Annotated in this window: 104 protein-coding genes and 2 tRNA genes (2 of these 106 running past the window's edge); 56 read left to right on the forward strand and 50 right to left on the reverse strand. The window is 64.0% G+C overall.

Translation table 11 applies throughout. From position 1 onward, the window contains the following. On the forward strand, window positions 1-2,531 hold the 3' portion of the coding sequence (locus RN346_RS13890; RefSeq protein ID WP_311961459.1) for a NahK/ErcS family hybrid sensor histidine kinase/response regulator. It extends 1,408 nt beyond the left edge of the window; 2,531 of the gene's 3,939 nt are visible here — the last part of the coding sequence; the start codon falls outside the window, past its left edge; the stop codon is at window positions 2,529-2,531. Between the two features lie 263 nt (window positions 2,532-2,794). Here RN346_RS13890 and RN346_RS13895 read toward each other — a convergent pair whose 3' ends face one another. The 3 genes from RN346_RS13895 to RN346_RS13905 form a co-directional block, all read right to left on the reverse strand. Then, the gene (locus tag RN346_RS13895; protein WP_252106281.1) at window positions 2,795-3,457 is read right to left on the reverse strand and encodes a response regulator transcription factor; all 663 of its coding nucleotides are present in this window, start codon (window positions 3,455-3,457) and stop codon (window positions 2,795-2,797) included. Window positions 3,458-3,714: 257 nt separating this feature from the next. Then, window positions 3,715-5,664: an acetate--CoA ligase gene (gene acs, locus RN346_RS13900; RefSeq protein WP_311961460.1), complete on the reverse strand. Its 1,950-nt coding sequence runs from the start codon at window positions 5,662-5,664 to the stop codon at window positions 3,715-3,717. Window positions 5,665-5,828: 164 nt separating this feature from the next. Beyond that, window positions 5,829-6,380, reverse strand: a complete 552-nt coding sequence (locus RN346_RS13905) for a SprT-like domain-containing protein (RefSeq protein ID WP_311961461.1) — start codon at window positions 6,378-6,380, stop codon at window positions 5,829-5,831. Window positions 6,381-6,465: 85 nt separating this feature from the next. Between RN346_RS13905 and RN346_RS13910 the strand changes: the two genes are divergently transcribed. Beyond that, the gene (locus RN346_RS13910) at window positions 6,466-7,155 is read left to right on the forward strand and encodes a YecA family protein (protein ID WP_263586223.1); all 690 of its coding nucleotides are present in this window, start codon (window positions 6,466-6,468) and stop codon (window positions 7,153-7,155) included. A gap of 38 nt (window positions 7,156-7,193) precedes the next feature. Here RN346_RS13910 and RN346_RS13915 read toward each other — a convergent pair whose 3' ends face one another. From RN346_RS13915 to RN346_RS13950, 8 genes are all read right to left on the reverse strand, one after another. Beyond that, window positions 7,194-8,312 carry a phospholipase D-like domain-containing protein gene (locus RN346_RS13915; RefSeq protein ID WP_311961462.1) on the reverse strand — a complete coding sequence of 373 codons (1,119 nt, stop codon included), beginning with the start codon at window positions 8,310-8,312 and terminating at the stop codon, window positions 7,194-7,196. Between the two features lie 16 nt (window positions 8,313-8,328). Next, complete coding sequence (locus RN346_RS13920) at window positions 8,329-9,051, reverse strand: class I SAM-dependent methyltransferase (protein ID WP_311961463.1); 723 nt, start codon at window positions 9,049-9,051, stop codon at window positions 8,329-8,331. Next, a complete protein-coding gene (tsaB, locus tag RN346_RS13925) occupies window positions 9,048-9,746 on the reverse strand; it encodes a tRNA (adenosine(37)-N6)-threonylcarbamoyltransferase complex dimerization subunit type 1 TsaB (RefSeq protein ID WP_311961464.1) in 699 nt (232 codons plus the stop codon). The genes RN346_RS13920 and tsaB overlap by 4 nt, the downstream gene beginning before the upstream one ends. Window positions 9,747-9,852: 106 nt before the next feature. After that, the gene (gene adk, locus RN346_RS13930) at window positions 9,853-10,506 is read right to left on the reverse strand and encodes an adenylate kinase (RefSeq protein WP_311958604.1); all 654 of its coding nucleotides are present in this window, start codon (window positions 10,504-10,506) and stop codon (window positions 9,853-9,855) included. 219 nt (window positions 10,507-10,725) lie between these two features. After that, window positions 10,726-12,864: a pyruvate dehydrogenase complex dihydrolipoyllysine-residue acetyltransferase gene (gene aceF / locus RN346_RS13935; RefSeq protein ID WP_311961465.1), complete on the reverse strand. Its 2,139-nt coding sequence runs from the start codon at window positions 12,862-12,864 to the stop codon at window positions 10,726-10,728. A gap of 56 nt (window positions 12,865-12,920) precedes the next feature. Beyond that, a complete protein-coding gene (gene aceE, locus RN346_RS13940; RefSeq protein ID WP_263586217.1) occupies window positions 12,921-15,593 on the reverse strand; it encodes a pyruvate dehydrogenase (acetyl-transferring), homodimeric type in 2,673 nt (890 codons plus the stop codon). Window positions 15,594-16,021: 428 nt separating this feature from the next. Then, on the reverse strand, window positions 16,022-16,591 hold the full coding sequence (gene ampD, locus RN346_RS13945; RefSeq protein ID WP_311961466.1) for a 1,6-anhydro-N-acetylmuramyl-L-alanine amidase AmpD: 570 nt from the start codon (window positions 16,589-16,591) through the stop codon (window positions 16,022-16,024). 37 nt (window positions 16,592-16,628) lie between these two features. After that, window positions 16,629-17,159, reverse strand: a complete 531-nt coding sequence (locus RN346_RS13950; protein WP_311961467.1) for a GNAT family N-acetyltransferase — start codon at window positions 17,157-17,159, stop codon at window positions 16,629-16,631. 128 nt (window positions 17,160-17,287) lie between these two features. Between RN346_RS13950 and tsaA the strand changes: the two genes are divergently transcribed. Then, a complete protein-coding gene (gene tsaA, locus RN346_RS13955; protein WP_311961468.1) occupies window positions 17,288-18,001 on the forward strand; it encodes a tRNA (N6-threonylcarbamoyladenosine(37)-N6)-methyltransferase TrmO in 714 nt (237 codons plus the stop codon). A 17-nt stretch (window positions 18,002-18,018) separates the two neighbouring features. Here tsaA and purC read toward each other — a convergent pair whose 3' ends face one another. The 3 genes from purC to dapA form a co-directional block, all read right to left on the reverse strand. Further along, entirely contained in the window at window positions 18,019-18,735 is a 717-nt protein-coding gene (purC, locus tag RN346_RS13960; protein ID WP_311961469.1) for a phosphoribosylaminoimidazolesuccinocarboxamide synthase, read from the reverse strand. A 27-nt stretch (window positions 18,736-18,762) separates the two neighbouring features. Then, window positions 18,763-19,743, reverse strand: coding sequence for an outer membrane protein assembly factor BamC (gene bamC / locus RN346_RS13965; RefSeq protein WP_311961470.1), 981 nt, complete (start codon window positions 19,741-19,743; stop codon window positions 18,763-18,765). A 67-nt stretch (window positions 19,744-19,810) separates the two neighbouring features. Then, window positions 19,811-20,695, reverse strand: a complete 885-nt coding sequence (gene dapA, locus RN346_RS13970; RefSeq protein WP_263586211.1) for a 4-hydroxy-tetrahydrodipicolinate synthase — start codon at window positions 20,693-20,695, stop codon at window positions 19,811-19,813. 350 nt (window positions 20,696-21,045) lie between these two features. Here dapA and RN346_RS13975 point away from each other — a divergent pair, with 350 nt between their 5' ends. Continuing rightward, window positions 21,046-21,525 carry a peroxiredoxin gene (locus RN346_RS13975; protein WP_311958610.1) on the forward strand — a complete coding sequence of 160 codons (480 nt, stop codon included), beginning with the start codon at window positions 21,046-21,048 and terminating at the stop codon, window positions 21,523-21,525. An 89-nt stretch (window positions 21,526-21,614) separates the two neighbouring features. Here RN346_RS13975 and RN346_RS13980 read toward each other — a convergent pair whose 3' ends face one another. Further along, the gene (locus RN346_RS13980; protein WP_263586209.1) at window positions 21,615-22,730 is read right to left on the reverse strand and encodes an AI-2E family transporter; all 1,116 of its coding nucleotides are present in this window, start codon (window positions 22,728-22,730) and stop codon (window positions 21,615-21,617) included. Then, window positions 22,727-23,011 (reverse strand): sulfurtransferase TusA family protein, encoded by a 285-nt coding sequence (locus RN346_RS13985; protein ID WP_311961471.1) that lies wholly within the window; start codon window positions 23,009-23,011, stop codon window positions 22,727-22,729. The genes RN346_RS13980 and RN346_RS13985 overlap by 4 nt, the downstream gene beginning before the upstream one ends. A gap of 167 nt (window positions 23,012-23,178) precedes the next feature. Between RN346_RS13985 and RN346_RS13990 the strand changes: the two genes are divergently transcribed. After that, window positions 23,179-24,639: a M48 family metalloprotease gene (locus RN346_RS13990; protein ID WP_311961472.1), complete on the forward strand. Its 1,461-nt coding sequence runs from the start codon at window positions 23,179-23,181 to the stop codon at window positions 24,637-24,639. Window positions 24,640-24,763: 124 nt separating this feature from the next. Here the strand turns inward: RN346_RS13990 and RN346_RS13995 are convergent. Both RN346_RS13995 and RN346_RS14000 read right to left on the reverse strand, forming a co-directional pair. Then, a tRNA-Lys gene (locus tag RN346_RS13995) sits at window positions 24,764-24,839 on the reverse strand. A gap of 75 nt (window positions 24,840-24,914) precedes the next feature. Beyond that, a tRNA-Lys gene (locus RN346_RS14000) sits at window positions 24,915-24,990 on the reverse strand. Window positions 24,991-25,168: 178 nt separating this feature from the next. Here RN346_RS14000 and RN346_RS14005 point away from each other — a divergent pair. Then, window positions 25,169-26,872: a glycosyltransferase gene (locus RN346_RS14005; RefSeq protein WP_311961473.1), complete on the forward strand. Its 1,704-nt coding sequence runs from the start codon at window positions 25,169-25,171 to the stop codon at window positions 26,870-26,872. Window positions 26,873-27,285: 413 nt separating this feature from the next. Here the strand turns inward: RN346_RS14005 and RN346_RS14010 are convergent, their stop codons facing one another. Together RN346_RS14010 and RN346_RS14015 are read right to left on the reverse strand one after the other, a co-directional pair. Beyond that, window positions 27,286-29,463: a glycoside hydrolase family 3 N-terminal domain-containing protein gene (locus RN346_RS14010; protein WP_311961474.1), complete on the reverse strand. Its 2,178-nt coding sequence runs from the start codon at window positions 29,461-29,463 to the stop codon at window positions 27,286-27,288. A 550-nt stretch (window positions 29,464-30,013) separates the two neighbouring features. Further along, entirely contained in the window at window positions 30,014-30,262 is a 249-nt protein-coding gene (locus tag RN346_RS14015; protein ID WP_311961475.1) for a hypothetical protein, read from the reverse strand. A 143-nt stretch (window positions 30,263-30,405) separates the two neighbouring features. Here RN346_RS14015 and RN346_RS14020 point away from each other — a divergent pair, with 143 nt between their 5' ends. The 8 genes from RN346_RS14020 (at window position 30,406) to RN346_RS14055 (ending at window position 38,170) form a co-directional block, all read left to right on the forward strand. Then, window positions 30,406-31,356, forward strand: coding sequence for a VOC family protein (locus RN346_RS14020; protein WP_263586203.1), 951 nt, complete (start codon window positions 30,406-30,408; stop codon window positions 31,354-31,356). Continuing rightward, window positions 31,353-31,730, forward strand: a complete 378-nt coding sequence (locus RN346_RS14025) for a Rieske 2Fe-2S domain-containing protein (protein WP_263586202.1) — start codon at window positions 31,353-31,355, stop codon at window positions 31,728-31,730. Before RN346_RS14020 ends, RN346_RS14025 begins: the two co-directional genes overlap by 4 nt. Further along, on the forward strand, window positions 31,730-32,863 hold the full coding sequence (locus RN346_RS14030) for an FAD-dependent oxidoreductase (protein WP_311961476.1): 1,134 nt from the start codon (window positions 31,730-31,732) through the stop codon (window positions 32,861-32,863). The genes RN346_RS14025 and RN346_RS14030 overlap by 1 nt, the downstream gene beginning before the upstream one ends. Before the next feature lie 63 nt (window positions 32,864-32,926). After that, window positions 32,927-34,129 (forward strand): MFS transporter, encoded by a 1,203-nt coding sequence (locus RN346_RS14035; RefSeq protein WP_311961477.1) that lies wholly within the window; start codon window positions 32,927-32,929, stop codon window positions 34,127-34,129. A 20-nt stretch (window positions 34,130-34,149) separates the two neighbouring features. Further along, window positions 34,150-35,097 carry an MBL fold metallo-hydrolase gene (locus RN346_RS14040; RefSeq protein ID WP_263586199.1) on the forward strand — a complete coding sequence of 316 codons (948 nt, stop codon included), beginning with the start codon at window positions 34,150-34,152 and terminating at the stop codon, window positions 35,095-35,097. Window positions 35,098-35,230: 133 nt separating this feature from the next. Next, complete coding sequence (locus RN346_RS14045) at window positions 35,231-36,412, forward strand: alpha/beta hydrolase (protein WP_311961478.1); 1,182 nt, start codon at window positions 35,231-35,233, stop codon at window positions 36,410-36,412. 1 nt (window position 36,413) lies between these two features. Next, on the forward strand, window positions 36,414-37,385 hold the full coding sequence (locus RN346_RS14050) for a fumarylacetoacetate hydrolase family protein (protein WP_263586197.1): 972 nt from the start codon (window positions 36,414-36,416) through the stop codon (window positions 37,383-37,385). Continuing rightward, on the forward strand, window positions 37,382-38,170 hold the full coding sequence (locus RN346_RS14055) for a cyclase family protein (RefSeq protein ID WP_311961479.1): 789 nt from the start codon (window positions 37,382-37,384) through the stop codon (window positions 38,168-38,170). Before RN346_RS14050 ends, RN346_RS14055 begins: the two co-directional genes overlap by 4 nt. Window positions 38,171-38,290: 120 nt before the next feature. On the opposite strand, the gene rluB is transcribed toward RN346_RS14055, so the two are convergent. From rluB to RN346_RS14075, 4 genes are all read right to left on the reverse strand, one after another. Next, complete coding sequence (gene rluB / locus RN346_RS14060; protein WP_263586195.1) at window positions 38,291-39,160, reverse strand: 23S rRNA pseudouridine(2605) synthase RluB; 870 nt, start codon at window positions 39,158-39,160, stop codon at window positions 38,291-38,293. Beyond that, a complete protein-coding gene (gene scpB, locus RN346_RS14065; RefSeq protein ID WP_311958620.1) occupies window positions 39,147-39,989 on the reverse strand; it encodes an SMC-Scp complex subunit ScpB in 843 nt (280 codons plus the stop codon). Before scpB ends, rluB begins: the two co-directional genes overlap by 14 nt. Further along, the gene (locus tag RN346_RS14070) at window positions 39,986-40,951 is read right to left on the reverse strand and encodes a segregation and condensation protein A (protein WP_409335769.1); all 966 of its coding nucleotides are present in this window, start codon (window positions 40,949-40,951) and stop codon (window positions 39,986-39,988) included. Before RN346_RS14070 ends, scpB begins: the two co-directional genes overlap by 4 nt. A gap of 67 nt (window positions 40,952-41,018) precedes the next feature. Then, window positions 41,019-42,836, reverse strand: coding sequence for a DEAD/DEAH box helicase (locus RN346_RS14075; protein WP_311961480.1), 1,818 nt, complete (start codon window positions 42,834-42,836; stop codon window positions 41,019-41,021). Window positions 42,837-42,955: 119 nt separating this feature from the next. Between RN346_RS14075 and RN346_RS14080 the strand changes: the two genes are divergently transcribed. Next, window positions 42,956-43,189 (forward strand): zf-TFIIB domain-containing protein, encoded by a 234-nt coding sequence (locus RN346_RS14080; RefSeq protein ID WP_311961481.1) that lies wholly within the window; start codon window positions 42,956-42,958, stop codon window positions 43,187-43,189. Window positions 43,190-43,332: 143 nt separating this feature from the next. On the opposite strand, the gene purL is transcribed toward RN346_RS14080, so the two are convergent. Next, on the reverse strand, window positions 43,333-47,265 hold the full coding sequence (purL, locus tag RN346_RS14085) for a phosphoribosylformylglycinamidine synthase (protein WP_311961482.1): 3,933 nt from the start codon (window positions 47,263-47,265) through the stop codon (window positions 43,333-43,335). A gap of 164 nt (window positions 47,266-47,429) precedes the next feature. Here purL and mltF point away from each other — a divergent pair, with 164 nt between their 5' ends. The 7 genes from mltF to crtB all read left to right on the forward strand — a co-directional run bounded on the left by mltF (window position 47,430) and on the right by crtB (window position 55,546). After that, complete coding sequence (mltF, locus tag RN346_RS14090) at window positions 47,430-48,869, forward strand: membrane-bound lytic murein transglycosylase MltF (RefSeq protein ID WP_311961483.1); 1,440 nt, start codon at window positions 47,430-47,432, stop codon at window positions 48,867-48,869. 47 nt (window positions 48,870-48,916) lie between these two features. Continuing rightward, window positions 48,917-49,546: a YtfJ family protein gene (locus tag RN346_RS14095; RefSeq protein ID WP_263586189.1), complete on the forward strand. Its 630-nt coding sequence runs from the start codon at window positions 48,917-48,919 to the stop codon at window positions 49,544-49,546. A 190-nt stretch (window positions 49,547-49,736) separates the two neighbouring features. Next, window positions 49,737-50,648 (forward strand): polyprenyl synthetase family protein, encoded by a 912-nt coding sequence (locus tag RN346_RS14100; RefSeq protein WP_311961484.1) that lies wholly within the window; start codon window positions 49,737-49,739, stop codon window positions 50,646-50,648. A 22-nt stretch (window positions 50,649-50,670) separates the two neighbouring features. After that, window positions 50,671-51,963 carry a glycosyltransferase gene (locus tag RN346_RS14105; RefSeq protein WP_311961485.1) on the forward strand — a complete coding sequence of 431 codons (1,293 nt, stop codon included), beginning with the start codon at window positions 50,671-50,673 and terminating at the stop codon, window positions 51,961-51,963. Then, a complete protein-coding gene (gene crtY / locus RN346_RS14110; protein WP_311961486.1) occupies window positions 51,947-53,122 on the forward strand; it encodes a lycopene beta-cyclase CrtY in 1,176 nt (391 codons plus the stop codon). Before RN346_RS14105 ends, crtY begins: the two co-directional genes overlap by 17 nt. Then, on the forward strand, window positions 53,115-54,611 hold the full coding sequence (locus tag RN346_RS14115; protein WP_311961487.1) for a phytoene desaturase: 1,497 nt from the start codon (window positions 53,115-53,117) through the stop codon (window positions 54,609-54,611). Before crtY ends, RN346_RS14115 begins: the two co-directional genes overlap by 8 nt. Further along, the gene (gene crtB / locus RN346_RS14120; RefSeq protein ID WP_311961488.1) at window positions 54,608-55,546 is read left to right on the forward strand and encodes a 15-cis-phytoene synthase CrtB; all 939 of its coding nucleotides are present in this window, start codon (window positions 54,608-54,610) and stop codon (window positions 55,544-55,546) included. The genes RN346_RS14115 and crtB overlap by 4 nt, the downstream gene beginning before the upstream one ends. Here crtB and RN346_RS14125 read toward each other — a convergent pair. Next, window positions 55,473-56,012, reverse strand: coding sequence for a sterol desaturase family protein (locus RN346_RS14125; protein WP_263586183.1), 540 nt, complete (start codon window positions 56,010-56,012; stop codon window positions 55,473-55,475). The genes crtB and RN346_RS14125 overlap by 74 nt on opposite strands. Before the next feature lie 18 nt (window positions 56,013-56,030). Beyond that, on the reverse strand, window positions 56,031-56,483 hold the full coding sequence (gene tadA, locus RN346_RS14130; protein WP_263586182.1) for a tRNA adenosine(34) deaminase TadA: 453 nt from the start codon (window positions 56,481-56,483) through the stop codon (window positions 56,031-56,033). Between the two features lie 66 nt (window positions 56,484-56,549). Between tadA and RN346_RS14135 the strand changes: the two genes are divergently transcribed. Next, window positions 56,550-57,368, forward strand: coding sequence for an acyl-CoA thioesterase II (locus RN346_RS14135; protein ID WP_311961489.1), 819 nt, complete (start codon window positions 56,550-56,552; stop codon window positions 57,366-57,368). A gap of 261 nt (window positions 57,369-57,629) precedes the next feature. Here the strand turns inward: RN346_RS14135 and RN346_RS14140 are convergent, their stop codons facing one another. Beyond that, on the reverse strand, window positions 57,630-58,901 hold the full coding sequence (locus tag RN346_RS14140; RefSeq protein ID WP_263586180.1) for a malic enzyme-like NAD(P)-binding protein: 1,272 nt from the start codon (window positions 58,899-58,901) through the stop codon (window positions 57,630-57,632). Window positions 58,902-59,240: 339 nt separating this feature from the next. Next, complete coding sequence (rpmE, locus tag RN346_RS14145; protein WP_252106245.1) at window positions 59,241-59,456, reverse strand: 50S ribosomal protein L31; 216 nt, start codon at window positions 59,454-59,456, stop codon at window positions 59,241-59,243. A 156-nt stretch (window positions 59,457-59,612) separates the two neighbouring features. Between rpmE and RN346_RS14150 the strand changes: the two genes are divergently transcribed. The 13 genes from RN346_RS14150 (at window position 59,613) to tatC (ending at window position 72,283) form a co-directional block, all read left to right on the forward strand. After that, window positions 59,613-61,871, forward strand: a complete 2,259-nt coding sequence (locus RN346_RS14150) for a primosomal protein N' (RefSeq protein ID WP_311961490.1) — start codon at window positions 59,613-59,615, stop codon at window positions 61,869-61,871. Window positions 61,872-62,079: 208 nt separating this feature from the next. Beyond that, complete coding sequence (gene argS / locus RN346_RS14155; RefSeq protein WP_311961491.1) at window positions 62,080-63,765, forward strand: arginine--tRNA ligase; 1,686 nt, start codon at window positions 62,080-62,082, stop codon at window positions 63,763-63,765. Between the two features lie 3 nt (window positions 63,766-63,768). Further along, window positions 63,769-64,506, forward strand: a complete 738-nt coding sequence (locus RN346_RS14160; RefSeq protein WP_311958634.1) for an SPOR domain-containing protein — start codon at window positions 63,769-63,771, stop codon at window positions 64,504-64,506. Window positions 64,507-64,683: 177 nt separating this feature from the next. Next, window positions 64,684-65,217, forward strand: coding sequence for an ATP-dependent protease subunit HslV (hslV, locus tag RN346_RS14165; protein ID WP_252106241.1), 534 nt, complete (start codon window positions 64,684-64,686; stop codon window positions 65,215-65,217). Between the two features lie 10 nt (window positions 65,218-65,227). Continuing rightward, entirely contained in the window at window positions 65,228-66,550 is a 1,323-nt protein-coding gene (hslU, locus tag RN346_RS14170) for an ATP-dependent protease ATPase subunit HslU (RefSeq protein WP_311961492.1), read from the forward strand. A 109-nt stretch (window positions 66,551-66,659) separates the two neighbouring features. Then, complete coding sequence (locus RN346_RS14175; RefSeq protein ID WP_311958635.1) at window positions 66,660-67,043, forward strand: DUF971 domain-containing protein; 384 nt, start codon at window positions 66,660-66,662, stop codon at window positions 67,041-67,043. A 166-nt stretch (window positions 67,044-67,209) separates the two neighbouring features. Beyond that, a complete protein-coding gene (ubiE, locus tag RN346_RS14180) occupies window positions 67,210-67,965 on the forward strand; it encodes a bifunctional demethylmenaquinone methyltransferase/2-methoxy-6-polyprenyl-1,4-benzoquinol methylase UbiE (protein WP_311958636.1) in 756 nt (251 codons plus the stop codon). A 52-nt stretch (window positions 67,966-68,017) separates the two neighbouring features. After that, window positions 68,018-68,689, forward strand: a complete 672-nt coding sequence (locus tag RN346_RS14185; RefSeq protein WP_311961493.1) for an SCP2 sterol-binding domain-containing protein — start codon at window positions 68,018-68,020, stop codon at window positions 68,687-68,689. Continuing rightward, window positions 68,686-70,308 (forward strand): ubiquinone biosynthesis regulatory protein kinase UbiB, encoded by a 1,623-nt coding sequence (gene ubiB / locus RN346_RS14190; protein WP_311961494.1) that lies wholly within the window; start codon window positions 68,686-68,688, stop codon window positions 70,306-70,308. Before RN346_RS14185 ends, ubiB begins: the two co-directional genes overlap by 4 nt. A gap of 80 nt (window positions 70,309-70,388) precedes the next feature. Continuing rightward, window positions 70,389-70,733, forward strand: coding sequence for a phosphoribosyl-ATP diphosphatase (locus RN346_RS14195; protein WP_252106235.1), 345 nt, complete (start codon window positions 70,389-70,391; stop codon window positions 70,731-70,733). Window positions 70,734-70,790: 57 nt separating this feature from the next. Then, window positions 70,791-71,060 (forward strand): Sec-independent protein translocase subunit TatA, encoded by a 270-nt coding sequence (tatA, locus tag RN346_RS14200; RefSeq protein WP_263586171.1) that lies wholly within the window; start codon window positions 70,791-70,793, stop codon window positions 71,058-71,060. Window positions 71,061-71,063: 3 nt separating this feature from the next. After that, window positions 71,064-71,486 (forward strand): Sec-independent protein translocase protein TatB, encoded by a 423-nt coding sequence (gene tatB, locus RN346_RS14205; RefSeq protein WP_263586170.1) that lies wholly within the window; start codon window positions 71,064-71,066, stop codon window positions 71,484-71,486. Next, entirely contained in the window at window positions 71,483-72,283 is an 801-nt protein-coding gene (gene tatC / locus RN346_RS14210; RefSeq protein ID WP_311961495.1) for a twin-arginine translocase subunit TatC, read from the forward strand. The genes tatB and tatC overlap by 4 nt, the downstream gene beginning before the upstream one ends. A gap of 138 nt (window positions 72,284-72,421) precedes the next feature. On the opposite strand, the gene elbB is transcribed toward tatC, so the two are convergent. Further along, entirely contained in the window at window positions 72,422-73,093 is a 672-nt protein-coding gene (gene elbB / locus RN346_RS14215) for an isoprenoid biosynthesis glyoxalase ElbB (RefSeq protein WP_263586168.1), read from the reverse strand. Between the two features lie 165 nt (window positions 73,094-73,258). Here elbB and hemB point away from each other — a divergent pair, with 165 nt between their 5' ends. The 3 genes from hemB (at window position 73,259) to RN346_RS14230 (ending at window position 77,622) form a co-directional block, all read left to right on the forward strand. Next, window positions 73,259-74,272, forward strand: coding sequence for a porphobilinogen synthase (hemB, locus tag RN346_RS14220; protein WP_263586167.1), 1,014 nt, complete (start codon window positions 73,259-73,261; stop codon window positions 74,270-74,272). A gap of 113 nt (window positions 74,273-74,385) precedes the next feature. Beyond that, entirely contained in the window at window positions 74,386-76,578 is a 2,193-nt protein-coding gene (gene ppk1 / locus RN346_RS14225) for a polyphosphate kinase 1 (RefSeq protein WP_263586166.1), read from the forward strand. Window positions 76,579-76,683: 105 nt separating this feature from the next. Beyond that, window positions 76,684-77,622: a LysR family transcriptional regulator gene (locus RN346_RS14230; RefSeq protein WP_311961496.1), complete on the forward strand. Its 939-nt coding sequence runs from the start codon at window positions 76,684-76,686 to the stop codon at window positions 77,620-77,622. On the opposite strand, the gene RN346_RS14235 is transcribed toward RN346_RS14230, so the two are convergent. Then, the gene (locus RN346_RS14235; protein ID WP_311961497.1) at window positions 77,585-79,192 is read right to left on the reverse strand and encodes an ATP-binding protein; all 1,608 of its coding nucleotides are present in this window, start codon (window positions 79,190-79,192) and stop codon (window positions 77,585-77,587) included. The genes RN346_RS14230 and RN346_RS14235 overlap by 38 nt on opposite strands. A 47-nt stretch (window positions 79,193-79,239) precedes the next feature. Continuing rightward, window positions 79,240-79,947 carry a winged helix-turn-helix domain-containing protein gene (locus tag RN346_RS14240; RefSeq protein WP_263586163.1) on the reverse strand — a complete coding sequence of 236 codons (708 nt, stop codon included), beginning with the start codon at window positions 79,945-79,947 and terminating at the stop codon, window positions 79,240-79,242. 260 nt (window positions 79,948-80,207) lie between these two features. Between RN346_RS14240 and RN346_RS14245 the strand changes: the two genes are divergently transcribed. Continuing rightward, window positions 80,208-80,348, forward strand: coding sequence for a hypothetical protein (locus tag RN346_RS14245; protein WP_263586162.1), 141 nt, complete (start codon window positions 80,208-80,210; stop codon window positions 80,346-80,348). A gap of 126 nt (window positions 80,349-80,474) precedes the next feature. Here the strand turns inward: RN346_RS14245 and RN346_RS14250 are convergent, their stop codons facing one another. From RN346_RS14250 to RN346_RS14260, 3 genes are all read right to left on the reverse strand, one after another. After that, window positions 80,475-80,654 (reverse strand): PLDc N-terminal domain-containing protein, encoded by a 180-nt coding sequence (locus RN346_RS14250; protein WP_089713609.1) that lies wholly within the window; start codon window positions 80,652-80,654, stop codon window positions 80,475-80,477. Window positions 80,655-80,750: 96 nt separating this feature from the next. Continuing rightward, on the reverse strand, window positions 80,751-81,263 hold the full coding sequence (locus RN346_RS14255) for a TIGR02281 family clan AA aspartic protease (RefSeq protein ID WP_263586161.1): 513 nt from the start codon (window positions 81,261-81,263) through the stop codon (window positions 80,751-80,753). Between the two features lie 14 nt (window positions 81,264-81,277). Next, window positions 81,278-82,633 (reverse strand): MFS transporter, encoded by a 1,356-nt coding sequence (locus RN346_RS14260; protein ID WP_311961498.1) that lies wholly within the window; start codon window positions 82,631-82,633, stop codon window positions 81,278-81,280. 167 nt (window positions 82,634-82,800) lie between these two features. Here RN346_RS14260 and RN346_RS14265 point away from each other — a divergent pair, with 167 nt between their 5' ends. From RN346_RS14265 to RN346_RS14275, 3 genes are read left to right on the forward strand one after another with little or no spacing between them, the layout of a single operon-like run. Continuing rightward, complete coding sequence (locus RN346_RS14265) at window positions 82,801-83,550, forward strand: transporter substrate-binding domain-containing protein (protein WP_311961499.1); 750 nt, start codon at window positions 82,801-82,803, stop codon at window positions 83,548-83,550. Beyond that, window positions 83,543-84,250, forward strand: coding sequence for an ABC transporter substrate-binding protein (locus RN346_RS14270; RefSeq protein WP_263586158.1), 708 nt, complete (start codon window positions 83,543-83,545; stop codon window positions 84,248-84,250). The genes RN346_RS14265 and RN346_RS14270 overlap by 8 nt, the downstream gene beginning before the upstream one ends. Beyond that, entirely contained in the window at window positions 84,247-85,515 is a 1,269-nt protein-coding gene (locus RN346_RS14275) for a GGDEF domain-containing protein (RefSeq protein WP_263586157.1), read from the forward strand. The genes RN346_RS14270 and RN346_RS14275 overlap by 4 nt, the downstream gene beginning before the upstream one ends. Before the next feature lie 118 nt (window positions 85,516-85,633). On the opposite strand, the gene RN346_RS14280 is transcribed toward RN346_RS14275, so the two are convergent. Both RN346_RS14280 and RN346_RS14285 read right to left on the reverse strand, forming a co-directional pair. Continuing rightward, window positions 85,634-85,801, reverse strand: coding sequence for a hypothetical protein (locus RN346_RS14280; RefSeq protein ID WP_263586156.1), 168 nt, complete (start codon window positions 85,799-85,801; stop codon window positions 85,634-85,636). Between the two features lie 44 nt (window positions 85,802-85,845). After that, complete coding sequence (locus tag RN346_RS14285) at window positions 85,846-87,477, reverse strand: BCCT family transporter (protein ID WP_263586155.1); 1,632 nt, start codon at window positions 87,475-87,477, stop codon at window positions 85,846-85,848. 273 nt (window positions 87,478-87,750) lie between these two features. Between RN346_RS14285 and RN346_RS14290 the strand changes: the two genes are divergently transcribed. After that, window positions 87,751-88,101 (forward strand): hypothetical protein, encoded by a 351-nt coding sequence (locus RN346_RS14290; protein WP_263586154.1) that lies wholly within the window; start codon window positions 87,751-87,753, stop codon window positions 88,099-88,101. On the opposite strand, the gene RN346_RS14295 is transcribed toward RN346_RS14290, so the two are convergent. From RN346_RS14295 to RN346_RS14315, 5 genes are all read right to left on the reverse strand, one after another. Beyond that, a complete protein-coding gene (locus RN346_RS14295) occupies window positions 88,098-88,991 on the reverse strand; it encodes an AEC family transporter (protein WP_263586153.1) in 894 nt (297 codons plus the stop codon). The two genes, RN346_RS14290 and RN346_RS14295, sit on opposite strands and share 4 nt — an antisense overlap. A gap of 48 nt (window positions 88,992-89,039) precedes the next feature. Next, entirely contained in the window at window positions 89,040-91,991 is a 2,952-nt protein-coding gene (gene glnE / locus RN346_RS14300) for a bifunctional [glutamate--ammonia ligase]-adenylyl-L-tyrosine phosphorylase/[glutamate--ammonia-ligase] adenylyltransferase (protein ID WP_311961500.1), read from the reverse strand. Between the two features lie 69 nt (window positions 91,992-92,060). Further along, complete coding sequence (locus RN346_RS14305; protein WP_252106214.1) at window positions 92,061-92,432, reverse strand: diacylglycerol kinase; 372 nt, start codon at window positions 92,430-92,432, stop codon at window positions 92,061-92,063. 28 nt (window positions 92,433-92,460) lie between these two features. Beyond that, window positions 92,461-93,918, reverse strand: coding sequence for a D-alanyl-D-alanine carboxypeptidase/D-alanyl-D-alanine-endopeptidase (gene dacB, locus RN346_RS14310; protein ID WP_409335770.1), 1,458 nt, complete (start codon window positions 93,916-93,918; stop codon window positions 92,461-92,463). Window positions 93,919-93,975: 57 nt separating this feature from the next. Then, the gene (locus RN346_RS14315; RefSeq protein WP_311958647.1) at window positions 93,976-94,671 is read right to left on the reverse strand and encodes a methyltransferase domain-containing protein; all 696 of its coding nucleotides are present in this window, start codon (window positions 94,669-94,671) and stop codon (window positions 93,976-93,978) included. A gap of 202 nt (window positions 94,672-94,873) precedes the next feature. On the opposite strand from RN346_RS14315, the gene RN346_RS14320 reads away from it, so the two are divergent. From RN346_RS14320 to RN346_RS14355, 8 genes are all read left to right on the forward strand, one after another. Next, window positions 94,874-96,763 carry a beta-ketoacyl synthase gene (locus tag RN346_RS14320; RefSeq protein WP_311962724.1) on the forward strand — a complete coding sequence of 630 codons (1,890 nt, stop codon included), beginning with the start codon at window positions 94,874-94,876 and terminating at the stop codon, window positions 96,761-96,763. Continuing rightward, window positions 96,760-97,257: a pantetheine-phosphate adenylyltransferase gene (gene coaD, locus RN346_RS14325; protein ID WP_311958648.1), complete on the forward strand. Its 498-nt coding sequence runs from the start codon at window positions 96,760-96,762 to the stop codon at window positions 97,255-97,257. Before RN346_RS14320 ends, coaD begins: the two co-directional genes overlap by 4 nt. A 61-nt stretch (window positions 97,258-97,318) precedes the next feature. Beyond that, window positions 97,319-97,567 carry a YfhL family 4Fe-4S dicluster ferredoxin gene (locus tag RN346_RS14330; protein WP_252106211.1) on the forward strand — a complete coding sequence of 83 codons (249 nt, stop codon included), beginning with the start codon at window positions 97,319-97,321 and terminating at the stop codon, window positions 97,565-97,567. 7 nt (window positions 97,568-97,574) lie between these two features. Continuing rightward, entirely contained in the window at window positions 97,575-98,882 is a 1,308-nt protein-coding gene (locus RN346_RS14335) for an MATE family efflux transporter (protein WP_311961501.1), read from the forward strand. A gap of 108 nt (window positions 98,883-98,990) precedes the next feature. Next, a complete protein-coding gene (locus tag RN346_RS14340; RefSeq protein ID WP_263586148.1) occupies window positions 98,991-100,301 on the forward strand; it encodes a short-chain fatty acid transporter in 1,311 nt (436 codons plus the stop codon). Window positions 100,302-100,371: 70 nt separating this feature from the next. Further along, entirely contained in the window at window positions 100,372-100,890 is a 519-nt protein-coding gene (locus RN346_RS14345) for an acyl-CoA thioesterase (RefSeq protein ID WP_311961502.1), read from the forward strand. 36 nt (window positions 100,891-100,926) lie between these two features. Continuing rightward, complete coding sequence (locus RN346_RS14350; RefSeq protein WP_311961503.1) at window positions 100,927-101,931, forward strand: ion transporter; 1,005 nt, start codon at window positions 100,927-100,929, stop codon at window positions 101,929-101,931. Window positions 101,932-101,939: 8 nt separating this feature from the next. Beyond that, window positions 101,940-102,551 (forward strand): LysE family translocator, encoded by a 612-nt coding sequence (locus tag RN346_RS14355; protein WP_311958652.1) that lies wholly within the window; start codon window positions 101,940-101,942, stop codon window positions 102,549-102,551. Here RN346_RS14355 and RN346_RS14360 read toward each other — a convergent pair. Further along, window positions 102,548-102,928: an I78 family peptidase inhibitor gene (locus RN346_RS14360; RefSeq protein WP_311961504.1), complete on the reverse strand. Its 381-nt coding sequence runs from the start codon at window positions 102,926-102,928 to the stop codon at window positions 102,548-102,550. The two genes, RN346_RS14355 and RN346_RS14360, sit on opposite strands and share 4 nt — an antisense overlap. A gap of 118 nt (window positions 102,929-103,046) precedes the next feature. Next, a complete protein-coding gene (locus tag RN346_RS14365; protein ID WP_263586143.1) occupies window positions 103,047-103,178 on the reverse strand; it encodes an entericidin A/B family lipoprotein in 132 nt (43 codons plus the stop codon). Between the two features lie 172 nt (window positions 103,179-103,350). Here RN346_RS14365 and RN346_RS14370 point away from each other — a divergent pair, with 172 nt between their 5' ends. Further along, window positions 103,351-103,770 (forward strand): HIT domain-containing protein, encoded by a 420-nt coding sequence (locus RN346_RS14370; protein WP_311961505.1) that lies wholly within the window; start codon window positions 103,351-103,353, stop codon window positions 103,768-103,770. Window positions 103,771-103,774: 4 nt separating this feature from the next. Here RN346_RS14370 and RN346_RS14375 read toward each other — a convergent pair whose 3' ends face one another. From RN346_RS14375 to RN346_RS14390, 4 genes are read right to left on the reverse strand one after another with little or no spacing between them, the layout of a single operon-like run. Beyond that, the gene (locus tag RN346_RS14375; protein ID WP_311961506.1) at window positions 103,775-104,905 is read right to left on the reverse strand and encodes a nickel/cobalt transporter; all 1,131 of its coding nucleotides are present in this window, start codon (window positions 104,903-104,905) and stop codon (window positions 103,775-103,777) included. Between the two features lie 2 nt (window positions 104,906-104,907). Beyond that, the gene (locus RN346_RS14380) at window positions 104,908-105,573 is read right to left on the reverse strand and encodes a DUF1007 family protein (protein ID WP_311961507.1); all 666 of its coding nucleotides are present in this window, start codon (window positions 105,571-105,573) and stop codon (window positions 104,908-104,910) included. Next, the gene (locus tag RN346_RS14385; RefSeq protein WP_311961508.1) at window positions 105,570-105,998 is read right to left on the reverse strand and encodes a hypothetical protein; all 429 of its coding nucleotides are present in this window, start codon (window positions 105,996-105,998) and stop codon (window positions 105,570-105,572) included. The genes RN346_RS14380 and RN346_RS14385 overlap by 4 nt, the downstream gene beginning before the upstream one ends. Next, window positions 105,995-106,561: a hypothetical protein gene (locus RN346_RS14390; protein ID WP_311961509.1), complete on the reverse strand. Its 567-nt coding sequence runs from the start codon at window positions 106,559-106,561 to the stop codon at window positions 105,995-105,997. The genes RN346_RS14385 and RN346_RS14390 overlap by 4 nt, the downstream gene beginning before the upstream one ends. 168 nt (window positions 106,562-106,729) lie before the next feature. Between RN346_RS14390 and RN346_RS14395 the strand changes: the two genes are divergently transcribed. Both RN346_RS14395 and RN346_RS14400 read left to right on the forward strand, forming a co-directional pair. Then, complete coding sequence (locus RN346_RS14395; RefSeq protein ID WP_311961510.1) at window positions 106,730-107,878, forward strand: glycerate kinase; 1,149 nt, start codon at window positions 106,730-106,732, stop codon at window positions 107,876-107,878. 156 nt (window positions 107,879-108,034) lie between these two features. Beyond that, window positions 108,035-108,511, forward strand: a complete 477-nt coding sequence (locus RN346_RS14400; protein WP_263586136.1) for a Dps family protein — start codon at window positions 108,035-108,037, stop codon at window positions 108,509-108,511. Between the two features lie 101 nt (window positions 108,512-108,612). Here RN346_RS14400 and RN346_RS14405 read toward each other — a convergent pair whose 3' ends face one another. Both RN346_RS14405 and RN346_RS14410 read right to left on the reverse strand, forming a co-directional pair. Further along, on the reverse strand, window positions 108,613-110,079 hold the full coding sequence (locus RN346_RS14405) for an aminoacyl-histidine dipeptidase (protein ID WP_311961511.1): 1,467 nt from the start codon (window positions 110,077-110,079) through the stop codon (window positions 108,613-108,615). Between the two features lie 32 nt (window positions 110,080-110,111). Continuing rightward, on the reverse strand, window positions 110,112-112,271 hold the full coding sequence (locus RN346_RS14410) for a GNAT family N-acetyltransferase (protein WP_311961512.1): 2,160 nt from the start codon (window positions 112,269-112,271) through the stop codon (window positions 110,112-110,114). A gap of 325 nt (window positions 112,272-112,596) precedes the next feature. Here RN346_RS14410 and dctP point away from each other — a divergent pair, with 325 nt between their 5' ends. Beyond that, window positions 112,597-113,574, forward strand: the 5' portion of a protein-coding gene (gene dctP / locus RN346_RS14415; protein ID WP_311961513.1) for a TRAP transporter substrate-binding protein DctP. The gene runs 117 nt beyond the window's last position; only the first 978 of its 1,095 coding nucleotides appear in the window; the start codon lies at window positions 112,597-112,599; the stop codon falls past the right edge of the window.

The following is a 113,574-nucleotide window of genomic DNA, read 5'->3' on the forward strand; positions in this document are numbered from 1 at the left end:
CCTGGCTTGTCGGGGGGCCGCTGGGCATCGCCTGGCTCTCGCCGGTGGCGCTTTTCGGACTGAATCTGGGCGACAGCTTCACCCACGGCGTGATGCTCTCGCTCGGGGTGAATCTCTTTTGCTACATCTTCGTCTCTCAGGTGAGCTCCCAGCGGGTGGTCGAACGCATTCAGGCCTCGCTGTTCGTCGATAGCGTCGAGACCCGGCAGACCTCGGTCAACCGCCCCTGGACCGGGGCGACCACGGTGGGCGATCTGAAAGTGCTGTGCGAGCGCTTTCTGGGTGCCGGCCAGGTCGAGCGCGCGTTCGAGGACTACGCCCGGCGCGCCGGCAAGCCGCTGGACAGCGGTACCCGCGCCTCGATCGACGTGATCCAGTTCACCGAGCGCTTTCTGGCCTCGGTACTCGGCGCCTCTTCCGCGCGCATCGTGGTGAACTCGGCGCTACAGGGCCGCGGCATCGGGATTTCGGACGTCATCTCGATCGTCGATGAGGCCTCTCAGGTGCTGGAGTTCAACCGGGCGCTGTTGCAGGCGACCATCGAGAACATCAATCAGGGCATCAGCGTGGTAGATCAAAACCTGCGCCTGGTGGTGTGGAACCAGCGCTATCTGGAGCTGTTCCGCTTTCCCGACCACCTGATCCGCGTCAGCGCCCCGATCGATCGCATCTTTCGCTACAACGCCCACAACGGCGAGTACGGCCCTGGTGATCCGGAAGAGCACGTCGAGCTCTTGATGGCCAACATTCGCAAGGGCCAGCCCCACCGCTACGTGCGCTACCGTCAGGATGGCAGCGTGCTGGAGGTACAGGGCACGCCGATGCCCGGCGGCGGTTTCGTCTACACCTACCAGGACATCACCCAGCAAAAGCGTATCGAAGAGGCGCTGATCCGCTCGGAAAACAACATCCGTATTTACACCGACAACGTGCCGGCGCTGATCGCCTACTTCGATAAGGAGAGCCGGTATCTGTTTACCAACCGCGCCTACGAGCAGGCGTTCAGCATCGATCGCAACGCGGTGATCGGCAAACGCTTCGAGGACGTGCTGCCGGTCAAGCAGGCCGAGGAGCGCATTCCCTGGGTACGCCGGGCGCTGGGCGGCGAGCGGGTCAGCTTCGAGGTATCGATGCGGGTGGAGTCGAGCATGCGCTATATGCTCGTGACCTACACGCCCCACTTCGGCGACAGCCAGGCGATTCTCGGCTTCTTCGCGCTCTACCAGGACATCACCGAGCGCCGCCAGGCGGAGATTGCGCTCAAGGAGACCAACGAGACGCTGGAAGAGCGCGTGCGCGAGCGCACCCAGGCCCTCTCCAAGGCCAACGCGGCGCTGCGTCAGGAGAACCGTGTGCGCGCCGAGGCCGAAAACGCACTGCGTCAGGCCAAGCAGGTCGCCGAGGACGCCAACGCCTCGAAAACCCGCTTTCTGGCCGCGGCGAGCCACGACCTGCTCCAGCCCTTGAACGCCGCGCGCCTGTTCACCTCGGCGCTGATGCAAAACGAATCCGAAAGCAGCACCCAGCGCACCATCGGCCATATCGACAACTCGCTGCAGGCCGCCGAGGAGCTTCTGGGTACGCTGCTGGATATCTCCAAGCTCGACGCCGGGGCGCTGACCCCGCGGCGCAGCCACTTCGCGCTGGCGGACATCGTGCGTCCGCTGCGCGCCGAGTTCGACGTGATGGCCGATGAGCGGGGTCTGGATTTGAAGGTAGTGCCCACCGCGCTATGGGTCGACTCCGACCCGCAGATGCTCCGGCGCATCGTGCAGAACTTCTTGTCCAACGCGCTGCGCTATACCCAGCAGGGCCGGGTGCTGCTGGGGTGTCGCCGCCAGGGCGAGCGGATCAATATCGAGGTATGGGACAGCGGCCCGGGCATTCCCGAATCCAAGCTCACCGAAATCTTCCAGGAGTTTCGCCGCCTGGATCAGGTCTCGCGCCATAAGGAGAGCGAAAAGGGGTTGGGGCTCGGGCTTTCGATCGCTGACCGGATGAGCCGGGTGCTGGATCACCCGATCAAGGTGTGCTCCTGGCCAGACGTGGCCACGGTGTTCTCGGTGAGCGTGCCGATCGTGGCCGCCAGGGAAGCCGCGCCGGAGACGAGCGAGGCGCCCGCTCGGCGCGGCGGCAACAAGCTCGCTGGTGCTCGACTGGTCTGTATCGACAACGAAACGCTGATTCTCGAGGGCATGAGCGCGATGCTCGGCGGGTGGGGGTGTGAGGTCTTCACCGCCACCAGCATCGGCGGGGCGAAGTCGATCCTGCGTAACATGGACGGCGACCCGGACGCGATTCTGGCGGACTACCACCTGGATAACGAAGTCACCGGGCTGATGGCGCTGGAGGCGCTCTCCGAGCGGCTGGCGGGCGCGGTGCCGGGCATCGTGATCACCGCCGACCGTACCGAGGAGGTCGCCGAGGAGGTCAAGCGCTCGGGCTATCAGCTGCTGTTGAAACCGGTCAAACCCGCGGCGCTCAGAGCGCTTCTGACACGGACGCTGCAGGCGAGTCGGGCCAGAGATTGAGTGCTGCGTATTAGGAGTAAGCCAGGAGGTAGCGGGCTCGAGTAACCCGTAGCGGGGGTTTTTCGCCAGGGCCGAAAAGCGCTCCTGCATTTTCGGCATTCCCGACATCCATGTCGGTCAGATGGCGAAAGTAGCGTACAGGGAAGTATTCACAGCGCCCCGCGTAGGGTTGCTCGAGCCCGCGGCGCAACTTTTTGCTTGCCACAAAAGAAAACCTCGCTTATGGCGACCATAAGCGAGGCTCTCTGAAGGCGCGATCTCGATCAGGATTCGACTTTCGGCGGCTCGACCTCGAGCTTCTGGGCGGCGATGACGGCCTGGGTGCGCGAGTGGACGCCGAGCTTGCGCAAAATCGCGGTGACGTGCGCCTTGATGGTGGCTTCCGACACGTTGAGCTCGAACGCGATCTGCTTGTTGAGTAACCCTTCGGTGAGCATGTTGAGCACGCGAAACTGCTGCGGTGTGAGCGAGGCGATCGCCTCGGCAAAGCGCGACTCCTCCTCGCTGGTCTCTTCCAGAATCCCCGCCAGCGCTTCGGGCAACCACACTTCACCCTGGAGGATTTCGCCCACCGCCTCGGCGATCAGCGCAAGCGACGAGGACTTGGGAATGAAACCGGAGGCGCCGTAATCGATCGCGCGGCGAACCACGTAGGGCTCGTCGCTGCCGGAGACCACCGCGACCGGCACATCCGGCATGTGACCGCGCAGCTGGATCAGCCCGGAGAAGCCGTGGGCACCGGGCATGTGCAGATCCAACAAAATCAGGTCGGCGTCGGGGTGGCGGCTGACCGCCTCGGTCGTAGCGTCCATGGTATCGGCTTCGACGATCTCGGCCTGGGGAGCCAACTGACGCAACGCCTGGGTGAGCGCTGCCCGAAACAGCGGATGATCGTCTGCGACGATAAACTTATGGGCTACTGCCATGATATTCCTCCGGTTCCACGAGCGCGGGAAGTCTTCGCCGCAGCGACTGGCTCATTCGGTTGAAGCATGGTACCCCATGGGCTTTGAGATACAAAAGCACCACCACGCACAATTTATCACAGGTGGTCTGGCGCTAAAAAAGCGGTGCCGGCGTGAAGCCGGCACCCGAGCGGTTATGACCTGCGTTCAACTTAACATAGCTGACGCGTTAGCGCGTGCGTTTCGCTGGCGCTTGAACCGCCGCCCTGCGTGAAACGCTACTTCGATGCGCGGTGCTCGATCAAATCATCCACGACCGAGGGGTCGGCCAGCGTACTGGTGTCGCCCAGACCGTCGCACTCGTTGGCGGCGATCTTTCTAAGAATCCGGCGCATGATCTTGCCCGAGCGGGTCTTGGGCAGCCCCGGCGCCCACTGGATCACGTCCGGCGAGGCGATCGGGCCGATGTCCTTACGCACCCACTGAGTGAGCTCTTTCTTGAGCTCGTCCGTGGCATCGACGCCGTCGTTGACGGTGACGTAGATGTAGATACCCTGGCCCTTGATGTCGTGGGGGAAGCCCACGACCGCGGCTTCGGCCACGGCACTATGCGCCACGAGCGACGACTCGATTTCGGCGGTGCCCATGCGGTGGCCGGAGACGTTGAGCACGTCGTCGACCCGGCCAGTGATCCAGTAATCGCCGTCCTCGTCGCGCCGGCAGCCGTCGCCGGTGAAATACATGTTGTCGTAGGTCGAGAAGTAGGTCTGCACGAAGCGTTCGTGATCGCCCCAGATCGAGCGCGCCTGGCCAGGCCAGGCATCCAGAATGACGAGATTGCCTTCGGTGGCACCTTCGAGAATATTGCCTTCGTTGTCGACCAACGCCGGCTTTACGCCGAAAAACGGCTTGGTCGCGGAGCCGGGCTTGAGATCCGTCGCGCCAGGCAGCGGCGCGATCATGATGCCGCCGGTTTCGGTCTGCCACCAGGTATCGACGATCGGACATTTTTCGTCGCCGATGACGCGGTAGAACCACTCCCAGGCTTCCGGATTGATGGGCTCGCCTACCGAGCCGAGAATGCGCAGCGACTCCCGCGAGCTCGAATCCATCACGCCATCGCCGTGGGCCATCAGCGCGCGCACCGCCGTTGGCGCGGTGTAGAGGATGTTGACCTTGTGCTTGTCGACGATCTCACCGATACGCCCGTGGCTTGGGTAGCTCGGCACGCCTTCGAACATCACCGTGGTCGCCCCATTGGCGAGCGGCCCGTAGACGATATAGCTGTGGCCGGTGACCCAGCCGACGTCCGCGGTGCACCAGTAGACCTCGCCTTCCTGGTAGTCGAACACGTACTGATGGGTCATGGAGGCGTAGACCAGGTAGCCGCCGGTCGTGTGCTTGAGCCCTTTCGGCGCGCCGGTGGAGCCGGAGGTGTAGAGGATGAACAGCGGGTCTTCCGCGCCCATCGCTTCAATCTCGCACTCGGTGGACTGTTGATCGACCAGTTCATCGAACCAGAGATCGCGGCCTTCATTCCACTCGATGTCGCCGCCGGTGCGCTTGACCACCAGCACGTTCTTGCACACGTCGGTACCGTCGCGGGTCAGCGCGGCGTCGACGTTCTCTTTCAGCGGCACCTGCTTGCCGCCGCGCACCGACTCGTCGGCGGTGATGACGAGCTTGGAGTCCGCGCCGATCACGCGCTGGGCAACCGCATCCGGCGAGAAGCCGCCGAAGACCACCGAGTGCACCGCGCCGATGCGCGCGCAGGCAAGCATCGCCATGGCGGCTTCGGGAATCATCGGCATGTAGAGTGTCACGGTGTCGCCGCGCTCGATGCCCAGGGACTTCAGCGCGTTAGCGAGCTGGTTGGTGCGCTCAAAAAGTTCGCGGTAGGTGATGTGTTTGGAATCTTTCGGGTCGTCGCCTTCCCAAATGATCGCGGTCTGGTCGCCACGTTTTTCCAGGTGGCGGTCGAGGCAGTTGGCGGCGACGTTGAGCGTGCCGTCCTCGAACCAGCGGATATCGACATTGTCGCGGGCAAAGGAGGTGTTCTTGATCGTGCTCGGCGCCTTGATCCACTCGAGGCGCTTAGCCTGTTCGGCCCAGAAGCCTTCCGGGTCGTCGATGGAGCGCTGATAAAGGGCCTGATAGGTTTTCTGATCGGCCCACGCGTTGGAAGCGATGTGATCGCGCACCGGATAGACGTTTTTATGCTCGCTCATGACACAGCCTCGATCCGTGAAAATGCAGGGATTTTAAAACGTTAAGCCACAGCGCTCTGAGCGTGGCTTGCCTTTTTGATGATTCAGCATAAACCTACTTAAGCCCCCTTCCTCTTAGACATTGGTAGTAGCCAATTTGCCATATAAAACAGATGCTTAATGCTCTATTTTGGTTCACTTTCAACAATAAAGCGAAGCGCTGTGCCACATTTTCTACACGCGTAGCGCCGCCCCCGGCGCGCCTGGGCGTGGCGCTGGCCGGTGAAATAGTGGCTCTGGCAGTCGCAGCGGTAGTGGTAGGGCCGGCGCTGGCTGTGCGCGATATCGAAGCGATGGGTGACCCTGGGTGCGAGACCATAAAGCTCGCGCATTACGGTTTGCCATTCGCGCCCGTGGGGCTTGAGCCGCGGGCCGTTTTCCAGATGAAACACCAGCCAGTGAGCCATTTCGTGGGGGATGACCTCGTCGAAGTACGCCTGACGGTTATCCAGCAGCAGCGCCTGATTGAAGCGCAGCCCGCCCCGGCCCAGGTGCGCCTGGCCGGCGCTGGCGCCTTTCAAATCGAACCAGACCTTCGGCGCAGGCAGCGCCGGGTGAACCTCGCGAGCACAGGCGAGCGCCTCGTCGACGCGGGTTTGGGTGGCCTTAATAAGCGCGGAGGCGCTCAGTGCGTTTAATCGCTCGGGCGACCAGGCGGGCAGTGGTGAACGGCTCATTGATGATAAACTGACCCTTGAAGTGACGCTCATGAGTGTGAGCGCTCGCGCCGAATTTCTCAAAACCGATCGAACGAGGCCTTTTATGGCAAAGCCGCCTTCTGATGCCAGCAGTGACCACGCCGAGCAGCTTCCACCGGAGCCGCTGCTGGCCGACGATGAGCTCGACCGGCTCGACGACTTCCTCGACTCCGACCAGGTGGGTGAGGATGCGCTGGATCTGATCTCCGCCCACGGTTTTCTGGTGGCGTTGGCTGTCGCCCCCAGCGAGCAGCCCGTCGAGGCCTGGCTCGAGGAGCTTTTCCAGGGCGAGCCCGACTACCAGAGTGACGCCGAGCGCGAGGAGATCACTGCGCTTTTGACCCGGCTTCGCGACAACGCAATCAGCGTGTTGGAGCAGGGTGGGCTTCCGGAGCTGCCGTTCGAGCTGACTCTCGATGGCATCGCCCCGGAAGAGACGCCCATCGGCGACTGGTGTGCCGGCTTCATGGAAGCGGTGTTCAGCGACGAAGCGGCCTGGTTCCAGGACGACGAAGAGGCCGCCGCCACGCTGCTACTGCCCTTCATGCTGCTGTCGGGGCTTTTCGACGACGAGCCGGACATGGTGGAGCTTTCAAAGGATACCGCCCGCCAGGAAGAGCTGGTCGGCCAGCTGCCGGAACTCGTGCTCGACTTGTACCTGCACTACCGCGTACCGCCGGAAACGGCCAAGCCCAAACCACGGCCGAAAAAGCCCGCCGGCGGTAAAAAGCCGCCCAAGGGTCAAAAGCGCTAGGGCGCTATTTCAGCCAGGGCGCTATTTCAGCCAAAGAGCTATTTCAGGCGCGTTACCACCGCATCCAGCAGCCCGTAAAGCCACTCTCGCACGCGCTGGGGCCAGGGTCTGGACGCCCAGGCGTGGGCGTCGACCTCGTCGCTTGCGGCGAAGTTACGCTCGAACAGCGCCTGCACTTCTTCCGCCATGGCGGGCGAGCGAATCTCCTGGTTCGCCTCCATGTTGTAATGAAGATTCCAGTGATCGAAGTTGCAGGAGCCGATGCTCACCCAGTCATCTACCAGCACGAACTTGGCATGAATGAAGGTCGGCTGGAACTCGAAGATGCGCACCCCGGCTTTCAATAGCGCTTGATAAAAGCGCTGCCCCGCGTAGCGCACACCCGGGTGGTCGTGCTTTTGCCCCGGCAGCAGCAGGCGCACGTCCACGCCCCGCCTGGCCGCCCGGGCGAGCCGCCGTCTAAGCGCAAAGGTGGGCACGAAGTACGGGGTGCAGAGCCAGAGCCTGGTTTTCGAGCCGCGCACCTGAGCATGCAGCGAGTGGCGAATCGCCTGGTAGCGGTAGCCGCGCGCCGGCATCACTCGCCCAAACGCGCCGTCCTCGAAGTGCGGCGGCGCCAGGCGCGGGGCGAGCGCCGGGCGTGGGCTCTGTTTGTCATGGCGGGTCAGCGTCGAGCGCCATAGCCTTCGAAACAGCGCCTCCCAGTCCGCCACTGCCGGGCCTTCTACCCGTACCGCGATCTCGTACCAGGCCTTGAGGAATTCGTCCACCGCGCCGAAGCCGCCGGTGAACGCCACGCGCCCGTCGACCACCACGATCTTTCGGTGATCGCGACTCAGGTTGCGCGTCAGTGAGTGAAGCCCGAGCGGATTGAAAAACGCCAGCGCCACGCCGCCCTGCATCAGCCGCGTGCGGTCCGCGTTTTCAAGCCCCATGGCGCCGTAGCCATCGAGCAGCAGGTACACCTTCACACCGCGAGCGCAGGCGTCGATCAGCGCTTTGCTCAGCCGGTCGGCGAGCTCGCCGGACTCCATCAGGTAGAGTTCGACCAGCACGTAGTGCTCGGCGGCGTCGATCGTCTCGAGCATGTTGGGCAGAAACACCGCCGCTTCCGGCAGCAGGGTGAAGCGATTACCGTCGCGCCATAGAGGCGACATGGCGACTCCTTGGGCGTTAGCGTGATTTGGCAAGCGAGCGATGCACGTAGAGATCGTAGCGGCTGGTCTTGCCCATCAGCGTATGGTTGGGCGTCGGCCCCTCGATGGGCGGCGCCTTGCGCGGGCGCTTGACCACCACCCGGTGGGTGGCGACGTCCAGCGCCTGCTCCAAAAGCCTGGGCGCGTCGTCGTCGCTGCCGGCCAACCGCTGGAAAAGGCGCATCTCCTTTTTCACCAACGCCGATTTGTCGCGGTGGGGGAACATCGGGTCGAGATGAATCACCTGAGCTTCGAACGCCGCCTCTTCGATCAACGCGGCAAGCAAAGTGGCGCTGTCGCCCTGCTGTAACGTCATGCGCGCAGCGATCTCTCCCACCTCGGCATCGATCAGCGCCCGCTCCAGGCCGTCTTTTAATAGCGCGGCGATTGCCGGCACCCGCTCGATCAAAAGCACCGGCGCGCCAAGACTCGCCAGCACGAAAGCGTCGCGGCCAAGCCCGGCGGTCGCGTCCACGATACTCGGCGTCACGCCTTTGGCAAGCCCGCACGCCTTGGCCACGAGCTGGCCGCGCCCGCCACCGAACTGGCGCCGGTGCCCCGCCTTGCCGCCCACGAAGTCCACGCTCAGCGGATGGCCAAACACCTTGGGGTCGCCGCCCAGCGCCAGCCGCCCATCCACGGTTTGAAGCGCAAGCCCGTCGGGCAGTGTGCACACGCTCTGATCCGGGTCTGCGCTCACGCGGGCTTTTTCCAGGCCACGTCGTTTCGCAGGTACACCGGCTGCACCTCGATGGGCGCGCGGCCAGCGCCGGCATTAAGCCCGCGCAGGCCAATCCAGGCCATCTCCTCGGCCCGCGGTTCGAGATCCGTCAGGTGCTGCGTCATACTCGCCTTCAAGAGATCGTCGAACTGATCCCAGAGCGCGAAGCCCGAGCCCACGCCGACCCAGTCGGTTTGCTGGTCCGGCAGAATGACGCGGGCAGGGTCGATCACGACCTCGTCATCGCAAAGGCTCGCCAGATCCTCCCCGCAGCGCCAAGCGGCGGTGTAGACCTCGCCCATGCGCGCATCCAGGGCGGTGACGATATGGCGAAAGTGATGGCGCCGATGGGCCTGGAGTGCCAGCGCCTCGAGCGTCGACACCCCGACCAGCGGGCAGTCGAGCCCGAAGGCGAGCCCCTGGGCGGTGCCGGCGGCGATCCGCAGGCCGGTGAACGACCCCGGCCCTTGGCCGTAGGCGACGCCATCGAGCTTTTTTGGTGTAATACCGGCTTCCCCCAACACCTCGTCGATCATCGGCAAAAGCCGTTTGGTATGCGCGCGCGGGGTGTGCTCGAAGCGCGAAAGGCATTCGCGATGCTCGCCTTCGGCGCGAATCAGCGCCGCTGAACAGGCGCTCGACGAGGCGTCCAGGGCGAGAAGGTATGACGACATGGCGACTTGATACTCCAAACGGCAAAAGGCGCGAGCGCGTAACGCCCGGCCTTCGATACTCGAAAAAGAAGCGACGCCGGCGGCGAGCGTCGGCGCGTAGTGAGGGTTAGCTTAGCGCGTCTTTCACCTGCTGGGTAATATCGGCGACGCTGCCCACGCCTTTCACACGGTGATACTGCGGCGCGGCGTCCGGCTCGGCTTGGGCCCACTGCTGGTAGTAGTCCACCAGCGGCTCGGTCTGATCGTGATAGACCGACAAGCGGTTGCGCACGGTGGATTCCTGATCGTCCTCGCGCTGGATCAGGGCCTCGCCGGTGACGTCGTCCTTACCCGGCTCTTTTGGCGGGTTGTGGTCGATGTGGTAGACGCGGCCAGAGGCCGGATGCACGCGGCGACCCGCCATACGGTCGACGATCTCTTCGTCCGGCACGGCGATTTCGAGCACGTGGTCGATCTTCACGCCGCCTTCACGCATCGCGTCGGCTTGGGGAATGGTGCGGGGGAAGCCGTCGAACAGAAAGCCGTTCTCGCAGTCGGGTTGGCTGATGCGCTCTTTCACCAGGGCAATGATGATGTCATCGGACACCAGGCCGCCGGTCTTCATGATTTCCTGGACTTTCAAACCAAGCTCGGTGCCGTCCTTGATCGCCGTGCGGAGCATGTCGCCGGTAGAGATCTGCGGAATCTTGAACCGCTCGCAAATGAATCGGGCTTGGGTTCCCTTACCCGCGCCTGGGGCACCCAACAAGATCAAACGCATGGCACTGCTCCTCGAGTCGTAAAACGTGCAAAGGTGGATAGCATTCAAAGTAAAAAGAGAATGCAAAGACAATAACCGCGCGACCCCAGCGGCACAACTCTCCAAAAGCCTCAGAGAGCGGCTTTTTTTGCCTGGTGGGCGCCGGGTCACTGCCTAAAGAATCAAAACGCAAGCGGCGCCCATAAAAATGGGCGCCGCTTGCCATCCGTCGCTGCGCGCTTAGAGCAGCAGGCGGCGGATATCGGTCAGTACGTCGGCCAAGAACGCGGTGAAGCGCGCAGCATCGGCCCCGTTGATCGCGCGGTGATCGTAGGAGAGCGACAGCGGCATCATCAAACGCGGCTGGAAGGCGGCGCCGTCCCAGACCGGCTTCATCTGCGACTTCGAAACGCCCAGAATCGCTACTTCCGGCGCGTTGACGATCGGCGTGAACGCCGTGCCGCCAATCGAGCCCAGGCTCGAAATGGTGAAGCAGCCGCCGGTCATCTCGTCGCGTTTGAGCTTCTTGCTCTGCGCCTTCTTGCCAAGCTCGGCCATCTCTTTCGCGATGTCGATCAGGGACTTCTTGTCGGCATCGCGCAGCACCGGCACCATCAGGCCTTCCGGAGTGTCCACGGCGATACCGATGTGGACGTACTTCTTCCACACCAGCGTCTCGCCGTCACCCTTGAGGCTGACGTTGAACTGCGGGAACTTCCTGAGCGCAAAGGCGCACGCCTTGACCAGAAACGGCAGCGGCGTGAGCTTGGCGCCCTGGGCTTCGGCTTCGGCCTTCATCGACTTTCTGAAGTTCTCGAGCTCGGTGATGTCCGCCTCGTCGAACTGGGTCACGTGGGGCACGTTGAGCCAGCTTCTGTGCAGATTGGTCGCGCCCATCTTGAGCAGACGCCCCATCGGCTTCTCTTCCACTTCGCCGAACTGGCTGAAGTCGACCTCCGGCACCGCCGGAATACCCGCGCCGCCGCTCGGCGCCTGGGCACCGGACTGAGCCGGCGCGCTCGCCTTTTGAGACAGCGCCTGCTTGACGTAGGCCTGCACGTCCTCTTTCAGAATGCGCTCTTTCGGGCCACTGGGCTTGACCAGCTCGAGATCGACGCCAAACTCGCGGGCGAGCATGCGCACCGCGGGGCCAGCGTGCACGAGCTTGCCATCACGGGGCTTGTGCGCCGCCATGGCCGCCTCGGGGCTTGGTGAGCCGCCGGCGCTTTCGCTCTTGCCACTCTTGTCGCCGCCCTTGCTTTTGCCGCTGTCGGACTTCGCTTCGGACTTTTTGGCGCTGCCCTCGGCCTGCTTGTCAGGGGCGGCTTTCTTCTCCTGCTTCTTGGCAGACTTCTTGCCGCCGCTGGAAGCGACTTCGATGTAGGCGATGACGTCGCCTTCGGAGACGGTGTCGCCCTCCTTGACGCTGAGTTCGACCAGTTTGCCCTTGTAGGGGCTCGGCACGTCCATCGACGCCTTGTCGGACTCGAGCGTGATCAGCGCGTCTTCTTCGTTGATCTCATCGCCGACAGAGGCGGCAAGCTCGATGACCGGCACGTCCGAGGCGCCGGAAAGATCCGGCACGCGGACTTCCTTGCGCTCGGTCGCGCCGCTCTCGTCGTCGCCGTCGTCCTCGTCTTCGCCCTCTTCGGCGTCTGGCGTCGCGACGTCGTCCTGATCGGTGGAGGCCTGGGGCTCGTCGTCGGCACTGTCATCAGTGTCGTCGTCATCGCCTTCGCCTTCGATCTCGATCTGACCGATCACGTCGCCTTCGGAGACGGTGTCGCCTTCCTTGACGGTAAGCGATACGATCTTGCCGCCGTGCGGGCTCGGCACGTCCATCGACGCCTTGTCGGATTCGAGCGTAATCAGCGCGTCTTCAGCGTCGATGCTGTCGCCTTCGCTGACCGCGACTTCGATGATCTCGACGTTTTCAGAGCCTCCCAGATCCGGGACCACGATGTCCACGGTCTGCTTGCCGCCGGCTTTTTTGCCGCCGCTGGACTTTTCGGCGCTGCCGGAGGAGTCGCTTTTCGGCGGCTCGTCGTCGCTCTGGCCATCGTCGCCTTGATCGTCATCGCTCTGATCGTCGGCGTCGGCGTCCTGGTCGTCCTCGGCCTGATCGTCGTCGCTATCGTCACCCTCGACTTCCAGCTCGACGATGTCGTCGCCTTCGGAGACCTTATCGCCTTCCTTGACCAGCACCTTGACGACCTTGCCGCCCTTGGGCGAGGGCACGTCCATACTGGCCTTGTCGGATTCCAGCGTGATCAGGGCGTCTTCCGCTTCGATGACGTCGCCTTCTGACACCGCAATCTCGATGATTTCGACATCGGTATCACCACCGATATCGGGAACTTTGATGATTTCGCTACTCAAGGTCGCGCTCCTTCCAAATCGGATCGAGCCGGCGGGTCACCCCGCCGGACTGCGGTTTAGCTGATCAGCGGGTTAGGCTTGCTGGCGTCGATGCCGTACTTCGCGATCGCCTCGCCTACCAGCTTGCGTTCGATATCGCCACGCTCGGCAAGCGCGCGCAGAGCGGCGACCACGACGAAGTGACGATCCACCTCGAAGAAGCTTCTCAGCTTCTCGCGGGTGTCGGAGCGGCCGAACCCGTCGGTGCCCAGCACGGTGTACTCGGTGGGCACCCAGGCGCGCACCTGGTCGGCGTAAAGCTTCATGTAGTCCGTCGAGGCGATCGCCGGTCCCTCACGCCCTTCCAGGCACTTGGTGACGTGCGGCTTTTGCACCTCGGCATCCGGGTTCAGGAAGGCTTCGCGGTCCAGCGTCAGCGCTTCGCGGCGCAGCTCGTTGAAGCTGGTGACGCTCCAGATGTCGGCGCCTACGTGCCAATCCTCGGCCAGAAGCTCGGCAGCGGCTTCGACTTCGCGCAGGATCGTGCCGGAGCCCAGCAGCTGAACGCGGCCCTTGTCGCCCTTCGTTTCGCGCAGCAGGTACATGCCCTTGACGATGTCTTCGGTGGGCACGTCCTCGAGTTCCGGATGCTCGTAGTTCTCGTTCATCACGGTCAGGTAGTAGAAGCAGTTCTCCTTGTCGGTGAACATGCGCTTCAAACCGTCCTGAACGATGACGGCGACTTCGTGACCGTAGGTCGGGTCGTAGCTTCTGCAGTTCGGAATGGTCGAGGCCTGGATCAGGCTGTGGCCATCCTGGTGCTGCAACCCTTCGCCATTGAGCGTGGTGCGCCCGGCGGTGCCGCCGACCATGAAGCCGCGCGCCTGCAGGTCGCCGGCCGCCCAGGCCAGATCGCCAATGCGCTGGAAGCCGAACATCGAGTAGTAGATGTAAAACGGCAACAGCGTGACGTGGTTGTTGCTGTAGGAGGTCGCGGCCGCCATCCAGGCCGACATCGCGCCCGCCTCGGTAATGCCTTCCTCGAGCACCTGACCTTTCTGGTCCTCGCGGTAGTACATGATCTGGCCTTTATCGACCGGCTCGTACTTCTGGCCGGCGGCCGAGTAGATACCCAGCTGGCGGAACATGCCTTCCATGCCGAAGGTACGCGCCTCATCCGGAATGATCGGCACGACGTACTTGCCGAGTTTCTTGTCCTTGACCAGGCCGTTCAATACGCGAACGAAGGACATGGTGGTGGAGACTTCGCGGCCCTTGGAGCCGCCGAGCTGAGAGGCGAAGGTCTTGTCTTCGAGACTCGGAATCTCGAGCGCTTCGAAATCGCTTTGGCGCGCCGGCAGGTAGCCGTTCAGGCGCTCGCGCTGCAGGTGCATGTACTTGAGCTCCGGGGAGTCCTCCTCGGGCTTGTAGTACGGCACTTCCTTGAGTTGCTCGTCAGACAGTGGAATACCGAAGCGGTCGCGGAATTTCTTCAGCGCCTCGTACTCCATGCTCTTGACCTGGTGGGCCTCGTTGGCCGCTTCGCCGTCGCCGGCGCCCATGCCGTAACCCTTGACGGTGTGCGCCAGGATGACGGTGGGCTTGCCGTTTTGGGTGTTCACCGCCTCGTGATAGGCCGAGTAGACCTTGAACGGGTCGTGGCCGCCGCGGTTAAGCTTCCAGATGTCCTCGTCGGAGAGGTCCTTGACCATCTCCTCGGTTTCCGGGTACTTGCCGAAGAAGTGCTCGCGGGTATACGCGCCACCGTTGGCCTTGTAGTTCTGGTACTCGCCGTCGACGGCTTCGTCCATGCGCTTTTGCAGAACGCCCTTCTTGTCCTTTTCGAACAGCGGGTCCCAGTGACGGCCCCAGACGACCTTGATCACGTTCCAGTCGGCGCCGCGGAACACGCCTTCGAGCTCGTCCATCACGCGGGAGTTGCCGCGCACCGGGCCGTCGAGGCGCTGAAGGTTGCAGTTGATGACGAAGATCAGGTTGTCGAGGTTTTCACGCCCGGCCAACGAAATCGCGCCCAGGGATTCCGGCTCGTCGCACTCACCGTCGCCCATGAAGCACCAGATCTTGCGGTCGTACATGTTCTTGAGCTCGCGATGATGCAGATACTTCATCACGTGTGCCTGATAGATCGCCTGAATCGGGCCCAGCCCCATGGAAACCGTCGGGAACTGCCAGTACTCCGGCATCAGCCAGGGGTGCGGGTAGGAGGAGAGGCCGTCGCCGTCGACTTCCTGGCGGAAGCTGTCCATCTGCTCTTCAGAGAGACGCCCTTCCAGGTAGGAGCGTGCGTAGATGCCCGGCGCCACGTGGCCCTGAATGTAGACCAGGTCGCCTGCGAAGTCGTCTTTTGCGGCGCGGAAGAAGTGGTTGAAGCCCACATCATAGAGTGTGGCCGAGGACATGAAGCTTGCGATGTGGCCGCCCAGCCCCGGGTTTGCGCGGTTGTTACGGATGACCTGAGCGATCGCGTTGTAGCGAATCAGCGAGCGGATGCGCCGCTCCATGAACAGATCGCCCGGCATCTGCGCTTCGCGATGAACCGGAATGGTGTTGCGGTGCGGGGTCGTCACCGAGAAGGGCACCTTCATCCCGTCCCGACGCATACGATCCGCCAGGCGGGTCATCAGGTAGCGGGCGCGATCTTCGCCCTCACGATCCAGTACCGATTCCAGGGATTCAAGCCACTCCGTGGTTTCGACCGGATCGAGATCTTCTCTTGTCTCCAGACTCATAGAGGTCTCTCCGAATGACGATAAATGACAATACGCCCGCTACCCTTTTGGGGATGGGGCGGCTGCGACGTTGAGCCGCCAGGGCCGATAGTGAGGCCGAGCTTGCGTGTCTGACAGATTTTGGGTTCTACATTCAGCGCTAGCGAGGTTAATGGCGCTTGAATGTAGCAGCGCTACACAGGGGCCATACAGGTTAGCCTTTTGTATAGAGAAGATACCGCAAAGTCGCTATTCTGCCAATTATCACGCAATGGAAATTCCATCCAAAACAACATATTGCACCGCAACATAATGCTTTTGGAAGGCATTTCCAAAGCCTCTAGAGCGCCAAATTGTAGTCAAACTACCGTTTTATTCTCTTGGGAATGAATTACTTTGGTGCGCTCGCACCTTTTTCACACCGGCAAGTGCGCGTTTTCTGACGCAGGTCACGAACGTGAAAGGCACTGACGATAGTAAGCCCAATCGAAACATGGGCCCGGGTCCTGCTTTCGAAGCGGTGCCACGTGAGCGTGGCTGGTGATGCGCTGCTCATTGAGTAGCGGGTAGCGCGCCATCAGCCAGCGCGTCAGCGTCGCCAGGCGTTCGTACTGGGCGCGGGTGAACGAGTGCTCGCCGTCGCCTTCGAGCTCGACGCCGACGGAGAAGTCGTTGAGCGCCTCGCGCGCGGCGCTCAAGCGCGGGTCGAACCAGCGCGAGCGGCCGGCGTGCCAGGCGCGGCGGTCGGTATCGACGAACTGCACGCAAGCGCCTTCGCGGCGAATCAAAAAGTGCGCCGAGACGCGAAGGTGCGCGATCGTCTCGAAAAACGGGTGCGCGTTTGGGTCGAGCGTGTTGGTGAACAGCGCCTCGATAGCGGGGCCGCCGAATTCGCCAGGCGGCAGGCTAATGGCGTGAATCACCAGAAGCGACACCTCTCCTTTCTCGCGGGCATCCTGGTTGGGCGAGTCGATCGGGCGGGCGCCGGGCCAGACGCCGGGCCTTTCGGACTGAGTCACGAGAGCGTACTCCTTTGACGGGCTAAACATCGGCGACTCAGGTCTCGACAGCGCTGAGCGCCTTGCTCATGCGGTAGCGTTTGAGCCACTGTCCGCCACGCTCGACCCACTGCTCGCCGTGGTTTTCGAACCCGCGGCGCTCCAGGCGCTCGAACAGCACCAGGCTTGCCTCGATATCGACCCGCCCGGCGCCCTGTTCGAGCAGCAGCCGCTCGGCGTGGATCAGCAAAGTGCTACCAATGCCGCGCCCGGCAAGCGATGGCCAGACGTAGAGCGTCACGATACGCGCGTTTTTAACGTCAAGCTCCAAAAAGCCAACACAGCGCCCGTCACACACCGCCACGAGCGTGGTGTAGAACGCGTGGCGCGCCGCCCAGGCACTCGCCTCGCGCGGCAGCGCGCAGGCCCAGGCCTCGCGCTCGGCCACGCCATAGTGGCTGGAAGCGCCCTGCATCACCGCGTGATAGAACACCTCGGCCTGATCCCCGGCATCGCGCGACAGCGCCTGGCGGTAGGTGATTCGGGCGGCGGCGGGCTTCGAGGATGAGGGCTCGTGGTGGGTCGACATGCACTACCTCGGACAGACAGGGCGCCAAACGCGCGCGGTGAAATGGCAGGGTTTATACTGGGTCATTTACAGCGGGCCGACTTTAGCCCGCCATTTTTCAAGCGTTCATCTCAGCACAAGGTTACGCGATGCACAACGCCGCGACTCATTCGCTTACCACCCTCGGGGTCATCACCAGCGACTATCCGGACAAGTTCGGCATTCCGCGCCAGCCGGGGCTGGCCCCCGCGGCGCGGGCGAGCCTCGAGCTGTTTCCGCCCTACAACGACCCGCTCGCGGTGCGCGGGCTCGAGGCGTTCAGCCACCTGTGGCTGAGCTTCGTTTTCCACCAGAGTCCGCAGCGGTGGACGCCGCTGGTGCGCCCGCCGCGCCTTGGCGGCAACCAGAAGGTCGGTGTGTTCGCCAGCCGCAGTACCCACCGCCCCAACCGGCTGGGGCTTTCGCTGGTCGAGCTGGCAGGCATCGAGCTTGACGCCGGCGTGCGCCTGCACCTGACGGGGTGCGATCTGGTCAGCGGCACGCCGGTCGTGGACATCAAACCCTACCTGCCCTGGGCGGAGTCGCAGCCCCAGGCGCGGGCGGGCTTCGCCCCCGAGGCGCCGGCGCTCAAGCGAGTGGTGTTTGGCGTGGCGGCGCGCGAGGCGCTAAGCCTGCGCACTGACAGCGCCTCGCTTCACGCGCTGATCGAGCAGGTGATCGGCCAGGACCCGCGTCCGGCCTACCATGCCGACACGGCCCGCATTTACGGGGTGCGCCTTCGCGATGTGGACGTGAAATTTCGTGGCCTTGAAGCAGATGCCACCACCCTGGAGGTGGTGGCGATCGAGCCGTACAGGCCGTAGCGCTTGGACGTCAGCGTTTAGGTGGGAAAGGTGATGCCGAGCCGGCGGCCGACTTCCTCGTAGGCTTCGATCACGCCGCCCAGGCCCTGACGGAAGCGGTCCTTGTCCATCTTCTCGCGGGTGTTGGCGTCCCACAGGCGGCAGCCGTCCGGGGAGAACTCGTCGCCGAGTACGACTTCGCCCTTGAACACGCCGAACTCGAGCTTATAGTCGACCAGTATCATGTCGCCTTCGGCGAAAAGCTGCTTGAGCACCTGGTTGACCTTGAAGGTGAGCTTTTTCATCTGAGCGAGCTGCTCAGGGCTCGCCCAGCCGAAGGTTTCCGCCAATGATTCGTTGATCATCGGGTCGCCCTTCTCATCGTTTTTCAAAAACAGCTCGAAGGTGGGCGGGGTGAGCTCGCTGCCCTCCTCGATGCCCAGCCGCTTGACCAGGCCGCCAGCGGCGACGTTACGCACCACGCACTCCACCGGGATCATGTCCATCTTCTTGACCAGACTCTCGGTATCAGAGAGCTGCTTTTCGAAGTGGGTCGGAATACCGGCTTCTTCCAGACGCTCCATGATGAAGGCGTTGAAAACGTTGTTCACCATGCCCTTGCGCGCCAGCGACTCCTTTTTCTTGCCATCGAAGGCGCTGGTGTCGTCGCGAAACGTCAGAACCAGCAGGTCCGGGTCATCGGTGGTGTAAACCGATTTTGCTTTACCAGCGTAGAGTTCGTCACGCTTTTCCATACAAGCTCCGAAATAGAATAAAAAACGTTAGCGCAGGTAGCCGGAAACGCGCTCGAGTAGTTCACGCTGGTCGTCAGCGCTTAGCTCGCGATCGCTTTCGTTGATCGCGCGCAGCACGCTCTGATTTCCCTGAGGCTCGAGCACCAGGCGAATGTTTTGGGTCATGCGGCGAACGTCGCGGCTGAAAACGACCTCGATCGGGTTACGGCTCTCTTCCGAGGCGGTCATGTAGTTGACCAAAAACGAATAGTTTTCCGGCGACTTCTCGAGCAGCTCGCGACGGTTTTCGACGGTGAAATCGAGCGTCAGGTAGTGGTCGAGCTCGGCCCAGACGCGCTCGGCGGTCTGCGGGATGGCCACTTCCCAGGCACCGTTTTGCTGGCGGATCTCGACCGTGCGCGCGTTGGAAAGCCGCTGGGCGTTCCAGGAGGAGGCGCTGGCGGTCGCGCTGCGCGCGCCCAGGTACTCTTCCAGCGCATCGAGGCAGTTGGCTGCGCTGCGCCCACCCTGCTCGCAGCGGACTTCACTGCTGCCGGCACGCAGCGCGCTTTGCAGCGACAGCGTCGCCTGGTTCGTTTCGATCACGCCCTGGTTGGCGTCGCTTCGTTGAATCCCCAACCCCCGGCTCTGGGCGAAGGCTTCCAGCTGCGGCCAGACCGCGCCGGTGTCGGCGGCCACGACCAGCCAGACGTCGCTGCCGACCTGGCGGCGCTCGACGAACTCCGGCTGCAGGCCGCTGCCCATCGAAAGCGACGGCGGCGGCGCGACATCGGCGGCGCCGTCGACCCGGCTTCCCTGTAGCGCGGCCTGGGGCACCGGCATGGCGTCGTTATAGCGCTGCGTGTTGCGACTCTCCGGCAACACCAGCGGCGGCGCGGGCCGCACGTCGGTGTAGTCGAGGTTACGGTCGTCGTAAAAGCCTTCGCGGGCGCAGCCGGCAAGCGCTACCCCCATTACGAGCGTCAGCGGTATCCATTTCAGCGCGGGTCTTTCAAGCATGGAGCTCATCAAGCCACCTTAAGTCAACAGTTCTCTCGCCCGGCACTGGCCGGGCCCAGGGGTCGGGCGCCGCGGATCACTCCTCGACGACGCCTGCCAACTGCAGCGCTTCACTCACAGTGGCGTGGTATTTTTCCGAAAGCCAGGTCAGCGGCAGGCGAATGCCGGCGTCCATGTAGCCCATGCGGTGGAGCGACCACTTGACCGGGATCGGGTTGGCCTCGATGCCCAGGTTGGTGTGCAGCGGCATCAGGCGCGTGTTGATCTGGTGCGCTTTCTCGCTGTCGCCGTTGACCGCCGCGGTGCACAGCTCGTGCATGGCGTTGGGCACCACGTTGGCGGTGACCGAAATATCGCCGTGGCCGCCCATCAGCATGAAGTCACAAGCGGTCGCGTCGTCGCCGGAGTAGAGCATGAAATCGCTGCCCTTCAAGCGGGCAATTAGATCCTCGGCACGCTCAAGGTTCCCCGTGGCGTCCTTCAAACCGATGATATTGTCGACTTCGGCCAGCCGCACCACGGTTTCGTTGTAGAGATCCGAGCAGGTGCGCCCCGGCACGTTGTACATGATGACCGGCAGCTTGCTGCCCTCGGCCACCGCCTTGAAGTGCTGGTAGAGGCCTTCCTGGGTGGGCTTGTTGTAGTAAGGGCAGACCGACAGGCAGTAGTCCGCGCCGACTTCGCTGGCGTAGCGGGCAAGCTCGACCGCCTCGGACGTGGCGTTGGCGCCGGTGCCGGCGATGACCGGAATACGCCCGTTGACCTCCTCCACCACGCTTCGAATGACGTCGAAGTGCTCGGCAAAGGACATGGTGGTGGGCTCGCCGGTGGTGCCCGCGGCGACGATGGCGTCGGTGCCGTTCTCAAGGTGGAAGTTCACCAGACGACGTAACGCCTCCCAGTCGATATCGCCATTGACCTTCATTGGCGTCGCCAGGGCGACTATGCTGCCTGTGATCATCCGTCTATTCCTCACCTGATAGCGGCGCCCGGTCGCCCGGGCGCATCGTTGCAAAAATCGTCGTGTTGAATCGATCATCGTTTCACGGCGCATCGCACTGCCTGCGCCCTGCCCTCGACCGCCACGCTCAAGGGGCAAATGGTACTCAGCGGATTCGAGCCTGTACAGCGTAAAGCGCGGCGAGTTTGCGCAAGCCGCCCTTCCGGGCCCGATCAGGCTTTGACACGGCGCGCCGCGTTGCGTGTAATCGAGCGCTCATCTCACGACTCTCACTTCACGACTCTCACTTCACGACACTCACTTGATAACATTCACTTGAGAACACGAACTTGAAAAACAGGAGCACGCTCATGGCCGTGGAATTAGGCAAACCCGTCCCGGATTTCAGCGCCCCCGCCACCGGCGATACCACCGTCGAGCTTTCGAGCCTCGAGGGCCAGCAGGTGGTGATCTACTTCTATCCCAAGGCGAGCACGCCGGGCTGCACCACCGAAGGCGGCGACTTTCGCGATCGTATGGAAAGCTTCAAGGCGGCCAACACGGTCGTCATCGGTGTTTCCCGCGACGGCCTGCGTGCCCAGGAGAATTTCAAGGCCAAACAGGACTTCAACTTCGAGCTGATCTCCGACAAGGACGAAACCGTGTGCCAGCTATTTGACGTCATCAAGCTCAAGAAGATGTACGGTAAGGAGCATCTGGGGATCGAGCGCAGCACGTTTTTGCTCGACAAGCAGGGCGTGCTGGCCCATGAGTGGCGCGGCGTCAAGGTGCCCGGCCATGTGGACGAGGTGCTGGAAAAGGCCCAGGCGCTCGACCAGCAAGGCGCCTGACAGCCGCTTTAAAGAGAGCGCTTTAACGCAAGCGCCCGCCCAATCGGGCGGGCGCTACTCGTTTGGGCGCTGACCAACTTTGGCGCTCGCTAGCGTAGCGGCGTACGGTCCTCGGTCAGGATCGCGTTATCCAAAGGCGTTGGCTGTAAATCAGTTCGGCGCGGCCAGGCGTAAACCAGCGCTTTCAAGAGCGTGGCCAAGGGAATGGCGAAGAACACCCCCCAGAAGCCCCAGATGCCGCCAAAAAAGAGCACCGCGACGATGATCGAGACCGGATGAATATTATTGGTCTCTGAGAACAGAATCGGCGAGAGCACGTTGCCATCCAGCGCCTGAAGGACGCCGTAGGCCAGAATCACGTAAGCGAACTGCTCGCTCAAGCCGAACTGAAACCCCGCCACCGCCGCCACGGGCAGGGTCGCCACCGCGGCGCCAATGAACGGCACCAGCACCGAAAAGCCGACCAGCACGGACAAAAGCGCGGTGTAGGGCAGCCCAAACAGCGTGAAGGTGAAAAACGCCACCGTGCCGACGATGATGATCTCGATCGACTTGCCGCGAATATAGTTGGCGATTTGGTGATCCATTTCGCGCCAGATGCGCGTCAACAGCGTGCGCTTTTGCGGCAAAAGCGAGAGGATGAACCCTACCAGCTGCTCGCGGTCCTTGAGCATGAACAGCACCAGAATCGGCACCAGCACCAGGTAGATGATGATCGACATCACGTTGCCAAGCGAGGTTAGCGACAGGGTCAGCGCGCGCTGGCCAAGCTGACTGATCTCGCGACTGGCCACGCCCACCCAGTTCTGCATCTGATCCGGAGTGATCAGGTTGGGGTAGCGCGCCTGAAGATCGTCGAGCCAGGCCTGGCCGCTGGCGAACATGCGCGGCGACTCCTGCGCAAGCCCCACGAGCTGGTTCCAGATCAGCGGCATCAAAAAGAACGCCAGGGTCAAAAGCGCCCCGACGAACACCACGAAGACGAGAATCACCGCCAGCAGATGCGGCACGCCGCGACGGGTGAAGATGTTCACCACGCCTTGAAGCAGAAAGGCCAGCACCAGCGCGGTGAAAAACGGCGCCAGCATGCGCCCGAACCAGATGATCGCGGCAAACCCGGTCACCAGCACGAGCAGCAGAATCAGCGCCTCTTCGTCGGAGAAGTAGCGCTCTACCCAGCTTTTCAGGATGCTGCGCATGGTCATAGGGATGAACCTCCCGCCTTGCGTATCCAGAAATGATAATGACCGCTTCTTTGCTCACGCCCTTCGAGCGTGTGGGCGCTTTGCTCGGTGAACGAGGTAATATCGCGCCACGAGCCCTGGTCGTCAGCCACGACTTCCAGCAGCTGGCCGGACGCGATCGAGGCCAACGCCTGTTTGGCCTTCAAAAGTGGCAGCGGACAGGCGAGCCCACAGGCGTCGACGACCGCGTCCGGCGCAAGCGGCACTGGCGCCTTTTGGTCACACCCTTCATCATCGGTCATGGTGACTCCCTTAAAATGCCTGGGCAAAGCTGGCATTGTGACATAAACCTGGTGTTCACCGATGCGCTTTCGCGTTTGATTTAACGGCACTTCCCGGCTCGAATCAACGTCTCGCCGCCCAACGGGCCGCGGTACGGATGCAAGCCGCAAGACCACAAGAGGATGCCATGTCGCACCGTCGTTTTCTGCAGCGCTCGGCCCTGGCGTTTACGCTGGTACTGGCAAGCGCTTTTCCCACCGCCCAGGGCCAGGGCTTCGATAACAGCCAGCTGCCGAGCCTGGGCGGCGCCTCGCCTTCGGCGAGTCTCGAGGAGTTTCGCCTGGGCCGCGCCTGGCTGCGGCAGTTTCGCGCCCAGGCGCCCCAGTGGCAGGACGCCATCGCCAACGACTACCTGAACGGCGTGGTGACCCGGCTAACGCCCTACAGCCAATTGGGCGGGCTGGACACCACGACGGTGATGGTCGATCACCGCGCGCTCAACGCCTTCGCCGTGCCCGGCGGCGTGGTGGGGATCAATTCAGGGCTTTTCGCCTTTGCCGAGGACGAAGGCGCGTTCGTGTCGGTCATCGCCCACGAGCTTGGCCACCTGTCGCAGCGCCACTACGCCCGCGGCAGCGAGCGCGCCGGCCAAACCCAGTTGCCAGCTCTGGCGGGGCTGCTCGCCGGCATGCTGATCGCCGCCAGCGGCGGCGGCGATGCGGGTATTGCCACCGCCATGGGCTCGCAGGCGGCGCTGATACAGGACCAGCTTGCCTACTCGCGGCGCTTTGAGCAGGAGGCCGACCGGGTCGGCCTTCAGGCCATGGCCGCCGCCGGTTTCGACCCGGAGGCAATGGTGCGCATGTTCGCCTCGATGCAGCGCCTGGCGCGCCTGCAGGGTGGCACCCCGCCGGAATTTCTGCTCACCCACCCGGTGTCGGACAGTCGCCTGAGCGACGCCCAGGCCCGCGTGGCCCAGCTCACCGTGGCGGACAGCTACCAAAGCAACACTCTCTACAACCTGATGCGCGCCCGGGCGCTGTTGAGCCTCTACCAGAACGCCCCGGAGCAGGCGCAGGCGCGCCTGGCCCAGGGCGGCGCCGAGGAGCCCGCGCGGCGCTACTTGAGCGCGCTGATCGACGCCCGCCGCGGCCAGGTGGACACGGCGCTCCAAAGCCTCGACGCGCTGGCCGCCGAGCTTCCGGACTACGCCATGATTCCCGCCTCGAGCGCCCAGGTTGCGCTCGAGGCCAACCGCATCGACGAGGCGATCACGCGGGCCGAGCGCTGGCTGCGCGTCATGCCGAACTACCTGCCGGCCCAGCTGATTCTGGCCGAAGCGCAGCTGCAGCGCGACCCGCAGGCGGCCTTCGATCTGCTACGCCGCGTCACCGAACGCTACCCGGAAAATCCGCAGGGCTTCAATCTGCTGGTCACCGCCGCCGGGCGCAGCGGCCACAAAGGCTGGGGGCACCTGGCCCAGGCGGAGTACCTGCAGCTGACAGGCCGGGTGGATCGCGGCATTCAGCAGCTCGGTATCGCCAAAAACGTGGCCCAGCAGGAAGGCGACACGCCGCTGGTCGCACTGATCGACCAGCGGCGCGAAGCGTTTCTCGACTACCGGGAGGCGCTTTCGTCGTTCAACTAGCCAACCAGCGCGCGAGCCACGCGGTATCGCGCGCCGGTAACGGCGCGGATAGAGAAACAAGCATCGAACAACGTCTAGACGAACGAAAACGCCCCTGACAGTGGACTGTCAGGGGCGCCGAATCTGGTGGGTCGTGCAGGATTCGAACCTGCGACCAATTGATTAAAAGTCAACTGCTCTACCAACTGAGCTAACGACCCAGAGTGCCATGTTGTACGGCCATTGCCGCACCGGCATCGCGTTCGAGTCTTGAGGGCCAACGCCTTCAGCGTCGGTGGTGGGTCGTGCAGGATTCGAACCTGCGACCAATTGATTAAAAGTCAACTGCTCTACCAACTGAGCTAACGACCCCCTCGAACGGATGCATATAGTACAGATCGACCCGGGATGTGGCAAGGCTTTTTGACAAGCGCCGTTAAAATAGTCGCGCCGCTCGCTGCCAGACAGCACAAGCCTTGTCGCTGCGCCCCGGGTTCATGACAATGCGTTTTCAAGGTCATGCTACCGACGAAACGACAAGGCGACCATCATGGCACAGCCCGCGCTGCACGATACCGACATCCTGTTTCTCAATCTGGACATGGGCAAAACGCTCACCGGCATCGAACACTCGGCGCTGGCCAGGGCATCGCTTTTCATCGATGAACTGGGCGTTCATCCCTTGATCGTGACGTTCCAGTATCGCCCAGAGCTTCAGCGCAACGTCGCTGCACTTCTGGGTAGCGAGCGTTACCACAGCGCTACGCGCATCAAGGGCCTCTACGACTGCCTGCAGGGGTTCGACGACCCTGCCCTGCCGGTACGCGAGCTCAAAGGCACGCTCCCGCCAGCGACCGACCCGAGCTTCATCGGTTACACCCCCGCCCCGGTCGAAGGGCACAAGGACGTGCGCTACCTCAACGGCCAGGGCCGGCTCTTTGCCTACAAGGTCTACTCGAAAGAGCATGGCGAGTTGATACACATCAACTACTTCGAGAAGGGTCAGAAAGTCGCGGCGGATATCTACCACACCACGGGACACCGCAGCAGTCATCGCTTGTACGATCCCAACTCCCGGCAACGAACTCACGAAATCTTTTATAGCCCCTGGGGCACGCCGCTTTTTTTTCGGGTATTCGAAAGAGAGGGAACCGAATCCTCGCCAGAAGAGAGGCTCGCACCCGGCTTTTATCTACACGCCTCGCTCACGACGGGGCAGTCTTTTTCTCAACCCACTCATGCTTCTTTCGAGAGCACCGCCACCGGTTTGAGGGCGATCGACCACATCCTCGGTCAGTGCACGTTTTTGGGCGACAGCACGGACTTTTCGCTTTACGCACTCAACGCCCTGACGACGCGACTGAAGAGTGAGAGGCTTTGGCTGCTCAACGACAAGAACAAGTTTACGTTCAAGGCCTCCGCGCTTTTGCGCGACACGCCGGTAGGCGCAAACCGAGAGAAGCAAATTCGTGTGTTCGGCGCGCTGCACAGCACACACTTTCAGGGTAAAGAGCTCGATACCAAGCTCAAGACCCACTACCGGGACCTGCTGGAAGGCCACGACGCGCCGAATGGCGTGGTGGCGCTGACCCAAGTGCAAACCCGAGACGTCGAGCGCCGGTTCCCGGATCAAAACGTAGTCACGGTGCCGCACACGCTCAGCGCCTCCTACAAGGCACTGAAAAGCGCCGACGGTGAAGGACCGCCCAGCCAGCGGGATAAAATCGTTTACGTGGCGCGCCTGTCGCCGGAAAAGCAGCACCTAAAGGCGCTCGAGATACTGGCCGAGGTCGTGAAGCACGCGCCGCAGGTGTGCCTGCACCTTTACGGCGAGGGCGGCGAGCGCGACAAAATCAAAGCGCGCATCGAGGCATTGGGGCTCGAGCGCCACGTCGTGCTCGAAGGCTACTGCAATGACATCGCGAGCATCTATCGCGACGCGCAGTGCGCTATTTTGACCAGCGTGATGGAGGGGTTCCCGCTGACGCTGCTCGAGGCGATGGCCTTTCGCTGCCCGGTGGTCGCCTTCGATGTCCGCTACGGCCCGTCTGACATGATCGTCTCCGATGAGACCGGCTTTCTCGTCGCGCCCAATGACACGACCGCGTTTGCCGAACACCTGACCCGTTTGGTGGTGGAGCCCGGTCTGGCCCGCCGCTTGGGAGACCACGCGCGGGCTCGATTCAAAACGCACTTCTCCCCATCGAGCGTCGCCAAACGCTGGGAAGAGACGATCATGGAAAGCTTTCGATAAGGGGATGGGTAATGGATTTGAGCGGAGGCATCGAGTGAATACTTGCTTCACGCCCCGGGTGGGGCGTGAAGGGCGAGCGTAAGCGCCCAGGAATCAGCGACGCTTGGGCTTGCGTATCGCCTGTACCGGGCGGCGTACTCGCGCTCGAACTGGGTGGAGGGGGGCATCAGGCGGTTGGCGAGTTAGCCGTCGGTGGTGAACAGCAAGAGGCCGCTGGTATTGATGTCCAGCCGCCCGATCGCGATCCAACGCCGGGTCGGTGATCGTGAGTCAGCAAAGGAGGCAGGCCTGAAAGATTGGGCCCGGCTTTTGTTGTACACCCAGTCAGGTTTCGGCGCTGGCAGCATGGATCGTCCGGATGATGAAACCGCCTAACGGTCCGAGCCGGCGGCTCGGACCTGGCTTGCCTAAACTTAGTAGGACAGACCATGAGCAAAGGGGAATAGCGTGTCCTCGGCCGCATAGCCCGGCGCATCAGAAGCGTTTTCGATCACCGCACCGAGGTTATCTGGCAAGGCGAAAGGCAGCCGGCCCACGGGCGCGAACTGGCCCGAGAGAACATCGAACAGTGCATCGTCAACCGCCCCAAAAGTGGCCAGCAAGGCACCGGCATCGCGCAGGCCGCTTTCAGCGTCGATAACATAGGGGTTGCGGAAGTCGATCGCAATGATGGTGCGCTGCGCTCCAACCTCGTTCATGACCTCGCGGATCACGGGAAGCGGCGGAAAGATGTCCCAGGACTGCGCCTCGGCCATGGTCGTGAAAGACAGCGCGTCGGCTTCCCAAGGCAGGGCGCCGCCGAACAGCAAGCCCAGGGCAGGCGAACCGGGACCGCCAATCTGTCCGTCATCCGCGCAGGAGGCGTTGAGATCGGGGGTGACGTTGCAATTGTCCTCGCCGCCCCAGACCTCACCTGTTCTCGGGTTCAGGTGCTCGGGGTTCGCCCCCCATTCCGGGTCGTTCGAGCGATAGTCGCCGGTGCCTGTATTTCGAACATAGACCCGGATCACCGCTGCGTCGTGGTCAGCCGCCGAGGAGCGTCCGTCGTCGGCAGTGCCCTGCGTGACCTTGAAGCCCGCTTCCGCTGCCATCCCGGCATCGGCGTTGAGCACGTAGATCTGCGCGCCCTGCGCAAGCGGCAACAGGTTATCGTTCTGCAACAGGACTATCGATTCACGATGAACCTGCGCGGCAAGCGCCAGATGGTCCGATGCGGCAACGATGTCACCAGCGGCGTCCTCATCCACATAGGGGTTCTCAAAGAGGCCCAGGGCAAACTGCTCGGTCAGCAGACGGCCGGCGGCCTCGGTGACGCGGGCCTCATCGATCAGGCCGGCTTCGACCAAATCCAGGATCTCGCCGACATCCGAAAAGCCCGACAGCACGTCATTGCCGCTGTTGATGGCCAGCGCGACCCGTTCTGGAACGGTGGCATCGGCAAAGCCCCATGCGCGGGACTGGATGATGCCGGTATCCGAGTTGACATAGCCCTGAAAGCCGAGCCGGTCGCGCAAAAGCCCGTTCACGGTCTGGGCCGAGAAGGAAAAACCCACCTCGTCAAAGGTCTCGCCTTCATGGGTCAGATCGACCGGAACGCCGTAATAGGGCATGATCGCGCCAAGCCCTGCATCGATCGCGCGCTGGAAGGGGGCGAGATGGGCGGCGAAAGCGCCCGACGGATAGACCTGGCGCTGACCAAACGAATAATGCGGGTCCAGCCCCTGCTCCTGCGGCCCGCCACCGGGGAAATGCTTCATCGTCAGCGCGACGGCAGACTCAGGGTCGACCGGGCCGCCCTGGAGGCCCAGCACCAGCGCCTCCATGATGTCCGCAACCGTGTCGCTGTCTTCCCCGAAGGTCTCGTGGACACGGTGCCAGCGCGGCTCGGTCGCCAGATCGGCCATGTAACCATACATGCCTCGCAGCCCGAGCGCGCGCCATTCGGCTGCCGTGACCTGCGTCAGCGCCTCGACCGGCGCCATGCTCTCGGTGCCCAGGACCGCTGCAGCGATGCCAAGCTCCTTGGGAAAGGCGGTCATCGCACCAGCCCCACCGCCGATGCCGAAACGTGGATCGCTTTCCCGATGATTTCGTGCATTGTCCTTGAACAGAACAGGAATGCCGGACGGCTGCGCCTCGGCCAGCTCCTGCACTGCGTTAGCGAAAGCCGCCATCTGCCGCGCCGTTACGTCGAACCCGCTACGCGAGGGGCGGCCGTCGCACGTCTGCGCCTTAGCGGCGATGGTGTTGCGCAGAATGAAGCGGGTCATGTGCTGCTCTGCGATCATCTCCTCGGCCCGCGTGCCCTCGGTCGTGCCGGCGCAGCCCGCGTTCAGCGTGTCGATCAGCAGCATCCCGGCGCGCTCTTCGATTGACATACGCTCCAGAAGATCCGAGACGCGGTCAGCAACCGGCAGGCGCCAATCCTCGTAGGGGTCCAGATTGCCGTTCCCGTTCGCGTCGCGGAACTGCAAGCCATCAACATCAAGGATGGCGCGCGCCCTTGTCCCGATCTCGGGCTGTGATTGCCCCAGGGCAGGCAGGCTGAAGGCTGCAGCAAGCGCGGCCGTGGCGACCAACATCGTCTTCATTTGTTTTTTTCCTCCATAAAAGCTCACATCAAACCTGCAATCCGGAACATCATTTTCCTCGGCCCCTCTTGTTAGGGGCTCATAGCGACATGGCTATATCGACAGACGCGACGACATCGAGTCCACCATTCGCGCGGCGCTCAAGGTATCGGATGACTGCGTTCACTCGATCAACGAACGGTGCCTTTTACGGTAAAAGGATTACTCCCGGGCAAATGGAAGTGCCGGTCCTCAAACCGTCTGTCGGCCCGAAATGGCCGAGAAACGCACCAAACGGCGCTCTTACACCGAGACCGGGGCTTTAATAAGCCGCACGAAACCTTCCCGAGTGCCAGGACCGCGATCGTCGATCGGTGGGCTTGTCGCAGCTTGAGACGGGGCAGTCAGCGTAGAACCAGGCGATGCTCAACCTGCCCAGCGCAGGAAGCCTTCGTGTCGCACGCTTTCCTCCACCTGCACGCGCTAACTCCCCCGACAGCTTTCCAATGCGCTTTAGGGCAGACCCTAAACGCCGGCACAGAGGAAAGAAAATTGATTCTGTCCCATATAGCTATTCACCCGGTAAATGCGCGGATACTCGTGTCATCCGAAAGGGCAGAACGCAATAGTGTATTAACCCCCGCAGCCAAGCCAGTACGGGATCGCTACTGGGGTGCGACTGCCAGCGGATGCTCTGCCCCGCCGGAAAGTCGAAGCGGGCAGGCTTGGTCGCCAGCCCACCCTGCGCAACCTCTGGCTCGGCGAGCCTGCGCTGAATCAGCGCCGCCAATAGGCTCATGTTGAGCTGGTTGAAACGCATTCAGTCTCCCTCCCCCAATTTACCGCATGAATGTCATCTATTTATCGAAGCAATTTTTTAATACCTCAGCCCAAGCCACATACTCGCCAAACATAATTCGCACCTGACCAGAAACAGGTGCCAGCGAACAAAGGAGGCTGACCATGCGTATCGTGGGACCCGATTATCTGGTGTTTGGGGTGGACGATCTTGAAGGATCGAAGACCTACCTTTCCGATTTCGGCCTGAAGCCGATTCAGCTCGACGCGACTGGCTGGCTCTTTGAGACGCTGGACGGTACCGGCGTCATCATTCGCACCAAGGACGACCCCAGGCTGCCCGCGCCGCTCGAGACGAAGAACATGCTGCGCCAGCAGGTCTATGGCGTTGAAGACAACGCGGCTCTCGACGAGATCGAGGCCGAGATGTCCAAGGACCGCCGCGTGACGCGGCTCGCGGACGGCGCGCTCGAGTTCAAGGATGACCTCGGCTTCGAGTTGCGCTTCCAGGTGACTATCCGCCGCGCGCTTTCGATGCCCGCAGAGAAGATCAACGCCCCTGGTGCCCCGGCGCAGCGCGCGGCGAACGAGCTTGGCGTCACCGACGACATGGCCGCCCTGCCACGTACGCTGAGCCACGTGGTGCTCTTCGTGCCCGACATCGACAAGCTGGTCCACTTCTTCTGCGACCGCCTCGGCTTTGTCATCACCGACGTGCTGACCGGCGCCGGCCCCTTCCTACGCCCGGCGTCCAACGACGATCACCACACGCTCTTTTTCATCCGCACGCCTGCCTACATGCAAGGCTGCGAGCATCTTGCCTTCCACATGGGCGGACCAACCGAGCTGATGGTGGCGGGCGACCGCTTCGTGCGAAAGGGCTACCAGACCTTCTGGGGGCCGGGCCGCCACAAGTTCGGCTCCAACTGGTTCTGGTACTTCAACAGTCCGCTCGGTGTGCATTTCGAATACGACGCCGACATGGACAAGCATGACGACAGCTGGGTCGCACGCGAGGCGCCGAATGGCCCCGAGGCGAGCCAGATGTTCCTGCTCCAATGGCGCGAGAAATGGGCGCCCGGCGGCGGGCCCGAAGGCGGTTCCGGCAAGCCATGAGCGACAGACAGCTAATCCTGTGCCACCGGGATGACGTGCCCGAGGGCGCGGCCCGCGGCTTTCTGCCCCTGCCCGACGCCCCTCGCAACGTCATCGTGGTGAAGCGCAACGGGCAGCTATATGGGTACATGGATTCCTGTCCGCACTACCGCGGCGGCACGCCCATGGCCTGGCGCAAGGACGCCTATCTCAATGGCGAGGGCACACATCTGGCCTGCCATGCCCATGGAGCACTTTTTAACATCGAGACGGGGGCCTGCGTGTCCGGTCCCTGCCTGGGACGAAAACTGACCCGCGTGCCTCTCAGCGAGGCTTTGGACGGGTTCATCAGCGTTCCGGCGCAGGTCGCCGGACGCTCAGAACAGGAGGGCTGATGATGGCAGCGGCAAAGAAGGTATTGGTGATCGGCGGCGGATTTTCCGGCATGTCCGCGGCAATTATGCTGGCACGCGGAGGCATCGAGACCGACCTCGTCGAGATCGACGCCGGTTGGCGCAGCTATGGCGCGGGGATCAGCCTGCACGGCGCGACCCTGCGGGTGTTCGCCGAACTCGGCATTCTTGAGGCCTTCAAGGCGACCGGGGCTGCGACCGACGGGCTGGTCGTACGCATGCCGCACAACGATCAGGTGATCGTCACGATCCCTACCCCGCCAATGCCCGGCACCGGCCTGCCCGGCAATGCCGCCATCATGCGCCCGGCGCTGGCCGCGATCCTCGCCGATGCCACCCGCGCGGCGGGTGTTTCGGTGAAGCTTGGCTGCAGTTTCGAAACGATCACGCAGGATGAGCTGGGTGTGGACGTCACTTTCACCGACGGCACCCGGGCGCGCTACGATGCGGTGATCGGCGCCGACGGGCTCTATTCCAAGACCCGCGCCACGCTGATGCCGGAGGCACCGCAGCCCGAATATGTCGGGCAGGCGGTCTGGCGCGCCGAGATGACCACGCCCGAAGGCATCGAGACCATCAACATGTGGCTTGGCAAGGGGCTCAAGGTTGGGATCAATCCGGTTTCCGCAGGCCGCTCGTACATGTTCGTCACCGAGGACCGCCCGACCAATGACTGGGTCGAGGAATCCGAGCTGTTGCCACAGATGATCGCCCTGCTCGATCAGTTCCCCTCGCCGACCCTCACCGCGGTGAAGGAAGGTCTGAGCGAAGAAAGCAAGCTGATCTACCGCCCGCTCGAAAAGATGCTGCTGCCGCAGCCCTGGCACGCCGGCCGGGTCATGCTGATTGGCGATGCCGTGCATGCCACCACGCCGCATCTCGGTGCCGGCGCCTGCATCGGGATGGAGGATGGGCTGGTGATCGCCGAGCAGCTGCTGCGCGCAGATACCGTGGCAGAGGCCTTCACCGCGCATGAATCGCGCCGTTGGGACCGCTGCAGCATGGTCGTCCACAACTCGGCGCGCCTGTCGGAAATCGAAATCACCGGCGGCGACCAGAAGGAACACAACAACATCATGAGCCGCTCGATGATGGCTCTTGGCGAGCCGGTCTGAACCTGCCGCGATAACATAACAATCAGGGGCACAAGGTCGGCCCACTAGAGGGGGGATGAACATATGACGGAAACACAACTACACGCCGGGTCTGTTCCGACGAAGGGAGAATTGGGCAAAACCGGGGCTATCGCGCTGATCGTCGGGCATTGTGCGGGTCTGATCGATCTGGTGGCGCTGCCGGTCTGGGTGGGTGCACTAATCGTGCGTTTCGGCTTCGGTCCGCGCGAGGCCGGGGCGCTGGTGACGCTGTTCCTGATCGGCGCGGTGATCGCAAGTGTTCTGACCGCCCGCAACTTCAACCGGCTGCCACGTAAGGCGCTGGCGGTGACAGGCTACGCGCTTTCGGCGCTGGCCTTTTTGCTGGCTGCTGGACAAACCGGTTTTGTTCCGCTGGCCGTACTGCATCTGCTGGGCGGGATCGCTACCGGCATGGCGCTTAGCCTCGTGCACGGCAGCATGGGCCGGGCGGCCAACCCGCACCGGCTGTTCGCCTTCGCGGGCGCAGGGCTAGGCCTCTTCGGGGTGATCTACATGGCCGCGGTGCCGCAACTGCTGGCGCTGCACGGCGGACAGATTCTGTTCTACACCTTCGGCGCGATCATGGCGTTGGCGGCACTGGCCATGTTGCTGGCATTTCCTAATGTGGCGGGGCATGCAAAGGGCGTAACGAGCCGTGCACCTTTCGCCGCAGGTGTGCTTGCCGTGGTGGCGGGTGTCAGCCTGATGACCTTCAACCAGGCGATGGTCTTTTCGTTCGTCGAGGTCATCGGCAATGCTCGCAACTTCGCCCCGCAAGCCATCGTCGGCACGCTGATCGCCCTCGGCATCGTGAACTTCGTCGGCCCGGCGCCGCTCGCCGCACTGTTGGAAAAGCGCCTCTCGGCACGCAGTGTCGTGCTGGCCGGGCCGGTCGTCCAGGCCACTTTTGCGCTGGTTCTGACCTTTGCCACGGTGCTGACCGTATGGGCGCCGGTCGCCGCGTTCTTTGTGGCGGTCCAAATCTTCACCCACACCTTCGCCTTCGGCCTGCTGGCGCGCATGGACCCAACGGGCCGCGCCGTGGCCGCGACCCCGGCGATGCTGATGACCGGCTCGGCGCTCGGTCCCATCATCGGTGGCATCCTGATGGAAAGCTTTGGCATCGGCGCGCTCGGCATGACCGCGGTGATCGTCGCCGCACTCTCTGTTACCTGCTTTGCCCGCGGCACCCGCGCGCAGGGCCTACCGAAAACAACAAAATCCGCCGCTTTGGCGGGTTCGTGACCAAGAAGGGGAACCCGGACATGATCAAGCGTACTGCAACCGCGCTGGCTCTTACCGCGTTGACAGCGTTGCCCGCGGCAGCCGAAACCACCTTTACCGTGCTCGGCAGCGGCGGAGGTCCGATCGTCAGCGCCGAGCGTTCGCAGCCCGCCAACCTGCTGCAGGTCAATGGCCGCAACATCGTGGTCGACGCCGGCGACGGCCTGTCGATCCGTCTTGCAGCGAAACGTGTGCGCATGGGCGATATCGACGACGTTCTGCTCAGCCACCTTCATTTCGACCATGCCGGCGGGCTGCTGGCAGTGCTTGGCCTGCGCTTCCAGACCAACCCGGCCAAGCCCGTGATGATCTACGGACCGCCGGGCACCGCCGCGCTGATCAACGGCATTGTCGAAGGCATGGGACCGGCGATGGAAGCCGCCTACGGCATGGAGGATGCCGAGATCATGACCCCCGAGCAACTGGTGCAGGTGCGCGAGATCCGCGACGGCGACACCCTGGAGCTTGGTGACGTGACGGTGACCGTGGCGAAGAACGCGCATTACAGCTTCCCCGACGGGTCCGACCTCGAAGACAAATACGAGTCGCTCTCCTTCCGCTTCGACACGCCGGATCGGTCGATCGTCTATACCGGCGACACCGGCTGGTCCGAGGAGGTGATCGCTCTGGCCAAGGATGCGGATCTGCTGGTCTCCGAATTGATCGATCTGCCCGCGGTGATGGAGAACGTGCGTCGCAGCGCGCCCGAACACCTGCTCGAAGAGATCGAATGGCACCTTGCCGAACACCATGTCAGCCCCGAGCAGGTCGGCCGCATGGCCGCGGAGGCGGGGGTGTCCAGCGTCGTCGCCACGCACCTCGTGGCCGGCGCTCATATCACGCAAGAGCAGACCGAAGGTTGGATTGAACAGATCCGCGCCGGTTTCGACGGTGAAATTGCCATCGCCGAAGACCTGCAGGACTTCTGACCTCCTGCCCGGTCATTCACGCCGTGAATGGCTGGGATCATGCTTTTCCATTTTCCGAATATTGGGGTCGTGTCTACTTTTCGGCCCGAAGGGCAAAGCGCCCGCTTACTGCGACACATCAAGGAGCTTATACATGGCCATGTTCGACTATTTTCCAAACTATGTCTGGAACCTTACGGTTTCCATCGCGCTCGCCTCGGGCGCGGAGATCGGTGAAATCATGGACATGTGCCAGCCGCTGCTCGAGAAGGCGAAGGATGGCGCGGACGCGGGAACCCAGGATTTCATGGTCGAATGGGTGCGGGTCGCCGACAAGCTGAGCGCCATCGCCGATGAAGAGGAAGCCGAGGGCAAGCTCTTCTCGGCCGGGGACAAGCGCAAGCGCGCGGCGCTTTACTACATCCTTGCAGAACGCATGCAGGGCCAGGGCGACCCTGAGCGTATGGTGACCTACAAGAAGGGGCTTGAGAACTTCCTGAAAGGCACCCGGCAGTCTGGCGAGAATGTGCAGCGCTTTGAAGTTCCCTATGGCGATAAGGTCATCCCGGTGCTCTACACGCCGGCGCAAGGCGTCTCTGGCCCGGCACCGGCGGTGGTTTATCTTAATGGACTCGATAGCTGCAAGGAGCTGCTCTACTGGTCGTTCCTTCCGCACGAGCTGGCCAAGCGCGGCATTGCAACGCTCTGCGTCGACCAGCCCGGCACCGGCGAGAGCCTGCGCCTACAGGATCTGCCCGCGCATTACGACAGCGAAAAATGGGGCACGCCGATCTACGAATGGCTGGCCGCGCGCGCTGACGTGGACGCGGACCGTATCGGCATCACCGGCATCTCGCTTGGCGGCTACTATGCGCCGCGAGTCTGCGCCAACGAACCGCGCTACGCCTCTGGCGCGGTCTGGGGCGCGAACCACAACTGGGCCGAAGTGCAGCAGAAGCGCCTCAAGCGCGAAGGCGAGAACCCGGTGCCGCACTACTGGAACCACGTGATGTGGGTATTCGGCACCGACGACATGGACACTTTCCTCACCAAGGCGTCTGGCTTCTGCCTCGATGGGCAGATGGAGAAGATCAAGGTGCCCTTCCTCGTCACCCACGGTGCTAACGACCGGCAGATCGCGCTCGATTACGCACACCAGAGCTACGATCAACTGGTCAATTCGCCCCGTCGCGAGCTGAAGATCTTCACCGACCGCGAGGGCGGGGTCGAGCATGTTGGCGCGGACAACATGACCTACGGCCGCAACTTCATCGCAGACTGGTTCGCCCAGACCCTCGGCGGGAGGCTTTCGGCAACCACGGGCATGGAGAGTTGACATGCGTTTCGCCACCCTGCCCGATGGCAGCCCCGACGGAAGACTGCACCTCGTCTCCCGTGACAACGCCCGCTGCATCCCCGCCGAGGGGGTGCAAACGCTGCTTTCCCTCATGGAGAACTGGGACGCCCATTCGCCTGCGCTTGAGGCGCAATACGCGGCGCTGAACGAGGGAGGTGGCGCGCCTTTCGATCCCACCGCCGCTCGTGCGCCCCTGCCCCGCGCGTGGCAATGGCTCGACGGCTCGGCTTACGACAGCCACGGCGATCTGATGCAGAAGGTTTTCGGCCTCGATCCCAACCCCAAGGGTCGGCCATTGATGTATCAGGGAATGTCCGACCGCTTTTATGGGGGCACCGACGACATCCCGCTGCCTTCCGAAGAGGACGGCATCGACTTCGAAGGCGAATTTGGGGTGATCTGCGATGCCGTCCCGATGGGCAGCACACCTGCCGAGGCCGCCGCACGCATCCGGCTGGTGGTGCAGATCAACGACTGGTCGCTGCGCCGCTTGGCGCCCATCGAGATGAAAACCGGCTTTGGCTGGGTTCAGGCCAAGCCAGCTTGCGCCGTTGCGCCGGTCGCTCTCACGCCTGACGAGCTGGGCGAGGCCTGGCGCGACGCGCGGGTCGACCTGCCTCTGACGGTCACGCTCAATGGCGCCTCCTTCGGCCATGCCGAGGGTTACCCAATGAGCTACGGTTTTGACGAACTGCTCGCCCATGCCGCGCATTCGCGCGATCTGGTGGCCGGAACGGTGCTCGGCTCGGGCACCGTTTCCAACGACAACTACCGCGAGGTCGGCTCGTCTTGCCTGGCCGAACGCCGGGCGATCGAACTGCTGGATGAGGGTGCGCCGAGCACGCCCTTCATGGGGTTCGGTGATCGCGTTGCCATGGAGTGCCGCAGCCGCGACCAGACGCCGCTTTTCGGGGCTATCGACCAGAAGGTCATCAAGGGAGGACGGACATGAGCCGCAGAATCATCGACCTTTCGGTCACGCTTACCGACGAGGTGCCCGCGGACCCGCCGGGCATGGGCCCAGCAATCGAGTACATGGATCACGAGGGCGGTGCGCGCGAATACGCGCAGATGTTCGGCATCCCCGTCGAGCACCAGCGGGATGGCGCGGGAGCGGCGGTCGAACGGCTGAAACTGTCCACCCATAACGGCACCCATCTCGACGCGCCCTGGCACTATCACCCCACCATGAACAAGGGCGAACGCGCCATCACTATCGACGAGGTGCCGCTGGAATGGTGCATGGGGCCGGGCGTGAAACTCGACTTTCGTCACCTGCCTAACGGCCACGTAGTGAGCGCCGCCGAGATGGAGGCCGAGTTCGCCCGCATCGGCCACGCGCTACAGCCCGGCGACATCGTGCTGGTCAACACAAGCGCCGGTGCGCTTTACGGCCAGCCCGGCTATGTCGCCGCCGGCTGCGGCATCGGCCGCGAGGCGACACTTTGGCTGACCGAGCGCGGCATGAAAGTCTGTGGGACCGATGCCTGGAGCTGGGACGCACCGCTCAAGGCAGTGGCCGAGAAGGCCAGGGCGACCGACCAGTGGGAGCTTTTCTGGGAAGGCCACAAGGCCGGGGCCGATACCGTCTATTGTCACATGGAGAAGCTTGCCAATCTCGACCTGCTGCCGGATACCGGCTTCGAGGTGATCTGCTTCCCGGTCAAGGTCGCTCGCGGCTCGGCCGGCTGGTGCCGCCCGGTGGCCCTCTTCGCGAACCAGGCTCAGGACTCATAGCCAATAGAGGATGATCGCCACACACTGGAAAAAGACCATCATCGACTCCTTTCGATAAAAAAGCCCGGCCCTCTTCGCAGCGAGTAGTAAACGCGAAGAGGGCCGGGCTGTTCGAGAATCTTAGCGGCGCTTGGGCTTGCGCATCGCCTGTACCGGGCGGCGCTTGTGCTTGTCGCGGCTCCAGCGGTTCTTCTCGTCCGGGGTGAGCTCGGGCACCTTGCGTGCTTCGAGCTGGGCAAGGGTGGCCAAATCGTCGATCTCGTCCTGGCTGAGCTCGATCCACTCGCCGGCCTTGGCCCGCTTGTCGAGGAAGATGTTGCCGTAACGCACGCGCTTCAGGCGGCTCACGGTCAGGTTTTGCGACTCCCAGAGCCTTCTCACCTCGCGGTTGCGGCCCTCCATGATCACCACGTGAAACCACGTGTTGATCCCTTCACCGCCGAACTCCTGCACGTCGGTAAAGCGCGCCGGGCCGTCCTCGAGCATGACGCCGTCGACCATCGCCTTGATGTGCTCCTGCTTCACCTCACCCATGACGCGCACGGCGTACTCGCGCTCGACCTGGGTAGAGGGGTGCATCAGGCGGTTGGCGAGCTCACCGTCGGTGGTGAACAGCAGAAGGCCGCTGGTATTGATATCCAGGCGCCCGATCGCGATCCAGCGTTCGCCTTTCAGGCGCGGCAGGCGCTCGAACACCGTGCGTCGGCCTTCCGGGTCCTTGCGCGTGCAGAGCTCGCCTTCGGGCTTGTTGTACATTAGCACGCGCCTGGGCACCTCGGCCTCCGGGCGCAGCGACACCGGGCGGTCGTCGAAGCTGACCTTGTCGCGCTCCTCGACCCGGTCGCCGAGCTTGGCGACCTGACCGTTGACCTTGACGCGGCCATCGCTGATCACGGTTTCCATCTCGCGGCGCGAGCCGAAGCCGGCGCGGGCCAGCACTTTCTGCAGCTTTTCGCTACCGGGGGGTGGGGTTTGCTTATTCTGGCTCATGGTCGTCGGACCTCTTGTCTGTCGACGCGGGCGGGTCACGTTTTTCCGCCGCGCGCGCCGCGAGCCGCGCCTCAAGATCGGCAAAGCTCAGCGGCAGGGTTAACGCCGTCTCGGCGTGGGGGTGGGCGTCGTCTTCTAGAGAAGCGTCGCCCGTATCGGGGGGCGCATCCTGCCCGGTTTCGGCGCGTTCGTCCAGTGTCTCGACCGCTTCGGCCGATGAAGATTCCACGTCGTCGTGCGCCGCAGGCGCCTGGTCATCGATATCGAGCTCTTCCTGGCTGGTCAGTTCGTGCATCGGCGGCAGCGCGTCCAGCGTTTTCAGGCCGAAATCGTCGAGAAAACTTCTCGTCGTGGCGTACACCGCCGGGCGGCCCGGCACGTCGCGATGACCGACAACGCGAATCCAGCCGCGCTCCATCAGCGTGCGCATGATCGAGCTCGATACGCTCACCCCGCGCACCTCCTCGATGTCGCCGCGCGAGACCGGCTGGCGGTAGGCGATCAGCGCCAGCGTCTCCAGAAGCGCCCGGGAGTAGCGTTGGGGCCGCTCGTCCCAAAGCCTGGAGACCCACTGAGAAAGGCGCGGGCGAATACGCAGTTGAAAGCCCGAGGCGGTTTCGACCAGCTCCAGCGCCCCGGCCTCGTGGCGCTCGGAAAGACGCCCGAGCGCCTCGCGAAGCGTTTTGGGCCCGGGGCTTTCGCCGTCGAGAAACAGGGTCTCCAGCCGCTCCAGGCTCAGCGGCTCGCCGGCGGCCAGTAGCGCCGCCTCGAGAATCTCGTCCAGCGTCGTGCTTTTACCAAAGGTGCTGTTCGTCAGGGTCGTACTCACGGCTCATTCTCACCGGTATCCAAAGGGTCGTCGTCGGCACCGAAGGTGGCCTCGGCATCCTCGAAGGCGTCGCTTTCGTCCTCCTCGAGCTCGAAGGCGCTTTCGTCATCGGCCAGCGCCGCTGGCCGGGCGCGCACGTGAATCGGCGAGAGCGGGGCGTTCTGCACGATCTCGATCATCGCCTCCTTGGCAAGCTCGAGGATCGCCATGAAGGTGACCACTACGCCGCCGCGCCCCTCCTCCAGGGTAAAAAGCGCTTCAAACGGCGTGTAGCGCCCCTGGGCGTCGTCGCTTGCGAGCACCTCCATGATCTTGAGCATCCGCTCGCGGGTCGAGAGCACCTCGCGGCTCACCTGGTGGCTTTGGGTCAGCTCGGCACGCTTGAGAATCCCCGAGAGCGCGCCGAGCAGCTCATCGAGCTCGACGTCCGGGTGGATCACCCGGGTTTCGATCGGCGGCAGGCCCGCCTGAGCACTGAACCAGTCGCGCCCCACCCGCGGCAGCGTATCCAGCGTCTCGGCGGCCTCCTTCAAGCGCTCGTACTCCTGCAGCCGGCGAATCAGCTCGGCACGCGGGTCCTCTTCCTCCTCGCCCTCCTCCTTCGGCGGGCGCGGCAACAGCGTGCGCGACTTGATCTCGGCGAGCATCGCGGCCATCAAGAGATACTCGCCGGCAAGCTCGATCTGCATCGCCTTCATCAGCTCCACGTACTCGATGTACTGATGGGTGATGGCGGCAACGTTGACCGTGAGAATGTCCAGGTTCTGGCGACGAATCAGGTACAAGAGCAGATCCAGCGGCCCCTCGAAGGCCTCTAAAAACACCCGCAGCGCCTCCGGCGGAATGTAGAGATCCTCGGGCAATTGGGTGATCGGCTCGTCGAACAGCCGCCCAAGCGCCTCTACCACCGGCTCGTCGAGGGCGGATTCGATCTCGTTGTCGGGCTCCAGCGTTTCGCTCACGCGGGTGGTGTTCCTTGTTGGCACAAAGGCGGTGGTTCAATCAGGCGCCAGTGTAACAGCGCACGCCTTAGGTGACATCGCCGCCGGCATCGAAGGCCTTGCGGTAGCGCCCCTGGTAGTCGAAGAGCTTCTCGCGCAGCTGCCAGTGGCGTCCCACCTTGCGCCCTACCACGAAATCCGGACGGCGCAGCCGATGACGCTCGGCGACCACCTCCTCGGCAGACGTGGGCTTCCACTCGACGCCCGGGGCGCGAGCGTGGTCATGCAGAAAAGCGTGGTAAAAGGCGTGGCGCTGGGCGGCGGTTTCCAGCGCGAACCACTCGCTCAAGCTCGTCCCGTCCTCGTCGAAATAGGTGATCTTGAGCCGGGGAAGCCCTCGGCCGTTGATAGTGGCCTCGAGCGTCATGCCGCTGACCCGCAGTACCTTCGCGTCTTTCAGCTTCAGCGCGTCCTTGAGCTTGTCGTCGGCGTCGACCAGCAGCGTCTGGCAACCGTGGCAGCGCCTTGCGGCGATGTCGTTCTCGGCGCCGCACTGATCGCACACCTTGAAGCGAAAGCGAAAATCACACTGCACGCGCTTGCCGGCCTCATTTTCGACCAGGCCCTGGCAGCGCCGCCCAAAGTGCTCGATGACAAACTCGCCGTCGCGCTTGCCCCAGAACAGGTTGGCGTGTTCACAGGCCGGGCACACCACCTGCACCGGCTCGGCGTCGCTGTCCGGGCGCGGCTCGCCCACCTCCGGGGCGTAAAGATTCCAGGGATTGCCGGCGTAGTCGAGCACCAGGCAGTCGGTTTTGCCCGGCGATAGCCTGAGCCCACGGCCAACGATCTGCTGGTAGAGACTCACCGACTCGGTGGGGCGCAGAATCGCGATCACGTCGACGTGGGGCGCGTCGAAGCCGGTGGTCAGCACCGAGACGTTGACCAGATACTTGAGCGCGCGCGCCTTGAACGCATCGATCAGCCGCTCGCGCTCGAGTGCCTTCGTTTCACCGGTGATCAGCGCCGCCTCACCCTCGGGCAGATACCCCATGATCTCTTCGGCGTGGGCCACGGTGGCGGCGAAGATCATCACGCCCTGGCGCTCGCGGGCGCGCTCGATGATCTGCTCGACGATGCCGGGCGTGGCGCGGCTTTTGGCCACCACCTCGTTGAGCGCGCGCTCGGCGAACTGGCCGCCCTGGGCCGGCACCAGACGCGAGAAGTCATAGCCAGCAACCGCCATATCGAGGCGCTCGGGCGGGGTGAGATACCCCTTCTTGACCATCAGGCGCAGCGGCTGCTCGAACACGCAGTCGGTGAAAAAGCTCTCGGCGTCGCCGCGCACCATGCCGTGGTAGTGGCGGTGGTAGATAAAGCCCTGCCCCAGCCGATAGGGCGTAGCGGTCAGCCCGAGAATCTTGAGCGACGGGTTTTGGCGCCGGAGATGCGCGATCACCTGGCGGTAGCTCGAGGTCTTTTCCAGCGACACCCGGTGGCACTCGTCGATCACCAGCAGGGTGAAGTTGTCATCCTCGAAGGCATCGAGGTTTCTCACCACCGACTGCACGGAGCCGAACACCACCTGGCGGCTCGCCTCCTTGCGCTTGAGCCCGGCACTGAAGATATCCGCCTGGAGCCCGTAGGCCTGGTACTTGGCGTGGTTCTGCTCGACCAGCTCGCGCACATGGGCCAGCACCAGCACCCGCCCCCGCGCCAGGCGCGCAAGCTCGGCGATCACCAGCGACTTGCCGCTGCCGGTGGGCAGCACCACCACGCCCGGGTCGCTGCCGGCGCGAAAATGCTCGATGACCCGCGTCACCGCCTGACGCTGATAGTCACGTAGCTGCGGGAGTGAGGCGGTACCGCCGTCTACCGGGGAATCGCCTGCCGGATCGTTATCCATCAACTAGTTAGCCTGCTACTGAACTTTTTGGAAAAACGCGAATCACACGATCAGGGAGAGATGGTTTAACATTTTTTAAGTATCCGGGAACACAGGACGTTTCGTTTAAGGAGTGCGATATGCCCACCAATCACTTTAGCGCCGATTGCCCCAGCTGCGGTAGCCGCTTGAAGCGTTTGCCCGCCACCCGCCGCGACTCGGTCCACGTTTACTGTATGGACTGCGGCCATGACTTTGGCCGCTACGAAGCGCTGGTCGAGCGCTACCAGAAAACCCTGAGCGAGCTGGAGAGCGACCTCGAAGTGCCCACGGCCTCCGGGCAGAAGCCAGCCGAACTTCGCGCCCAGGAGTAGCCCGTGTGACACGCAAAGGTCGTTCTGTAGCGTTCTTGCACGCGTGCCCCAAGCGAAAGCGGTGACAGGAAAGACTCCCTGCCACCGCTTTTTTTCACCCGCCTTTGGGGCCGCCTAGCGCGGCCCCGGGCGCACTCCGGACATCAGCCCAGCCAGACGCGGGCGTTTCTGAACAGGCGCAGCCAAGCGCCGTCCTCACGCCACTCGGCGGGCCGCCAGGAGTTGGTCACCGCGCGGGTGACGCGCTCCGGGTGAGGCATCATGATGGTGACGCGGCCATCCGGCGTGGTCAGCCCGGTGATGCCCGAAGGCGAGCCGTTGGGGTTGGCCGGGTAGCGCGTGGTGACCTGGCCGTAGTTGTCGATGTAGCGAAGCGCGATCTGGCTGGATGACTGCATCTGGCGCAGATGGGCGCTGTCGCGAAACGCCGCGCGGCCTTCGCCGTGGGCAACCGCAATGGGCAGCGTCGAGCCCTCCATGCCGGAGAGCAGAATCGACGGGCTCTTCTCGACCCGCACCATGGCCACACGCGCCTCGAACTGCTCGGACTCGTTACGCAGGAATTCCGGCCAGTTTTCGGCACCGGGAATCAACGGTTTCAGCTGCGAAAGCATCTGGCAGCCGTTGCACACGCCCAGACTGAACGTATCATCGCGGGTGAAGAACGCCTGGAACTGCTCGCGGGCGCGCCCGTTGAACAGCACCGACTTCGCCCAGCCGCCGCCGGCACCCAGCACGTCGCCGTAGGAGAAGCCGCCGCAGGCGACCAGCCCCTTGAACTCATCGAGCGACACCCGCCCTTCGAGAATGTCGCTCATGTGCACGTCGACGGCCTCGAAGTTGGCCTTGTCGAACGCCCAGGCCATTTCGACCTGGCCGTTGACGCCCTGCTCGCGCAGCACCGCCACCGCGGGCTTGGCGGTATTGACATAAGGGGCGCTCACGTCCTCGTCGACCTCGAAGCTCGGCGCCGCGGAAAGGCCCGGGTCGCGCAGGTCCATCAGGTTGTCGAACTCGTTCTTCGCACACTCCGGATTATCGCGTAGCGCCTGCATCCGGTAGCTGGTCTCCGACCAGGTGCGCTGGGTCAGCTGGCGCGTGGTTTCCAGTAGCGGCTCTTCGAACAGCGTCACACGCACCTGGTCGTCGTAGCGCGGGCGCGCGATCACGCCACACGTTTCGAGACCGGCCACGGCGAACTGGGTCAGCACCTCTTCGGTGTGCGCTCGGTTGACCTGGATCACCGCCCCCAGCTCCTCCGAGAACAGCGCGCTGAACGCCTCGACCGGCTCGTCGATTAGCCAGTCGAGCTTGATCTCCAGGCCCGCGTGGGCGGCAAAAGCCATTTCGAGCAGCGTAACCAGCACCCCGCCGTCGCTGCGGTCGTGGTAGGCCAGCAGTTTGCCGTCACGGTTGAGCCCCTGAATCACCTCGAAGAACGCCTTGATGTCCTCCGGGTCGTCGACGTCCGGGCACTCGTCGCCGAGCTGGCCGTACACCTGGCCCAGCGCCGAGCCGCCCAGGCGATTCTTGCCGCCGCCCAGATCGATCAGGATCAGATCCGACTCCTCCTGCTCCATGTTGATCTGCGGCGTGAGGGTGGCGAGCGCATCGGTCACCGGGGCAAAGCCGGTCGCGATCAGCGACAGCGGCGAGGTGATGCTCTTCTCTTCTGCCTCGCCTTTGGCGTTTTCGCCCTGCCAGGCGGTGTGCATCGACATCGAGTCCTTGCCCACCGGCACGGCGATACCGAGCGCCGGGCAGAGCTCCATGCCGACGGCGTAGACCGCGTCATACAGCGCCTGGTTTTCGCCTGGGCGATCCGCCGCGCTCATCCAGTTGGCGGAGAGCTTGATGTCGGAGAGCTTGGCGATCGGCGCAGCGGCCAGGTTGGTGATCGTCTCGGCCACGGCCAAACGGGCGCTGGCCGCCGGGTCGATCAGCGCCACCGGCGGACGCTCGCCCATCGCCATCGCTTCACCGGCGTGGGTATCGAAACTGGCCGTAGTGACGGCGACGTCCGCCACCGGCACCTGCCAGGGGCCGACCATCTGATCGCGGGCGACCTGGCCTGTGATCGAGCGATCGCCGATGGTGATCAAGAAGCTTTTCGACGCCACCGCCGGCAGGCGCAGCACGCGATCCAGCGCCTCGCGCAGATCCAGGTTGTCGAGCATTACCCCGGAAAGTTCCGGGTGCTCGCGGGTGAACGCGCGCTCCATCTTCGGCGCCTTGCCGAACAGTACGCTCATCGGCAGATTGACGGGCTTGCTCTCGAAGTGGCCGTCGCGCACTTCCAGATGGTGCTCCTCGAGCGCCTCGCCGACCACCGCGTAAGGGCAGCGCTCGCGCTTGCAGAAGGCGTCAAAGGTGTCGAGGTCTTCCGGGGCGACGGCCAGCACGTAGCGCTCTTGGGCTTCGTTGCACCAGATCTCGAGCGGGCTCATGCCGGGCTCGGCGTTGGGCACCGCGCGCAGGTCGAAAAGCCCGCCGCGGTTGCCGTCCTTGACCAGCTCCGGCAGCGCATTGGAGAGCCCGCCGGCGCCCACGTCGTGGATGAAGCGAATCGGGTTCTTGTCGCCCATCGCCCAGCAGCGGTCGATCACTTCCTGAGCGCGGCGCTCCATTTCCGGGTTTTCGCGCTGCACCGAGGCAAAATCGAGATCCGCGCTCGAGGTGCCGGAGGTCACGCTCGATGCCGCGCCGCCGCCAAGCCCGATCAACATCGCAGGCCCGCCCATCACAATCAGCTTGCCGCCGACGGGGATATCACCCTTCTGCACGTGCTGGGCGCGGATGTTGCCGTAACCGCCGGCGATCATGATCGGCTTATGAAAGCCCCGGCGCTTGATGTCATCACCGCTAAGCACATCCTGCTCGTAGGTGCGGAAATAGCCGGTCAGGTTCGGGCGGCCGAACTCGTTGTTGAACGCCGCCCCACCGATGGGGCCGTCGAGCATGATTTGAAGCGCCGACTGCATGCGCTCGGGCTTGCCGTAATCGAACGCCTCCCAGGGCTGGACGAACTCGGGAATACGCAGGTTCGACACGGTGAAGCCGGCAAGGCCCGCCTTGGGCTTGCCGCCGATGCCGGTGGCGCCTTCGTCGCGAATTTCGCCGCCGGAGCCGGTAGCCGCCCCGGGAAACGGCGCGATCGCCGTCGGGTGGTTATGGGTCTCCACCTTCATCAGAATGTGGATCGGCTCCTGATGGGCGCCGTACAGCGCGCGCTCGCCGGCGGCGCCGGTCAGAGGCGTCGGGAAAAAGCGCCCGGCCTGGCTGCCCTTGATCACCGCGGCGTTGTCGCTGTAGGCCGAGAGCACGTTGTCCGGGGAGCTTGCGAAGGTGTTCTTGATCATCTTGAACAGCGACTGGGGCGTGGGCTTGCCATCGACCACCCAGTCGGCGTTGAAGATCTTGTGGCGGCAGTGCTCGGAGTTCGCCTGGGCGAACATCATCAGCTCGACGTCGCTCGGGTTGCGGCCCAGCTCACCGAAGGCGTCGACCAGGTAGTCGATCTCGTCGTCGGTCAGCGCCAGCCCGAGCTCGTCGTTGGCCACCGCCAGCGCCTCGCGCCCGCCCTGCTGGATATCGACCGACCCCAGCGGCGCGGGCTCGAGACGGGTAAAAAGCTTTTCCGCCTCGGCGTCGTCCCACAGCACGGTTTCGGTCATCCGGTCGTGAAGCTCGGCGGCGATGATTTCCCGCTGCTGCTCGTCGAGCCGCTCGCCTCCGACCTGGTACTCGATGCCGCGCTCGATGCGGCGCACGTCGCCAAGCCCGCAGTTATGGGCGATATCGGTCGCCTTGGTCGACCACGGCGACTGGGTGCCCAAACGCGGCACCACCCACAGGCGGGTCGGGTTATCGATCGCTTCCTGAGCGGTGAAACTGCCGTACTCCAGAAGCTCGGTCAGCCGACTGCGGGCGGTATCGTCGAGTGCTACCGCACAGTCGATGAAATGAACGTAGTGGGCGTCCAGCGCCGTCACTTCGGGAACGCGTTCACGCAGCGCTTTTAAAAGCCGGTCATGACGGAAGGCAGAAAGGGCGGGCGCGCCTCGCAGTTCGAGCATATCTGGGGGCCTCTAAAGCTAAGAGAGTTCGAGCGGGAAATCACCAAGCCGCAGTGCGACAGGCGCACATGATACTGGAAAGCGGCTTTGATACGAAATCGACAAGGTGACAGCGTCTATCGGGCTGGGTATGGTGACTGCCTGTTTTACACCGACCCCGCGCCATGCCGACACTGTACTGCCGACATTTTCTCGCCCACTACCGCCTTTATTGGGCCGTCATCAGCATTGTCTGGCTGACGCTGGTCCCCGCCGGCGCCGGCAAAACGCCGCACGAGCACCTGGACCGCGTACTGGAAAAGGACTTCATCACCGCGCACACCCGCACCACGCCCACGACCTACTTCGAGGGCCGCCAGGGGCCGACCGGCTTCGAGTACGAGCTTCTACATCGGTTTGCCGAGTACCTGGGCGTGAGCTTGAATCTCGACGCGCGCCACTCACCAGACGAGGTGCTCGACGCGGTACGCGGCCAGGGCGATATCGGCGCCGCCGCCCTGCCGCTTTCCCCCAATACGCCAGGGCTTCACTACACACGGCCGATCATCGACATGCAGCCGCTGGTGGTGTATCGCCGCGGGCTCTACGCCATCAACGGCCCCGCCGACCTGGAAGGGCTCACGGTAGGCACGCTCAGCGCCTCGGGCACCGAGCAGATGCTCGAATCGCTCAAGGACACGCTTCCCGAGCTTGAGTGGCAGGCCCTGGAGGGCAGCGAAATCGCCGAGCTTTTGGCGATGGTCGAAAACGAGGAGCTCGACGCTGCGGTGATTTTCGATCACCAGTTTCGCGTCAACCGCCTGTTTTTCCCCAACGTCGAGCGTGGCTTCGCCGTGGGCGAGCCGCGCTCGTTGGTTTGGGCGCTGCCCGCGGGCCAGGGGCTCGGGCTTCTGGAGGCCGCTGACCGCTTTCTGGACGAGCAGCGCGAAAACGGCGCGCTCGAGCGCCTGATTAGCCGCTACTTCGGCCACGACGACTATCTGGAGTACGTCGGCACGCGGACCTTTTTGAGCCACCTGGACCAGCGCCTGCCGGAGTTCGCGCCGCTGTTCAAACGCGCCGCCCTGGAGACGGGCTTTGACTGGAAGCTGCTGGCGGCGGTGGGCTATCAGGAGTCCCACTGGGACGCGGACGCGGTATCGCCCACCGGCGTGCGCGGGGTGATGATGCTGACCCTGCCCACGGCCAGCGACCTGGGCGTGCAAAACCGGCGCGACCCGGCGCAGAGCATCGACGGCGGTGCGCGCTATTTGAGAAGCCTCATGGAGCGCCTGCCCGAGGAGATTATCGGCGACAACCGCCTCTACATGGCCATGGCCGCCTACAACGTGGGGCTTGGGCACCTGCTCGATGCCCGCGACATCGCCCAAATGCGCGGCGGCGACCCGAACCTGTGGGCAGACGTGCGCGAGGCGCTGCCGCTTTTACAGCAGCGCCGCTGGCACAGCCAGACCCGCTACGGCTTCGCCCGCGGCGGGGAGCCGGTAATCTACGTGCGCAACATTCGCCGCTATTACGAAATGCTGAGCTACGTCGAGCGCAGCCGCCAGCAGTTTTTCCAGCTCGGCCAGACCGGCCTTGCCCAGACCGGCGCATCGCCTTGACGACACCGACCACCCGCACCGGGGCCGCTTGCCCCAGGGAGAGCACCATGCGAAACCGCTTCATCTCAACCGCGGCCGGGCTGACCGCCGCCGCGCTCTGGGTCGCGACAGCGCTCACCCCCGCCTTCGCCTTCGAGACCGGCGAGCCCCCGGCGCCGGTGCGCGTGGCGGACCGCGGGGAAGTGGTGCTCGACGAGGGCGCGCTTCGCTACCAGGTTTGGGACACCAGCGCGCTGGCCGGAAGCGTCGGCGTGGTGCTGCACGTCGCCGGCAGGCTCTCGGCCAAGGACCTGAACGCGCCGATCATCGAGGCGATCGAGGCCGCCCGGTTTCCCGACGAGCGCTTTCAGACCACCACCATCGTCAACACCGACGACGCGGTCTTCGGGAGCGCGATGTTCGTGCGCAAAAGCGTCGAGGGCAGCAAGCGCGACGTCCCCGAGGTGCAGTTCGTGGTGGACGACCAGAGCGCGGTACAGAGCGCCTGGAATCTCGAGCGGGGCGGCTCGGCGGTCATCGTCCACGACGCCGCCGGGCGCGTGCGTTTTGCCAAGGACGGGCCGCTGACGCTCTATGAGGTCAACCACGTCATGGACCTTCTCCACGCGATGCTCGACTCAAGCGAGCCCGAGCCGGGCAGATTCGACGCCCATGTGCTCGGCCAGAACGGACAGTGACGTTCAAGCACCGTGACGTTCAATGGCTGTGACTTTCAAACTCGGTGACTTTCAAGCACTGTCCGTTGATGTTAAAACCTTTTTCATGATGGCCTTCGATGAGCGCAGGCCTTGGCGAGCACGGCGCTGCGTGCTCGCCGCTTGATATAAAACGATGGCCACGAACAACGAAACGCCAGGGACCGCTTTGATGAATGCCGACGCCGACCAACTGACAAGCCACCGAGACCCAACCGAGGCGCTACGCGCGGCTCTGGAGCGGCGACTCGACGAGCGCCTGCCGGCGGCCCCCGAGAGCGAGCGGGTCGCCCGCGCGATGCGCGAGGCCACCCTGGCCCCGGGCAAGCGGATTCGCCCGCTGCTGCTGCTGCTGACCGCCCAGGACCTGACGGCCGACGCCGACACCGACGGCCTGCTCGATCTCGCCTGCGCGGTGGAGATGATCCACGCGGCGTCCCTGATTCTCGACGACATTCCCTGCATGGATAACGCCGAGCTTCGCCGCGGCCGCCCCACCATTCATCGCCAGTTCGGCGAAAGCGTCGCCATTCTGGCGGCGGTGGCGCTGTTGAGCCACGCCTACGCCATCGCCGCCGAGGCGCCCGGGCTTGAAAGCGAACGCCGCGCGACGGCGGTCTCGACGCTTGCTCGCGCGGTGGGCCTTCAGGGGCTGGTCGAGGGGCAGTTTCTGGATTTGAGCGAAGGCGCCGGCGCGCGCAGCGTCGATGCGATTCTCGCCACCAACGACCTCAAGACCAGCAAGCTCTTTAGCGCCACGCTGTCACTGGCAGGCCTGGCGGCCAACGCCGACGAGCACGCCCAAAAGGCGCTTGCGCTGTTCGCCGAAGATCTCGGTCAGGCCTTTCAATTGATCGACGATTTGGCCGACGGTGTGATGGGCACCGGCAAGGATCTTCATCAGGACATCGGCAAGTCGACGCTGGTGGCAACGCTTGGCGAGCGCGCCGTGCGCGAGCGCCTGGACGCTCACCTGGCCCGCGCCGACACGCACCTGGCCGCCGCCTGCCCCACAGGCGGGCGCACCCGCGCCTTCGTGCAGGGCTGGTTTCACCAGCAGCTCGCCGTGATCGGCGCGCCTTGAGCCGGCCAGAAGGAGCGCCCTCATGAGCCACTTCGCCATCGTGGCCCCGGCGCTTTACAGCCACGTCAAGGCGCTTGAGGCGCTTGGTGCCGGCCTGATCGCCCGCGGCCACCGGGTCACGTTCGTTCATCAGGCCGACGCTCGGCCGCTGGTCAGCGAGCCGGGCATCGGCTTTTTCGCCGTCGGTCAACAAAGCCACCCCGAAGGGCGCATGGCGCGCACGCTCGAGCGGCTAGCCAGCCCTTCCGGCGCCGGGCTCTTCGCCATGATTCGCGATCTGGCCGAGACCACCGACATGCTCTGCCGCGAGCTGCCCGCCGCCTTTGAGACGCTCGGCATCGACGGCGTGATCGCCGATCAGATGGAGTCCGCCGGCGCCCTGGTCGCCGAGGGGCTCGGTTTGCCGTTCGTGTCGGTGGCCTGCGCGCTGCCGGTCAACCGCGAGGCGGGCCTTCCGCTGCCGGTGATGCCGTTTCGCCTGGCCGAGTCTGAGCGAGCCCGCGGCATGTACGCCACCAGCGAGCGCATTTATGATCAAATGATGGGCCGCCACGCGAAGGTCGTCGAGCGCCACGCCCACGCCTTCGGGCTGTCGCCGCGCCGCGGGCTTCACGAGTGCCTGTCACCGCTTGCCCAGATCAGCCAGACGCCGCTCGCCTTCGATTTCCCCCGTACCGCGCTTCCCGACACCTTCCACGCCGTCGGCCCGCTGCGCCTGCCAAACGCCGGCGCCCGCCACCAACCCCTGGAGGCGCTGGCGCTTCCAAAGCGCTTCGTGTTCGCCTCGCTCGGCACGCTGCAGGGCCACCGCTTTGGACTCTTCAAGAAGATCGCCCGCGCGTGCCGCCGTCAGGGCAAGGCGCTGTTGATCGCTCACTGTGGCAAGCTGAATGACGCGCAGGAAGCGGCGCTTGTGCGCGCTGGGGCCACCGCGGCGGTCGGTTTCGTCGACCAGCGCGAAGCGCTTGCCCGCAGTGAGGCGGTCATCACCCACGGCGGGCTCAACACCGTGGTCGATGCCATCGACACCACCACGCCGATGCTGGTCGTGCCGCTGGCCTTCGACCAGCCAGGCGTGGCGGCGCGGGTGCTGTATCACGGCCTTGGCGAGCGCGCCTTCAACTTCTCGCGCCCGGCCACGCTGGCGCAAAAGCTCGCCCGTCTCGACGCGTTTGATTATCGTGAACGGCTCACCGCGCTTCAGGCGCCGCTTCGCGCCGCCGGCGGGGCTGACAAAGCCGCCGCCATCGCCGAGCAGGCGCTGACCACGCACCGCCCGGTTTACACGGAGAGCGCCCATGAAGCAGTCGTATGATCTCATTCTCGTCGGCGCGGGGCTTGCCAACGCCCTGATCGCCTGGCGGCTTGGCAAGCGCCACCCGAACCTCGACGTGCTGGTGATCGAATCCGGCTCCCGCCCCGGCGGCAACCACACCTGGTCGTTTCACCAGCACGATTTGAGTTCTGAGCAGCACGCCTGGATTGAGCCATTCGTGGCGCATCGCTGGCCCGGCTACGAGGTGCGCTTTCCCGCGTTCAGCCGGCATCTAAAAAGCGACTACCTGAGCGTGACCGCCGAGCGCTTTGCGAAGGTGCTCGAGGATGATCTCGGCGAGCGGCTTTTGACCGATACCCGCGTTGCCACCGTCACCCCGACCGGCGTGACGCTCGAAGACGGCACGGCGCTCACAGCGGCCGCGGTGATCGACGGGCGCGGCCCACAAGCGTCGCCGCACCTGACCATCGGCTATCAGTCGTTTCTGGGCCAGCAGTGGCGGATCAAAACGCCCCACGGGCTGACCCGGCCGATCATGATGGACGCCACCGTTGATCAACAGGGCGGCTACCGCTTCGTCTACAGCCTGCCGCTCGATGACCGGACGCTTCTGATCGAGGACACCCACTACGTCGACGCAGCGGATTTGGACCCGGCGCTGGCCCGCGACAACCTTGCCGCCTACGCCGAGCGTCAGGGCTGGGCGCTCGAAACGCTGGAGCGCGAAGAGCACGGCCATCTGCCGATCACCCTGGACGGCGATATCGACGCCTTCTGGCTGGCAGCCCAGAACCAGCCGAGAAGCGGGCTGCGCGCCGGGCTCTTTCACGCCACCACCGGCTACTCGCTGCCCCACGCGGTGGCGCTGGCAGACGAGATCGCCGCGCAGACGCATTTCGACGCCGCGTCGCTGTTCCAGCTGATCGAAGATTTCGCGAGGCGGCGCTGGCGGCAGCAGCGGTTTTTTCGCATGCTCAACCGCATGCTGTTTCTGGCAGGCCAACCGGGCCGGCGCTGGCAGGTCATGCAGCGCTTCTACACGCTGAACGACGGCTTGATCGAGCGCTTCTACGCCGGTCGGCCCACGCTTTTGGACAAGGTGCGCATCGTCTCCGGCAAGCCCCCGGTGCCGGTGCGCGAGGCCATCCCGGCCGTGCTTAAACAAACCCCTCGGCTGCGAGCTTTTAAAGATGAGTAAAACGATCGTAATTGGCGCGGGCTTTGGCGGCCTGGCGCTGGCCATCCGGCTGCAGGCCGCGGGCATTCCGACGCTGCTTCTGGAAAGCCGCGACAAGCCCGGCGGGCGGGCCTACGTGTACGAGGACGAAGGCTTCGTGTTTGACGCCGGCCCCACGGTGATCACCGACCCGAGCGCCCTCGAGGAGCTTTTCACGCTTGCCGGTAAATCGATCGACGAGTACGTCGAGCTCTTACCCGTCACGCCGTTCTACCGGCTTTGCTGGGAGTCCGGCGAGGTGTTCGATTACGACAACGACCAGGCAAGCCTCGAGCGCCAGATCAATCACTTCAACCCAAAAGACGTCGAGGGCTACCACCGCTTTCTCGACTACTCGAAGGCGGTGTTCGACGAGGGCTACGTCAAGCTCGGCACGGTGCCGTTTTTGAGCTTTCGCGACATGCTGCGCGCCGCCCCCCAGCTTGCCAAACTGCAGGCCTGGAAGAGCGTTTACGCCAAGGTATCGCAGTACATCGAGGACGAGCACCTGCGCCAGGCGTTCTCGTTTCACTCGCTGCTGGTCGGCGGCAACCCGTTTGCCACCTCGTCGATCTACACGCTGATCCACGCGCTGGAGCGCAAATGGGGCGTGTGGTTTCCCCGTGGCGGCACCGGCGCGCTGGTCAAGGGCATGGCGAAGCTGTTCGAGGACCTCGGCGGCGAGATACTGGTCAACGCCAAGGTCGAGCGTATCGAGATGCAGGGCAACCGCGCCCGCGGCGTGACGCTTGCCGATGGCCGCGAAATCCCGGCGCGGGCCGTGGCGTCGAATGCCGACGTAGTGCACACCTACGAAAAACTCCTCGGCCACCACCCGGTGGGGGCGAAGCGAGCCAAAAAGCTCAAGGGCAAGCGCATGAGCAACTCGCTGTTCGTGCTCTACTTTGGCCTCGATCACAACCACACTCAGCTCGCCCACCACACGGTCTGCTTCGGGCCGCGCTATCGCGAGCTGATCGATGAAATCTTCAACAGCGATGAGCTGGCCGAGGATTTCTCGCTCTACCTGCACGCACCGTGTGTCACCGACCCCTCGCTTGCCCCCGAAGGCTGCGGCAGCTACTACGTGCTGGCGCCGGTGCCACATCTGGGCACCGCCGCGCTCGACTGGGACGTCGAAGGGCCGAAGCTGCGCGAGCGCATCTTCGACTATCTGGAGAAGCACTACATGCCGGGCTTGAGAAGCCAGCTCGTCACCCACCGCACGTTCACGCCGTTCGATTTTCGCGATACGCTCGGCGCCCACCAGGGCTCGGCGTTCTCGATCGAGCCGATTCTGACCCAGAGCGCCTGGTTTCGCCCGCACAACCTGGACAGCCAGATCGACAACCTGTATCTGGTCGGCGCCGGTACCCACCCGGGCGCGGGCATTCCCGGGGTGATCGGCTCCGCCAAGGCGACCGCCGGGTTGATGGTGGAGCGGCTAACGTCAGAGAAGGAAAACGCATGAGCGAGGCGCTGCTCGATCATGCCACGGTGACCATGGCGGCGGGCTCGAAGAGCTTCGCCAGCGCCTCGAAACTGTTCGACCCCGCCACCCGCCGCGCCGCGCTGATGCTCTACGCCTGGTGTCGCCACTGTGACGACGTGATCGACGACCAGACCCTGGGCTTTTACAACGCGCCCTCGGAAGGCGAGCAAAAAGCGCAGAGCGAGGCGCGCCTGGCCGAGCTCAAGGCCCAGACCGCGCGCGCCTTCAAAGGCGAGCCGATGGAGGAGCCCGCCTTCGCCGCCTTCCAGGAAGTGGCGCTGACCCACGACATTCCGCCCTCCCAGGCCTTCGATCACCTGGAAGGCTACGCCATGGATGTGCGCGACGAGCGTTATGAAACCCTGGATGACACGCTGCGCTACTGCTACCACGTGGCCGGCGTGGTCGGGCTGATGATGGCCCGCGTGATGGGCGTGCGCGACGAGGCGGTACTCGATCGCGCCTGCGACCTGGGACTCGGCTTTCAGCTGACCAATATCGCCCGCGACATCGTCGAGGACGCCGAGGCGGGGCGCTGCTACGTGCCCGGGGAGTGGCTGCGAGAGGAGGGCTTGAGCGTTGCGGACATTCTCGACCCGAGCCAGCGCGAGGCGCTTGCGCGCGTCTCCAAGCGTTTGATCGCGGCGGCGGAGCCCTACTACGCCTCGGCGCGCATCGGCATCGAGCGGCTGCCGCTGCGCTCGGCCTGGGCGATCGCCACCGCGCTCGGGGTGTATCGCAAAATCGGTGTGAAGGTGACTCGCGCGGGCAAACTCGCCTGGAATGGGCGTCAAAGTACCGGGCGAAGTGAAAAAGTCGCGCTTTTGCTGGCCGGCGGGGCTAGCGCGCTGGGTTCTCGCGCTCGGCGGAGCTCGACGCCTCGCTCGATGAGCCTTTGGCAGCGCCCGCGCTAGCGGCCTTACGGCGTCGCAGCGTGGCCTCGAGCGTCTCCACCGGCGGGGCGTAGATGAAGCCAAACGACACGCCACCGTGGCGGCCCTTCACCGCGTGATGCAGCCGATGAGCCTTGTAAAGACGCTTCATGTAGCCGCGCCGGGGAATCAGGCTGAACGGCCAGCGCTTGTGCACGAGGCCGTCGTGAAGCACGAAGTAGATCACCCCGTAGGCGGTCATGCCGGCACCGATCCACTGCAGCGGCCACGCGCCGGCGGTGCCGTAGGCGATCAGCACGATGGCGAGTAGCGCGAAGACGACCGCGTAAAGGTCGTTGCGCTCGAACCAGCCGGTGCGCGGCTCGTGGTGCGAGCGGTGCCAGCCCCAGCCAAAGCCGTGCATGATGTACTTGTGGGCGAGTGTGGCCACCACTTCCATGCAGGCGACGGTGAGCACCACGATCAGCGTATTGAGCAGCACGTGCATCGTGCCTCCTTGGGCGGGTTAGCGGCGCTCTGCAAAGAACGCCTTCAGGAGCTTTTTCGAAGCGCCGGCCAATACGCCCGCCTCGACCTCGACGCGGTGATTGAACCAGGGCTGAGCGAGCAGGTTGGCCTTCGATTCGACCATGCCGGTGCGCGGCTCGGCGGCGGCGTAGACCAGCCGTTGGATGCGCGCGTGGACCATGGCGCCGGCGCACATCATACAAGGCTCCAATGTGACATACAGGGTGCAGCCGTCAAGGCGATAGTTGCCAAGCGCCTCGCCCGCCGCGCGCAGCGCGCGAATTTCCGCGTGGGCGCTGGGGTCACGGCTTTCGACCGGGGCGTTGTGGGCGGCCCCGATGATCTCGCCTTGTGGGTCGACCACCACCGCGCCTACCGGCACCTCGCCGGCGGCGGCCGCCCGGTGCGCCTGATCCAACGCCCGGTACATGTAAAATTCGTCGCTGCGCATCGGGGCGAACTCCGCTAAGGTAGCCAGTCGATCGAGAAAGCGGCTAAACGCCATAGGATACCGAGAATGAACGACGCGCTGAAGACGCTACTGAATCTGCTGGATCTCGAGCCCCTGGAGGAGACGCTGTTTCGCGGCCAGAGCCAGGACCTGGGCTTCCCCCAGCTCTACGGCGGCCAGGTGCTCGGCCAGGCCCTGGCGGCGGCGTCTCGCACCGTGGAGCCCGAGCGCCTGCCCCACTCCCAGCACGGCTACTTTCTGCGCCCGGGCGACCCGCACCGCCCGGTGGTCTACCAGGTGGACAACGTGCGCGACGGCGGCAGCTTCACGACTCGCCGCGTCACCGCGATCCAGAAGGGCCGGCCGATCTTTTTCTGCAGCGCCTCGTTTCAGAGCCCGGAAGCGGGGTTTACCCACCAGCTCATCATGCCCGACGTGCCAGCTCCGGAAACGCTGATCGAAGAGGGCAACGTCAAGCACGAGCGCTTCCCCGGCCACCCGATCGAGTTTCTGCACCTCGACCACAACCCGAGCCCGGCGGCGCCGGCCGGGCGTGGGCTCTGGTTTCGCATCAAGGGAAAGCTTCCCGAGGATCCGGCGCTTCACCGCCACCTGCTCTCCTACTCGTCGGACTTCAACCTCTTGACCACCGGGCTGATTCCCCACGGGGTCGAGTTCGGCGACCCGAAGCTTCGTATCGCAAGCCTCGATCACGCGCTGTGGCTGCACCAGGACACCCGCGTCGACGAGTGGCTCTTCTACTCCATCGACTCGCCCTGGGCCGGCAGCGCCCGAGGCTTGGCCCGCGGCAGCATTTTCGACCGCCAGGGGCGGCTCGTTGCCTCCACCGCCCAGGAAGGGCTGACACGCTATCCCCAGGCCTGATTCGTTGAAAAGGATCGCGGTTGGTGGGCCCAGAAGCAACCCTGCGCGGGGGCGCCATGAATACGTCCTTGTAGGCTACTTTCGCCATCTGACCGCCATGGATGGCGGGAATGCCGAATATGCAGGAGCAATCTTCGGCAATGGCGAAAGACCCCCGCTCAGGTTTGCTTCTGGGCGCAAGTATATTGGAGGGGCTCCACAGCCCTTCAATCAAAAAAAGCCCGTCAATGACGGGCTTTGTCGATCTGTTCGAAAGCTTTTCTAGCCGCCGTACACGTTATTGATCGTTTTCAGCGGATAGTGCGCCGGATACGGCTTGCGCGCCACCCCCGAATCCACGGCGGCCCGAGCGACGGCGGCGGAGACGCGCTCCAACAGGCGCACGTCTACCGGTGTAGGGATGATGTACTCGCGCCCGAAGCTCATCTCGGTGCGCTCGTAGGCGTTGAGCACCTCTTCCGGCACCGGCTCGCGGGCCAAATCCTTCAGCGCATGCACCGCGGCGAGCTTCATCGCCTCGTTGATGCGCGTGGCGCGCACGTCCAAAGCCCCGCGGAAGATGAACGGAAAGCCCAGTACATTGTTGACCTGATTGGGAAAATCCGAGCGGCCGGTGGCCATGATCACGTCCGGGCGCGCCTCGCGGGCGACGTCCGGGTGGATCTCAGGGTCCGGGTTGGTGCAGGCAAAGATGACCGGATCGGCGGCCATCTTCTTGACCTGCTCGGCGCTCAAAAGGCCGGGGCCAGAGAGGCCGATGAAGACGTCGGCGCCGTCGATGGCGTCATCAAGGGTGCGCATCTCGGTGTCGCGGGCGAATTCCGCCTTGTACTCGTTGATGTTTTCGCGCCCACTATGAATCACGCCGCGCCGGTCGAGCATCACCAGATTCTCGGCGCTGGCGCCGCAGCTGATCAGAAGACGCATGCAGGCGATCGCCGCGGCCCCTGCGCCCATGCAGACGATGTTGACGTCCTCGATGCGCTTGCCGGCGATCTCCAGAGCGTTGAGCATGCCCGCGGCGGTGACGATCGCAGTGCCGTGCTGATCGTCGTGGAAGACCGGAATCGAACAGCGCTCGATCAGCGCCTTTTCGATCTCGAAACACTCCGGTGCCTTGATGTCCTCCAGGTTGATGCCGCCCCAGGTATCAGCGATGCGCGCCACGGTGTCGATGAACGCCTGCGGATTCTCGGCGTCGACCTCGATGTCCACTGAGTTGATGCCGGCGAAGCACTTGAACAGCACCCCCTTGCCTTCCATGACCGGTTTGCTGGCCAGCGGCCCCAGGTTGCCCAGGCCCAGAATGGCGCTGCCGTCGGAAATGACGGCGACCAGATTGCCCTTGCCGGTGTAGCGGTAGGCGTTTTCCGCATCGGCGGCGATTTCGCGTACCGGCTCCGCCACGCCCGGGCTGTAAGCCAGCGACAGATCACGAGCGGTGGCGGTGGACTTGGTTAACTCGACCGATAGCTTTCCTGGAATGGGGTTGGCGTGATAGTCGAGCGCTGCCTGCCGGTTCGCGTCTGTCATGGTCAAATCCGTTATCCTAAAGTTGAAAAGTGCTTCAAGAGTATAGAAAAAGCCGAAGACCCTCAAGCGCCGTCAACTCGACTCTTGATTTCGACATTTGGCTACACGTTGACTAACTATGGAAACTTTTAAGCTCTATTTGGTAGAACTTATAACGAAGAGCGTGAGCCATAACGCTTTACTTATTGATGCGCCGCAGCATTTATGGAAAAATTTTTCATTATCTCGCAGGCATCAGTTCGTAGGCACAAGCTCGTGGGCACGAGTACGTGGGCATAAAAAAACCCACGCCGAAGCGTGGGTCTTTGGCACCCGGCACGTGGCCGGCAAGCGGGCGTTTTAGCCGCGCTTCATGGCAGCGCCGAAGCGCTTGTTGAAGCGCTCTACGCGGCCACCGGTGGTCGCTTGCTTCTGCTTGCCCGTGTAGAACGGGTGGCAGTTGGAGCACACGTCCAGAGAGAAGTCCTGACCAGAAGTCGAACCCACCTGGAAGGCGTTGCCACAAGAACACGTCGCGGTGACCGTGTTGTAATTCGGGTGAATACCTTGTTTCATCGTGAACCTCACTCGCTTATGCCGCCACCTGATCCGTTGCCAGGCACCGCATAGGGGGTTGAAATAACTGCTTAACCGGATAGTCGCTCACATAAAACCGGGTTGGTAAAACGTGTAGCGGGCGCATATTCTAGCAACTTTTACGCCGGAGGCCAATTGCCCGTTCCCTTTTCTTCAACGCCCGCTCCAAAGGCGCCCACGGCCCCCGGCGCGCTTCAGGTGGCCCTGCCCTCGCCGCTGCGTCAGCTGTTTGACTACCTGCCCGGCCGCGAGCCACCGGCCGGCGGCTGGCAGCCGGGACTTCGCGTGCGCGTACCGTTTGGTCGGCGCGACGTTGTGGGTGTCGTGATCAATTTGCTCGATCGAAGCACACTGCCCCGCGAAAAGTTAAAACCGATTTCCGAAGTGCTCGATGAGGCGCCGCTGCCGGAGGACTGGCAGTGGCTTTGCCACTTCACCGCGCGCTACTACCAGCACGGTCTGGGCGACACCATGCAGCTGGCCATGCCGGCAAGACTGCGCCAGGGCTACCCCATGGCCGGGCGCACCTTTACCCAGTGGCAGGCCGTTGGCGAGCAAACGCCGGACTCACTTAAAAATGCCCCCAAACAGGCCGAGCTTTACGCGCTTTTGCGCCAGCACGCTCACGGCCTGCCGACCCAGGCAATCAGCGCCCACGGCTATACCAAAGAGCAACTCAACGCGCTTGCCCGCAAGGGGCTAATCACCTCAACGGAGCTTGCCCGCCAGGCAGGCCGGCGGGCTGACACCGCGTCAAATCTGCTCGCCTCGCCGTCGCTTGCGCTCAACCGCGAGCAGGCAGCGGCGCTGGCCGCGCTGCACGAAAACCTGAACGGCTACCACCCCTGCCTGCTGGAAGGCGTCACCGGCAGCGGCAAGACCGAAATCTATCTGCAGCTGATCGAGGCGGTCGCCGCCAGGGGCAAACAGTCGCTGGTGCTGGTGCCGGAGATCGGCCTGACCCCGCAAACGCTTTCGCGCTTTAAAAGCCGCTTCAATGTACCCGTGGTGGCGCTGCACTCCGGGCTCAACGACGCCGAGCGCATGGACGCCTGGGAGGCCGCCGCCGACGGGCGCGCGCTGATCGTGATCGGCACCCGCTCGGCGATCTTCACGCCGCTGGCAAAACCCGGGGTGATCATCGTCGACGAGGAGCACGACGGCTCCTACAAGCAGCACGACGGGCTTCGCTACCACGCCCGCGATTTGGCCGTGGCCCGCGCCCACCATCACCAGATCCCACTGCTGCTGGGCAGCGCCACGCCGTCGCTCGAGAGCCTTCAGCGCGCGCTGGCCGGCGACTACCGCCACCTGCGCCTCACCCAACGCCCGAGCCGCCACCCGCCGGCCAAACTCGAACTTCTGGATCTTCGTCATCAGCGCCGCCAGGGCGGGCTGCTACCCGGCGCGCTCAAGGCGATCACGTCGACCCTGGCTGCCGGCAAGCAGGTGCTGGTGTTCATCAACCGGCGCGGCTTCGCCCCCAGGCTTGCCTGCCACGGCTGCGGCTGGATGGCGGACTGCCACCAGTGCGACGCGCGCATGACGCTGCACCGCCAGCCGCCGCTGCTGGCTTGCCACCACTGCGACAGCCGCCGGGCGCTGCCGGACGCCTGCCCCGAGTGTGGCAGCGGCGATTTGCGCGCGCTCGGCGCCGGCACCGAGCGCACCGAGGAGACGCTGACGGGGCTTTTTCCCGACACCACGATTCATCGCATCGACCGCGACAGCACCCGGCGTAAGGACAGCTTCGACCAGGTGCTCAAGGAGGTTCACCGCGGCGAGCCGTGCATTCTGGTCGGCACTCAGATGCTCGCCAAGGGCCATCACCTGCCCCACGTCACGCTCGTGGTGGTGATCAACGCCGACGGCGGGCTCTACAGCGCGGACTTTCGCGCGCTCGAGCACAGCGCCCAACTGCTCGAGCAGGTGGCCGGGCGCGCCGGACGCGCCGCCCACCCGGGCCGGGTGCTGGTGCAGACCCTGCACCCGGACGACCCGCACCTTGGCCAGCTGGCCGAGCACGGCTACGGGGCGCTGGCGCGCAACCTGCTCGAAGAGCGGCGGCTGGCCAAGCTGCCGCCGTTTGGCTTCATGGCGCTGTTACGCCTGGAGAGCCCGAAGGAGCCGGCCGCGCTTTCGCTTGCACAAGACGCTGCCCAGGCGCTGAGAGAGTGGCTCAAGGTAGCTAACGTGCAGGCGCGCTGTCTGGGGCCGGTGCCCGCGCCGATGGAGCGGCGCCAAAATCGCTACCACGTGCACGTGCTGATCGCCGCCGACAAGCGCAGCCAGCGCCACGCCGCGGCCAACTACCTGGTCCAGTGGCTGGACGCCCACCGCGAGGCGCGCAGCGTGCGCTGGTCGATCGACATCGACCCGCAGACGCTGGCGTAGACGCTGGCAAGCCCAAACAAGGCGACGAGCGTTCGCTTTCGAACCCGATACGGCTTTGAAAGTGAGCGCCAATTGCCGATAATGGCGGTTTTATGTGTACCGGGCCTTTTTGCGTCGATGCTCTCAAACGTCAACATCGACCGCCCCTTTATTACCGAACGCGCACGATTAAACGCACACGCCGCCACCCAAAATTTCGGATATGCAAATGAAAGAGACGATCACCTCCCTGCTCCAGGGCGCCATCGATGCGCTAAAGCATCAGGGCGTGCTGCCTGTTGATCTGACCCCGACGATCAAGATCGACCCGACCAAAGACAAGGCCCACGGCGATTACGCCACCAACCTCGCGCTGATGTTGGCCAAACCCGCAGGCCTCAAGCCGCGCGAGCTCGCCGAGAAGCTCCTCGAGGCGCTGCCCGAAAGCGACGCGATCGCCAACACCGAGATCGCCGGCCCCGGTTTCATCAACTTCTTTGCCGCCACGGACGCCGCCGCACAGATCATCGCGCAGGTGCTCGACGCCGGCGACGCCTTTGGGCGAAGCCTCGTCGGCCAGGGCGAAAAGGTCCAGGTCGAGTTCGTCTCTGCCAACCCGACCGGCCCCTTGCACGTTGGCCACGGCCGGGGCGCCGCCATCGGCGACTGCCTGTGCCGGCTTCTCGAGGCCACAGGGTATGACGTCACCCGCGAGTTCTACTACAACGACGCCGGCGCCCAGATCCAGAATCTGGCCCTTTCCGTGCAGGCCCGCGCCAAAGGGCTTGGCCCGGACGACGCCAGCTGGCCCGAAGACGGCTACCGCGGCGACTACATCAACGACGTTGCCCAAGACTACCTGGCCGGCAAGACCGTCTCTGCCGACGACCGGGAAGTGACCGGCAAGGCGGACCCGGAGGATCTCGACGCCATTCGCGATTTTTCTGTTGCCTGGCTTCGCCGCGAGCAGGATCTGGACCTCAAGGCCTTTGGCGTAGCGTTCGACGTCTACTTTCTCGAATCGTCGCTCTACGAGCAGGGCAAGGTCGAAAAAACCGTCGAGCGACTGGTCGCCAACGGCCACACCTACGAGGAAGACGGCGCGATGTGGCTGCGCACCACCGACTTCGGTGATGACAAGGACCGCGTGATGCGCAAGCAGGACGGCGGCTACACCTACTTTTTGCCGGACGTGGCGTATCACCACGACAAGTGGAGCCGCGGTTTCAAGACCGTCATCAACGAGCAGGGCGCCGACCACCACTCCACCGTCACCCGCGTACGCGCCGGTCTCCAGGCGCTGGAAGTCGGCATTCCGAAGGGCTATCCGGACTACGTACTGCACCAGATGGTGATGGTGACCCGCTCCGGCGTCGAGGTGAAGCTCTCCAAGCGCGCCGGCAGCTACGTCACGCTGCGCGATCTGATCGACGAAGTAGGCCGCGACGCCACGCGCTTTTTCCTCGCCGCGCGCCGGGCCGACTCCCAGCTCACCTTCGATATCGACCTGGCCCGCTCGCAGTCCAACGACAACCCGGTCTACTACGTGCAGTACGCCCACGCCCGCGTGTGCAGCATGATGAGAAAGGCCGACGCCGAATCCCGCGCCTTCGATTTCGATCAGGCGATGGCAAATCTGGCGAGCCTAGACAGCGACCAGGAGAAGGCGGTGCTCAATCGCCTGGCGCGCTACCCGGAAGTGGTCGAGCAGGCCGCCCGCGCCCGCGAGCCGCAGCAAATCTCCCAGTACCTGCTGGATCTGGCCGCGGACTTTCACACCTGTTACAACGCGGTGAAAGTGATGGTCGACGATGATGCCACCCGAAACGCACGTTTGGCGCTGGGCCTGGCCACCCGCCAGGTGCTGCGCAACGGGCTCGATCTCATGGGGGTCAGCGCCCCGGAGGAGATGTAAACCATGGCCAAAGCGCGCAAGCGGCCCAGCCGTCGCGGAGCGACCAGCCAGCGCAAGACGCCGAAAGAGCCCGGCAGCGGTTTTCGCCTGCCGGGCTGGCTCTGGGCGCTGGCCGGTATCGCCGTGGGGTTCTTTCTGGCCCAGCATCAGCACGGCACCGCCCCCTGGCAGGAGCAAAATGCCACGCCAGAGGCGACGGTGCTGCCAAAGCCGCCGGGTAGCGACGAGCGCAGCGCCGCGCGCCAGACCGAAGGAGACGCCGAGCCCTCGATGCCGACCTTCGAGTTCTACACCCTGCTGCCGGAAACCGAAGTCATCGCCCCGGGTGGGGCGCTGCCCTCGACGGTCAATCGCCCGGAAGCGCCGCCAGCCGATTCCAATACTGACGGCGCCTCCGGTGATGATCCGATCGCCCAGGTGATCGCCGCCAACACTCGCCCGGAGGAGCAGGCCCAAAGCGCCCCGGCAACGCCCGCCGAGCCCGCGGCACAAGCGCCCGCCACGCCCAATCGCTACATGCTGCAGGCGGCGTCGTTCAAGGAGTTAGGGGATGCCGAGCAGCTGCGCTCGCGACTTCGCAACCTGAGCCTGTTGGCCCAGATCACCGAAGTGCAGGCCAGCGGCGATATCTGGCACCGCGTTCAGGTCGGGCCTTACGAGGACACTCGCGAGCTCAACCGCGCCCAGGACCTGATGGCGACCCAGGGCATCGAGCCGCTGCTCATCCAGCTGCAAAACTAGCGCGCCCCGCGTGGGCGCGGCCATAAAAGCCAGGCAGAACCCTATGCGGGCGGTTGATTTTTTATCGACCGCCCGCATTTTGTGGTGAATCGCTCAGGTTTTTTACGCGCTTTAGTTGCGGCCGCCAGGCGGCCGATAAGTTATCGGGAGTCTTTTCTCCCTCAAGGAGTCATCTCCATGACCACGATCGTATCCGTACGCCGCGGCAACCAGGTCGCCCTCGCCGGCGACGGCCAGGTATCGCTTGGCAACACCGTGATGAAGGGCAACGCCAGCAAGGTGCGCCGCCTCTATCGGGGCAAGGTGCTCGCGGGCTTCGCCGGCGGCACGGCGGACGCCTTCACTCTGTTCGAGCGTTTTGAGGCGCAGCTCGAGAAATATCAGGGCCATCTGACCAAGGCCGCCGTGGAGCTGGCAAAAGACTGGCGCACCGATCGCGCACTGCGCCGGCTCGAGGCCCTTCTGGCCGTGGCGGATCACAGCGCCTCATTGATCATCACCGGCAACGGCGACGTCGTCGAGCCGGAGCGCGGCATCATCGCCATCGGCTCTGGCGGCAACTTCGCCCAAGCCAGCGCCCGCGCCCTTCTGGAAAACACCGAGCTCGGCGCGCGGGAAATCACTGAAAAATCCCTGCAAATCGCGGGCGACATCTGCGTATTCACCAATCACCACGTCACGCTCGAAGAGCTGAACATCGACGACCGTTGAGGCCTTATTCATGACCCAGATGACCCCCCGCGAAATCGTTCACGCCCTCGACCAGTACATCATCGGCCAGAAGGACGCCAAGCGCGCCGTGGCGATCGCTTTGCGTAACCGCTGGCGGCGCATGCAGCTCGATGCCGATCTGCGCCCGGAAGTCACGCCGAAGAACATCCTGATGATCGGCCCGACCGGCGTGGGCAAGACCGAGATCGCCCGCCGTTTGGCCAAGCTCGCCCGCGCGCCGTTCATCAAGGTGGAAGCGACCAAGTTCACCGAGGTGGGCTATGTCGGCCGCGACGTTGAGTCGATCATTCGTGACCTGATGGAAGCCGCGATCAAGATGGTGCGCGAGCACGCCAAGGAGGAGGTCGGTCACCGCGCCGAGGACGCCGCCGAAGACCGCGTGCTCGATGCCCTGCTGCCCCCGCCGCGCGGCCAGGAAGACAAGCCGCGCGAAGAGAACGCCACCCGCCAGTCGTTTCGCAAGAAGCTCCGCGAAGGCCAGCTTGACGACAAGGAGATCGAGATCGAGGTCTCATCCCAGGGCCAGGGCGTCGACATCATGACCCCGCCGGGCATGGAGGAGATGACCAACCAGCTGCAAAGCCTGTTCTCCAACATGGGCCAGCAAAAGCGCGAGCAGCGCAAGGTCACGGTGAAAGAGGCGCTGGTGCTCTTGCGCGACGAGGAAGCCGGAAAGCTCGTCAACGAGGAGGAGATCAAGGCCCGCGCGGTAGAGTCCGTCGAGCAGCACGGCATCGTGTTTTTGGACGAGATCGATAAGGTGGCCAAGGGCAGCGGCCAGTCCAGCGGCGGCGAGGTGTCCCGCGAAGGCGTGCAGCGCGATCTGCTGCCGCTGATCGAGGGCTCGACCGTCTCCACCAAGTACGGCATGGTCAAGACTGACCACATTCTGTTCATCGCCTCCGGCGCGTTCCACCTATCGCGGCCTTCCGATCTGATTCCGGAGCTTCAGGGCCGCCTGCCGATTCGCGTCGAGCTCGATGCGCTCACGCCCCACGACTTCAAGCGCATCCTGACCGAGCCTTCGGCCTCGCTGACCAAGCAGTACCAGGCGCTGCTCGCTACCGAAGGTCTGGACGTCGACTTCACCGAGGACGGTATCGAGCGCATCGCCGAGATCTCCTGGCAGGTCAACGAAGGTACCGAGAACATCGGCGCTCGGCGCCTGCACACCGTGATGGAGCGCCTGCTCGAAGAGGCTTCCTTCAAGGGCGGCGATATGGATAGCCCCCTGGTGGTCGATGCCGACTACGTCAACGCGCAACTTGGCGAGCTGGCGGTCGACGAGGACCTCTCGCGCTACATTCTGTAAGCTCGAGCGACCTGCGCGTTGCAGGTGCCGTTTTTACGCCTTACGGGCGGGTGGCGACACCCGCCCGTTCGTCTATATGCCCCGTTCGTCTCTTGAACAGGAGAGCCCGATGGAAAGCCCGATTCCCACCCACGTGCACTATCACAAGAAAAATCGCCTGCTGGAGCTCACCTACCCGGGCGATCGGCACTACCGCGTGCCGGTCGAGCTTCTGCGCGTCTACTCACCGTCGGCGGAGGTGCGCGGCCACGGCGCCGATACTGCCGTGCTGCAAACCGGCAAGCGTGACGTGGGCCTGATGGACATCAGCCAGGTCGGCCACTACGCGCTCAAGCTTCACTTCGACGACGGCCACGACAGCGGCCTCTACAGCTACGACTACCTGTTCGAGCTCGCCACTCAGCAGGACGCCTACTGGGCGGAGTATCTGCAGGCGCTCAGCGATGCCGGCGCCTCCCGCGAGCCGGCGGGCATTCAGTTCAAACAGCTTTGAGGCTCAAGGTATTGAAAATCGGTCTTGCCGCGCGCGAGCGCACGCTTGGGTTAAGTGACCCGGGCGCAGACAAAACCGTTGGGAGAAGGCTACAATACAGCCAACCTATCAAGCGATGATCGCCATATCATCGATATCCGCCTCGAACTCGGGAGCCCGTCGCCTCATGAGCCCCACACAAAAGCGCACCACCCATTTTGGCTATCAGGAAGTCCCGCTCGACGAGAAAGCCTCGCGGGTAGCGGATGTGTTTCACTCGGTGGCCGCGCGCTACGACGTCATGAACGACCTGATGTCCTTCGGCATTCACCGGGTATGGAAGCGCCTGACCATCGAGCGCGCCGGCGTGCGCCCGGGCCACCGGGTGCTGGACATCGCCGGCGGCACCGGCGATCTGACGCTCAAGTTTTCGCGCATGGTCGGCCCGCGCGGCAAGGTGGTGCTGGCCGATATCAACGCCTCGATGCTGAACGTCGGCCGCGACAAGCTGATCGACCAGGGCGTGGGCGGCAACGTCGAGTACGTTCAGGCCAACGCCGAGAACCTGCCCTTCCCGGACAACCACTTCGACTGCATCACCATCGCCTTTGGCCTTCGTAACGTCACCGACAAGGACGCCGCGCTGCGCTCCATGACGCGCGTGCTCAAGCCCGGCGGACGGCTTCTGGTGCTGGAGTTCTCCAAGCCCGGCAATCCGCTTCTAAGCAAAGCCTACGACGAGTACTCGTTTCGCTTTCTGCCGAAAATCGGCGAGCTGGTGGCGAAGGACGGCGAGAGCTACCGCTATCTTGCCGAATCGATTCGCATGCACCCGGACCAACCGACGCTGCAGGCAATGATGGAAGCCGCCGGGCTCGAGCGGGTGGAGTACACCAACCTCACCGGCGGTATCGTCGCGCTTCACCGCGGCATCAAGCTATGACGCCTGGCAGCGCAACGCCTCCCACTCCATTGACGCGACAATCGAGGCGCGCATGCGATTGACCCCGCCCCTGCTTCTGGCTGGATGCGAACGCACGCTGAATGCCCTGCTCGCCCGCGACCCGGCCGCGCCCAACCGGCTGGCGGCCCTCGCCGGTAGCCGGCTGCTGGTCCGGCTCGAAAGACCGCACCTGGCGCTTTTGCTCGCCTATCACGAAACCGGCGTCGACCTGCTGCCCGGTGACGATGTCAACGAGGCCGAGGCGGATGCGACCGTCGAGCTCACGCCGGAGACGTTTTCGGAGTGGCTCAGCGGCGCCTCGATCGAGCGGCTGATGTTCGACGGCAAGCTCGCGGTGCGCGGGCGTATTGGCCTTCTGGAAGCGACCCGCGATCTGTTTTTCGATCTGGAGCTCGACTGGGAAGGTGAGCTTGCCGGCTGGATCGGCGCCACGCCCGCCCACTCGTTGGCCGAAGGCGTTCGCCGCTTGAACCGCTTCGGGCTGCGCGCCAAGGACGAGCTGTTACAGGATCTCTCCGAGTACGTTTTCGAGGAGGCGCGGATGCTGCCGGGCCGGGCGCAGCGCGACGTGCTGCGCGACGCGCTGACCGATCTGGACATGGCCACCGATCGCCTGGAAGCGCGCCTCGATCGCCTGACGCGGCGTCTGAACGCGAGTCTCGACATCCAGGCCGCCGCCCAGGCTCGGGAGCGCTGTACATGAGCCTGCGGCTGTTCAAGATTCTATGGGTCATCGCGCGCCACCGCCTCGATACGCTGATCCCCATGGAGCGACTGCCGCTTTGGCTGCGCGGGGTGATGTGGTGTTTGCCGCTGCGCCTGATTCCGGTGGGCAAGCGCTCCCGTGCCGAGCGCCTGCGCCTGTCGCTGGAGTCACTGGGGCCGATCTTCATCAAGTTCGGCCAGATGCTTTCCACCCGGCGCGACCTTTTGCCCGACGACATTTCCAACGAGCTTAGACGCCTGCAGGATCAGGTGCCGCCGTTTCCCGGCGAGCTCGCCGTGGCGCGGGTGGAGCGTGAGCTCGAGATGTCCCTCGAAGAGGCCTTTGCCCGCTTCGATCACGCGCCGCTGGCCTCCGCCTCGATCGCCCAGGTTCACGCTGCCACGCTTCACACCGGCGAAGAGGTGGTGGTCAAGATCATCCGCCCCGGTATCGACGCGGTGATGCGCCAGGACATGGCATTGATGTACCGGGCCGCCAAGCTGATGGCACGAGTGCCCGAGGCGCGACGCCTGCGTCCAGTCGAGGTCATCCGCGACTACGAATCGACGCTGTTTGACGAGCTCGACCTTTACAAGGAAGCCGCCAACACCTCGCAGCTCAAGCGCAACTTCAAGGATTCGGCGCTTCTGTTCGTGCCCACCATTTACTGGCCCTTCACCCGGCGCCATGTCATGGTTCAGGAGCGCATTCGCGGCGTGCCGGTGGCGGATCTCGACACGCTGATCAAGCAAGGCGTCAACCTCAAGAAACTCGCCGAGCGCGGCGTCGAGCTTTTCTTCACCCAGGTATTTCGCGACAACTTCTTTCACGCCGACATGCACCCGGGCAACATCTTCGTCAACGCCGACAACCCGGAAGACCCGCAGTACATCGCCATCGACTGCGGGATCGTGGGAAGCCTCACCCGGGAAGATCAGGATTATCTGGCGCGCAACCTGCTGGCGTTTTTCCATCAGGACTATTACGAGGTGGCGGCGCTTCACATCGAATCCGGCTGGGTGGGGGAAAATACCCGCGCCAACGAGTTCGCCGCCGCCATTCGCACCGTGTGCGAGCCGATTCTCGAAAAGCCGCTCAAGGACATCTCCTTTGGCCAGGTGCTTTTAGGGCTTTTCCAGACCGCTCGACGCTTCAATATGGAAGTCCAGCCGCAGCTGGTACTGCTGCAAAAAACGCTTCTGAACATCGAGGGGCTGGGGCGTCAGCTCTACCCGGAACTCGATCTATGGAGCACGGCCAAGCCCTATCTCGAGCAGTGGATGAAAGAGCGCGCCGGCATTGGCGGGCTTTGGGAGTCGCTCAAGCGCCAAGCGCCGGAGCTTTCCCACCAGCTGCCCGAGCTTCCGGTGCTGGCCCACCAGGCCCTTAGCCGCATGGAGCAGGAGCACCGCCAGCGTCATCAGCAGGCCCACGCCATCACCCGGCTCGACGAGAAATTCACCCAGCAGAAAAAGCGCCACCACCGCCTGCGCGTTGGCATCGCGCTGGTCGCCGTGGCCCTTGCCTGGCAGCCGCTTGGCGAGTGGGCGCTGGCGCAGCCCTGGCAGGTGCTGGCCGCGGCCGGCGCCGGGCTGATACTGCTTTTATGGCAGTGACGGCGTTTGTGATACGCTAACCCCAAGACACGCCCGCACGTCTTGCGCGGGTTCGATTCGCGCCAACGCCAAGGATTTCGATGAGCACTACCGCGACCACGCCCGTTCTGGATCACCTGGCCCAGGTTCTTGCCGAGCGCCGCCACGCAGCGCCCGAGGCGTCCTATGTCGCCTCGCTGCATCACAAGGGTCTCAACAAGATTCTGGAGAAAGTGGGCGAGGAAGCGTTTGAAACCGTGCTGGCCGCCCGAGACGCCGAACACGGCGATGAGCAGGCGCGCCAGGCACTTATCGCCGAAACCGCGGATCTATGGTTTCATAGCATGGTGATGCTCTCGCACCTGGAGCTCGACCATCAGCGCGTACTCGACGAGCTTGCGCGGCGCTTCGGGGTCTCCGGCCACGACGAAAAAGCGTCCCGCTAGCCAAGCATCCGCGCCCTTTCCACGCGTTCTACGCCAAGGCCTTATGAGGAAACGACCATGTTAGGTGGCATCAGTATCTGGCAGCTCTTGATTGTATTGGGCATCATCATTTTGATTTTCGGCACCAAGAAACTGCGCAACGTCGGCACCGATCTTGGCGGCGCGGTGAAGGGTTTCAAAAGCGCGATGAGCGAAGAGGACAAGGAAAAAGAGAAAGCCTCCGAGAAGGATGCTGCCAAGGTCGCCCACGAAGAGCCGGGCAACACCTATGACGTGCAGGCCGAAGAGAAGCGCAAGGCCGAACAGCAGCGCGAAGAGCGCCCGTAAGCCATGCTGGATATCGGCTTTTTAGAACTGTTGCTGATCGGCATCGTCGGGCTTCTGGTACTCGGCCCCGAGCGCCTGCCGAAGGCAGCGCGCACCACCGGCATGTGGATCGGTAAGATCAAGCGCACGGTATCCGGCATGCAGCGCGAAATCAGCGCCCAGCTCGAAGCCGAGGAGCTGCGCCAGAAAATCAGCGAGCAGCAGAAAAAGCTCGACCAGAGCTTGAAGCAGGCCAAGCGTGATGTGGAAAGCATCGCCTCGCCCGCTTCGCACTCGAAGCAGACCAGCGAAGACACCGAAGAGCGCGCCGCCCGTGCAAGCGCTCGGTTAGACGATGCGCTCGAAAGCGTTCATGAGACGCCGGCGCCGCCAAGTGACACCCCGCCCGCCGAGGCCGACCCGAACAAGGACCGCACCCAGCCATGAGCAATCCGGGCGACTCTCAGCCTTCGCATAAAGACCAACGCCCGCGCGAGGATTTAAGCCAGGCGCCGCTGGTCGAGCATCTGATCGAGCTGCGCTCGCGGCTCATCAAGGCAGTGGCGGTGGTGCTGGTGATGTTTCTGGCGCTCTACGCCTTTGCCAACGATATCTACGGCTTTGTCGCCGAGCCCTTGATCGCGCTTTTACCGGCGGGCTCGCAAATGATCGCCACGGAAGTGGCCTCGCCGTTTTTGGCGCCGTTCAAGCTCACGTTGGTGGTGGCGGTCTTTCTGGCGATCCCCTTCGTGCTTCACCAGGCCTGGGCGTTCGTGGCGCCCGGGCTTTACGATAACGAAAAGGCGCTGGCGATTCCGATTCTGGTGTCGAGCGTGGCACTCTTTTACGCCGGCGCGGCCTTCGCCTACTACGTCGTCTTCCCGCTGCTGTTCGAGTTTTTTACCCAGACCGGGCCAGAAAACGTGGCGGTGATGACCGACATCAATCAGTACCTGAACTTCGTGCTGAAGCTCTTTTTCGCCTTCGGCGTGGCCTTCGAGATCCCCATTGCCACCTTCCTGCTGATTCTCTCCGGCGCCACCACGGTGCAGAGTCTGTCGCAAAAGCGCCCCTACATCATTTTAGGGTGCTTCGTGGTCGGCATGCTGCTCACCCCGCCGGACGTCATCTCCCAGAGCCTGTTGGCCATTCCGATGTACCTCCTCTACGAGGTGGGCCTGCTGTTTGGCCGGCTCGTGCGCCGGCGCCAGCTTCGCGCCGAGGCCGAGGAGAGCGGCGAGTAGCCGTTTTGCCTTGTTGTAATAAACATCGTTGTAATAAACATCGCTGTAATAAACATCGTGGTCATACACGGTGTCGTCATAAAAAAAGCCTCTGCGTCTGCAGAGGCTTTTTTCGCTGTGCTAAAGCGTTAGCGCCGGCTACTTTTTAGCCTGATCGATCATGTCGTTGAGCCGCTCGACCAGTTTGAAGATGCCGGTGGCGGCCTCGCCGATGCTTTTGGCCTGCATGTAGGCGGGGGTCGTCACGACCTGATGCTCCAGATCGACGACGATATCGTCGACGTCGCAGCTTTTGTGCAGCCCACCCATGGCGCTGATTGCCCCGGCAACGCCCGGGTCACGCCCGATGGTCACCGAAATGCCGTCGCCCAGAAGCCTTGGCACCAGTACCGGCGCAATGCACATCAACCCGATCGGCTTGGCGTCCTCCTTGAAAGCGGCAAGCGGGGCCTTGAGGCTTTCGAGCACGCTCATGGCGTCGCCCTTCTCGGCGAAGTCGCAGAGGTTTTTGGCCACGCCGAAGCCGCCGGGGACGATGACTGCATCGAAGTCATCGGCGTTAAGCTCGGTGATGGGCTGGATATCGCCGCGCACGAGCCGCGCCGACTCCTTCAGAACGCTTCGCGTCTCGCCTTCCTCGGCCTCCTGGGAGAGGTGATTGATCACGTGATGCTGGTCGATGTCCGGCGCAAAGGCGCGGTAGGCGATGCCGAGCTGGTCGAGGCGCAACAGCGTAAGAGTCGCCTCATGGATCTCCGATCCATCATAAGCGCCGCAGCCGGCCAGAATCACTGCTACTTTTTTGCTCATGCCTGTCTCCCTTGGTGATACCCATGATCTCTAACGGCGAGCGATTTAGTGGAATCGACACTCTAATCACTCTTCACCCCCTCCACAAGGCGGCTTTCGCCGTAGAGCATGGCTGATATACTCAAGGCCACGGACATTTTTGTCAGCGTCGAGCGGAGAGTACATTTGAGCACACCAGGCCCCCGTCAGTTTCCCGCCACCCGCATGCGCCGCATGCGCCGTGACGACTTTTCTCGCCGGCTGATGCAGGAATCCACCCTGACGCCCAGTGACCTCATCCTGCCGGTGTTCGTACTGGAAGGCGAGAATCAGCGCGAGGCCGTCGCCTCCATGCCCGGCGTCGAGCGCCTCTCCATCGATCTTCTGATCGAGCAGGCGCGCGAAGCCTTCGAGCTCGGCATTCCGGCGCTGGCGCTGTTCCCCGTGGTCGGCCCCGAGCATAAAAGCGAGTTCGCCGAAGAGGCTTACAACGCGGGCGGCCTGATACAGCGAAGCGTGCGCGCGCTCAAGGCGGCGCTGCCCGAGCTTGGCATCATCACCGACGTGGCGCTGGACCCCTACACCAGCCACGGTCAGGACGGCATTCTCGACGAGCACGGCTACGTGCAGAACGACCGCACCGTCGATACGCTGTTGAAGCAGGCGCTGTCCCACGCCGAAGCCGGCGCCGACGTGCTGGCCCCCTCGGACATGATGGATGGGCGCATCGGTGCCATTCGCCGGGTGCTCGAGCAGGACAACCTGCACAACATTCGCATCATGGCTTACAGCGCCAAGTACGCTTCGGCCTACTACGGCCCGTTTCGCGACGCGGTGGGCTCGGCGGGCAATCTGGGTAAGGCCGACAAACGCACTTATCAGATGGACCCGGCCAATACCGACGAGGCGATCCACGAAGTCGCGCTCGATATTTCTGAGGGCGCCGACATGGTGATGGTCAAGCCCGGCATGCCTTATCTGGACGTGGTGCGCCGGGTCAAGAGCGAACTTGGTGTACCCACCTTCGCCTACCAGGTGAGCGGCGAGTACGCCATGCACCGCGGTGCGTTCGATAACGGCTGGCTCGATGCCGACGCGGTGATCCTCGAGTCACTCATGTGCTTCAAGCGCGCCGGCGCCGACGGCATCCTGACCTACTTCGCCCTCGACGCCGCGCGGCTACTAAGCGCGAAGCGCTAACCGGGCGCGCGTGACACGCAACTGTCATCTTTCTCCTGCAGAATCGGGCGCAACACACTAAGGTCAAGGAAAGCGCCGACAAAGCGCGCCGCCCATTCTGCGGGGAATTCGTCATGGAGATGCAAACGTCAGACGCGACACCGCCTTCCGGTATTGATACGTCAAGCGCTGAAGGCGAGAGCCTTCCGCTTCGTATCAACCGCACCCCCACCGGCGTTCAGGCGAAGGAGGCGCTCGGCCAGACCGACCTGGACGACCCGGCGCTCTACTTCAACCGCGAGCTTTCGCATCTGCAGTTCAACATCCGCGTGCTCGAACAGGCCCTCGACGACGCACACCCGCTGTTGAACCGGCTGATGTTTCTGCTGATCTTCTCCTCGAACATGGACGAGTTCTTCGAGATTCGTGTGGCCGGGCTGAAACACCAGGTGGCGCTCAACGACAACGCCGCCTCCGCCGACGGCCGACTGCCCAAGGCAGTGCTGGCCGAAATTTCCGATACCGCGCATCGCCAGATTCGCCGCCAGTATCAAATTCTCAACAATACCCTGCTTCCGGCGCTGGAAGCCCAGGGGCTGCGCTTTCGCCGCCGCGACCAGTGGTGTGACGAGCAGCGCGCCTGGGTGCGCGCATTTTTCGATCGCGAAATCATGCCGGTGATCAGCCCGATCGGCCTCGATCCGTCGCACCCGTTTCCACGACTTGTGAACAAGAGCCTTAACTTCATCGTCGAGCTCGAAGGCAAGGACGCCTTCGGCCGCGCCGGCGGCATGGCGATCCTGCCCGCCCCGCGCTCGCTGCCGCGCCTGATCGCGCTGCCCAAAGAGCTCTGCTCTGAAGGCTTCTCCGAGTACGTCTTTCTTTCGTCGATGATTCACGCGCACGCCGATGAGCTTTTCCCCGGCATGCGCGTGCTGGGCTGCTACCAGTTCCGCTTGACCCGTAACGCGGATCTGAGCGTCGACCCGGAGGAGGTGTCCGATCTCGCTTCGGCGCTCAGGGGCGAGCTTCTGGCACGACGCTACGGCAGCGGCGTACGCCTGGAGGTGGCCAACAACTGCCCCGAAGGGCTGACCGGCTTTTTACTGCGCCAGTTCGACCTCACCGAGGACGACCTGTACCGCGTCGAAGGACCGGTGAACCTGACGCGCATGATGTCGGTGCTGGGCGACGTCGACCGCCCGGAGCTTGTGTATCGCCCCTTTACCCCGAGCATTCCCAAGGGGCTGAAGGAGGGCAGCCTCTTTAGCGCTATCCGCCAGCAGGACATTTTGCTGCATCACCCGTTCCAGGCGTTCTCGCCGATCGAGGATCTGCTGCGCGAGGCGGCTCGCGACCCGGACGTGTTGGCGATCAAGCAGACGCTTTATCGCACCGGCGCGGACTCCTCCATCGTCGGCGCCCTGGTGGAGGCGGCAAGCCAGGGCAAGGAAGTGACCGTGGTGATCGAGCTGCGCGCGCGATTCGACGAAGCCGACAACCTGCAGCTCGCCTCGCGCCTGCAGGAGGCCGGTGCGATCGTGATCTACGGCATCATGGCTTACAAGACTCACGCCAAGATGATCCACATCGTGCGCCGCGAAGGCGGGGAGCTCAGACACTACGCGCATTTGGGCACCGGCAACTACCACGCCAAAACCGCCAGGCTCTATACCGATTACAGCCTCATGACCGCCAATCAGGCGCTTTGCGCCGACGTTCATAGAGTCTTCCAGCAGCTTTCCGGCATGGGCCAGACGCGCAAGATCGACACCCTGCTCCACGCCCCCTTCACGCTGCACGCGCGGCTGATCGAAATGATCGATCGCGAGGCCCAGTTCGCCGCCCGCGGCAAACGCGGCCATATCATCATCAAGTGCAACTCGCTGACCGAGCCCAAGCTGATCAAGGCGCTCTACCGCGCCTCCCAGGCCGGCGTGGAGTGCGATCTGATCATTCGCGGCATGTGCAGCCTTCGCCCGGGGGTGAAGGGGGTGTCGGAGAACATTCGCGTGCGCTCGATCATCGGCCGGTTTCTCGAACACACCCGGGTGTTCCACTTTCACAACGGCGGCAAGCCGGAAACCTGGTGCGCCAGCGCCGACTTCATGACGCGCAACATGTTCCACCGGGTCGAGACCTGCTTTCTGCTCAAGGACAAGAAGCTCGCCAACCGCGTGCGCAAGGATTTAGAGACCTATCTGGTGGACAACTGCCAGAGCTGGATACTCGAAAGCGACGGCAGCTACCACCTGCAAAGCCCGGGTAAAAGCGACCCCATCAGCGCTCAGGAAACGCTGCTGTACGCCTATGCGTCGAAAAGCTAGCGAGGTGTGAGTGAGGCGTCAGTGAGAGAGTAGGATGTGTTATGGCGTACTCTGGCTTAGAATGAACATGACTCAACTGTTCATTCTTAATCGTGAATTTTTACCATGCTCGAACTACGCCATTTGCGCACTCTGATCGCGCTTCACGAAACCGGCTCGCTGGTCGAGGCCGCCGAGCGCGTTCACCTTACCCAGTCGGCGCTGTCGCATCAGTTGAAGGATCTGGAAAATCGGGTGGCAAGCCCGTTGTTCGTGCGCAAGACGCGCCCGGTGGAGTTCACTCGCGCGGGGCTTCGCCTTCTTGCGCTGGCCGACGAGCTTCTGCCTGCAGTGCGCCGCGCCGAGCGCGATCTGGCGCGGCTGGCCGGCACCGAGCAGGGCCGGCTTCACATGGCGATCGAGTGCCACAGCTGCTTTCAGTGGCTGATGCCAACGGTGGACTACTTTCGCGATCACTGGCCGGAAATCGAAATCGATATCCCGAGCGGCCACCACTTCGACCCGCTGCCGGCGCTGGCCAAAGAGCAGCTCGATCTGGTGATCACCGCCGACCCCCAGCCGATCGACGGAATTCATTACGCGCCGCTGTTTCGCTACGAAGGCCTTCTGGCCGTGGCGCGCCAGCACCCCTTCGCCAAAAAGAGCTTCGTCACCCCTCAGGAGCTCGCCGATGAGACGCTGATCACCTATCCGGTGGAGCATTCACGGCTGGACGTCTTCACCCAGTTTCTGAGCCCCGCCCAGGTGCGCCCTAAAGAGATTCGCACCGCTGAGCTCACCATCATGATGATGCAGCTGGTGGCCAGCGGGCGCGGCGTGTGCGCGCTGCCCAACTGGGCGCTGACCGAGTATCTGGAGCGCGACTACGTAAGCGCAGTGACGCTTGGTGAAACGGGGATCTGGAGCACGCTGTTCGCGGCGATTCGCGAGGAAACCCGCGCCACGCCCTGGATGCGCGATTTTCTGCGCACCGCGCGAGAAACCTCGTTTGCGGTGCTCAGCGGCGTCAAGCCGGCGACTCCCGACGAGGAATCAACAGCGTAAAGCGCGCGCCGCCGAGCTTCGGGCTTTCATCGACGGTGACGCTGCCACCGTGCCCGGACATGACTTTCTGCACGATAGAGAGCCCCAAGCCATAGCCGCCGGAGCTTCGCGCGCGGCTGTCGTCCAGTCGCGCAAAGGGTTTGAAGATGTCGCTGCGCGCCTCTACCGGAACGCCTGGGCCATCGTCCTCGACGTCGAAGCGCACCAGCTGCGGCTCGTCCCACACCCGAATGACGACCTGGCTGCGCCCATGGCGGCAGGCGTTGCTGACCAGGTTTTGCAGCGCCCGCTGCAGATAGCGCGGCTCGGCCAGAAGCTCTATTTCGCTATCCGCTTCGAGCGTGATCGAAAGCGACTTGTGCAGCGGCGTCAGCGCGTCGATCACGCGGTTCGCCATGGCCGAGCACTCCACCGGCACCATATCCAGCGGATCGCCGTGGTCCGGCCCGCCGCCCAAACGGGCGTAGGTCAAAATCTCGTCGACCAGGTCGTCGAGCTCGGCAATGTCGGCGTCGATCCCCTGGAGCTGATGGCGAATCGAGGGCTCTTCGGTCATATCCTCGACCATCTGCACGGCGAAGCGAATGCGCGCCACCGGCGTTCTCAGCTCGTGGGATACCGCGCGAATCATCTCCTGCTGGCCTTTCAACAGCGTCTGTACCTGGCTTGCCATGGCGTTGAAAGCCATGCCCAACCGGCCTAAAAAGTCGCCGCTTTCGACCTTCACGCGGGTTTCGAGCCGGCCGCTGGCAATACGCGTCGCGGCAAGCTCCAAACGCGCCATGCGCGCCTCGATGCTGCGCATGATCAGATAGATGATCAGACTCAGCACCGCCATGACGCCGATGAGAAGGGGCAGGTGAAGTCCCAGCGGCATGGTTTCGTGGCGTGGAATCGGGCCGACCTTCAACCACTGGTCGCTTTCGGGTATGCGATAGATAAACGATAGCGTCAGCTGCTCGGTGACCAGCCTTGTCACGACCTCGCCGCGCGCCAGCGCCTGGCGTTGAACGGTCGTCAGGTCTTCGGGCAGCGTCGTCAGCAGCGTCAGCGGCCAGTGGGGCAAGCGCAGCTCGGAGAGCAGCGCCGGGCGCTCGTCCTGTGGCGTTTGGCCGAGCCAGTCGCCGAGCAACACCACGCTTGCCTGCCACTGACGCTCGCTCCAGCCCATGAGGGTCGCGCTCAAAAGCGTTCCCTGCTCAAATGAACCGCCGGGAATGAGCTGGCGAAGCTGCCAGGGGTCCTCGTCGATCACCGGGCGACCGCGCTTGAGTCGGGCGGCCTCGAAATAGCCAGGCGCCGCGTCCGACACGGGAATGAGGGTCAGCTGCATGCCGAACTGACGGGCGAAGGTTTCCAGCCGCTCGGCGCGGCGCTCGGGCGCGAGCGCGGCAAGCTGGCGGGTCATCAGCGTCATGGGCAGGCTTGTCAGCTCTTCACGAAACTCTTCGCGGCGCACCTGCTCGATGAACGTACGCCCGCCGATGGAGATCAAAAAGACGATGCACAGGGCCAGGCCCAACAGCACGTAAAAGCGTAGAAAGGAGCCCTGGCTAGGCACGCGCGGCATGAGCCCTACCTCGTGGATACGCGTTCGCCACGAAGGCGCCGGCGCCGTCAGCTATCCTTGACAAAGAGGTAGCCCTTGCTGCGAACGGTCTTGATACGGTGCGGCTGATGGGGGTCGTCGCCGATCTTGGGTCGAATACGCGACACACGCACGTCGATAGAACGGTCCTGGCCGTCGTACTTGATGCCGCGCAGATCGCTGAAGATCTCTTCCCGGGTCAAAACGTTGCCGGCATTGCGCGCCAATAGCCAGAGAAGATCGAACTCGGCGCTGGTCAGATCGATACGCTCACCGTCCAGAAACGCCTCGCGGGTGGCGCTATCGATATCCAGATTGGAAAACTGAAGCCTTACTTCGCCGTTGGGGGCGGCGGGCGCGTCGGCGCGGCGCATCAACGCGCGCATGCGGGCCAGCAGTACGCGCGGCTGTACGGGTTTGGGCACGTAGTCGTCGGCGCCCATCTCAAGTCCCAGCACCTGATCCAGATCGTCGGTGCGGGCGGTCAGCATCATGATCGGCCCGGCGAAATTATGGCGAACCCGCCGGCAGATCGACAGACCATCTTCCCCGGGCAGCATCAGATCCAGAATCACCAGATCCGGCTGCAGCTCGAGAATGCGCTCGACCCCTTTGCCACCGTCGGCTTCCACGGTGACCTTGAAACCGTTGTTTTCCAGATAGTCGCGGGTTAACCCGGCCAGTCGCTGATCGTCTTCGATGATGAGCACGTGGTCTTTATCGGGACAGTCGTTCATGAGCGGCTCCCGCTTCCTTGATAATGGATCATTGCCTCAGTGGCCCAGCTTGTCTTAATAACATGGAGCCCCCTTCCATGGTAACACTTGCTTACCATTTATTAACGTTTGTGCCTTAAATTGCAAGAGGGCATTGATACGCATTTTCACGCACGGCACGCGATTTCTCCCCCGCCCCCGCTTGATTACCGTTTTGCGCCGCGATAATGTGGGCTCACTCGGTTGTCAACCTTTCATTTGGCTACTGGCAGGAGAGAATGATGAGTACTCACAAGACCAAAAGCGTCATCAAACGAATTTATGTTCCCACCCAGGTCCGCGATTTGCCCAACGGTGAAAAGCTGACCATTCCGGGCCACTACAAGGCCCCGCCGTCCAGCGACGACAACGCTCAGCATTGACGGCTCAGGCGCCTTGACCTGCTAAACAGGTTCGGCTCGCCCAGGCTTTACGGGCACGAAAGTTCGACAGGCACAAAAAAAGCAGGCCCGCACGGGCCTGCTTTTTTTCATGTTGCGGTAACGGCGCTATCCCTTGGGCCCGAACAAGAACCAGATGATGAGTCCGATGAGCGGGAAAAACAGCAGCACCAGGATCCAGATCAGCTTGGCAAGACCGCCCGCCGAACTTTTGGCGACTTTCACGATCGCCCAGATCACGATGATTAACCAGATGAGGCCCAGCAGACCGCCGACTTCGATTCCCATAACGACTCTCCTTGTGTACTGATATCCCTGTGTGACCCGCTTAGCATAGCACCTTGTGTTCAACATGCGAGGCCATGAAGCGACGTAGTGCCGGCCTCAAGGCGGCAGACGCAAAAGCATTTCGCCACCGGCGATTTCGATGGTGAAAAGACTCAGAAAGCTCATGCCTAAAAGCACCGTGTCGCGCTCCATGCCGGGGCTGATCGAACCCTGGACGTTGCTTGCCTGCAACCCCCCCAGCGCCACCTCGTCGAGTTCGGTCAGGTGCCCCTTCACACGGCCGTTGGCCGTATTGAACCAGGCACTGCGGCCGGGAGTGAGCGAGAGCCGCTCGGCAAGCTCGGTGGACACCGCCACGTAGGTGGCACCGGTATCGAGCAAAAACGTGACCGGCTCGCCGTTGATGCGCCCGGGCGCCTCGAAATGGCCGGAGCGATTGCGCGAAAGCCGCACCGGCGCGCCGTCGGGCGCCGAGTTGATGACGTGGGCGTTGGGCGTGGTCAGGTTCTTGAAGCCGCCGTCGATCAGCCAGGTGCCGGCGCCGATCAGCAGCACCCAGAAAAGCAGCATCATCACGATGCCGCCGCGCTGCGCGCGTTGCGATGTCATACACACCCCCGTCATCAGGTGCTTTGCCATGCCGTCGCCGCCTCGCGGCCGCGCCGTTCGTTGACACCAGCACAGATCAGCATCGCCGTTAAAAACAGTCCTGCACATAATAGGATAGAGGCTTGAAGGCCAATCAACGTTTGCAGCACGCCCAGCACGACAATGCCTAAAACGCCCGCCAGCTTGTTGGCGAGCCCCCAGAAACCGAAAAACTCGGCCGATTTGGCCAAGGGTGAAAATACGCCCACCAGCGCGCGGCTCGCCGACTGGCTCGACCCAAGACTCAGCCCCGCCAGGCACCCGACGTACAAGAAGACGTACTGCGCCTGCCACTGCCAGCCAAACTGGGCGTTGGCCCAAGCGGTCAGCTCCGGCGTTGCCCAGATAGCGACGATGGCCACCACCCAGAGCGCCAGCGTCATTTGATAGGTGCGCTTGGCGCCGAAAGTGTCCTGAATGAAACCAAAGCCCACTGCGCCGATGGCGGCAGTCACCTGCACGACGATGAACATGATGTTGCGCACGCCCTCGTCCCAGCCGATCACCTGGGCGCCGTAGATGAAGGCGAAGGCGATGATGATGTAGACCCCGGCCATCGAGAACAACAGCGACACCAGAAAGATCGTCAGGTCGCGAAAATGCCGCAGCTCCTTGAACGTGGAAAAAAGCTGCGCCGTGGCGATTTGCCGATACGACACGCCGCCGGGCCTTGCCACGCCGCGCTCCTTGAGCCACACAAAGGTCGGGATGGCGGCAACCAAAAAGAAGCCGGCGGCGAAAGGCCCGACCCAGCGGATGCGATCATAATTCTCGAGCGTGGCTTCACCCAGCACCACCAGGGTAAAGCCCGCCGCCAACAGCCCGCCGATATAACCCAGCGCCCAGCCAAAGCCCGAAATTTTTCCCAGCGACTGCGGCGGGCCGAGCTCGGGTAGAAAGGCGGCGATGAACGACTCTCCCATCGAGTAGGCGTAGTTGGAAAGCACGATCAGCAAAAGCCCCGCCACCACGTAGCCCGGCTCGACGAAGTACAGCATGGCGGTGGTCGCCACCGTCGCAAGATAGCTTGCCAGTAGAAAGCGCTTTTTCTCGGCGCGGTAATCCATGATGGCCCCGCAAAGCGGCGCGCTCACCACCACCATCAGGTAGCTTAAGGCCAGCGCCAGGCTCCACAGAAAGTTGGCCAGGCGAAAGCCGTCGCCGCGATCGCCGACGATGACGGTCGTGAATAGCTCGCCAAACACTACCGTGATGATGAGTAGCGTGTAGGCCTGGTTGGCGAAGTCGAACATCGCCCAGCCAAAAATTTCGCGCCGGGAGGCGTAGACCGGCGCGCTTTTCGACGCTTCAGATGACATATTCAGGGACATGGAGGCTCTCGAGCAGGCAGACTTCAACAAGGTGGCAATGCTCTACAGTAACGCGTAACCCGGTAAAAATGGGATGACAGAGGGCGAAAGTTGCTCTAATTTTTCGAGAAGCCATGCCGGGATATTGCTCAATGCCACACGGAGTCGCTGCAAACAAACCAGTACCGATGAAAAGCGTATCGTTGCTGGCGGGGCTTGCGTGGTGTTTTGCAGCGTTTGGCGACGACACCCCTTCACTTTCGCACTTCTCTTACGTCACCGAAGAGTATCCGCCCTACAATCACCTCGATCAGGGGTCGCAAACGGGCCAGACGATCGACCTGCTCAGGCAACTTTTTCAGCATACGCACACCCCCTTCGACCCGGCCCTTATTCAGAGCTACCCATGGCTTCGCGCCTATCAATTGGCGCTTGAAACACCGAATACCGTGCTGTTTTCGACCAACCGCACGCCGTCCAGAGAGCCGCTTTTCGATTGGGTCGGTCCCATCGCCATCGATCGGGTCGCGCTGATCGCCCGGCGCGAGGCCGGCATTACCCTTGATACCCTCGACGAGGCGGCCCGAGTCGGCCTTCGGATCGCCGCCATACGGGGGGACATTGGCGAGCTCAACCTGGCCGAGGCGGGCTATCCGGATCACTTGATTCACCGGGCGCTGGACAGCCAAAGCGCCCTCGCCATGCTGTTGAACGAGCGTGTCGATCTCTGGGCTTACAGCACGAGCGTGGTCGACTGGCTGGCCGAGCGCGCCGGCCACGCCCCCACCGCGCTCGAACCGATCCATACGCTGAGCCGCTACCCGCTCTACTTCGCTATCAATCGGCAAAGCGACCCCGCGCTGGTGGCGCACTTCCAACGGGCGCTGGCCGAGCTGCATGCGCTGGAAAACCCCTCGCTGGTGTACAAGGATGAGTAGCGCAGGGATGAGTAGCGCAAGGCGCCTTCACTGGCTCACCTTGCTGACGGCGATGCTTGTCTGCCCGTCGCTGTCGGCGCAAACGCCGACCTACCGGCTGAGCGTCAATACCGAAGAGTACCCGCCGTTCAACTATCAAATCGATGGCGTCATCGTTGGCGAGGCCACCGCGCGGCTGCGCCGGGCCTTTGACGAAACCGGTATCGACGCCCGATTTCAGCTTTTTCCCTGGGCGCGAGCGTATACCGAAGCGCGCTTTCGCCCGGACCACTGTGTCTATTCCACTACCCGTACGCCCGCACGGGAACTGATGTTTCGCTGGGCCGGGCCGCTTGCGATCAACGAATGGGCGGCGCTGGCGCGTACCGATACCACCTTTACGCCAACACGGCTGAGCGAGCTTGTTGGCCTGCGAGTGGGCAGCTTTCGCGAAGATGCGATTGGCGACTACGCCGAAAGCCGAGGTATCCGCATCATCCGGGCGCCGAGCGAGCGGGTGAACGTGGCGCGCCTGGAGGCCGGGTTATTGGACGTCATCGTGACCGGCCGGGCAACGGCTGAGGCCATCGCTGCCGAACGCCACGTGGTCCTGCGCCACCTGTTCACCTTCGCCTACATGCCGCTTTACCTCGCCTGTCATCCAAGCGTTCCCCATCACGTAATGATGCGGCTTCAGCACGTACTGCGAGCGACGCCATGAAACATCGCGCCCGGCTCGTCAGAGGACGCCTGACGCTAAAGCAGGCGCTTTTAACGCTGCTGATCGCTACCCTGATCAGCCTGGTATCGGGTAGCCTGGAGCTTCTGGGCCACGCTCATACCATGCGCCGAGACATCGAACAGCGCACCGAGCAGCAGATCGCGATCATCAACGGCGCGGCGGCGGAGGCGGCGTTTCAGCTCAACCCCGAGCTTGCCGAACAGATCGCCTCCGGGCTATTCAACGCAAGCGACGTCGCCTACGTCATGATTCAGGACGATTTCGGCCGGGTGCTGGCCAATTTCGATGCGCGTTCAGGACCGCTTGGCTGGCTCGGCGAGGCGCTGTTTGGCGACATGCTCGAGTACCAGGCGCCGCTTCGCTATTACGTGGACGATGCGCTTCCGGCGTCGCGCGTCGGCGAAATCCACCTGGCGCTCGATCACGAGCACCTCACCGCTCGATTTCTGGCGCGCAGCTTCAGCGTGGTGGGCATCAGTATTCTGGAAGCCTTTTTACTGAGCCTTTTGTTCGTGCTCTTTTTTCACGTCTTCATCACAAGGCCCCTGCTGCGGGTACATGCGGCCATTATCGAAACCGACCCGGCGCTGCCCGCCCAATGGCCCAAACCGCGGCTCAAAGGCCACCGCAACGACGAGCTGGGCCACCTGGTCGAGAGCATGGATCATCTGCTGCGTGAATTTCAGCGCGGTCTGGAGCAGCGCGATCACCTGCACCAGCTCTCGCACCATGACGGATTGACCGGCATCGCCAACCGCCGTTACTTCGACACCTTTCTGGAAAGCCAGTGGGCGCACGCCATACAGACCCAAACGCCGCTGGCGATCATCTTCATCGATATCGACTGCTTCAAGGCGTTCAACGACCACTACGGCCACACCACCGGCGACGAGACGCTCAAAAGCGTGGCGCGCACGCTCAATCGCTGCATCGATTCAAACACCGATCTTCTGGCGCGCTACGGTGGCGAGGAGTTCGTCTGCGTACTACCGGGCAAGGATCTTTACGCCGCGCTGAACACCGCCAACCATTTGCGTCAGGCCGTACTGGCCCTCGCGATCCCTCACGCCCAAAACCTCACCGACAGCGTGCTGACGCTGAGCATGGGCGTGGCCTGCCAACACCCCGCCCGCGATGAGTCCCCCAACCACCTACTCCAGCTGGCCGACGCGCGGCTTTACCACGCCAAAAACCGCGGGCGAAACCGCATCGAAGCGTTCAGGCCAGTATTTCCCGAGGCGTAAACTGCCCACGAAAAAAGGGCCGTGGTGGCCCTTTTCAAAATACCTTCTGCTTAACGTCTCTTCGGCGCTTATCGCTTTGTTTGGCGGCCCCGGGGGAAGGCGTGCCGGCGCCACCCCATCAGGTGAGCAACCAGTGCGCCAGCACTGCGGAGAAGCCAATGACCAGCGCCGTCAACACCGCCACGATCACGACCAGATCCAGCCACCGGTCGAAGACGGCGCTGTAGCGTTCGAGCGCCGCCCCCTTGGGCTGTCGTCGCGTGGCGCCGTGGCGTGGTCGAGCCATGAGCGCTTACTCCTGTAAATGGTTCGTTGGATAATAGATCAAGTCTAGCCCTTGATGCGACGATTGACCACGAGCGGCGCCCGGCGCAGGCGTTCGCGCTCGGCGTCACTCAGCTCGTCGGCTTCGAACGCATCGGCGCCGACCGGCGTATCGCCGTGGCGACGGTAGAGCTGGGTCAGCATCGAGCGGCGATCCGCCTGCAGCTCACGCACCAGCACGTACACCATCAGATAGAGAATGAAGGTAAAGGGCAGCGCTGCCAGCACCGCCGCGGACTGAAGCCCGGTCAGGCCGCCTGCCGCGATCAGCGTCAAGCAGATCGCCGCAATCAACACCCCCCAGGTCACCCGCTTGTAAAGCGGCGGGTTGATGGAGCCGTTATCGGTCATCTGCGCCACGATATAAGAGGCCGAGTCCGCCGAGGTCACCAAAAAGATGAAGATCAGCAGAATCGACACCAGCGAGAGAATGCTTGTGAAGGGCATCAGCTCGTACATCTCGAAAAGCGCCACCGTAATGTTCTCCTGAGTGGCCGCGGCCAAGCCTATGTTGTCGCCGTTGAGCTCCATGTTAAGCGCAGCGCCGCCGAACACGCCGATCCACAAGCACGCCAGCAGCGGCGGCATGATCAGCACGCCAAATACGTACTCCTTGATCGTGCGCCCGCGGGAAACCCGCGCCACGAAGGTCCCCACGAAGGGCGACCAGGCGATGACCCAGGCCCAGTAGAAAATCGTCCATTCGCTCGCCCAGGTGTTCGAGCTATAGGGTGAAATACGCAGGCTCATGCCGATGAAATTCTGGATGTAGTCGCCGATGCCCAGCGTAATGGTTTCCAGAATCGCAAGCGTTGGGCCGGTGATCAGTACGTAGAGCATTAGCCCGATACAGATGGCAAGGTTGAGATTCGATAGCCGCTTGATGCCCTTGTCGAGCCCCGACCAGGTCGAGAGCATGTAGGCGCAGAACATCACCGACAAGATGATGAACTGCCAAAGCGTGCTCTCCGGCACGCCGAACACCGCATTGAGCCCGCCGTTCATCTGTAAAACGCCCAGGCCCAGCGACGTCGCCACCCCCATCACCGTGGCCACCACCGCGAACACGTCGATCCAGGAAACGAAGGGGCGTAGCGCGGGCTTTTTCGCCACGATTGACGAGAGCACCGAGGAGACCAGCCCGGCCTGGCCCTTGCGAAACTGGAAGTAGGCGATGATCAGCCCCACCACCGAGAACGCCGCCCACTGATGTATTCCCCAGTTGAAGTAGCTGTACTGGATGGCGTAGCGCGCCGCGGCTTCGGTTTCCGGCTCAAAATCGCCGTAGGGCGGCTCGATATAGTGGCTCATCGGCTCGGCCATACCGTAGAACACCAGCCCCACGCCAAAGCCGGCAGCGAGCAGCATACTGATCCAGGAGAAAAAGGTGTAGTCCGGCTTCGAGTCCTGAGGGCCCAGCCGCACCTTGCCGTATTTGCTGAACGCCAGCCCGAAAAGAAACAACACGAAGCCAAACACCGATAGCAGGTAGAACCACCCCATATACTCGGTCACTGCCCCTAGCGCGGCCTCGGCGCCGCTGCCAAAGCGCTCCGGAAACGAAGCGCCAACGATCACCAGCCCAAAGATGATCACGGTAGAGGCGATGAATACCAGCTTGCCTTCTTTACGAACCATAGCGTTTCCCTGTGTCCCTGGAGCTCACCATCCCTGCCGGCCGCCCATGTCGAATGTATTATTGATCCAACCTCACGGCGCGAGTCGCACACCGTGGGCTTCAGCATAGTTGCCAAGGGCGCTGGCATCACGTTTTGGCCCCACCTCAGTTCAACGCTTTCCCTTTCAGGTAGGCGGTGGCGGTGACTACGCCCCTGGGGCAAGATGGTGCACGGGGGAACTCTCGCTTTTTGGTGCGTTCCAATGCTTGCCCATACTTTTTGGAGGCTTTTCATGACCAATACCCAACGCGAGTCGCAAAACGCGGCCTGGCAGGCGGCCCACCAGTGGCGAGCCCGCGCAGCCAATACCCCTTCAAACGGCTTGCTGGGCGCGTTAAAGCTCACTCTCATCTGGCTCGCTTTTGGCGCGCTCATGGTGGTCGGTTTGGTGTTCGGCCTTTTCTTCCTATTGGTCGGCTGGGCGCTGATGCCGTTCATGCGCCATAAAATGAAAAAGCGGATGGAGCAGATGCGGGCAGACCGCGCTCAGGACATTGGCGGCGGCTCGGGCTTTACTCACGGCGGTAATGAACGCGAAAGCGACGCCATCGAAGGTAGTTTCGAGGTGAAGGAGAAGTCTTAAATCGGGGCGCGAACGAAGGCAAACGTCGCACCCAGCACCAGCGGCATGACGACCAGGCTCCCCAAGTTGCCGATCAGCACCAGCGAAGCAACCCGCTGGGGCTCGGCATCGTACTGCTCGGCGACCAGGTAGTTCAACACCGCCGGTGGGAGGGCGGCAAAGACCAGAAGCGTTGCCAGCTGCAGTGAATCGAGCGGTAGCACCGCCATCAGCGGCAGCGCGATCACAAGCCCCGAAAGCGGACAGAGCAGCGCCCCTAAAAGCCCGGTGCGCCACTCGCCAAGATCCACCTCCAGCAGGCGCACACCGAGCGCAAACAGCATCAGCGGAATACACACCTCCCCCAGCATGTGCATCGCTTCCAGCAGCCAGCCCGGAAGATCGATCCCCGCCCCGTTGACCACAAGGCCCGCAATACTCGCCGCGACGATCGGCATACGCAGCGTCCGCGCAATGGAAGCGCGGGCGTCGACCATGTAAATGCCCACCGAGAAGTGCAGCAGCATTTCGACGATGAACACCACCACCGCCGCGGGTAGCGCCGCCTCGCCAAAGGCGAACACCAGAAGCGGTATGCCCATGTTGCCGGAGTTGTTGAACATCATCGACGGCAAAAACACCCGGCGGTCGAGCTTGAGACGCCCCGCCAGCGGCCACAAAAGCGCCCCAGAGCCGAGCACTACCAGCGCCGCCGCCCCGCCGAGCCAAGCATAGTCGGCCAGCGGCGCCTGGCGGTCCGCCAGCACGGCGAACACCAGAAGCGGTACGAACAGCTCCATGTTGAGCGTATTGAGGGTAGCGATGTTCGTCGTGCGCAGGCGCCCGTAAAGCGCCCCCGCCGCGGCGATTAGAAATACCGGTAAGAGCGTTGCGAGGATATGACCGGTCATCGACGCGCCCGCCGCGTTGACGCTTTTTTATAACGCTCTTTCATGGCATCAGCCCAGAAAACGCTGCCAGAGGCGGGAAACCGCGTCGCGGTGATGCGCCAGCGCTTCGACATCGCCCAGGGGCTTGTCGCCGGTCAGCGCCGCGCGGTGGGTGCGGCTGCGATAGGCCAGGTACGCCTCGCGAAGCGCCAGCGCCTCCTCCTCACCCAGGTAGTCGTGCTCCTCGAGCGTCTCCAGAATGCGCATGTTGTCCGGGTAGGTGGCAAGCGCCGGCGTCTTGTGGGAGAGCGCGAGCACGCCGTACTGGCAGAGAAACTCGATATCCACCATGCCGCCAGCGTCCTGCTTCAAATTGAACGTTGTCTCCTGCCCCTTGCCCGGCGGCGTGCCCAGGTGATCGCGCATCTTGCGACGCATGCCGATGACGTCCTCTTTTAATTTGTCGAGCTCGCGAGGCGTGGTCATAAGCTCAGCGCGAAGCTCAGAAAATTTTTCAGCCAGCGTCTCGTTGCCCGCCACCACACGGGCGCGCACCAGCGCCTGGTGCTCCCAGGTCCAGGCGTTCTGGCACTGGTACTCGCCGAAGGCCTTGAGCGAGGTCACCAAAAGCCCAGCGTTGCCGGATGGGCGCAGGCGCATGTCCACTTCGTACAGGCTGCCGGCGGGCGTGGTGGCGGTGAGCAGGTGGATGATGCGCTGCCCAAGGCGGGTATAGAACACCGGCGTGTCGAGCGGGCGCGGCCCGTTGGTCGTGCCCTTGCCGTCGCTGTCGTGCAAAAACACCAGATCCAGATCCGAGCCGTAGCCGAGTTCGATGCCGCCCAGCTTGCCGTAGCCGATGATCAGAAATGCCGGATCGAACTCGCTGGCGCCTTCGGGCACGCCGTGCTTTCGCGCCACGTGCTTCCAGGCCATCGCCAGCACGGCGTCGAGTATCACCTCGGCGATGTAGGTCAGGTAGTCGCTCACCTTCATCAAATGGCGCGTGCCGGCGATGTCCGAGGCGGCCACGTGCAGGGTCTTGGCGTGCTTGAACACTCTGAGCGCCTCGAGTTGCGCCTCCTCGTCGTCCTCCGGCAGGCGGTTGAGCGTCTGGCGCAGCTCGTCGCCCAGGGCGTCTTTATCCGCCGGCGTATAGAGCGTCTGGGGCGTCAAGAGCTCGTCGAGCAGAATCGGGTAGCGGGCCAGATGCTGGGCGATCCAGGGGCTCGGCGCGCACAGGCGCATCAGATGCTCGAGCGCGTGAGGATTTTCGCGCAGAAGCGCCAGGTACGCGGTGCGGCGCAGCACCGATTCGATCAAGGGCTGCACCCGCTCCAGCGCCGTATCCGGGGTGTCGTGTTCGGCCACGGCGTCAAGCAGCAGCGGCATCAGCGCGTCCAGGCGCTCGAAGCCGATACGCTGCATGCTCTGTACCTGGCGGGAGTGGTAGAAGCTTTTCAAGCGCTTCAATACCGCGGCCGGATCACCAAAACCCGCGGCGTCGAGCTGCGCCGTCGCCTCGTCCTCAGGCAGCTCATCGCGCCATAAAAGCCGCCACTGCTCCAGGCCAATACTGCCCTCTTCCGGGTCGGCAGTTTCCTCCTCCGGGTCGGCGATCACCGCATCGAAATGGCGGCGCACGCGCTCGCGGGCGGCGTCGAGCGCCGCTAAAAGCTCGGACCAGTTCATGTGCAAAGCGTAGGCCACGCGCACGCGCTCGTCGTCGTCGTCATCTGGCAGCATCTGCGTCTGACGATCGTCGAGCGCCTGAATGGCGTGCTCGACGTCGCGCAAAAAGGCGTAGTCAGTCAGAAGCTCGTCGACGACTTCAACGGGCAATAGCTCCAGCTTAGGCAGCTCGGCCAGCGCGCGTTTGAGCGAGGCGACCTGCAGCTCGGTGTCGCGGCCGCCGCGAATCAGCTGAAATGCCTGGACGACGAACTCGACCTCGCGAATGCCGCCGGGGCCGAGCTTGATGTTGCTCTCCATGCCCTTGCGCTTCACCTCGCGGTTGATCATCGACTTGAGTTCTCGAAGCGACTCGATCGCGCCGAAGTCGAGATAGCGCCGGTAAACGAAGGGGCGCAGGCTCTCAAGCAGCGCCTGGCCGCCTTCGATATCGCCGCCGACCGGGCGCGCCTTGAGCATCGCATAGCGCTCCCACTCGCGCCCCTGGTCCTGGTAGTAGCTCGACAGCATCGAAAAGCTGCCTACCAGCGGGCCGCCGTCGCCGAGCGGGCGCAGGCGCATGTCGACGCGAAAGGCGAAGCCATCAGCGGTCACCGCGTCCAGCGCGGCGATCAGGCGCTGGCCGAGCTTGGTGAAGTACTCCTGGTGGGCCAGCGGCTTGCGCCCGCCGCTGGTCTCGCCCTTCTCGGCGAAGGCGAAGATCAGGTCGATATCGGAGGAGAGGTTGAGCTCGCCGGCGCCGAGCTTACCCATGCCCAGCACCACCAGCCGCTGGGGGCGGCCGTCGCGACACGGCGCCGGCGTGCCCCAGCGCGGTGCGTAGAAGGCTTCGAGCCACCCAAGCGCTCCTTCGATCGCCACTTCGGCAAGCCAGGAGAGCGCCTGGGCGGTGTCCCACATGGCGTAACCGTTGCCCCGGTTAAGATCGCGCCAGATGATGCCCAGCATGCGCGCACGGCGAAAGCGGCGCACGACCCGATGCATGGCCTCTTCGTCCTCGACGCCGGACAGCGCCTCAGAAAGCCACGTCTGCTGGCGCGCCTTGTCCGGCGTGGCGTCGAGTTCGCCGTTGTCTGACAGTGTTTCGAGCCAGCCCGGGTAGCGGCCAAGCGTCTGCGCGGCGAAGTGCGACACCGTCAGCACCCGGTAGAGTTCAAACCGCCGGGCGTCGGTGAGCGTCTCGAAGAAGGCCGAGGGCAGCGGCTTATCGGTCATCGAGGCGACGTTGTCCGCCTTGTCGAGCGCCTCGAAAAGCTCGTTGAGTGCCTGCTCGGCGATCGGCGTGACCGCCTCGGGCGCATCTGCGAGTACCGCTGCGTTCCACTGCATAGCCACCTCCTGGCTGGCACCAACCCCGTCGGTGCTCTCTAAATCAGTGCTGTTTAAAAATGTAGACGCCTACCCGGCCAGCTTCACCCACCCAAGCACGCCCCAGGTCAGGCCCGCCATGATCAGCGAGAGCATCACCGCCGCCGAGCCGATGTCCTTCGCCCGGCCGGAGAGCTCGTGGTGCTCGGTGCCGATACGATCCACCACATTCTCCACGGCGCTGTTCAAAAGCTCGACGATCAGCACCATGAACAGACTGCCCACCAGCATCAGCCACGCCATCGCGGTGTCCGCCAGCCACCAGGCCAGCGGCAGCATGATGGTGCAGATGACCAGCTCCTGACGAAAGGCCGCTTCGTTTTTAAAGGCCGCCTTGAGCCCTTTCCACGAGTAGCGCGTGGAGTGAATCAGGTGGGTTATTCCGGTATGCCTTGGCTTCATCGCGCCATGTCGCTCTCATCAAGGTGGATTAGTGGGCCGTAATCATGGCATCCAGGTCGAGTGCAAGCGGGTCGAGCACCTCCGACCAGCTTAAGTAAGGCGTGGTGCCGGTGCCATTCACCAATACGCTAAACACCCCCCAGCGCCCCTGGGCCGTACGAAAGTAGCCCGCGGCGGCGCGCACCGCAAACGGCTCGTTGAGCGTACCGGTTTTCAGCATCACGTTGTTTTGAAAGCCCGGCGGGCCGCGGCGAATGAAGCGCATCACGCCGTTGGCCGGCGACTGAAACGCCGCCACGAAGCTTGGAAACAGCGCACTTTGATTGAACATCGCCTCGAGCATCGCGGTGACGCCCTGGGCCGAGGTGCGATTGCCCGTGGTCAGGCCACTGCCGCTTTCAAGCGTGACCGGGCCGTGGCCGGGAATCGAATGGGCGAAGGCCTCCAGCGCCTGGCCGGCCTGGTAGAGCTGGGCTTGGGGCGTCTCGACCAGATCGAGCGCCAGCACGTCGGCCATGTAGTTGTTGGAGTAGTTCATGGTGCGCAGCAAAAGCTCCTGCAAGGGCTTACTGTCCACCGCCGCCAGCCGGCTCGCCCCGCTCGGCCGCGCCGAGGTGACCCGCCAGGGGTCGCGCACGCGGATACCCGCCTGGCCCAGCATGCTCAAAAGCGTTTGGGCGGTCTGCTCCGCCGGGTCACCAACGCCGCGGTACACGTCCCGAGCGGCGGCGTTGGTCGAAATCTGACCGGTCACGCGCATCACGTCGCCGCGCTCATCGGTAATGCGCACGGCGCTTAGCTCGGTGCCGCTGTTGGCAGGCACGGTGCGTACCTGGTTGTCGATCGTGATCAAGGGCTGAGGGCTATCGCACAGCGACGCTTGCGCCGGCGCATTGGCGACAGGCGCCGGCGCCACGTTCACGCACCAGGCGCCGAAGTTGACGCCGGCGGAGGTGAGCGGCGCGCTGTAGGCGTTGGTCACGCGGGTCTGGGCGTTGCAGCGGTCGGTCGTGACGCACTCGACCGGGCCAAAGCGCCACTGGCTGACCACCAGCGCCCCGTCGACCTGCTCGACCCCGGCCAGTTGAAGGCGCTGCACCAGCCGCCACAGATCCTCGGTGGTCAGTCCCGGGTCGCCGCCGCCTTCGAACACCAGATCGCCGCGCAGTACGCCGGCTTCGACCGGCGCGCTGCTGACCAGCGACGTGGTAAAGCGGTGCTGAGGCCCGAAGCGGCTCAAAAGCGCCGCGCTCATGTAGGCCTTGGTGACCGAAGCGGGCGACAGCTGGCGCTCCGGGTTGATGCGCCCCAGCACCTGGGGGGTATCCGGGCCTAAAAGCCGCGCCTCGGCGCTGATCGAAAAGCCCTTGCTTTCGAGCTGGCCAAGGCGAGTGAAATCCGCCCACAGCGGCTGGCTGAACACTAACGCGGCCAGGGCCGCCCCTGCCAGCCGCGCCGGCCGAACAAACGTTGATAAACGACTCACTCTTACCGTCCTTGAATGCATGTTCATGTTGGAAACAGGTTTCGCGTCACGCCTGAATCACAAATTCGAGAGCCCTTGAGCGCCCACGGTGTGGCTTTGAAGCGTACAGGTCAGGCGCCAAAGCGGCTGGCCGCTCTGGGCGTACTTCGCCTCGAAAGGCGTCAGATAATCGGGGCCCGGCGTGAGCGACTCGACCGCTGCCTGCTGACGGGTGGCAAGCGCCACCGCCTGGGCGAACTCCTCAATGTAGATTTGCCAGTTCGAGCGCACCTCGAGTTGCCCACCCAGCGCCAGCACGGCGGGAAACACCGGGTGGCCGTGCCAGCGCATCTTCAGGTGCGCGGCCTTGGGGTACGGGTTGGGGTACAGCAGATAGTGGCGCTCGGGGGCCCAGCCTGCCGCCAGCGCCAGCCGCCAGAAATCGATGAGATCGGCGCGCACCAGCAGCGCGTTGTCCGGCGGCGCGCCGTGTTCGCGGCCCAGCCGGCTTTCGCTTCGATCCACCCCGATCACCGCGTGGTCCGGGAACCGCTCGGCCAGCCGCCTTGTCGAAAGGCCCACCCCGCAGCCGGCATCGAGAATCAGCGGCGCGCTCGTCTGTTCACGCCAGAGGCTGGCCTGCTCGAACGCCTGGCGGCTGTGGTCGGCCACGGGCTTTTTGAGCGGATGCGCCAGCGCGCGCTGAACGCGCCGGGCCAGATCCTGGTGGGGGCCGGGCTGATTGGAAGTAACGACTCGAGACGCGTGCTGCATGCCACCCTCTGAGGGAAAAACCACGATTCTATCAGTCTCCGGCGCGCGCGGCATGACGCCATTGCACCCCTGGTGCTATGATCGTGTCCATGAATGTCAGGACACTCGGCCAGGGTCTTTCAAGCGCCCCGCCGAGGCGTACGTTACCCAACTATCGCACCACGAGGAATCCGGCTTGTCACACTTACCGGTAATTGTCGGCATGGGCGGCATCAATCCTGCTGGCAGAACCTCGGGCCATCAGGCCTTTCGCCGCACCGTGCTTGATGCGCTACCTACTGATCAAAAGCGCCATACGCTGGAGAGCCTGGCGGCGCTAATGCGCTTGGCGATCCATACCGAGCAGGGCTGGCAAAATGACCAGGGCGAACCGATCGAGGCGCCCGCCGAGGCGATTTTCGAGCGCGTCTTGAACCACACGCTGATCCGGCGCAACGAAGATCCGCACTTTCTCGCCCCCGGTATGCCCGCCAGCCGCCAGGCAGAGATGGCCCTCGACACCCCGCTGCACTTCACGCTGCGCCGGCGCCAGCTGCCGGAGCAGCTGCCGGCCAACTGGGAAGTGAGCGACACCGAGGACGCCCGCCACGTGAAGGTCAGCGTGCCCGCCGGGGTGTTCAATGCGCTGCTGCCGGATGCCCAGACGCCCAAGGTCGTGGCCGCCGCGCAGTTGCCTACCGGTTTCGACCCGGCAAGCCTTTATCGCAGCGTGCACCACCCACGGGGGCTGTCGATGGCCATTTTCGCCGCCAGCGACTGCCTGGGCGCCAGCGGCCTTGAGTGGGAGCGGCTGCGCGAGCGCCTGGACCCGGACAAGATCGCCGTTTACGCCGGCAACTCCATTGGCCAGCTCGACGAGGCCGGCTGGGGCGGGCTGATGAAAAGCCTGGTGAGCGGCAACCGCGCCACCTCCAAGCAGATGCCGCTGGGCTACGCGCAGATGCCAGCGGACTTTCTCAACGCCTACGTGCTGGGAAGCGTCGGCAGCACCGGAGCCGCACTCGGCGCCTGCGCAAGCTTTTTATACAATCTGCGCCTGGGGCTTCAGGACATTCGCGAAGGCCGCGCCCGAGTGGTGATGGTGGGCACCGCGGATGCGCCGATCACCCCGGAGATCATCGAAGGCTTTCGCGCCATGGGGGCGCTGGCCGACGACGCCAGTCTCAAGGCGCTTGACGCCCTCGAGCTTCTGACCGACGCGGATTACCAGCGCGCCTGCCGGCCTTTCGCCCAGAACTGCGGCTTCACCATGGCCGAGGCGAGCCAGTTCGTGATGCTGATGGACGATACGCTGGCGCTCGAGACTGGCGCGGATATCCTCGGCGCGGTGCCGGATGTGTTCGTCAACGCCGACGGCTTCAAACGCTCGATCTCCGCCCCCGGCATCGGCAACTACATTACGCTTGGCAAGGCGGCGGCGCTGGTGCGCGACATGCTCGGCGACACGGCGCTCAAGCAGCGCACGTTCGTGCATGCCCACGGCACCAGCACGCCGAAAAACCGCACCACCGAGTCCCACGTGCTGCACGAAATCGCCCGCGCCAACGGCATCGATGCCTGGCCGGTGGTGGCGATCAAGGCGTTCATCGGCCACTCCCAGGGCTCGGCGGCGGGTGATCAGCTGACCAGTGCCCTGGGCAGCTTCCAGCACGACCTGCTGCCCGGTATTCCCACGCTGGACGCGGTGGCAAGCGACGTCCACGCCGAGCGGCTGCGCTTTTTCCAGACGCCGCTCGCCTTTAAGGCAGACGCCAGCTTCATCAACGCCAAGGGCTTTGGCGGCAACAACGCCACCGGCGTGGTGCTCTCGCCCAGCGTCACCGAGCGGCTGCTCGAAAAGCGCCACGGCGACCAGGCCATGCAGGCGTGGCGAGCGCGCCGCGAAGACGTCCGCGCCCGCTCGAAAGCGTACCTGGCCCAGGCCGACCGCGGCCACTACGCGCCGCGCTACCAGTTCGGCGAAGCCGTGCTCGAAGGCCCGGAGCTTGGCATCGACATGGACCGCATCCATATTCCAGGCTACGCCCAGCCGGTGTCGTTGACGGTGGATAACCCCTTTGGTCGGCTCGACGACGAGGAGAGCGCATCATGAGCGCCGAGCAACCCCGAGTGGCGGTCTACCCCGGCACGTTCGACCCGATCACCAACGGTCATTTCGATCTGATCGCGCGCGCCGCGAAGATGTTCGATCGCGTGGTGATCGCCGTGGCCGAAAGCCCTAACAAGAAGCCGGCGCTATCGCTGGATCAGCGCATCGCGCTGGTGGAATCGACGTGCCATGCGCTTCCCAACGTGTCGGCGGTCGGGTTCTCGTCGCTTTTGACCACCCTGATGGCGGATCTCGATGCGCGCATCATGCTGCGCGGCATTCGCGCCGCCTCCGACTTTGAGTACGAGCTGCAGCTTGCTAACATGAACCGGGCGCAGAATCCGACGCTCGAGAGCGTGTTTTTGACGCCGGCGGTCGAGAACTCCTATATTTCGTCGACGATCGTTCGCGAAATCGCGCGCCTTGGCGGCGATGTGTCCGCGCTGGTGCCCCCCAAGGTCGCCGAGGCGTTGGCCGAGCGCTTCAACGCCCCTTGAGCCCCATCACCCACGCGGCACCGCTGCGGCGGGCGAATCCGTCATTCACGAGGTAATAGCCATGTCCCTGATGATTACCGACGAATGCATCAACTGCGACGTCTGCGAGCCGGAATGCCCTAACGATGCGATCTCGCCGGGTGAAGAAATCTACGTGATCGACCCGGGTCTTTGCACCGAGTGCGTAGGCCACTTCGACGAGCCTCAGTGCCAACAGGTCTGCCCGGTGGACTGCATCCCGCTCGACCCGAACCGCCCGGAAACCAAAGAGCAGCTGTTGAAAAAGTATCACCTCATCACTGCCGCCTGACCCGCCCGTGCGCATCTGGGCGCTCGCCTGGCCCATCATTCTCTCCAACGTCACCGTCCCGCTTCTGGGGCTGGTGGACACTGCCGTGGTCGGCCACCTGCCGGATTCGCGCTATCTGGCCGCGGTCACTCTGGGCGCAACGCTGTTCGGTTTTCTTTACTGGGGCTTTGGCTTTCTGCGCATGGGCACCACCGGCCTGGTCGCCCAGGCCATGGGCCGCGAGGCACCCAATGACATCAAACATCTTTTGGGGCAGTCGCTTTTACTGGCGGTTTCGATCGGCGCGGCGCTGGTGCTTGCGAGCTCGCCGCTGATCGACCTTGGGCTGTGGCTGCTCGATGGAAGCAAAGAGGCTCAGGCGCTTGCCCGCGAGTACGCCGAGATTCGGCTTTGGTCTGCGCCGGCGGTGCTGGCCAACTATACGATTCTGGGCTGGTTTCTGGGCCAGCAAAACGCTCGCGTTACGCTCTACCTGCTGCTTTTGACCAACGCCGTCAATATCGCGCTCGATCTCGTCTTCGTGGTGGGTCTTGGCATGACCAGCAACGGCGTGGCGCTGGCAAGCGTCATTGCCGACTACAGCGCGCTGGCCTTCGGCGCGTGGCTGGTGGTTCGCCAGCTGCGGCTTCTGGACGGCGTCTTCGAGCGCTCAAGGCTCTGGCGGCTTCGCGCCTACCGGGCGCTTTTCAGCGTCAACGCGCACCTGTTCGTGCGCACCCTGGGGCTTTTGTTCGCCACCGCGTTTTTCACCGCCCAGGGCGCGCGCCAGGGCGATACGATGCTTGCCGCCAATGCGGTGCTTTTGCAGTTCATCATGCTGACCAGCTACGCGCTGGACGGCTTTGCCCACGCGGCCGAATCGCTGACCGGCCGGACGTTTGGCCGACGCGACTGGGCGGGCTTTGCGGCCACGGTCAAGGCCGCCGCGCGCTTTTCGTTTTACACGGCGCTGGCTACCGCGCTTGGTTTCGCGCTGTTCGGTAACGCCCTGATCGCGCTGTTGACCGGTCTTTTAGAGGTGCGCACGACCGCCGCCGAGTACCTGCCCTGGATGGTCGCCATGCCCCTGATCGCGGTGTGGAGCTATCTGCTCGACGGCGTATTCATCGGCACCACCGCGGTGCGCGAAATGCGCAACAGCATTTTCGCCGGACTTTGCGTTTATCTGCCCGCCTGGTGGCTCTTCCAGGGGTTTGGCAATCACGGGCTGTGGCTCGCCTTTACGCTGTTCATGCTCACCCGCTCCGCGGTGCTCGCCGGCTACTACGCCCGCTACCGGCGAAGCCGCTGGTGCGCCGCCCAGGCGGAGTATTGATCGCTGGCGGTTACCCATCCGCGGTTAACCCATCGGCGGGGATGAAAAAGGCACCCCAGGCTCGTATATTGAGCGGGCACTCCCAATAACGAATAAAGCGAGCCTCTTATGCTAAGGTTTATTGCCAGGCCTGCGGTCAAGCTGGTCGAGCGCTATCTCCCCGACCCCTATATTTTCGTCCTGCTGCTGACGCTGATTGCCTCCGTGGCGGCCATCGCCGTGGAGCGCCAAACGCCGCTTGCAGTGCTGCGCATGTGGGGCGACGGCTTCTGGGGGCTTTTGACCTTCTCCATGCAGATGCTGCTGGTACTGGTCACCGGCTTCATGCTGGCAAGCTCGCCGCCGGTCAAGCGCCTGCTGGCAAGGCTTGCGGGCACCGCCAAAAGCGCCGGTGGCGCGATCATTCTCGTCACTCTGGTGTCGCTGGCCGCGAGCTGGATCAACTGGGGCTTTGGTCTCGTCGTCGGGGCGCTGTTCGCCAAGGAGCTGGCGCGACTGGTGCGCGTCGATTACCGCCTGCTGGTGGCGAGCGCCTACTCCGGGTTCGTGGTCTGGCACGGGGGGTTGGCGGGCTCGATTCCGCTGACCATCGCCACCGACGGCCACTTCTCCGCCGATCAGATCGGCGTGATCGGCACCGGCTCGACGATCTTTGCATTCTTCAACCTCGCCATCGTCGTCTGCCTGTTCGTGGCCATCCCGCTGATCAACCGTTTGATGCTGCCGCCGGACGAGGAGAGCGTCTACGTGGATCGCGCGCTTCTCGATGACGAACCAGAGACGGTCGAGCGTGCCACCCGCCCGGCAGAGAAGCTCGAAAACAGCATGGGCCTGGCGCTGCTGGTGGGCGTGCCAGGGCTTTTGTTTTTGCTCGACCACTTTTTCCTGCGCGGCGGCGGGCTCAACCTGAACGTGGTCAACTTTCTGTTTCTGTTTGCCGCGATCGTGCTGCACCGCACGCCGCGCAACCTGTTGAACAGCCTGAACGAGGCGATCAAGGGCGGCGCGGGCATCGTGATTCAGTTCCCCTTCTACGCCGGCATCATGGCGATCATGGTGCAGTCGGGGCTGGCCGAGAGCATGTCGCAGTGGCTGGTCTCGTTTGCCAGCGCCACGTCGCTGCCGTTCTGGTCGTTCATCAGCGCCGGCATCGTCAACATCTTCGTGCCGTCCGGAGGCGGTCAGTGGGCGGTGCAGGCGCCGGTCATGCTGCCTGCCGCCGAGGCGCTGGGCGCGGACGTAGCGCGTATCGCCATGGCGGTCGCCTGGGGCGATGCCTGGACGAACCTGCTCCAGCCGTTCTGGGCGCTGCCGGTGCTCGCCATCGCGGGGCTCAAGGCCAAGGACATTATGGGCTTTTGCCTGGTTCAGCTATTTTTAACCGGCGTGATCATTTCCGTGGGGCTTGTGTGGTTTTGAGCGCCGGCGGTTTCACTTCACGGGCGGCCCGCGCAGGGCGGGCGCCCTTTCAGGCTTTCAAGAGCAGCTTATGACGGACACTTTTAGCGCTGACAGCGCCCTGCCGGGCCAGCGCGAACTCTCCATGACGGTATTGATGACGCCGGACATGGCCAACTTCAGTGGCAAGGTGCACGGCGGCGCGATTCTCAAAAAGCTCGACGAGGTGGCCTACGCCTGCGCCAGCCGCTACTCCGGCCACTACGTGGTCACCCTTTCCGTGGACCAGGTACTGTTCAAACAGCCGATCATGGTCGGCGAGCTGGTAACGTTTCTGGCCAGCGTCAACCACGTGGGCCGCTCCTCGATGGAGATCGGCATCAAGGTGGTGGCCGAAGACATCCGCGAAAAGCTGATTCGCCATACCAACAGCTGCTATCTGACCATGGTCGCGGTCGACCGGGAGGGCCAGCCCGCCCAGGTGGCGCCGCTGTCACTGAATACGCCGCTTCAGAAGCTGCGCTTTGAAAAAGCGGCGCTACGCAAGAAGCATCGAAAGCAGGCCGAGCAGGAAGAGAAGCGCGCCCAGCAGCACCTCAGAGACGACTAGCCCGCCGCCGCTTCGCCCACACCGAAAGGAGTCACCATGCTGGCCAGAGAGCGCCACCCCAAACTACCCCGCGCCGTGGAGTACGCGCACATCGGCTGGGACTTTTTCATTCTGGCCGCGGTGATCGCGAACCTGGCGCTGTTGCTGTTCGATTCGCTGTTTCTGCTCGGCTGGTTCGAGCAGCTGGTACAGCGCGCCTCGCCAGGCTTTCACGGCTTCTACGACGCCAAAATTCACAGCCGATTTTTCGCCATCGACCTGGTGTTCGTCACGATTTTCGTCATCGACGTGCTGCTGGGGTGGACGGCAGCGATCATCGAGCGCCGCTATCACCGCTGGTTCTTCTACCCGTTCATCCACTGGTACGACGTACTGGGCTGCATTCCGCTGGCGGGCTTTCGCTGGCTGCGCGCGCTCAGAGTGCTGTCGCTGGTCCACCGGCTCCACCGGTTAGGGCTGATCGACGTGCGCAACTGGTCGAGCTTTCGCTTTGTCATGAAGTATTACGACATCCTGCTCGAGGAGCTCTCTGATCGTATCGCGCTACGTTTGATGGGCAACGTGCAGCAGCAGATTCTGGCCGCCGACTCGCTGACCGAGCGCCTCGTCGACCGGGTGATCATGCCGCGCAAGAGCGAGCTGATCAAGGAGATCTCCCAGCGGCTGGAGTCCACCGTGGGCAAGGCGTACCAGCAAAATCGCCAGGAGATCATGACCTCCATCGACGCTTTGATCACGCGCACGCTGCTTGAGACCCCGGAGATCCAGCGGCTCAATCGCCTGCCCATGGGCGAAACCGCTTCCAGCGCCATGCAGGCCTCCCTGAGCGGCGTCGCCCAGCGGCTGGTGGACGAGTTGGCGCTGGGTATCCACTCACCGGAGTTTCGCCAAATGATCGAGCGCACCGCGGACAGCGGCTTCGACAGCTGGCTGACCGTGGACGACACCAGCGCTCACGTCACCGAGCAGGTGCTCTACGACATTCTGGAAATGCTCAAGGAGCAGGTGCGCCGGCAGCGCTGGAGAGACCGCTATGAATAGGTCACGTCATGGGCAGTGAGTGGCTGTTACTACTGGGGCCGGTGGCGCTTTTCATGATGTCGATGACGCTGACGCCGGGGCCGAACAACCTGATGCTGACCGCCTCCGGGGCGAACTTCGGCGTGCGCCGAACGCTGCCCCACATGGGCGGCATCGTCGGCGGCTGCTTCTGTCTTTATCTCGCCATTGCGCTGGGCCTTGGCACGCTGTTCGAGCGTTTCCCGGTGTTGCAATGGAGCCTGCGCTGGGCGGGCAGCGCTTATCTGCTCTATCTCGCCTACAGGATCGCCACGGCGCCACCGCCGAACCTGAGCGATACTCGCGCCAGGGGCAAGCCGCTGACCTTCGGCCAAGCGGCGCTTTTCCAGCTCGCCAATCCCAAGGCCTGGGTGCTGGGGCTTGCGCTGATCGCCGGGTTTCTGCCGGAAAACGGCCCGATGCTGCTCAACGCGGTGCTGCTGGTGGGGATGGCCGAACTCACCGCCCTGCCGTGTTTGCTGGTGTGGGCGGTGTTTGGCGTGGCGATCGGGCGCTTCATCAAGACCGCGGCGGCCTGGCGGGCGTTCAACGTGACGATGGGGCTTTTGACCGCCGCCTGCGTGGTGCTGATTCTGCGTTAGCCGCAGCGCAGCGCGGTGATGCGCCCGGCCTCGTCGAGCTCGATGTTGAGCCGGTCTTCGCGGTAGTCCATGGTCGCCACGCTATTGGGTGGCAACACGCGCACATCGCGCGCGCCGCTCTGGCTCATGAGCTCGCGCGAGCGCGCCTCGGTCAGCGGCTCGCCAACGGCCTCGAGCGAAGCGATATTGCAGGCGCCCTGCGAGGTAGCGCGCGGCGCGGTGTCGGCGACCCGGGGCGGCGGCGGGGCACTGACGTCCGGGCTGCTCGGCGCCTGGGCGACGCCGGTCTGAGCCGCACAGGCGCTCAGGAGCACACCGAGGGTCAGCGCGCCGGTGGTCGTGAGGCAGGTTCTAAGAAAGCGATCAAGATTGGGCATGTCACGTTTCCTTGTGAATGCGCGATGAAAAAGCCGCCAACGTGTAAAAGCGACGGCCCCAAACGAAAGAAGCAGGCGGAAAAACCTCCCGCCTGCTTCCTGGAGCACCCGACCGAGCTTACTCGGCGGCGTCCTGCACGGCCTGGCCGCCCGCCTGCACGTCCTTGCCTGCGCCGGAAATGGTGTTGCAACCGGCCAACGCTGAAGCGCTGATCAGCATAATGAAGCTTACGGCGAGTAGTTTTTTCATCATGTTCTCCTTAACATTCACGGGGTCGGAAAGCCTTCGCGTGTCACTATCACGCAGGCGTATAGTCAGCGTAACAGCGTTTTAACGATTCTGCCCGTTTAACGCCGCCACGTGCATCGATTTTTATGACAGCGCCCTTGAACTGTCAACGTTTTATCCCGGAGCCCACCCCATGAGCACTTTCGAGCTGGATAGCCGCCTGGCCGCCGATACCCTGTCGCTTGCCGACCTGCCGCTTTGCCGTGCGCTGTTGATGAACGACGCGCGCTTCCCCTGGGTGATTCTGGTGCCGCGCCGGCCAGGCGTGCGCGAGATATTCGAGCTTTCAAACGACGACCAAATGCAGCTTCACCGGGAGACCACCGCGCTTGGCCAGGCGCTTCAGCTGGCCTTTCAAGGCGACAAGCTCAACGTGGCAGCACTGGGCAACGTCGTCAGCCAGCTTCATGTGCATCTGGTGGTGCGCTTTACGCGCGATGACGCCTGGCCGGCGCCGGTATGGGGCAAGGGCGAGGCGGTGCCCTATAGCCCGACGCTTCAACGCGAGCGCCGCGAGCGGATTCTGGCCCACATGGATAAGCTCGACGTTTAGCGAATCAGGCGCCGGGGCCAAAGGGGGCGCTGCTCGAGCGCGCCGGCGGCTCGCTGAACAGTGGCGAGCTCGCCGGCTGATCGAAGCCCGCGACCGACAGCGACACGCCCAACGCCACGATCACAACACCTCCGGCCAGCGCCGCCCAGGCAGCGATCTTTTCGACCGCGCGGCTTTGCGATTGACGCGCCAGCCGCCGGGTCGCCCAGCCCCGAGCGAACACGCTGGCCAGCGCCAGCGCCGATACCGTAATACCGGTGCCCAGCGACATCGCGACCACTGCGCTGACGCCAACCCAAAACTGGCCTAAAAGCCCCGCCGCCCCGAGTAACAGCACCGCCCCGGAACAGGGGCGCAGGCCAATCGCGCCAACGGTCATCAGCGCGGTGCGCCAATCAAGCGCCTGGTCCGGTTCGACATGGTGCGCGCCGCCGCAGCAGTGGGCGCCGTGTTCATGATGGTCGCCGTGCTCGTGGTGATGATGCGGATGGAAATGGCCGTGGCTGGGCGCCGAGAGCAGCCCCGGGCCTTGCGACACCGGCGTCAACACCGCCGGCGCCCTGGAGCGATAGGCATGGCGCAGCTTTCGCGCCGCGCGCACGCAGAGCCAGACGCCCAACAGCGCGACCAGCAAAAAACTGCCCTGCTCGACCCACACCACCTGCCCCATCGCCTGGCGGGTCAAAAAGCCCAGCCCGAACACCAGCACGCCAACCATGACGATAGCGGTCACCCCTTGCAGGAGCGAAGCGGCAAACGAGAGCCCCAGCGCACGGCGGGTCGCGCCGCCGTGGGAGGCGAGATAGGTCGCCAGCACCGCCTTGCCGTGACCCGGGCCCGCGGCGTGGAATACGCCGTAGCCAAAGCTTACGCCCAAAAGCGTTAGCCACGCCGAGTTCGACGGCGTGCGCGCAAGCTCGGTGATCGAGAGCGTCAGCGCCCGATGAAGCTCGCGCTGCCAGGCGAGAATCTGCAGGCTCGCACCCTGGAACCAGAGCGTGGCCGCCCAGATGGCAAGCCCAATCAGGCCGATCACCAACGCAAGCGTGAGCCCGGTTTTAAAGCGCGCGCTCGAGGGCGACGCGTTGGAAGTTCGATGCTTATTGGTAAACGTGTTTCGGGCGGTAGGGAGCATGATCAGGATTCACTGCAGTCGATATGGCCGGTTTCGGCAAAGTAGCGACCGAGCTCCGGCTCACCCTGATCGCCCTTGTCCAGCAGCGCGGCCTGCAGCACAAGCTCCGGGTCCGGGTTGGCCTGGGTGACGCCGAGCGCGCAGGACGTCTCATCGCCAGCAAGCGTCAGCGCGCTTTCGGCTGGGGCGCCATCCTGCTCCTCGTGGACCACTTCGATGTAGTAGGTCGGGTCATAGATCTGGTACTCGAGCCGCGCACCGTCGAGGGCCACGGGTTCGGCCAGCGGCAGCGAGAACATGTACACCAGGCGGCTATCACGTTCATAGGTGGTGTACTCGCTCACCTCGCCCAGCGCCAGCGGCTCGCCGTCGAGCCAGGCTCGTGTGAAGTAGTGCTGCGCCGAGAGGTTGTCGCGAATGTCCTGGCCGAGCTGGTCGAGTCCCTCCTCGAAGGTGGCGTCCGCCACGTTTCGCAGCTCGTCGAACACGATCAGGCTGTAGAACGGGTCCATCCGCCAGATCTGGTCGAAGGCGGTGACGCGGCCCTGCTCATCGGTCACGACCGTCACACTGAGATCGATCCAGCCGTGGGGGTGGGCCTGCGCGCCGCTGGCCAACAAAAGTGAGCCGGCCGCAAGCAAGGCGCGTGTTAACGCAGAACGGTTCAAGGTGCCTCTCCCAGCCGCTGCTGCAGCTCGACGAGCCAGGGGTCGAGCAGGTACGGCGCCAGCGGCGTGGCGCCGCGCAGCGCCGAGACGCTCACCTGACTCGATGCGGCCTGGCTCGATGCGGTCTGATCCGAAGTGCCCTGCCCGGCAGCGCCTCGGGGCGCACCAGAAGGCTCGACGCGCAGCAGCAGGCGATACTCCGGCCAGCGGGCAAGCGAGGCCTCGGCGCGGCCAAGCGCCAGGTCCGCGTGGCGAATCACGTAGCCCTGAGCCACCATCAAATCCACCGCCTCGCGAAAGGTGCGCTCTGGCGTGGCGTTGAAGCGAAGCTCGCGCGGGTTTGCCGGCTGGGGGGTGGCGCAGCCGGCGAGTAGCGCGGTAGCGAGCACCAGCGCCGCAGCCTTGATGCTGGATGAACGCCTCATAAGCGGCTCCCGGTGTCGAAGGCGGGCAGCGCCGACTGAAAGCGCCGGCAGAAATCGTCGTCGCTGGCACTGCGCGACTCGCGCAGGTCGCGCAGGTGATCGAAGCGGCGGATATCGCGGGAGACGCGCACGTGATCGTTATGCACCAGTACGCTCACCCGCTCGCTCTCCACCGGGCGCTGGCCAATGCCGCCGCCAAAGCCAAGCCCCAGCCCTATCGATGAGCGATGGCCAAGGCCCAGGCCCAGGCCGCCAAACACGCGCACGCCGGAGCCGTAGTCGCCGTCATAGGGGTCGTAATAGCCGATCAGCTCGCGCTCCCTGCTCGCACTGATCAAGCCAAGCGCGGTATCGGTGTTGTCGAGCTCGAACTCCCACTGCTCGAGCAGCGCCACGCTCTGGCGCAAAACCTCCTCACCCGCCACGCCCTGGGTTGGAAAGTAGCATGAAGGCGCCGGGGCAGGCTCGGCGCGGGGCAGCCGGTCCGGCGTCGTCTGACAGCCCGCCAGCGCCAGCAGCAACACCAGCATCATTGGTCGTGACTTAATCTGTCGTGGCTTCATGGGTGCTCCCTCGGCGTTCGCGCCGGTTTTTATCAAAGGCCCGCCAAGCCTGGTGCGCACCGCCGCGCCGCGCTAAGCTCACTGCCAGAGCGATGGTTCCAAACCCCATTTCCAAGTAATCATTTCCAGACAATAAATTCACTATAAGGTTTTATGGAGATCGCGTTAATGAACGTCGTGCTTTGCCCGGATAGCTTCAAGGATGCCCTCGGCGCCGACGCCGCCGCTCACGCCATGGCCGAAGGCGTCAAGCGGGCGTGTCCGACGGCGGCCGTGCACCCCTGCCCGCTGGCCGACGGCGGCGAGGGAAGTCTCGAGGCGCTGATCAGCGCCACCGGCGCCGAGCGGCGCGAGTGCACGGTTCAGGACGCCCTCGGCCGGGCCCGGCTGGCACGCTGGGGCTGGCTTGCCCGCGAGCGTACCGCATTTATCGAGCTGGCAGAAGCGAGCGGCCTGCAGCACCTGTCGCGTGCCGAGCGCAGCGCCCTGCACACCAGCACCTTCGGCGTCGGCGAGCTGTTTCGGGCCGCACTCGACGCCGGCGCCGAGAAGGCGCTGCTGCTGCTCGGCGGTAGCGCCACCAACGACGCCGGCGCCGGCATGCTCCAGGCCCTCGGCGCCACGCTTAAAGACCGCGAAGACAACGCGCTGGCCCCGGGTGGGGCGGCGCTTTTCGAGCTCGAAACGCTGGATCTTTCCGGGCTCGACCCGCGCCTGGCGGGGCTTACCGTGGAAGCGGCGGTGGACGTGGACAACCCGCTATTGGGTGAGCGCGGCGCCAGCGCCGTGTTCGGCCCGCAAAAAGGCGCCACCCCGGACGATGTCGCCGCGCTCGACGCAGCCCTTGCGCGCTTTGCCGACGTCAGTGCCCAGGCACTGGGTGACGATCTTCGCGAGCTCGCCGGCGCCGGGGCGGCCGGTGGCATGGGCTTTGCCGCGGCGAGTTTTCTCGGCGCGACGCTCAAGCCCGGCATCGAGATCATCATGCGCCAGGCGAATCTGCCCGCGCTGATCGAGCAGGCAGACCTGGTCATCACCGGCGAAGGCCGCCTGGACGGCCAGAGTCTGGCTGGCAAAACGCCGATCGGCGTGGCGCGGGCGGCGAAGCGCTTGGGCAAACCGGTGGTGGTGCTGGCGGGAAGTCTGGGCGACGGCTGGCAGGCGTGTTTTGATGAAGGCGTCACCGCCGCCTTCGCCCTGGCCGACGGCCCGATGAGCCTCGAGGAGGCGCTACCGCGCACCGCCGAGCTGTTGAGCGCGCGCTGTGAAGGCGTGGTGCGGCTCTTCCAAAACCGCCCTACCGCAAGCGGCGGTTGAAAACCCGCGCGTTCGCCTGCACATCCAAGGCATAGGCGCGCGATACCGCTACGCTATGAAGGCGATACGCAAAACTCGTTTTATCGCGTATCGAGCGTGCGCTAACCTTTTTGAACGAATCGACACCCGTTTAACGGCTTACATGGAGACGTAGTGATGTCCGAGTTCAACAGCATTGGTCTACACGAAGACAGCGCCAGCCAGCTCGCCGAGAAGCTGAACCACCTGCTGGCCAACTACCAGATCTTTTACATGAACGTGCGCGGCTATCACTGGAACGTGAAAGGCAACGACTTCTTCCAGCTGCACGAGAAGTTCGAGGAGTTCTACACCGACCTTTTGACCAAGGTCGACGAGGTCGCCGAGCGCATCCTGACCCTGGGCCACAAGCCGGTGCATGCCTATAGCGACTACGCCAAGCTCTCGCGCATTCAGGAAGACAAGGACGTGTTCGACGGCCAGACCTGCGTAAAAGGCGTGCTCGACGGCTACCAGACGCTGATCGCGCTGCAGCGCGAAGTGCTGGCGCTGGCCTCCGACGCCGACGACGAAGGCACCGCCTCTCAGGCCGGCGACTACATCCGTGAGCAGGAAAAGACCGTGTGGATGCTCAACGCCTATCTGAGCAAATAACACCGCTCGACAAGTACACACGTCGCCGCTTTTTCGGCGGCTGGAACGAAAAACGGCGCCCTGGGGCGCCGTTTTGCTTCGTACTTTTACATCGTACGCGTCTAGCGTTTTTCTGCCAGCGCCTCGATCAGCGCGCGCAGCATCGTCCAGAACTCCGTCACGGAGGCAAGCTCGACCCGCTCGTCCGGCGAGTGGGCGCCACGAATCAGCGGGCCGAAGGAGATCATGTCAAGGTCGGGATACTTGGCGCCGAGAATGCCGCACTCGAGCCCGGCGTGGATCACCTTCACCGCGGGCTCAGAACCCAGCACCGCCTGATGGCGCGCCTTGAAGATCGCAAGCAAAGCGCTTTGCGGATTCGGCGCCCAGCCCGGGTAGCCGTTTTCCACCTTGACCCGCGCGCCCATCAAACCGAACAGCGCGCTGAACCGGTCGGCCAGCGCCTCGGCGGCGCTGTCGTGCAGCGAGCGCACCAAAGCGCACAGGTGCAGCCGGCCCTGCTCGAGGTTCAAAACGCCCAGGTTGTTCGAGGTTTCGACCACGCCCTCGACGTCGGCGCTCATGCGCTCGACGCCACAGGGGGCGGCGTAAAGCGCCGAGATCAGCATGGTGCTGGCATCGTGAGTCAAGGGCTCCGCCTCGACCACGGCCTCGACACGGCGCGCCTTGAGCGACACGTTCGGGTCACCGCTGCCAAGCTCCGCTTTCAGCACCTCTTCGAGCCTTGCGATCTTGTCGAACGCGGTGTCGAGCTCATCGATGGGCAGCGCCAGCGTCGCAAAGGCCTCGCGAGGGATGGCGTTTCGCAGCGTGCCGCCCTTGTAGTCGATCAGGCGGGCGTCGAGCATATCGAGGGCCCGCAGCGCCCGCACCAGAAGGCGGTTGGCGTTGCCCAGCGGCTTGTGGATATCGATCCCCGAGTGGCCGCCCTTGAGCCCGGTCAGCGCAAGTTCGATCACCGTCTCACGCTCGGCCAGCGCCTTGCCCGGCAGGCGCGCATCGACCATGACGTCGGCGCCGCCCGCGCAGCCAATGTAGGCCTCACCGCGCTCTTCGCTGTCCAGGTTGAGCAGAAGCGACCCGTCCAGCCAGTTCTCGGAAAGATTCAGCGCCCCGCCCATGGAGGTCTCCTCCTCCAGGGTAAAGAGCGCCTCCAGCGGGCCATGGGTGAGAGTGTCATCCTCGAGCACGGCCAGAATCGCCGCCACGCCGAGGCCGTTGTCCGCGCCCAGAGTCGTGCCGTCGGCGTGCAGCCAGCCGCTGTCGACGTAGGTGCGGATCGGGTCGTTATCGAAATCGTGGGGGGTATCGGCATTGGCCTGGGCGACCATGTCCAGATGGCCCTGAAGGATCACGCCGGGGGCGCTTTCACACCCGGGGCTTGCCGGTTTTTTGATGCGCAGGTTGCCGAAGTCGTCGCGGTCGTGGGCCAGGCCAAGCGCCTCGGCCCAGGTTTCGAGCGTCGCGACCAGCGCGGCTTCCCGGCCGGAGGGCCTGGGCGTGTTACACAGCGTACGAAAGTGGCGCCATACCAGCGTGGGTTCCAGCGCGTCCAGGTGTGCGTTCATGTGAGCTCTTTTTGATCCGTAACCGCCCTACTCTACCGCTGCGGCTCGCCCGGCGAAAGAGTGGCCTCACACAGCGCCCGCACCGCCTGGCGCAGCCGCTGGTTCGCCTCGCGCGGCGCGCGCGCGGGCGCGCGGTTCTGAAACGCCCAGGCGGTCAGCGTTTCGAGACTCGCACGAAGCGCCTCATCAGCGCAGCCGGCGCGCTCGATGTCCGCGCTCGCCCAGCGCGCCAGCGCCTGGAGCGAGGCCCTGGCGAGCGCCGGGTCGCGGTGCGCGTAGGCGACGTCCTGCGCGTCCTGCTGCTCGCGCGCGTTGAGCGCCGGCGCGGCGTCGCTCAAAAGCTGCGGGACGACGTTGGCGGGCAGCGCGGTCAGCTCAAACGCCAGAAGGCTCGAAAGACTCGCCTCGAAGCCCGCTCTGAGTGACGCCAGCACCGCCTCGCCCTGAGCGTTCAGCGCGCGGGCGACCATCACCGCGTACTCGCCGGTAGACGTTTCCTGAGTGACGCCCAGGCGCACCGGCAAAAATCCAAGCGCCCGCCAGAAGCGCAGAAGCGAGGCTTCAGCGCCGAAGGTAGCGCCGTAAAGCGCAACGCCCTGCGCCCGGGCGTCGCGCATATCCGCCTCGATCAGCGCGCACCCGAGCCCCTCGCGGCGACGCTCCGGGTGGGTGGCCACCCGCGCCACGCGGCGCCAGCGAGCTTCGAGCGCGGCGCGGCTGCCGGTGTGGGCGGCCAGCGACTGGGCCAGCAGATGCCCGCGCGGGCGACGCTCGCCTCGGGCCACGTCATCGGCAAGCGTCGCGTCGAAGCCGCCCTCCTCGAACGTGACCAGCACGGCCTGGGGCGCCTCTTCGCCGATCACGCGAAACCCGACGCCGGGGCCGTCCATCAGCTGGCGAAGATCGGACGGCGCGGTGCGGTAGTGCGACTGCACCAAAAGCCCGAAGAGCTTCTCCAGCAGCGCCGGCGCGGCGGCCAGCGCCGCCGGCGAAAGCGCGCGCGCAACCAGCGCGGCCGCGGGCTCGGCGGCGGGCAGCGGCGCGTCGAGCAGCAGCAGCCGCTTGACGATCGTCTCCAGCGGATCGAACGCGGCCCAGCGCACCGGCGTTTGCAATTTGGCGGCGCGCCAGAGCGGCGTGCGCCGGTCGAGCACGTCGCGAAAGCGAAGCGCAAAGCCGCGCCCGGAGCCTTCGTAGCCGTGCACGGTGGTGGCAAACGCCACGCGGGGAAAGGCGTCGAGCCAGCGCGCGAGCAGCGCAGCGGGAAGCGCCGCCGCCTCGTCGACCAGAAGATACGCGCCGTCGCCGCCTTCACCGCCCGCCTGCACCTGCGCGTCGAGCGCGGCGGGCGCCAGGTAGCGAAGTGCCTGGCCGCTTGGCAGCGCAAAGTGATCCGGCGTTTGCCACGCGCCCTGCGGGCAGAGCGCCTCCAGCCGCTCCGTCAGGCTCTGGATCGCCTCGCGCGACGGCGCGGTGACGACGATCTCGCTCACGCCGCTGTGCAAAAGCCGCGCGCAGGCGATGCCGAGCGCCGCGCTTTTGCCCCGTCCGCGGTCGGCGGTGATCACCAGCGGCCGGCGGCGCTTCAAACGAACGAGCTGGTCGACCACCTGCGCCTGGTCACCGGTGCGACACGCCGTGTCCGGGCAGACAAGACCGGGCGCACCGCTCGCGCCGAGCCGGGCAAGCGTGAGTCCGGCGCCGGGCTGCCAGCGCACGATGTCGCGGGAGGTTTTTAATATCCCGGCCAGACGCGCGAGATAACGCGCGGTGAGCGACGCCCAGGCGTGGGGATAGTCGCTCAGGCGGACGTAGTCCGGGTCCGGCGCGCGGCCCCATTTGGTGGGCGTGATCAGCACGCAGAGCCCGCCGGCGCTCAGCGTCCCCGCCAGCACGCCCAGAATGTCCGGGTCCAGCCCTTGGCTTCCGCTTACGTCAAGGATAACCAGCTGATGCTCGCCCCCCAGCCGGCGATGCGCCTTTTTGTTCGAAAGTGCTTCGACTGGCGCCTCCTTAGGGTCCGCGACCCAGAGCGGCGCTCGCCAGGCGCGGGCGTGCCAAAGCGCCAGCGCCGCCCGTCGGCACGCGGCGGGCTCGCCTTCGAGCCATACCAGCTGGCGCCAGCGGCGCCGCTCCAGGCGATACGAGTGGGCTACCAGCGCGCCAACGTGGCGCTCGAGCGCCCCGCTCACAGCGGCTCTCTGCAAAGCGAGCCCAGTGACCGCTCGCCCACGTACATCAAGCGATCTTTCAACGATTCTGAGGTTGGCGACATCGGCTCACTTTTCAACAGGTCGGATCAACTCGCGACCACCCACTATTTAATAATCAAAAACGCGGCGTTAACCAACTTCCATGGCGCGGGCGATCTACCACCATCGGCTATGGCGCGCGGGCCTGGCGAGTATGCTAGCTTATCGCTGTGGCGCACCCAAATTTACGTATACGTAAACCTGCGCTCGCTTTCCTGACCGTTTGCCAATATCAACAACACCACACGCTAACAGGGAACACATCATGAAACTTGCCTCGCGTTTTACCCTCACGGCCCTCGCCACGGGCGTGCTGTTCGCCTCCACTGCCCAGGCTCAAGAGCAGTGGACCATGACGTCCACCTGGCCGGATAACCTGGATCTGATTCAGATCGACCGTCACTGGGTGGAGCTGGTCAATCAGTTGGCCGGCGAGGAACTTCAGATCAACTTTCGCGCCGGCGGTACCCTGATGCCGGGCACCGAAGTGTTCGACGCCACCGAAACCGGCAGCATCGAGGCCGCCGGCGACTGGCCCGGCTACTGGGCGGGGCTCAACCCGGCGTTCTCGCCGCTTGCGACCACCACGAGCCTGTTCAACGGCGTGGACTACCTGAACTGGATTCAGCAGTGGGGCGGACGCGAGATGTATGAGGAGATCTACGGCCAGTTCAACATGATGTACCTGCCCTACGGCATCACCAACAACGAGTCCGGCTTCATGGGCCGTACGCCGATCGCGAGCATCGCCGATCTCGAAGGCAAGCGCCTGCGCCTTTCCGGGCGTGACCAGGGCCGCGTGCTCGAGCAGCTGGGCGGCTCTCAGGTGACGCTGGCCGGCGGCGAGGTGTATCAGGCCATCGAGCGTGGCGTGATCGACGCCGGCGAATTCTCCACCCCCGGCGTCGACTACAAGGCCGGTTTCGCGGAAGTGGCCGACAACTGGGCAACGCCCGGCTGGCACCAGTCCGCCAGCGTGTTTGGCGTGATGATCAACATGGACGCCTGGAACGCGCTGGATGAGAATACTCAGCAGAAGCTGCGCATCGCCGCCGACGCCACCATGGCCTGGTCGCTGGCCTGGTCCGAGCGCGAATCCAATGAAGCCACCCGCAAGTTCGTCGAGGATGGCGTGACCATCAACCAGTTCTCCGACGAGGATCTGGCGCAGATCCAGCAGGTGACCAACGACGTGATCGTTCAGGGCGCCTGCGAGAACCCGGACCACGCCAAGGTCTACCAG

It is taken from the genome of Halomonas sp. PAMB 3232, from assembly GCF_031954225.1.
Lineage (GTDB): Bacteria > Pseudomonadota > Gammaproteobacteria > Pseudomonadales > Halomonadaceae > Vreelandella.

Bases quoted from the DNA above. Each gene is read 5' to 3' on its own strand.
- RN346_RS13895 (WP_252106281.1), bottom strand. From the start codon at position 3,457: ATGGCAGTAGCCCATAAGTTTATCGTCGCAGACGATCATCCGCTGTTT.
- acs (WP_311961460.1), bottom strand. From the start codon at position 5,664: ATGAGCGAGCATAAAAACGTCTATCCGGTGCGCGATCACATCGCTTCC.
- RN346_RS13905 (WP_311961461.1), bottom strand. From the start codon at position 6,380: ATGAGCCGTTCACCACTGCCCGCCTGGTCGCCCGAGCGATTAAACGCA.
- RN346_RS13910 (WP_263586223.1), top strand. From the start codon at position 6,466: ATGGCAAAGCCGCCTTCTGATGCCAGCAGTGACCACGCCGAGCAGCTT.
- RN346_RS13915 (WP_311961462.1), bottom strand. From the start codon at position 8,312: ATGTCGCCTCTATGGCGCGACGGTAATCGCTTCACCCTGCTGCCGGAA.
- tsaB (WP_311961464.1), bottom strand. From the start codon at position 9,746: ATGTCGTCATACCTTCTCGCCCTGGACGCCTCGTCGAGCGCCTGTTCA.
- adk (WP_311958604.1), bottom strand. From the start codon at position 10,506: ATGCGTTTGATCTTGTTGGGTGCCCCAGGCGCGGGTAAGGGAACCCAA.
- aceE (WP_263586217.1), bottom strand. From the start codon at position 15,593: ATGAGTCTGGAGACAAGAGAAGATCTCGATCCGGTCGAAACCACGGAG.
- RN346_RS13950 (WP_311961467.1), bottom strand. From the start codon at position 17,159: ATGTCGACCCACCACGAGCCCTCATCCTCGAAGCCCGCCGCCGCCCGA.
- tsaA (WP_311961468.1), top strand. From the start codon at position 17,288: ATGCACAACGCCGCGACTCATTCGCTTACCACCCTCGGGGTCATCACC.
- purC (WP_311961469.1), bottom strand. From the start codon at position 18,735: ATGGAAAAGCGTGACGAACTCTACGCTGGTAAAGCAAAATCGGTTTAC.
- bamC (WP_311961470.1), bottom strand. From the start codon at position 19,743: ATGAGCTCCATGCTTGAAAGACCCGCGCTGAAATGGATACCGCTGACG.
- dapA (WP_263586211.1), bottom strand. From the start codon at position 20,695: ATGATCACAGGCAGCATAGTCGCCCTGGCGACGCCAATGAAGGTCAAT.
- RN346_RS13975 (WP_311958610.1), top strand. From the start codon at position 21,046: ATGGCCGTGGAATTAGGCAAACCCGTCCCGGATTTCAGCGCCCCCGCC.
- RN346_RS13980 (WP_263586209.1), bottom strand. From the start codon at position 22,730: ATGACCATGCGCAGCATCCTGAAAAGCTGGGTAGAGCGCTACTTCTCC.
- RN346_RS13985 (WP_311961471.1), bottom strand. From the start codon at position 23,011: ATGACCGATGATGAAGGGTGTGACCAAAAGGCGCCAGTGCCGCTTGCG.
- RN346_RS13990 (WP_311961472.1), top strand. From the start codon at position 23,179: ATGTCGCACCGTCGTTTTCTGCAGCGCTCGGCCCTGGCGTTTACGCTG.
- RN346_RS14005 (WP_311961473.1), top strand. From the start codon at position 25,169: ATGGCACAGCCCGCGCTGCACGATACCGACATCCTGTTTCTCAATCTG.
- RN346_RS14010 (WP_311961474.1), bottom strand. From the start codon at position 29,463: ATGAAGACGATGTTGGTCGCCACGGCCGCGCTTGCTGCAGCCTTCAGC.
- RN346_RS14015 (WP_311961475.1), bottom strand. From the start codon at position 30,262: ATGCGTTTCAACCAGCTCAACATGAGCCTATTGGCGGCGCTGATTCAG.
- RN346_RS14020 (WP_263586203.1), top strand. From the start codon at position 30,406: ATGCGTATCGTGGGACCCGATTATCTGGTGTTTGGGGTGGACGATCTT.
- RN346_RS14025 (WP_263586202.1), top strand. From the start codon at position 31,353: ATGAGCGACAGACAGCTAATCCTGTGCCACCGGGATGACGTGCCCGAG.
- RN346_RS14030 (WP_311961476.1), top strand. From the start codon at position 31,730: ATGATGGCAGCGGCAAAGAAGGTATTGGTGATCGGCGGCGGATTTTCC.
- RN346_RS14035 (WP_311961477.1), top strand. From the start codon at position 32,927: ATGACGGAAACACAACTACACGCCGGGTCTGTTCCGACGAAGGGAGAA.
- RN346_RS14040 (WP_263586199.1), top strand. From the start codon at position 34,150: ATGATCAAGCGTACTGCAACCGCGCTGGCTCTTACCGCGTTGACAGCG.
- RN346_RS14045 (WP_311961478.1), top strand. From the start codon at position 35,231: ATGGCCATGTTCGACTATTTTCCAAACTATGTCTGGAACCTTACGGTT.
- RN346_RS14050 (WP_263586197.1), top strand. From the start codon at position 36,414: ATGCGTTTCGCCACCCTGCCCGATGGCAGCCCCGACGGAAGACTGCAC.
- RN346_RS14055 (WP_311961479.1), top strand. From the start codon at position 37,382: ATGAGCCGCAGAATCATCGACCTTTCGGTCACGCTTACCGACGAGGTG.
- rluB (WP_263586195.1), bottom strand. From the start codon at position 39,160: ATGAGCCAGAATAAGCAAACCCCACCCCCCGGTAGCGAAAAGCTGCAG.
- RN346_RS14075 (WP_311961480.1), bottom strand. From the start codon at position 42,836: ATGGATAACGATCCGGCAGGCGATTCCCCGGTAGACGGCGGTACCGCC.
- RN346_RS14080 (WP_311961481.1), top strand. From the start codon at position 42,956: ATGCCCACCAATCACTTTAGCGCCGATTGCCCCAGCTGCGGTAGCCGC.
- purL (WP_311961482.1), bottom strand. From the start codon at position 47,265: ATGCTCGAACTGCGAGGCGCGCCCGCCCTTTCTGCCTTCCGTCATGAC.
- mltF (WP_311961483.1), top strand. From the start codon at position 47,430: ATGCCGACACTGTACTGCCGACATTTTCTCGCCCACTACCGCCTTTAT.
- RN346_RS14095 (WP_263586189.1), top strand. From the start codon at position 48,917: ATGCGAAACCGCTTCATCTCAACCGCGGCCGGGCTGACCGCCGCCGCG.
- RN346_RS14100 (WP_311961484.1), top strand. From the start codon at position 49,737: ATGAATGCCGACGCCGACCAACTGACAAGCCACCGAGACCCAACCGAG.
- RN346_RS14105 (WP_311961485.1), top strand. From the start codon at position 50,671: ATGAGCCACTTCGCCATCGTGGCCCCGGCGCTTTACAGCCACGTCAAG.
- crtY (WP_311961486.1), top strand. From the start codon at position 51,947: ATGAAGCAGTCGTATGATCTCATTCTCGTCGGCGCGGGGCTTGCCAAC.
- RN346_RS14115 (WP_311961487.1), top strand. From the start codon at position 53,115: ATGAGTAAAACGATCGTAATTGGCGCGGGCTTTGGCGGCCTGGCGCTG.
- crtB (WP_311961488.1), top strand. From the start codon at position 54,608: ATGAGCGAGGCGCTGCTCGATCATGCCACGGTGACCATGGCGGCGGGC.
- RN346_RS14125 (WP_263586183.1), bottom strand. From the start codon at position 56,012: ATGCACGTGCTGCTCAATACGCTGATCGTGGTGCTCACCGTCGCCTGC.
- tadA (WP_263586182.1), bottom strand. From the start codon at position 56,483: ATGCGCAGCGACGAATTTTACATGTACCGGGCGTTGGATCAGGCGCAC.
- RN346_RS14135 (WP_311961489.1), top strand. From the start codon at position 56,550: ATGAACGACGCGCTGAAGACGCTACTGAATCTGCTGGATCTCGAGCCC.
- RN346_RS14140 (WP_263586180.1), bottom strand. From the start codon at position 58,901: ATGACAGACGCGAACCGGCAGGCAGCGCTCGACTATCACGCCAACCCC.
- rpmE (WP_252106245.1), bottom strand. From the start codon at position 59,456: ATGAAACAAGGTATTCACCCGAATTACAACACGGTCACCGCGACGTGT.
- argS (WP_311961491.1), top strand. From the start codon at position 62,080: ATGAAAGAGACGATCACCTCCCTGCTCCAGGGCGCCATCGATGCGCTA.
- RN346_RS14160 (WP_311958634.1), top strand. From the start codon at position 63,769: ATGGCCAAAGCGCGCAAGCGGCCCAGCCGTCGCGGAGCGACCAGCCAG.
- hslV (WP_252106241.1), top strand. From the start codon at position 64,684: ATGACCACGATCGTATCCGTACGCCGCGGCAACCAGGTCGCCCTCGCC.
- hslU (WP_311961492.1), top strand. From the start codon at position 65,228: ATGACCCAGATGACCCCCCGCGAAATCGTTCACGCCCTCGACCAGTAC.
- RN346_RS14175 (WP_311958635.1), top strand. From the start codon at position 66,660: ATGGAAAGCCCGATTCCCACCCACGTGCACTATCACAAGAAAAATCGC.
- ubiE (WP_311958636.1), top strand. From the start codon at position 67,210: ATGAGCCCCACACAAAAGCGCACCACCCATTTTGGCTATCAGGAAGTC.
- RN346_RS14185 (WP_311961493.1), top strand. From the start codon at position 68,018: ATGCGATTGACCCCGCCCCTGCTTCTGGCTGGATGCGAACGCACGCTG.
- ubiB (WP_311961494.1), top strand. From the start codon at position 68,686: ATGAGCCTGCGGCTGTTCAAGATTCTATGGGTCATCGCGCGCCACCGC.
- RN346_RS14195 (WP_252106235.1), top strand. From the start codon at position 70,389: ATGAGCACTACCGCGACCACGCCCGTTCTGGATCACCTGGCCCAGGTT.
- tatA (WP_263586171.1), top strand. From the start codon at position 70,791: ATGTTAGGTGGCATCAGTATCTGGCAGCTCTTGATTGTATTGGGCATC.
- tatB (WP_263586170.1), top strand. From the start codon at position 71,064: ATGCTGGATATCGGCTTTTTAGAACTGTTGCTGATCGGCATCGTCGGG.
- tatC (WP_311961495.1), top strand. From the start codon at position 71,483: ATGAGCAATCCGGGCGACTCTCAGCCTTCGCATAAAGACCAACGCCCG.
- elbB (WP_263586168.1), bottom strand. From the start codon at position 73,093: ATGAGCAAAAAAGTAGCAGTGATTCTGGCCGGCTGCGGCGCTTATGAT.
- ppk1 (WP_263586166.1), top strand. From the start codon at position 74,386: ATGGAGATGCAAACGTCAGACGCGACACCGCCTTCCGGTATTGATACG.
- RN346_RS14230 (WP_311961496.1), top strand. From the start codon at position 76,684: ATGCTCGAACTACGCCATTTGCGCACTCTGATCGCGCTTCACGAAACC.
- RN346_RS14235 (WP_311961497.1), bottom strand. From the start codon at position 79,192: ATGCCGCGCGTGCCTAGCCAGGGCTCCTTTCTACGCTTTTACGTGCTG.
- RN346_RS14240 (WP_263586163.1), bottom strand. From the start codon at position 79,947: ATGAACGACTGTCCCGATAAAGACCACGTGCTCATCATCGAAGACGAT.
- RN346_RS14245 (WP_263586162.1), top strand. From the start codon at position 80,208: ATGAGTACTCACAAGACCAAAAGCGTCATCAAACGAATTTATGTTCCC.
- RN346_RS14250 (WP_089713609.1), bottom strand. From the start codon at position 80,654: ATGGGAATCGAAGTCGGCGGTCTGCTGGGCCTCATCTGGTTAATCATC.
- RN346_RS14255 (WP_263586161.1), bottom strand. From the start codon at position 81,263: ATGACATCGCAACGCGCGCAGCGCGGCGGCATCGTGATGATGCTGCTT.
- RN346_RS14260 (WP_311961498.1), bottom strand. From the start codon at position 82,633: ATGTCCCTGAATATGTCATCTGAAGCGTCGAAAAGCGCGCCGGTCTAC.
- RN346_RS14265 (WP_311961499.1), top strand. From the start codon at position 82,801: ATGAAAAGCGTATCGTTGCTGGCGGGGCTTGCGTGGTGTTTTGCAGCG.
- RN346_RS14270 (WP_263586158.1), top strand. From the start codon at position 83,543: ATGAGTAGCGCAGGGATGAGTAGCGCAAGGCGCCTTCACTGGCTCACC.
- RN346_RS14275 (WP_263586157.1), top strand. From the start codon at position 84,247: ATGAAACATCGCGCCCGGCTCGTCAGAGGACGCCTGACGCTAAAGCAG.
- RN346_RS14280 (WP_263586156.1), bottom strand. From the start codon at position 85,801: ATGGCTCGACCACGCCACGGCGCCACGCGACGACAGCCCAAGGGGGCG.
- RN346_RS14285 (WP_263586155.1), bottom strand. From the start codon at position 87,477: ATGGTTCGTAAAGAAGGCAAGCTGGTATTCATCGCCTCTACCGTGATC.
- RN346_RS14290 (WP_263586154.1), top strand. From the start codon at position 87,751: ATGACCAATACCCAACGCGAGTCGCAAAACGCGGCCTGGCAGGCGGCC.
- RN346_RS14295 (WP_263586153.1), bottom strand. From the start codon at position 88,991: ATGACCGGTCATATCCTCGCAACGCTCTTACCGGTATTTCTAATCGCC.
- glnE (WP_311961500.1), bottom strand. From the start codon at position 91,991: ATGCAGTGGAACGCAGCGGTACTCGCAGATGCGCCCGAGGCGGTCACG.
- RN346_RS14305 (WP_252106214.1), bottom strand. From the start codon at position 92,432: ATGAAGCCAAGGCATACCGGAATAACCCACCTGATTCACTCCACGCGC.
- RN346_RS14315 (WP_311958647.1), bottom strand. From the start codon at position 94,671: ATGCAGCACGCGTCTCGAGTCGTTACTTCCAATCAGCCCGGCCCCCAC.
- RN346_RS14320 (WP_311962724.1), top strand. From the start codon at position 94,874: ATGGGCGGCATCAATCCTGCTGGCAGAACCTCGGGCCATCAGGCCTTT.
- coaD (WP_311958648.1), top strand. From the start codon at position 96,760: ATGAGCGCCGAGCAACCCCGAGTGGCGGTCTACCCCGGCACGTTCGAC.
- RN346_RS14330 (WP_252106211.1), top strand. From the start codon at position 97,319: ATGTCCCTGATGATTACCGACGAATGCATCAACTGCGACGTCTGCGAG.
- RN346_RS14340 (WP_263586148.1), top strand. From the start codon at position 98,991: ATGCTAAGGTTTATTGCCAGGCCTGCGGTCAAGCTGGTCGAGCGCTAT.
- RN346_RS14345 (WP_311961502.1), top strand. From the start codon at position 100,372: ATGACGGACACTTTTAGCGCTGACAGCGCCCTGCCGGGCCAGCGCGAA.
- RN346_RS14350 (WP_311961503.1), top strand. From the start codon at position 100,927: ATGCTGGCCAGAGAGCGCCACCCCAAACTACCCCGCGCCGTGGAGTAC.
- RN346_RS14355 (WP_311958652.1), top strand. From the start codon at position 101,940: ATGGGCAGTGAGTGGCTGTTACTACTGGGGCCGGTGGCGCTTTTCATG.
- RN346_RS14360 (WP_311961504.1), bottom strand. From the start codon at position 102,928: ATGCCCAATCTTGATCGCTTTCTTAGAACCTGCCTCACGACCACCGGC.
- RN346_RS14365 (WP_263586143.1), bottom strand. From the start codon at position 103,178: ATGAAAAAACTACTCGCCGTAAGCTTCATTATGCTGATCAGCGCTTCA.
- RN346_RS14370 (WP_311961505.1), top strand. From the start codon at position 103,351: ATGAGCACTTTCGAGCTGGATAGCCGCCTGGCCGCCGATACCCTGTCG.
- RN346_RS14375 (WP_311961506.1), bottom strand. From the start codon at position 104,905: ATGCTCCCTACCGCCCGAAACACGTTTACCAATAAGCATCGAACTTCC.
- RN346_RS14385 (WP_311961508.1), bottom strand. From the start codon at position 105,998: ATGAGGCGTTCATCCAGCATCAAGGCTGCGGCGCTGGTGCTCGCTACC.
- RN346_RS14390 (WP_311961509.1), bottom strand. From the start codon at position 106,561: ATGAAGCCACGACAGATTAAGTCACGACCAATGATGCTGGTGTTGCTG.
- RN346_RS14395 (WP_311961510.1), top strand. From the start codon at position 106,730: ATGAACGTCGTGCTTTGCCCGGATAGCTTCAAGGATGCCCTCGGCGCC.
- RN346_RS14400 (WP_263586136.1), top strand. From the start codon at position 108,035: ATGTCCGAGTTCAACAGCATTGGTCTACACGAAGACAGCGCCAGCCAG.
- RN346_RS14405 (WP_311961511.1), bottom strand. From the start codon at position 110,079: ATGAACGCACACCTGGACGCGCTGGAACCCACGCTGGTATGGCGCCAC.